Here is a 109179-nt window from a genome sequence, read left to right as displayed (position 1 = left end):
TCACTTCGCCACGCCGCGTTTCGCAGAAGTCGATATCGAAGTCGGGCATGGAGACGCGTTCGGGATTGAGGAAGCGTTCGAACAGCAGGCCCAGCCGGATCGGGTCGAGATCGGTGATCGTCAGCGCCCAGGCTACAAGGCTGCCCGCGCCCGAACCACGACCCGGACCCACCGGGATGTTCTGCGCCTTGGCCCATTTGATGAAGTCGGCAACGATCAGGAAGTAACCGGGGAAACCCATGTTGGTGATGATGCCGACTTCCTTGTCGAGCCGGTCCCGGTACTCGAGAATTTCGTCCCAATACCCGCCACTTTTCAGCGCTTCGAACGGCTTTTGCGAAGCCCGCAATTCCTCGGCCGAGGCGAAGGACATAGCATCGACGAGGTCTTCCCGGACCTCTTCGGGATAGAGCGGTATCAGGCGGTCGAGCAGGCCCTTGCGCGCGTCGTCCGCCAGCATGCGCACCTCGCCTTCGATGTCTCCGGCAAGGCTTGGCAGGATCGGATCGCGATAGGGCGGCGCAAAGGCGCAGCGGCGCGCGATGGTCAGCGTGTTCGCAAGAGCTTCGGGCAGGTCCGCGAACAGCTCTTCCATCATCGGCGCCGACTTCACGAAGGCAGCCTTTTCGCTGTGTGGGCGGTCTTCCTCCCACAGCTTGCGGCTGTTCGCGATGCACAGCATCGCATCATGCGCCTTGTAGAAATGCGGTTCGGCGAAATTGGCGGGGTTGGTCGCTACCAGCGGCAGATCGCGCGCATAGGCCAGATCGAGCAGCGCTTCCTCGGCCGCTGCTTCGGTCGGCTCACCGCGCCGCGCCAGTTCGATGTAGAGGCGATCCGGGAACAGCGCTTCCAGCCGGCCCAGATAGCGTTCCGCGTAGCTGTTTTGCTCCTCGGCCAGCAGCCGCGTTACCGCGCCCTCGCTGGCACCGGTGAGCGCGATCAGGCCCTCGGTGCGACCTTCCAGAGAATCGAGCGGAACATGCGGAACCAGTTCCAGCGGGCGGTCGAGATGCGCGGCGCTGACCAGCTTGCAAAGGTTCAGCCAGCCGGCATCGTCCTGCACGAACAGCGGCAGATGGTCGATCTCGTCGCTATCCGGCCGTGCCACGCCCAGCAGAGCGCCGACGATCGGCTGCACACCGTTCTCGATGCAGGCATTGGCGAAGGGAACGCTGCCGTACAGCCCATTGCGGTCGCACATGGCGATGGCGGGAAAGCCCCGCTCGGTCGCCAGCTTGGCGATGGCCTTGGGCTCGATCGCGCCTTCCAGCATCGAGTAGGCGGAAAGCACGCGCAGCGGAACGAAGGGGGCAAAGGCCATGATGCCAAGCTAGCGCTCGCGCGGACGGCTTCAAGCGAGCCCGGCAAAGCTTGCGGGGAAAAGCGGTGGACTGTTTCAGCTGGCCGGAGGCTCGCCCTCTTCGCCGCGGGCAGCCGCGATCTTTCTGCGCGTGTCGCGCACTTGAGACCACGCGCCATAAGCGATCAGCACGGCGAGAAATATCCACACCCACGCCGGAATATCCTGCCCGAAGATCGCCAGGTACAGATAGGCCGAAACGAAGAAGAACCCGGCCAGCATGGTGGGCAGCACGGTAGAACGCCCCTCCCTCGCGCGCTTCACCAGCCACGCGATAGAGGCGAGAAAGAAGGGAATCGCGCCAACGTAGATCCCTGCAAAGATGTAGGGATTGACGTTGTACTGCGCGCCCAGCGCGAGGATCCACTCGTTGATCGACTCAAGCATCGCGAGCTAGGTCCTGCCTATCCGGGACATGGATCAGCCCGGATAGTCCGGGCGCGCTGCGATCGCTTCCACTTCGTGCACGGTGAACATCCGGTCGCCAAGCTTCTGGATAACGTGGCCACGCCGTTCGTCGGGCGTCATTGCCATCATGAGGCGCACCATTTCGAGGAAGCTGCCTTCGTGCAGGCCCTTGGCGCCATCGAACAGGCCCTGCCCATCGTCCTTCGCATGGATCTCCGCCCGGTCGTCCCACGCAAAGCCGCCGTCTGCCGGTTCTCCGCCATAGGTCGTGGGATGATCGCTCATGTTGTTGGCTCCTCTATTTCTTTCATCAACGCGGGAAACCGATAGCGGGTCCGCAGGGGCGAATGCTATTCCAGCAGGCCTTCGTGAAGGCGGACGACGCGGTCCATCTTGGCCGCCAGCCGCTCGTTGTGCGTTGCGACGAGCGCCGCGCTGCCCTGTCCGCGCACCAGATCGAGAAACTGCGCCAACACCTTTTCCGAAGTCGCCTCGTCCAGATTGCCGGTGGGCTCGTCCGCGAGCACCAGCTTGGGGCTGTTGGCGAGCGCGCGGGCCACCGCCACGCGCTGCTGTTCGCCACCCGAAAGCTGGCTCGGCCTGTGTTCGAGCCGGTGTTCGAGACCCAGGGCGCTGAGCAGGTCTTTCGCGCGCGCCTCTGCCTGATCGCGCGGCGTTCCGCCGACCAGCTGCGGCAGGATCACGTTCTCCGTCGCATTGAAGTCGGGCAGCAGGTGATGGAACTGATAGACGAAGCCCAGATGCTCGCGCCGCAGGGCGGTGCGCTGCTGACTGTCCGATTTCTCCGCCGCCTGCCCCGCGATCACGATGGTTCCGCCAAAGCCGCCTTCGAGCAGGCCGACGGCCTGCAGCATGGTCGATTTGCCCGAGCCCGAAGGGCCGAGCAGAGCCACGATTTCGCCCGGCATCACCTTCAGGTCGACCCCGCGTAGCACATCGATCTTCACCCCGCCCTGTTCGAAGCTGCGGGTGACGCCGCGCAGCTCGACCACCGGTTTCACACCACCACTACTCATAACGCAGCACCTGCACGGGATCGGTGTTCGCCGCCTTGAAGGCCGGGTAGAGCGTGGCAAGGAAGCTGAGCACCAGCGCCAGCGCAACGATGCCGAAGACTTCCCACGGGTCGGTTTTCGCGGGCAGCGTGGTGAGGAAACGGATCGAGGGGTCCCATAGCTGCTGCCCGGTCGCTACTTCGATGACACGGACAATCGGCTGACGGAACGCCAGAACCAGTCCTCCCAGCGCTAGCCCGGCGGCCGTACCGACCGCACCCACCGTGAAGCCCGTCGTCACGAAGATTTTCAGGATCGACTGCCGGCCAGCGCCCATCGTGCGCATGATCGCAATGTCCCGGGTCTTGGCGCGCACCAGCATCACAAGGCTCGACAGAATATTGAAAGCCGCGACCAGAACCATGAAACTCAAGGCAAAGAACATCGCAACACGCTCCACCTGCAAGGCTTCGAAGATGGAGCTGTTGATCTGCTGCCAATTGCGCACGATCGCGGTTCCGGCAAGGCTCCGCTCGATCGGGGCCATGATCTCCTCGACCCGGTCGGCGTCCTCGGTCGTGACCTCGATCATGCCTATGGTATCGCCGGTCAGAAGCAGGGTTTGCGCCTGCGGGATCGGCATGACGATGAAGGCGCCATCGTAATCGTAAAGGCCGACCTCGAAGATGGCCCCCACCTCGTAGCCCACCTGTCGCGGCACGGTGCCGAACGGAGTCGACCGCCCCGCCGGATTGATGACGGTGATGACGCTTCCGACCTGCGCGCCGATGTTCTCTGCCAGGCGTGCCCCGATGGCCACCTGTTCCGCGCCGGGCTGAAGTCGGCTCATGTCGCCCGCCACCGTCTTGTCCGCCAGCTCGTCAATATCCTCAGGCGTGTTGCCGCGCACCAGCACTGCTTCCACGCGGCCGTTGAACGTTACCAGCAGCGGCTGCTCGATCAGCGGGGAGGCTTTCTCCACCCCTTCGGTTTCGCGGATTTCCTTGAGCACGCTCTCCCAATTGTCGAGCCTGCCGCCATAGGCCTGCACGATGGCGTGGCCGTTGAGCCCCACGATCTTATCGAGAAGTTCGGCGCGAAAGCCGTTCATCACGCTCATCACGATCACCAGCATGGCAACCGAGAGCATGACGACGCCAATGGAGATTCCGGCGACCAGCTTGATGAATCCCTCGCCCTTGCCGGGCCAGAGATACCGCTTTGCTATGGTCCGTTCGAAGGGGCTGAGAAACAAGGAGCGATCCGCTTTGTTCGTGCTTGGCCCTGCCCGTTAGGGGGCCGCGCCTGTCTGCGCAATGAAAAGGGCCGCCTGCGTGACTGGTTCACCAAAAGAGACGGTCGGTCGGCCCCCTCTACCCTTGTAATTCACCTGTCACATCGCCAATGGGGCGGCAACCGGAAACGGCAACGGGCGCCCCACCGATGAACCTGCAACATCCCTTCGAAGATTCGAACGGCGACAGCCTGCACGAGGAGTGCGGAGTCTTCGGCGCGATCAATGGCGGCAACGAAGCCGCAGCGACCACCGCGCTGGGGCTCCACGCCCTCCAGCATCGCGGCCAGGAAGCGGCCGGAATCTCCAGTTTCGACGGCGCCCAGTTCTATACGCGCCGGGGCCTCGGTCATGTGGCGGAGAACTTCTCCAGCGCGGAAAGCATAGCCGAACTGCCAGGCTTCATGGCCGCCGGCCATGTCCGCTATTCCACCACGGGGGGCGCAGGGCTTCGTAACGTGCAGCCTCTCTACGCCGATCTGGCGAGCGGCGGTTTTTCCATCGCCCACAATGGCAATATCTCGAACGCGGCGGCCTTGCGCGAGGAACTGGTCGGCAAGGGCGCGATCTTCCAGTCGACCAGCGATACCGAGGTGATCATCCACCTCGTCGCCACCAGCCGTTACCCCACGATGCTCGACAAGCTGACCGACGCTCTGCGGCTGGTCGAGGGGGCCTACGCGCTGATCGTGATGACGCCGCGCGGCATGGCCGCCTGCCGGGATCCGCTGGGCATCCGCCCGCTGCAGATGGGCCGCATGGGCGACGCCGTCGTCTTCGCCAGCGAGACGGTTGCCTTCGACGTCGTAGGCGCGACCTTCGAACGCGAGGTGGAGCCGGGCGAACTGATCGAGGTCGATTTCGACGGCAAGATTCGCAGTCACCGGCCCTTCGGCGACAACCCGTCTCGCCCCTGCATCTTCGAACACGTCTATTTCAGCCGGCCCGATTCCCACTTCGCCGGGCGGTCCGTGTACGAGGCACGCAAGGCGATCGGGACAGAACTGGCCATGGAGGCGCCGTGCGATGCCGATATCGTGGTGCCCGTGCCCGACAGCGGCGTGCCAGCTGCCATCGGCTATGCCCAGCAGTCCGGCCTGCCCTTCGAACTCGGCATCATCCGCAGCCACTACGTGGGACGCACCTTCATCCAGCCTTCGGATGGCGCACGCCATTCGGGCGTGCGGCGCAAGCACAATGCCAATCGCGGACTGGTGGAAGGGAAGCGGATCGTCCTGATCGACGATTCAATCGTGCGCGGCACCACCAGCATGAAGATTGTCGAGATGATGCGCGACGCGGGCGCAACGGAAGTGCATTTCCGTGTCGCCAGCCCGCCGACCGCGCATAGCTGCTATTACGGGGTGGACACGCCCGAACGCAGCAAGCTGCTCGCCGCGCGCATGGAGCTCGAGCCGATGCGCGAGTTCATCAAGGCGGACAGCCTCGCCTTCATCTCCATCGACGGACTCTACCGCGCCGTAGGAAGGGAAGGCCGCAACAAATCGTGCCCCCAGTTCTGCGATGCGTGCTTCACCGGCGACTACCCCACCCGGCTGACCGACGTGTCGCGCCGCGAACAGGGTTCCGCCCAGCTTTCCTTCCCCGTCAGCAAACCCGTCGACGAACCGGTATAAGATGACCCAGGACAAACCATTCGAAGGGCGCGTCGCGCTCGTCACCGGCGCATCGCGCGGAATTGGCGCGGCCACCGCCAAGGCTCTGGCTGCAAAAGGCGCGCACGTGATTCTGACCGCGCGCGACGATTCCGCGCTGGAACGCGTGGAAGACGAAATCCACCAGAGCGGCGGCACCGCGACCATCGCGCCGGTCGATCTCACCGCAGGCGACGGGATCGCCCGGCTGGCGCAAGCCATCGCAAGCCGGTGGGATGCGCTCGACATGCTGGTGATCTGCGCTGCGTATCTGCCCACGCTGACGCCGATTACGCAGATCGATCCCAAGCAGTTCAACACCGCGATCACGACCAATGTCCTCGCGACCCAGGCGCTGATCGCGGGGCTTCATCCGCTGCTCAAGCGCGCCGATGCTGCCCGCGTGATCGGGCTCACCAGTAGCGTGGGCGATGAACCGCGCGCCTACTGGGCGGCCTATGGTTCGACCAAGGCGGCGTTCGACAACCTGCTGCAATCCTACGCGCAGGAAGTCGCCAATACCGGTTCGATCCGCGTGGCCATCGTGGACCCGGGGGCGACCCGCACGCAGATGCGTGCCAAGGCCTATCCCGGCGAAGACCCGCAGAGCGTCAAGCCGCCGGAAGACGTTGCAAAGCGGATCGCCGCATTGCTGGAAGCCGACTTCGAGACAGGGCACCGCGAAAGAGTTGGTTAAGCGGCCTTAGGCACGCCCGCTCATGTTCGGGTAAGCCGCAAGGCCCGACAATCCGCCCAGACGAAATCTGGACGGGAAATCAGCAGAACATGCAGATAATGCAGGATGATTATGCGCGTGTAGCGCAGGAGAACAGGTGCGCCCCGCGCACCAAGATCGCCATTCCCTCCGAACTGAGCTTCGGTAAATCGCGCAAGTTCAAGACCGTGGTGCACGACCTGTCGATTGCAGGATTCAGCGCCTCCGCCATGCGGCGCCTCGAACCCGATCAGACAGGCTGGCTGACCCTGCCCGGCCTCCAGGCGATCTCGTGCAAGGTCGTATGGTGGGATCGTTCGATCGCGGGCGCGGCCTTCGACAATCTGATCGATCAGGCCGTGCTCGACGACATCCTCCGCCAGTGGGAAAGCCCACTGGGCGGAGGGGTCACGCGGTCCTGCCTCTACTGATCGGCCGACACGGCTTCGGCAATTGCTGCGAACAGCTGCCGGCGGTTTGCCGAGAGATCCTGGCCGGTCGCCCGGGGCCAGTTGGACACGATGGCGATCACCGTATCTGTGTCGGGCAGAAGCGTGATCGACTGGCCGAAGATCCCCTGCGCGCCGAAGCTCTCGCCCGGATAGGTCCACCACTGGTAGCCGTATCCGTAACCATTGCCGAAATCGACCTGCGGCGCGCCCGCCTCTGCGAACCAGCCTTCGGGCACAATGCCCTCACCACCTTCGAGCGCGAACAGCCCGACCCGAGCATAGTCGCGTAGCGAGGCCGACAGGCAGCATCCGCCGACGCTGCGGCCCGAAAGGTCGGTCTGCCAGAACAGCGGCTCTGCGAAGCCGGCAGGATCGACGATCTTGCGCTTGGCATATTCCGCCAGCGTCTGGCCCACGGCATTTTCCACCAGCACGCCGATCAGGTTGGTCTCGCCCGTCTTGTAGACCCACTTTTCACCCGCAGGGGCTTCGCGCGGGAGGGTCTTCATATATTCGACCACCTGGTCCTCACCAGGTGCGGGCGTCACGTTGAACATTTTCGCCACGTCCGAATCGGGGTCGGTATAGTCCTCGTTCCACTTTACCCCGGACGTCATGGTGGCAAGCTGCTCGACCGTGACATCGTCATACGCGCTGCCTTCGAGGCCGGGCACGTATTTCGACACGGGATCGTCCAGGCTATCGATGAAACCATCCTTCACTGCTGCGCCCAGCAGAGTGGAGGTGAAGCTCTTGGCGACGGAGAAGCTGGTCCAGCGCCCTTCGGGGCCGAAGCCCAGCGCATAATCCTCGAACCGCACCTTTCCATCCTGCAACACGATCACGCCCGCGATGGAGTTTTCCGCCATGCTGGCGCGGATCGCCGCCTGCGTGCTCGCAGGCAAGGGATCGCCTTGCGGAAGATAGCGCGGGTCGGGACTTTCCTGCACTTCCTGGCCCGGGAAGTATGTCTCCATCGATCGGAAACGCGCAGAGCGTGTGGCGTCGTCCCAGAAAAGCACCTCCGCACCCACCACGGGCAGCGGATTGGTAGGCACGCTGGCTGTCACGGCGCTCGTGTCGGTGGTGGGTAAGGACGCGCAGGCAGACAGCGCAAGGGCCAGTGCCCCGACCAGTGATAAGCGCTTCTTCATGTCTATATCTCCTTGACCAGCGTTACCTGGTGGACGTCTATACCCCCACCCCGGAAGCCGCCTTCGCAATACATCAGGTAGTAGCGCCAGAGCGCCTTGAACCGATCGTCGAACCCGGGAGGCAGCAGCCCATCGGCCGCTACGCGATCGAACTTCTCGCGCCAGAGCCTCAAGGTTTCGGCGTAATGCAGCCCGAAGCGCTCCTCATCGCGCCACTGCAGGCCGCAGGCTTCCGCAAGCCGCCGGAATTCGGACGCGCGGATCAGCAAGCCGCCGGGAAATACGTAGGCCTGAATGAAATCCGCGCTCGCCGCATAGGCATCGAACAGCGCATCCTTCATCGAGATGAACTGGATCGCCGCACGACCCCCGGGCTTCAGGTTGCGGGCAACGCAATCCATGAAGGTCGGCCAGTATTCGCGCCCCAGCGCCTCCACCATTTCCACGCTGGCAATGGCATCGTACTGCCCGTGCGTATCCCGATAGTCCTGCTTGAGAAAGCGCGCGTTTCCGCAACCCTGCCGCCGCGCCCATGCCAGCTGTTCATCCGACAGGCTGATCGCGTCGACATTCGCCCCCCGGTCGGCAGCCGCGCAGGCCAGCGTGCCCCATCCACAACCGATTTCCAGCACGCTGTCGCCCTGCGAAATCTCCATCCGGTCGATGATCGCGCCGATCTTCTCCCGCTGCGCCATATTGAGCGTTTGCTGCGGATTCCCGTCATCGAAGAGCGCGGACGAATAGGTCATCGTCTCGCCCAGCCACGTGGCGTAGAAATCGTTTCCCAGATCGTAATGCGCGGCAATGTTCTTCGCCGCGCCCGCCCGGGTATTGCGTTGCCGGTCATGCGCAGCCCGCAGCGCGCGTTTCCATCCACGCTTCGCCCGCGCTGCATCTCCCAGCGTTTCGGCGTTCTGCATGAAGACCGCGAACAGCGGCACCGGATCGGGGCTGCTCCACTCGCCCGCCTCCCACGCCTGATACCAGCCGACCGAGCCGCCGGTGGCCACTCGCATCAGCGCGCGCCAGTTATGGATCGCGACTTCGGCTTCGAAGCCGGGCCCGCGCCCACCGATCAGCCGGGTGCTACCATCGGGAAGGCGCCCCAGGACGGAGCCCTTTTCGAGGCCTGCGTCCATCCGGTCGATCAGTTTGTGAAACCCGGGAGCCAGCAGGCGCGACAGGAAGCCGGGCTGCTTTTCGAAGCGCTGGCTCGCTGCCAGCAGATCGCCTCCGCGCGGTTGACCCGTTACCCCCATACGCGGGCGTTTATGCATCCGGGATGCAGGGCCGACAACCCATTAGGGCCTTGCCGGGTGGATTGCAGTGGCACCCGGCCCGATCAGTCTTCCTTCATCGCGCGATAGGCTTCGAGCGCCCGCTCGCGCCCTTCCTTGTGGCTGATGATTTTCTCGGGGTAATCGGCGGGCCGGCACAGATCGGTGGGATCGTGAATCTCACCGTCAGGGAGATCCGCCAGCTCCGGCACCCACTTGCGGATGTACCCGGCCGCGTCGAATTTTTCCGACTGCTTGAGCGGCGCCATGATCCGGGGGAACATGTTGCTGTCCACGCCCGTGCCCGCGACCCACTGCCAGTTGGTCCCGTTGGAGGCATAGTCGCCATCCACCAGCGTATCCCAGAACCAGCGCTCGCCATGCCGCCAGTCGATCAGCAGGTGCTTGATGAGGAAACTCGCCGCGATCATCCGCACGCGGTTGTGCATCCAGCCGAGCGCCCAGAGCTGGCGCATCCCGGCATCGACGATGGGGTAGCCGGTGCGCCCCATCTGCCAGGCCTCCAGTTCTTCCTGAATGATGTGACCGCGATTGGGATTGCGCCACAGCTTGGTGTCGTCGATCGCGTCGCGATAGGTTTCGCGCGGATAGTCGGGGAACTGGTAGACGATGTTCTGGGCATAATCGCGCCAGATCAGCTCGCTTTCGAAGGTCTTCCAGCCATCGCTGCGTTTGTCCTTGAGCGCGTGCCAGATCGTGACCGGCGAAATCTCTCCCCAGTGAAGGTGCGGCGACATCTGCGAGGTCTGGTCGACACTGGGCAGGTTGCGACCGTCCTCGTATTCAGCAACGTGGTCGGCCCACCAGCCTAGCCGCTCGTGCGCTGCATCCTCTCCTACGGTCCAGAAGTCTTCCATCTGCGTGGCCCAGTTCGGGCTGGTGGGTAGCAGGTCCCAGTCCGCCAGAGCGTCACTCTCAGGCATGTCGGACGGCTGCGAGATGGTGGACGGGACAGGCAGTTCGTCTCGCGGCGGCATGATTTCCAGCATCGCGCGATAGAAGGGCGTGTAGATCTTGTAAGGATCGCCGCTGCCGGTGGTCGCGGTGCCCGGCGGCATCAGGTAATTGCCGTCGTGCAGGCACAGCCTCGTACCATCGGGCAGCGCATCCTTCAGTTCTTCCTCCGCCTCGCGCCACCACGGTTCGTAGTGCCGGTTGGCATGGACGGCCTCGGCCTCGAGCTCGTGCGCAAGCCCGGCAAGAACCGAAACGCTGTCGCCCTTGCGCAGGACGATTCGTGCGTTGTGCCTGCCGAAGCCCCTGGACAGGCTCTCGAGCGAATGGTGCAGCCACCAGCGATGCGCGCCGCCATAGGTGCGATCGTCGTCGCCCTTGGGGCGCTCGTCGTCGAGGATGAAGACCGGCACAACCGGCCCTGCTTGCGCGGCCGCATGAAGAGCGGGCTGATCCGCCAGACGAAGGTCGCGCCGCAGCCATACGATTTGGGGAGAAGCCATGCGCAAGGAACCTCATTTCGAACGGGCTGTTCCAGATTGCATGGATCAGAGCCGCGACGGCGCGACAACCGGGCCCAAAGCCCCCCTTCCCGCCGAAACGGTCTCGCTACCCGCGCGGGGGTTCACGATCGATCGCGGCAAGGCGCTGGCGGCGGCAGGCGTGCTGTGGGCGATCTGGGCGCTTATGATCTGGCTGGTAACGCAAGGGCGCACCGAGGGGTTCGATCATTCCGGCCTGCTGCTCTACCGTGCAGGGATCGAACTCCAGCCGATGGGCGGCAATATGCTGCAGGAGGCGGTGCGCGACATCACCGCGCTGGGCGGCGTGCTGCTCTCCACCTTCTCGGCCTGCGCGGCCATCGTCGCGCTGCTGTTTCTCAGGATGCGGCGCGAGGCGACGCTTTTCGGGCTTACAGTGGTGCTCGGCTGGGGGCTCAACGCAGCGATGAAGCTGCTGGTCGGGCGAGAGCGCCCCACCCTCGTCCCTCATCTCACGGAAGCTGCGGGCTACAGCTTCCCGAGCGGACACAGCTTCGCGTCCGCGATGATCTACATCGGCATGGCGCTCGCCTTCGCATCGCTCAGCAGCAGGCACACCGTCCGCTACACGCTGATCGGCAGCGCGATGGTGATTTCGATCATGATCGCGTGGAGCCGGGTGATGCTGGGCGTGCACTTCCCGAGCGATGTGATCGCCGGGTGGTCAGGCGGCGCGGCATGGGCCTTCACCGCCGCCGCGCTGCTATACGAGCCCGCCAAGCGCGCTGCCGACAGCGCGGCAGCGCACGGGCTCGATCCGCTGGAGCACCGCTAGACCGGATCCTCTGCCGATCCGTCGACCGTCCAGGTCTGGCCGCCGCTGAGCAGCTTGGCGAGGTTTGCTTCCTTGCCGCTGACCGAAGCTTCGCGCTCTGCAAGTACCGCACTTTCGTATGTCGGTGCAGGATCGTCGTAGAGCACGCCCAGCGGCATGGGAAACGGGTCGAAAGGCAGTTCGGCCAGCATGTGCGCCATGACGCGGTTGGTCACATCGTGCACGCGCACGCCTGCGGCCTGCCAGTCGCCGTCGACGACATCGACCACGGTAAAGGCGAGCTTTTCAGGATCGAACGCGAGGCCCTTCGTGCCCTTGTCGAACAGCATCGGCTCGCCGTCGGCCAGCCACAGCTGCTGGCCTTCCGCACCCTTGGGCGCGGCGAAGGCATCGAACACGTCCTTGTTGTAGACGATGCAGTTCTGGAAGATCTCGATGAAGGCCGCGCCCTGGTGCGCGTGGGCGGCCTTGAGCACGTCGGGCAGGTTCTTCGACACGTCGATCCCGCGTGCCACGAACCGCGCACCGCTGCCCAGCGCAAAGGCGCAAGGGTTTGCGGGGTGATCGACCGAACCGATCGGGCTGGTCGGCGTGCGCGTACCTTCGCGGCTGGTGGGCGAGTACTGGCCCTTGGTCAGGCCATAAATCTCGTTGTTGAACAGCATGATCTGCATGTTCACGTTGCGGCGCAGCACATGCATCATGTGGTTGCCGCCGATGCTCAGGCCATCGCCATCGCCGGTCACCAGCCATACGTCGAGGTCCGGATTGGCGAGCTTCACGCCTGTCGCCACAGCCGGTGCGCGGCCGTGGATCGTGTGGAAGCCGTAGCTCTCGATATAATAGGGGAAGCGGCTGGAACAGCCGATGCCGGAGATGAACACGGTGTTCGCCGGATCGCTGCCAAGCTGCGGCAGCGTGCGCTGCACGGCCTTGAGGATCGCGTAGTCCCCGCAACCCGGGCACCAGCGGACCTCCTGGTCGGTTTCCCAGTCCTTGAGCGTGGTTTCGATTTTAACAGGTGCGTTCATTGGACCATTCCTTCAGCCCACGACCCGCTCGCCCTGAGCTTGTCGAAGGGCCGCACTTTCGTTTGAACCGATTGCCCGAAGAAGGACGATCCTTCGACAAGCTCAGGATGAGCGGTGAGAGAGGTCACTCGGACGCCTCCACCGTACTCGGCAGCTGCTGGTCGTTGGCGGCGACCTGACCGCCCTCGTTGCCCTGGGCGCCATCGAAATAGGCGCAGATCGCCGCTTCCAGCTCAGCAATCTGGAACGGCTGGCCGCTGGTCTTGGTCAGGCTTTCGGCATCCACCAGCAGCTGGTCGCGCAGCACGGTCTTGAGCTGGCCGGTGTTCATCTCGGGCACCAGCACTCGCTCGAACCCGCTCAGCAGTTCGCCGAGGTTCTTCGGCAGCGGCCAGATGTGGCGGATGTGGATATGGCTGACCGAACAGCCCTTGTCCTGCGAGCGGCGGACCGCCTGCTTGATCGGGCCGTAGGTGCTGCCCCAGCCGACCACGGCAAGCTTGCCGGTCTTCTCGCCCCAGGCGACGTCCTGATCGGGCACCTCGATATTCGCGATCTTGTTCTTGCGCGTATCGGTCATGTGCTGGTGGTTGGCCGGATCGTAGGAGATGTTGCCGGTGTTGGCGTCCTTCTCGATCCCGCCGATGCGATGCATCATGCCGGGCGTGCCGGGCTTGATCCACGGGCGCGAGCCCTTTTCGTCGCGCTTGTAGGGCAACAGCTCCTCGCCACGCGGTTCCTCGAGGAACTTGGCGGGGAACGGCGTGAAGCCTTCGGGATCGGGCACCTTCCACGGCTCGGCAGCATTGGCGATGTAGCCATCGGTCAGCAGCATTACCGGGGTCATGTATTGCGTCGCCATGCGGCACGCCTCGATCGCGACCTCGAAGGCGTCGGCAGGCGAGCGCGCGGCGATCACCGGCATCGGCGCATCGCCGTTGCGGCCGTAGACCGCCTGATAGAGGTCGCTCTGCTCGGTCTTGGTCGGCAGGCCGGTGGACGGCCCGCCGCGCTGCGAATTGACCACCACCAGCGGCAGCTCGGTCATGATGCCAAGGCCCAGCGCCTCGGTCTTGAGCGCGATGCCGGGGCCGGAGGACGAGGTGACGCCCAGCTGGCCAGCATAGCTCGCGCCGATAGCGGCGCACACCGCGGCAATCTCGTCTTCCGCCTGGAAGGTGGTGACGCCGTATTCCTTCAGCCGCGCGAGGTGGTGCAGGATCGCGGAGGCGGGGGTGATCGGGTAGCCACCGAAGAACATCGGCAGCTCGGCCAGCTGCGCGCCGGCCACGAGGCCGAGCGAGACGGCTTCGGCACCCGTAATCGTGCGATAGAGGCCCGGCTCGGACGGCGCGGGCGGCAGGTGGACCTGCTTGAGCGGCGCCGAAAGCTCCGCCGTCTCGCCATAGGCATGGCCTGCGTCGAGCGCGGCGATGTTCGCCGCAGCGATGTCTGGCGCCTTGGCGAACTTTTTGTTCAGCCAGTCGTGGAGCGGCTCGCGCGGACGGTCGAACATCCACAGCGCGAGACCCAGCGTCCACATGTTCTTGCAGCGCAGGCCGTCCTTCTTGCCGAGGCCGAATGGCTCGACCGCTTCCAGCGTGCGTGCGCTGATGTCGAACGCGAGCACATCGTAAGGCGCAAGGCTGTCGTCCTCGAGCGGATTGGCGTCGTACTTCGCCTTGTCGAGATTGCGCTTGGTGAACTCGCCCGTGTCCGCGATCACCAGCCCGCCGGGCTTGAGCGCGGCGAGATTCACTTTCAGCGCAGCCGGGTTCATCGCCACCAGCACATCGGGCGCGTCGCCTGCGGTGTTGATCGCACGACTTCCGAAATTGATCTGGAATGCGCTGACGCCGAACAGCGTGCCCTGCGGCGCGCGAATCTCTGCCGGGAAGTCCGGGAAAGTGGCGAGATCGTTGCCCGCCAGCGCGGTGCTGAGCGTAAACTGTCCGCCGGTCAACTGCATGCCATCGCCGGAATCGCCCGCAAAACGGACGACGATCGCATCGGGTGCATCGGTGGGGGGATTGGTGGAGGCTGGAGGCGCCTGAGTCGCCATCGGTACAAAATCCTTCGGTCTTCGTGGCGTTTGATAGTCCGCCTTGAACCGCCGCCTACGTGGCCGTCGGCACGCGAGCAATCAAGTTTTTCTAGTCGGCCTGATGCTGATCGGTGGACAGGCCGCGCGCGCAGGGCCTATCCAGCGCGGCCCGATTCACCGGAGACGACCAATGGCAGACGCCCCGAATTCGCAAGCCTCTACCGAACCCTTCGTGCGAGCGGACGTACGCGGCCTGCTGGACATGCTGAAAGCGATGAACCGTCCTCCGGCGGAGGAAGTCGGCGCGCAGGCCGCGCGCGAAGCGATGCGCGCGATGGCACAGATCGGCGAGGCTGCGCCCCGCGAACTGGCGGTTATCAAGGATGTGGCGTGCCCGGGGCCTGCCGGCGACATCCCCTGCCGCTTCTACGACGCTCGCGAATCGCGCGAAGCAGGCCCGGCGGTGCTGTTCCTGCATGGTGGCGGCTTCGTACTCGGCGATCTGGAGGTGTACCACGCCCTGTGCACCGAGTTTGCGGCGCGGCTCGATCTGCCGGTCCTTTCGGTGGACTACCGTCTGGCTCCCGAAAACCCGTTCCCTGCGGCGCCCGACGATTGCGAGGCGGCGGCGCGCTGGCTGGCATCCTCTCCCGCAGAGCTGGGACGCGAGATCACCGGGCTGGTCATCAGCGGAGACAGTGCCGGCGGCAACCTGACGATCGTCACCACCAATGCCCTGCGGGACGAGCCGGCGGATGTGCCGGTGCTGGTGCAGGCGCCGATCTATCCGGTCGCGGACGAGGCGGGCCAGTACGACAGCTACCGGCAGTTCAAGGACGGCTATTTCCTCACCGGCGACACCATGGCTTGGTTCACCAAGTCCTATGCCGCCGACCCGCAAAGCCCGCGCAACCTCCCGCTGCTGGGCGATTGCAGCAACGCCCCGGCAACGGTGCTGTGCACCGCCGGGCTCGATCCCTTGCGCGATTCCGGGCGAAACTATGCCGCGTGCATGGTGAAGCAGGGGACGGAGATTACCTATCTGGAATTTCCCGGGATCATCCACGGATTTTTCACCATGCGCAAGGCAATCCCCAGTGGGCAAGCCGATGTGGAAGCCTTTATCGATGCGGTCGGTGCCGCAGTAGGACGACGGACATGACGACGGACAAGGACCAACAGGCCAGCGCACTGGGCTATCGACCCTGCGTGGGCGTGATGCTGGTCAACTACAGCGGCGAGGTGTTCGTCGGGCGACGGATCGACACCAAGGAAGGCGACTTCTGGCAGATGCCGCAGGGCGGGATCGACCCGGGCGAAGACCCGCGGGACGCGCTCTTCCGGGAGCTGTGGGAGGAAACCGGCGTGATCGCGGACAAGATCGCCGTGATCGGCCAGACCGCCGAACCGCTGCGCTACGACCTGCCCGACGATCTGATCGGCAAGCTGTGGGGCGGCCATTACCGCGGCCAGGAGCAGAACTGGTTCCTCGCCCGGTTCGAAGGTTCGGACGACGACATCGATCTGGAAGCCCACAAAGAGCCGGAATTCTGCGAATATCGCTGGGTGCCCGCCACGACGGTGCCGGACCTGATCGTGCCCTTCAAGAAGCGCGTCTACCGCGCGGTCGTGGCCGAATTCGCCGAACTGATCTGAGCCTCGCCGCTCAGATTCTGCGTCACCACCGCATCGGGCATCACCGCTTCGGCGGTGAGCACCTTGCTGTTCTTCGGCCCCTGCGCGATCGCCGTGGCGAGCGTGCGCGTTTCCGGGCAGCTCGATCCGCACAGCGATTCCAGCTGCGCGAGATTGCGCTGCGCCCGGTCGATTGCGCCCTTTTCCACCATGGCCGCGCCCTCGCCCGAAATCGCGGCGTAATTGCCGGGATCGCGGGTCAGCGCCTCGCGGTAGTAGCGGATCGCCTTGCCCTGCAGCCCCTCGCGCCGGGCCGCCTCGGCCAGCGCGATCAGGATCGGAGTGTGCCTGGGATCGATTGCGAAGGCCGCTTCCAGCGCATCGACCGCACGCTGCGGCTGGCCTGCTTCCAGCGCGGCCTCGGCCTGGGCCATCAGCACGCCTGCACGCGGATCGACCGAATTGTCCTGCGCAGATCCCACACTGGCCGACACCGCGACCAGTAAGGACAGGGCGGCGGCGGCAGGGGCGAAGCGCATGATGGTATCCTTCGAGGAAGCCAGAAAATCGTGGGCGTCAGCGACCATAGGTACAAAGGTTAACACGGCAAGTGGGCACGCGCGACGAAAAATCCGTCCGTGCCGTGGTGGAACGGAGACAGGCGGATTCCCTGCCCTCGCGCGGTGCCCAGCGGCAATTCGGGCATGTCCGCGCGCCAGCCCTCGTGGGCTTGCAGAAACGCGGCGAATCGATCCGGGCCTTCTTCGTCCAGCAGCGAACAGGTGACGAAGACAAGCCGCCCACCGGGTTTGACGAGCTTCGCGCCCAGCGCAAGGAGCGCATCCTGCGTTGCGGCGAACTGCGCCAGCCGCTCGGGTGTCAGCCGCCACTTGGCCTCTGGCTTGCGCCGCCATGTGCCGACGCCCGAACAGGGCGCGTCGATCAGAACGCAATCCGCTGCGCCGGCCAGATCGCCCAGCATCTCCATTTCGCGCCCCGGATCGAGCAGGCGCTGTTCCACGAGACCCGCGCCCGCTCTCTCGGCCCGTGGCCCGAGCTGCGAAAGGCGGCGCTTGTCGGTGTCCGACGCGATCAGGCGACCGGCGTTCTGCATCGCCGCGGCCAGCGCCAGCGTTTTGCCGCCTGCGCCCGCGCACAGATCGATCACGGTTTCCCCGGGCCGCACACCCGCTGCGAGGCAGGCGAGCTGGCTGCCATGGTCCTGCACTTCGAACCGGCCTTCGCGAAACGCGTCCCACTGATCGACGGGAGTGCCCGCTTCGAACCGAAGCGCGTTGGGCGCGGCCAGATGCTCGCCGGCGACCGGCAGGTCGAGGGCGGCGCGATCTGCCTTGAGCGTGTTCACCCGCACGTCGAGCGGAGCGCGGCCCATCAGCGCCATCCCCTCTGCCCCCTTCACATCGGAAGCGGACAGCCGCTTGCCCAGCCAGACCGGCGCGAAACCGCGCTTGGCGACCGGTTCATCGGGCTGGATCGGTGCCGGGCCGTATTGCGATCCGTCGAACAGGGCAGCGATCGACTTGTCCCTCTCCGCCAGCGCGAGCATTGCCGCGCGTCCGCTTTCGGGCACCGGCCCGCAGTGGCGGATCGCGTCGTAGACGAGTTCGCGCACGGCACGCCGGTCCTTTGAACCGGCATAGCGGTTCGCCTTGGCCCAATCGGCCACGATCCGGTCTGCCGGGGCGCCCTGCCCCTTGGCGGCTTCGATCACGCGGTCGAGAATCTCGATGGCGGCCTGGACGCGCGCGGCCGGGGTCATGCCGCGCGTCCTGCGACAGGCGGAAGGCCTGACACACCTGACACAGTGTTCAGGGGAAGAAAACGCCCCACGGTTCCAGCGCCAGGGAGGGCGCGGCAAGACATTGGCGAAAACATATTGGCTGGGGAGTATCTCATCCCTTCGCCATGGCACGCATGCGGGTGGGTAGGAAAGCGCATCCTGCCCCGGAGTTACGCAATTGCGGTCACGCCCCGGCCCGGTAGGCAAGTTCGGGGTGCGCGGCCTTCATCCGGTCGTAGAGCGCCACCATCTCCCCCATGAAGAGCATCTTGCCCGCGATGCTGATGCTCGCGCCGAGAATGGTCGCCACGGGATCGAGCACCCACAAGCCGTAGGCCAGCGGGATCAGGCCGAACGCTGCGACCAGGTTGAACAGATTGGCGCGCCGCACCGAAATCAGGCCGGTCGCGATCTGGCGATGCTCGATAAAGGCACGCTCCCCGAAGACGCCGCGCGACATCCAGCCGCGATCGTGATCGACCGGTGGAAACAGGCGCGGATTGAGCCATAGCCAGAGCGCGACGGCAGCGAAGGCGAGCGCAGCCCACCATCCGATCCACACCCGGCTCCAGATGGCGAGGATGGGCAGGACCATCCCCGTCGCGAACCGGGACCATCCGCTCCACGGATTGGCATGCCGCGCCCAGCCCTGGTCATCGAGCCGGAAGAAACCCGCGACATGCTTTTCGATGGCCATCGGGCCTTACCGCGTAGGGTAGTTGGGTGCCTCGCGCGTGATCGCCACGTCGTGCACGTGGCTTTCGGCGAGGCCCGCGTTGGTGATCTGCACGAACTGTGCGCCCTTGCGCAGATCCTCGATCGTAAGGCTGCCGGTATAGCCCATTGCCGCCTTGATCCCGCCGACCAGCTGATGGATCACGTCCTTCGCCGGGCCCTTGTAGGGCACCTGCCCCTCGATCCCTTCGGGCACCAGCTTCATCGCCGATACGTCCTGCTGGAAATAGCGGTCCGCACTGCCGCGCGCCATCGCCGTCACGCTGCCCATCCCGCGATAGGCCTTGAAGCTGCGGCCCTGGTAGATGAAGGTTTCGCCCGGCGCTTCCTCGGTCCCGGCCAGCATGGACCCGATCATCACGCAGCTTGCGCCTGCCGCCAGCGCCTTGGCCGCATCGCCGCTGGTGCGAAGTCCGCCATCGCCGATCACCGGGACGCCCGATTTCTCGGCTTCCTCGGCAGAATCCATGATCGCGGTGAGCTGCGGCACGCCGACGCCCGCGACGACGCGCGTGGTGCAGATGGAACCCGGCCCGATGCCGACCTTCACCGCATCCGCGCCCGCATCGATCAGCGCACGCGTCGCCTCCGCGGTGGCGACATTGCCCGCGATGATCTGGACCGAATTGGACAGCGTCTTGGCCCGCTCCACTGCTTTGAGAACATCGCGGTTATGGCCGTGCGCGGTGTCGATGATGACGACATCGACTTCGGCATCGATCAGCGCCTGCGTTCGCTCGAAACCCTTGTCGCCCGTGGTGGTCGCCGCCGCCACCCGCAGGCGGCCGGCCGCATCCTTGGTCGCGTTGGGATAGGTGACGGCCTTTTCGATGTCCTTGACGGTGATAAGCCCGATGCAGCGATAATCTTCGTCCACCACGATCAGCTTCTCGATCCGCCGCTGATGCAGCATCCGCCGCGCCTCTTCCTGCCCGGTGCCCAGCGGCACGGTGGCGAGGTTGTCGGTCGTCATCAGTTCACGGATCGGCTGCCGCACGTTTTCGGCGAAGCGCACATCGCGGTTGGTCAGGATGCCAACCAGCTTGCCGCCGCGATCCGTCACCGGAATGCCGCTGATGCGGTTCGCGCTCATGATTTCCTGCGCTTCGCCCAAAGTCGCGTCAGGCCCGATGGTGATCGGGTTGACCACCATCCCGCTCTCGAACCGCTTGACCGCGCGCACCGCAGCCACCTGCTCCTCGATATCGAGATTGCGGTGCAGCACACCCATGCCGCCCAGCTGCGCCATGGCAATCGCCATGTCGGCTTCCGTCACGGTATCCATTGCAGAGGATATGACGGGGATGTTGAGCGAAATCTCGCGCGTGAGGCGGGTGCGCGTGTCCGCCATGCTGGGCAGCACCTCGCTGGCGGCGGGGCGCAGCAGCACGTCGTCGAAAGTGAGTGCTAGGGGGATTTCCTTGAAGGCCACGGCGGGCACCTTTCGCAAGCTGGGTTGGCGATCCCGAGCCCGGCTTGTGCCGTGCGACTCGAACATCGCGGGGGAGTTGGAACCACTGTCTTGCAGGCGGCCCTTAGCGAGGCGAGCGCCGCTTCGCCAGTGGCCCGTGGTGACTATTTCACGAAGACATCAGGCGCCCTCTTCCATCAGACCGTGCTTCTTGATGCAGTGGCGCAGCTGATCGTAGCTGAGGCCCAGCGCCTTGGCGGTCTGCCGCTGGTTCCAGCGGTGCTTGCCCAGCGCGTGCTCGACAATGGAACGCTCGTGGTTGTCGACCGCCGCGCGAAGGTCCGCCACATCGTCGAAATCCGGCCGCGCGGGAGCCGTTTCCTTCGGCTTCTGCGGCGAATGCGCGCTGCTGGCCGGCGCGCTCGATTCGGGCTTCCACGGGCTGTCGAACGGATCGAAGACAATGTGGCCGACCGGTCTTTCCGGATCGTCCCAGCGATAGACCGCGCGTTCGATCACGTTGCGCAGTTCGCGCACGTTGCCGGGCCAGGCATAGTCTTCCAGCTGCTGTGCGACATGCTCGGCAAAGCCCGGCCAGGCCTCCCACGCCAGTTCCGCCGCCATGCGCCGCCCGAAATAGTCCGCCAGCACCGCAACATCGCCCTCGCGTGCCCTGAGCGGGGGGAGCGTGATGACCTCGAAGCTGAGCCGGTCGAGCAGGTCGGCGCGAAACTCGCCGCGTTCGGCCTTGGTCGGCAGGTCTTCATTGGTGGCGGCGACAATCCGCACATCGACCCGCAGCGGGCGCGACGATCCGATCCGGGTGACTTCGCCATATTCCACCGCGCGCAGCAGGCGTTCCTGCGCGGCCATGGACAGCGTGGCGAGTTCGTCCAGGAACAGCGTGCCGCCGTCGGCTTCCTCGAACCGGCCCTCGCGCGTGCGGGTCGCGCCCGTAAACGCGCCTGCCTCGTGACCGAACAGCTCGGCCTCGATCAGGGTTTCGGGCAGCGCCGCGCAGTTCATGGTGACGAGCGCTTCGCCCCACCGCCCGCTGAGGCGATGGAGGCGCTCCGCGATCAGTTCCTTGCCCGTTCCGCGTTCCCCGATGACGAGCACCGGACGCTCCAGCGCGGCGGCGCGGCTGGTCCGCTCCACCGCATCGAGAAAGGCGAGCGATTGCCCGACGAACTGATTTTCCCGCTCCATGCCCCGAATATAGTGGGATTTCCCAAGGCTTGGCAATTATCCCCAACATGCCGTTCGTCGAAAAATCCCGAAACGGCTGAAATCCGGCCTTTTCTCCAAACTGGCACGGCGGTTGCAAAGTACCGGGCAATACCAAGGAGGAGACAGATCATGCACGAACAAGCCCATCCCAAGCGCACTTTCGGAGCGGCCGTGCTGGTCACGATCCTCGCCGTGGGCGCACTGGTCGCCATGAATCCGCCGTCGGTCGATGGCCCTCATGAAGACGGCCCGCTTATGCTACAGGTGACGGAAATCGCATGACCGACCATACTGACCCGCCGGGCCGCAACAGCCGCCTCTCGCGCCTCGACAACGAGGTCGAGCGGCTGCGCCGCAGCCCCACCCCCGCGCAGGAACGCCGATCAGGCGCGCAGCGGGCTGCGGACTGGACAGACCCGGACAAGGTCAACCAGAAGCTGGGCGATTTCATTTCATACGGAGCACCCTTCATGGGCATTTTCAGCCGCACCCGCGACATCATCGCGGCCAATTTCAACGAAATGCTGGACAAGGCGGACGACCCTTCGAAGATGATCCGGATGATCATCCTCGAAATGGAGGAAACGCTGGTCGAGGTCCGCGCGAGCGCCGCGCGCACCATAGCGGACCAGAAGGAAATGCACCGCCACACGGTGAAGCTGGACAAGCTGCAGGCCGACTGGGGCGAGAAGGCGCAGCTCGCGCTGAGCAAGGATCGCGAAGACCTGGCGCGGGCCGCGCTGGTCGAACGCAAGAAAGCTGCCGACATGAGCGAACAGCTCAAGGCGGAAATCAGCGTGCTCGACGATTCGCTGCGCGCCTACGAGGAAGACATACACAAGCTGCAGAGTCGCCTGCGCGAAGCGCGCAGCCGCCAGACGCAGATCGCCGCACGGCTCGAAAGCGCCGAAAACCGCGTGAAGCTGCGCAGCCTGATGACGACCGAGCGGGTCGACGAGGCGCTGACCCGCTTCGACGCGCTCGAACGCCGGGTCGATTACGCGGAAGGCCGCGCCGACCAGCTCAAGATGGAAAGCGAGAGCGGCAAGCTGTCGCTGTCCGACGAAATCGCCGCCCTCGCAGGATCGGACAAGGTCGACGAGGAACTGGAAGAAATGAAACGCGCGCTCGGCAAGGGAGCCGACGACGCGAAGAAGGGGAATTGAGCCATGGAAGAACTTATGGTCGCAACTGTCGCCATCGCATTCCTACTCGGACTCCCATGGCTGATTCTGCACTACGTCACGAAGTGGAAGACCGCTGGCGGCAGCATCACCGGTGACGACGAGGCACTGCTGGAGGAGCTCTACAACCTCACCAAGCGTCTCGACGAGCGGATGGACACGGTCGAGCGACTGGTCGCTCACGACCATGCCGACTTCAAGCCCGCTCGCCTGATCGCCGACAACCAGGCCGACAACGAGGAACTCGATGAACTGGAGGCGCTGCTCGCCAGGAAGCGCGCCGAACACAAGGAAACCCGCGCATGAACACGTCTCGCACCACGCTCTACAAGGACGAGCAGAACGCCAAGCTGATGGGCGTCTGTGCAGGCCTGGCCGACTATACCGGGGTCGACGTGCTCTGGTGGCGTCTCGGCATGCTGTTCATGATCTGGCCGAGCGGAGGGCTCATCCTCGTCGCCTACCTGATCATGGGACTTATGCTGAACAAGAAGCCCTCGCACCTCTACACCGCCGACAAGCAGGAGCAGAAATACTGGCAGGGCGTGCGCGCCAATCCGAAGCGCACCGCGCGGGAAATCCGCGGCAAGCTGCGCGAGATCGACCGTCGCCTGGCGAATGTGGAGGAGCACTATGTCAGCTCCAACCCGCGCCTCGACGCTGAGATCGAACGCCTGCGCTAAGACATTACGAATTAGGGGAGAATGAATCATGGGTGAGCTAATCGGACTGGCCGCAGTCGTCCTGATCTTCGGCATCCCGCTGCTAGCGATCTGGACATCGCACCAGCAGAAGATCGCCAAGATGCAGGTCGAATCTACCGCAGAGAACACCGCCGAAAAGGCCGCACAATACGCCACCCAGATCCAGCGGCTCGAAGACCGGATGCAGGTGCTCGAAAGGATCGTGACCGACAAGGGCTACGACGTCGCCACCCAGATCGAAGCTCTGCGCGATGCGCGCAGCCACGATGAAGCGGCGGGCACCGCGCTCGACTTCGACCGCAAGGAGCGTGCGTGATGGAAGACCTCTTCACCGGCCCCGGCATCGTCGTGGTCATCATTGCGCTTACGACGGGCGGATGGCTGATCAACAACTGGATCCGCGCCAAGCACGGCTACGATCTGGAAGACGAATGGGGCGGCAAGACGAGCCGCGCGGACAAGTCTGCCGAAACCGAAGCGCTGCGGGCAGAGAATGCGAACCTGGTCCAGCGGCTGGACGATCACGCCGACCGTCTGAAAGTGCTCGAAAAGATCGTGACCGAGCGCGGATATTCGCTGTCCGACGAAATCGAGGCGCTTCGCCGTGACGAGAGCAGCGGCGTGCCGATCGATACCGGCACAAGGGAGAAAGTATGATGCCGTTCGAAATGACTGGCGAAGTGATCGCGATTGTCGGCCTGGCCGGTGTCGCGGGCTGGGTTCTCACCACCTGGCTGCGGATCAAGCACGGCTACCCGCTGGAAAACAGCTGGGGCAAGGCGGTCTACCCGAAGGACAGCGAAGAGCGGGTGAAACTGCTCACCCAGGAAAACGCGCAGCTTCGCGCCGAACTGGGATCGATCAAGGATCGCCTCGGCAATGTCGAGCGGATCGTGACCGACAGCGGCTACGCGCTGACCCATGAGATCGAAACGCTGCGCGACAGGCAGGAGGCTAACTGATGAACTGGGCTGCAGCCATTGTCCTGATCGTGCTGATCGGCGCCACCGCCAGCATTCTGCGGGCGCGCTACAATGCGCAGGCCGGAATCACCGAGGACATGATGGGCAACCAGACCATCACGCACCGGCCCGAAGCCAAGCCCCAGGCCGATGAAGAGGCGCAGCGCGAAATCGCCGCACTCAAGGAGCGGATCGAGGTTCTCGAACGCATTGCCTACGACAAGAATAGCGCCACGGCACAGGAACGCGCCCGAATTTCCGCTGAAATCGACGCCCTGCGCGAGGATAAGGACTGATACGGCCCCGCCCTGCGGAGGACCGAGCGAGGAGGATTGAAGTCATGGAGCCGACACTCGTCATTGCCGCCACGTCGCTTCTCGGCCTCGGCATGGTTGCCGCCGCGCTGCTGCGCGCATGGGAAGGCTGGCTGGCACTCAAGCGACGCGAGCTGGACGCGATTGCCCGAGGCGACGCAGAGCCCGACGATACGCGCGGCGGTGGTCGCATCGCGCTGGCCGACCTGCGCGAACGCATCCGCAAGCTGGAAGCCCTCGCCAATGGCATAGACCTGTGAGCGGCGCGCGCAGCCAGGCGGCGCAGGCGGGAATCGGTCTTGGCAGCGCCATCGCGGTCGCCATCTCCTGGTCGCTGCACCAGTCGATCATATGGGCGATCATCCACGGCTTCCTCTCGTGGTTCTACGTGATCTATTATGCGCTGACCCGCCCCGGAGGCCTCTCGGGCTGAGCTTCGTCTCCCCTTGAGGGGACAGGGTTTGTTGCTACATCGCCCCCATGCGCAGTCTCGACGATATCCGCGAAGAATACGAATTCCTCGAAGGGGATGAACGCTATCGCCTGCTGATCGAGCTGGGGCGCGATCTTGAAGACATGCCCGACGCGCTCAAGACCGACGCCACGCTGGTGCGCGGCTGTTCGGCGGCGGTCTGGGTCTATCCCACCGGAGAGGGCGAAAAACTGCACTTCCTGGCGGACAGCAACGCCGCCATCACCAAGGGCATCGTCGCGCTGGTGATCGCCGCCGTGCAGGACAAGCCTGCGGCACAGGTGGCGCAGATGGATGTGGTCGCTGCGCTCGAACCCTTCGACCTGAAGAACCAGCTCTCCAGCAACCGGACGCAGGGCGTGCCCAACATGATCGCACTGGTGAAGGAACACGCCGCGCGGATCGCGGGCGGATGATCGCTTGACGCTAAAGCGGCACCTCTACCGGCTGCTCGGCTTCATGGCCGTGGCCCTCGGCGCGGTCGGTGCGGCTCTGCCGATCATGCCGACGGTGCCGTTCCTGCTGCTGGCGGTGTTCTTCTTTGCCCGCTCCAGCCCGGAGCTGGAGCGCAAGATCCTCGATCACCCTCAATGGGGCTGGCAGGTGCGCGACTGGCGCGAACGCCGCGCCATCAATCGCCGCGCCAAGGTCATGGCGATTGGCGCGATGGCGACCGGCGCGGTGGTTACGTACTTCACCCTGGGCCACCCCTGGTACTGGGTTTCGGTTGCCATCCTGGTGATCTGCGGAGCATGGATCGCGACGCGGAACGAGTAGCGGGTCGGCGGCCAGGCTCGGCCCTCACCGCCCGCTCGTGTAATCGATCCGGATGCGTACCCAGCTTCCGATCTGTGGCTGGCCGCCGAGCATCGGGGGGCGAACCCGGAACTGCCATGCTGCGGCCAGAATAGCGCGGTTCATCATCGAACCTTGCGGATATTCGGCGATCGGCACGCAGTCGACCACGCGGAATTCCGGTGCCGTCTTGCACGCGATCAGACCCCAGCCCGGCCCGCTCGCGGTAGAAAGGTATCCGGCCAGTTCGCTTTCGTCCGGTTCGCGGTACCAGCGCGCAGCGTAAAGCGGCTGCCCGTTGGGCGCGGTGCCGACCACTTCGGAGTCCTTGACCCCCGATCGCGCCCCGGTGTCGACCGGCCCGTAGACCTGCTTGGGCGCTTCCGGCTGCGCCGGGCGCGGCGGTTGCCGGGACGCAGGCAGCTGAAATGGGGTCGTGATGATCGGCTCTCGCACCGGCGGTGTGGGCGCGGCCTCGCGCTGGACAGGCTCGGGGCGCTCCATTCGCGGTTCGGAGGGGGCTGCTCGCTGCTCGGCAGGCGTCTCGGCCTTACTCGGCTCCTGCTCGGCCTGCTCGCGATCTTCGGATGGCTCGCTGGCGGCCTTCATATCGACCACGGTGAGACTTTCCGGCGCCGCTGCGGGCTTGTTGTAGCCGTTCAGCGTCAGCAGGAGGATCAGCAGGATCGCCTCGATCAGCAGCGCGGCGACGAGCCCTATCAGCCGCCGCCCGCGCTCGCTGCGCAGGGGCTCCAGCAGCGGGTGATCGGCAAGGGACTCGGTTCGGGGCAACGGGCCTCAGGGCGGGAATGGGCCGGGCGCACGATGCGCGCCGGGGCGACTGGATAGGATCGCTGCGGCGCAGGGGCAAGCGAAGCGGCTTGCCCGAGACCGCAAGACGTTACGCCCCAGCGCTGTCGCGCACCACGGCAATGCCCGCCTCGCGCTGGCGCTTCAATTCGGCCTTCAGCTTGGCCGGGTCGTGCGCCCACACGAAGCCGAAGCTGACCCCGCCCTCCTTGCCGATCGTCGCGTGGTGCAGCTTGTGCGACTGCACCAGCCGCTTGGCATAGCCGCGCTTGGGCACCCATTTGAAATAGCGCTGGTGCACCAGCCCGTCGTGGATCAGCGAGTAGATCACGCCGTACAGCATCACGCCCAGGCCGATCCAGAAGGCGGGCTCCCACGCGGCGTCGCCCATCACGTAGGGGCTGCCGATGCAGAACAGCGCAATGCTGATCGCCGCGCCGACCACCGCGTACAGATCGTTCTTTTCGAACCGGTTGTCGTGCGGCTCGTGATGGTCGCGGTGCCAGCCCCAGCCGAAGCCGTGCATCACGTATTTGTGCATCGCCCAGGCATAGAACTCCATGCCGACCAGCGTGACGGCGACGATTGCGATGATCTGCCACAGGCTCATGCCCCGGCCCCTTCTTCTACTTGCTGCGCATCCGCCTTGCGGCGCGCCGAGGGCAGCGCCCACCAGGGCAGCTGCGGATATTGATGATGTTCCAGATGATAGCCGAAATGGAAGCAGGTGAGAAAGCTTGCAAGCGTGCCGAATTCGTCGCTGCGCGCCTGGTGCCGGTCGACGAACGCGTCATCCGCGTGGCGGTGCGGGCGGTAGGTGCCGAAATAGAACAGCTGCAGCGAGCTGGCGATGGCGGGCGCCGCGTAGAGCAGCAGAAGCTGCGGCACCGGCACATCCAGCGCCAGCCACAAGGTGACCACCACGCAGCTGACCCAGATCAGCGATCCCAGCCCGAAATAGCGCCGCAGGAACGTGGCGTACCAGGGCCAGAAGGCGCGCGGGTTCTCCGCGTCGAAATCGGGGTCGCGCGCGGTTCCGGCATGGCGGTGATGCGCGAAATGCGCCTTGCGCAGCGATTCGAAGGAGAAGCCCGCGTACAGGAACAGCAGCACGGTGCCGATCGCGGCGTTCGCGCGCGGCGATCCGGGCACCAGCGATCCGTGCATCGCATCGTGGCTGACGATGAACAGGCCGACCGACAGCCAGCACAGCACCAGCGCCATGGTCAGCGCCAGCGGCAGGCTCGCCCAGCTCAGTTCGAACACGAAGAGCGCATAGGCATGCAGGCTGACCCACCCGCCGAAGACGGCCAGCGCCAGCGCCAGCCCGATAAGCGGCTGCCAGGTCGGGCCGTATGCGGAACGCGTTCTCATGGAGGGGGTCATAGGCGCGCAATCGGCCGCGCGTAACCCGGTCCTTCGCATCACCCTTCGTTCGGGGTGTCCGTCGCAGCTTCCGGGCGGGCGAAGAAGTACGAGGCGATTTCCTCGCCGATCCGGGCGGGCCGCAGGCTTTCCGCATCGATGCAGCACCAGCTGGACTTGACCTCGGCCAGCACTTCCCCGCCCCGTTCGATCACCGTGTGATAGAAGGCGCGCGCGCCGCGCGTGCTTTCCAGCACGGTGCGCGCGATGATGTCGTCTTCGAGGAAAGCAGGCTTGCGGTAGGTGATCTCGTGCTTGAGCGCGACCCACGCACGCTCCGCCACGGCTTCGGCAGGCGCGAATTTCCGCCAGTGCGCGAGCACGGCGTCCTGCACCCAGCCGAGATAGCGGGCATTGTTAACATGCCCCATGAAGTCGATATCGGCGGGCTTGATATCGATAGGATGAGAGAAGGGCTTTGCTGACATACGTGTAAATTAGACGATAAGTCCTTTCATTACCATGACCAGTACGAAGCTTTTTCAGCATTTTTCGCAGTGGATGCGCACGCAGCTTGCAACGATTTCGCGGCCCATGCACTAGGACAGGCATGAGCAAGAGCAACAAGAGCCTCTCCGGCGCAGCCATCGCCGCCGGTGCCGCAATCGGGTCCGCCGCCATCGCCGCCGGACTTCTGTATGTCACCAAGCGTCGCAAGGGCGCGGATGGCAAGGACGGGGAGCCGCGCCAGTTGCCCGCCATCCCGTCGGGCGAAGACCCCCAGACGGACTAGGCCGACGCACGAGGCAGAGTGATTGGGCCTGCCGGAGCCTACCTTTTCCGGCATTACCGTATGAAACGAATGAGGGAGGACACCCGATGAAAGCCGTACTGACCAAGGAAGTGGGCGGGCCCGAAACGCTGGTGGTGGAAAACATCGATACCCCCGCGCCCGGCAAGGGCGAAGTGCTGGTCGATGTCGCAGCCTGCGCGATCAATTATCCGGACACGCTGATGATTCGCGATCTGTATCAGTTCAAGCCGGAGCGTCCCTATTCGCCCGGCGGGGAGATCTCCGGCACGATTTCCGCGATCGGCGAAGGCGTCGAGGGCTGGCAGGTCGGCGACCGCGTTCTCTCGGGAATCGGGAGCGGTGGCCTGCGCGAACAGGTCGCGGTGGAAGCCGGGCGGCTGTTCAAGGTGCCCGAAGGCATCGACCTGGTCGAATCCTCGGCCCTGCTGATGACCTATGGCACCATGATCCACGCACTTAAGGATCGCGGCGATATCAAGCCGGGCGACACCGTGCTGGTGCTCGGTGCAGCAGGCGGCGTCGGCCTCGCCTCGATCGAACTGGCGAAGGCGTACGGCGCGAAGGTCGTGGCCGCGGTCTCCAGCGAGGAGAAAGCCAAGGTCGCCAAGGATGCGGGCGCGGACGAAACGGTCGTTTACGAGCGCGCCCCGTTCGACAAGGATGCCTCCAAGAAACTCGCCGGCGATTTCAAGAATGCGGTCGGCCCCAATGGTGCGGACATCGTGGTCGATATCGTCGGCGGCGACTATTCGGAGCCTGCCCTGCGTTCGATCGCATGGGAAGGCCGTTTCCTGGTGATCGGCTTCCCGGCGGGGATCGCCAAGATGCCGCTCAACCTCACGCTTCTGAAAAGCTGCGACATTCGCGGCGTGTTCTGGGGCGCCTTCGCCGCGCGCGAACCCCAGCGCAATGCGCAGAACATCGCCGAGCTGTTCGAGTTCTGGAAGGACGGCAAGATCAGCCCGCAGATCAGCGAAACCTTCAGCCTCGACGATGCCGGCAAGGCGATCGAGAAGCTCGACAACCGGCAGGCCATCGGCAAGCTGGTCGTGGTGATGGACAAGTAGCAGCTCGCTTGCCGCAGGCGCGCGGCGCGCCTATCTCGGCGGCAGGATACAGCCACGCCCGCGTGGCATACGAAAAGGCAGCAGGACGATGACCGATTTCAACGATCGCCGACGCGGCGAAGAAGCCAAATATGCAATGGACGAAGAAACCGCGTTCAAGGTGGCTGCGCGCCGCAACCGCCTGCTGGGCGAGTGGGCGGCGGACCTGATGAACCTGACCGAGGAAGAGACCGACAGCTACCGCAAGGCGGTGGTCCAGGCTGATTTCGAGGAAGCGGGCGACGAGGACGTGATCCGCAAGGTGCTGGGCGATCTCACCGCAGCGAGCTGCGATGTGGACGAAGCCGCCGTGCGCGCCAAGCTCGCCGAGTGCGAGGTCGAGGCACGGCGCCAGCTGATCGGCGGGGCCTGATCCCATGCCGATGCAGGCGAACGAAATCGAGGAAATGATCAAGGCCGCCCTGCCCGGCGCAGAAGTCGAAATGCGCGACCTTGCCGGGGATAACGACCACTGGGCGGCCAAGGTCACCGCTCCGCAATTCGCGGGCAAGAGCCGCGTGCAGCAGCACAAGCTGGTGTACGAGGCGCTGGACGGGAAGATGGGCGGCGTCCTCCACGCCTTGCAACTCACCACCGAGCCTCCCAAGTGATTGTCCGTACCTAAAGAAACGGCGGTTTATTACTCATGGCAGATACCAAAGAACGCATCTCCGGCATTGTCGGCGAGAACGAGGTCGTCCTTTTCATGAAGGGCACGCCCCTGTTTCCGCAGTGCGGCTTTTCGAGCCGTGCGGTGCACATCCTCGACCATTGCGGCGTGACGTACGAAAGCGTCGACGTGCTGCAGGACATGGAAATCCGCCAGGGCATCAAGGCCTATTCGGACTGGCCCACGATCCCCCAGCTTTATGTGCAGGGCGAATTCGTGGGCGGGTCCGACATCATGACCGAAATGTTCGAAGCCGGCGAACTGCAGCAGATGTTCACCGACAAGGGCGTGAAAACCGCCGACTGATTTCCCGAGAGGCCTGGGGGGACATGCCTCTCGGGACGGGACTTCGGGGAGGCGGAGCCGGGAGACTATCGGCCCCGCCTCGTAACGAAGATCAGGGATGCCCGCTCCTATGCATCCCCTGTGCCAAGTTTGAAATCCGGCGAATTTTCGCGGTTCAGGCTGGTTAGCGCCGAAAACCGGCGGGGCAGGATTGTAAGAAATCCCGACAGCAGGCGAGGTCCGCAGGGTGGCTGAACAGGAAACGGACAAGGCGAACCCTGCGCAGGGCATTCCGGCCGCGACCGTCGTGATCTTCCGTACGGCACCCGATGGCGGTCCGCCGCAGATCCTGATGCAGGTCCGCTCCCGTTCGCTCGCCTTCGCAGGCGGGATGGCGGTGTTTCCCGGCGGCCGGATCGATGAGAGCGACCGGGTTCTTGCCGAAAGCGCGGGCCTGGCGGATCGAGACGAAGCGGCGCACCGGATTGCCGCCATCCGCGAAACGCTGGAGGAAACCGGCCTGGCGCTGGGCCTCTCCGGTACGATCGACGCGGAGCGTGCTGCGCAGGCGCGCACCTTGCTCGACAAGGAAGGCGCCCTTTCCCCAGTGCTGCGGCATTTCGACTGGCAGCTTGCTCTGGACGATCTGGTGCCCTTCGCCCGGTGGTTTCCACAGAACGAGCGTTTGTCGCGGGTTTTCGACACGCGCTTCTATCTCGCCGATCTGGGGACCGGCGCGGTCGACATCGCGGTCGATGCGCAGGAAAACACGCATCTGTTCTGGACCAGCGCGGCCGAGGCGCTGCGTTCCGCCGACGAAGGCAAGATCGACGTGATCTTCCCCACCCGCCGCAATCTGGAGCGCCTCGCCCCTTTCGCCACTTTCGAAGAGGCCCGCGCACATGCGGAGGCGACACCGGTGCAGACGATCATTCCCTGGGTCGAGAAAAGCCCTCAGGGGCGCTTCCTGTGCATCCCGGGCGACGCTGGCTACCCGGTAACCTCCGAGAGGCTGGACGAGGCCAAACGCGGCTGAAAAGGCATCCGCCGCCTTCGCCCCGTCCCGACGCCTTGCGTCCGAAGTTCGAACCCTCCCTGGAGCCAGAATCAAAAAGCCCCGGTACCCTTGCGGGCCCGGGGCTTTTTAATGGCGCGCCCGAAAGGATTCGAACCTCTGACCCCCAGATTCGTAGTCTGGTGCTCTATCCAGCTGAGCTACGGGCGCGCGTGAGGCGCCGCACATAGGCAGGGTGCCGGGACATGGCAATGCCTTTGTCGCAGAAATGAAGGTTTTCTCGAAAAATCGACGATTTTTCCCAAAGTGCCTGCCCTCTCACCCGAAAAAGCGGGCGCAAAGCTGCCGGTCCAGCGGCGGCTTTTCCAGCTGCGCAATCCGATGGGGCGCGAACCATTGCCACTCCCCACCCTCGCGCGAGATGGGCCGACCGCTCCAGCCCGGGCAATGATACAGCAGCAGCAGGATCGGCCGCGCGCGTGTGCCGCCGCCCGGCTCGTCTGCGGCGAAGGCCGCTTCGCGCATTGTTTCGGGATCGAGCGACAGGCCGCACTCTTCCTCGATCTCTCGCACCAGAGCCTCGCGCGCGCCCTCGCCCGCGTCGATCTTGCCGCCGGGAAACTCCCACAGCCCGGCGTGCGCCTTCCCCTCCGGGCGTCGGTGCATGAGCCACCGGCCATCGCCATCCGGGCCGATCGCGGCGGCCACCACCGGCAGATATGTCGGATTGCTTTCCACGTTCGACCCTCGACTTTACGGCTGTTTAACCCTGATTTGCGAGAAGGCACCAGCAGCGGGAGCCGATGTGCCTTCCAGACTGCGCGGTTTGCAGTCTGGTGGGGGTTTGGGATGAAACGGTTCTGGATAAGGCTCGGCCGCGACACGGCCGGCGCAACAGCCGTCGAATACGGCCTCATCCTCGCCTTCGTATTCCTTGCGATGGTGAGTGCGGTCGGCAGCTTTTCCAATCAGGTCATCAACACCTGGGATACCGTGACCGACACTTCGAAGGAAGCCGTCGAACAGAGCCGATCCCGCGCAACTTAGGGTTTCTTAACCTCTGGGCTCTAGACCGGCACGAGCTCTATTCCAGGGGACATGGACAGAGCCGGGTAACGAAGACGAAACAGGAGACCGACAATGAAATTCTTCAACGAACTGCTGAACGACGAACAGGGCGCGACCGCCATCGAATACGGCCTGATCGCCGCTCTTATCGCCGTCGCCGCAATCACCGCGATGGGCAGCCTCGGCAACCAGCTGGGCAACACCTTCGGCGAAGTGAAGACCAAGATGGCGAACGACCAGTCCGGCAGCTAAGTAGCAGCCGAGATCAACTCGCTTCACAGCGAAACATGAAAACGGCGGGGATCGATTCCCCGCCGTTTTTCTATGCGCGGTGGATACGCCCGGGCCTCAGCGTCCGCGCACCACCAGCTTGACCTGCTGGCCCGCGCGCAGGCCTTCGTTCGAATCGAGGCTGTTCAGCACGCGGAAGCGCGCTTCCTGACCATTGCTGTAGGCCATCCTGCGCGACAGCGAAGAAACCGTATCGCCGCGCTGCACCGTCACGACATCGATCACCCGCGGCACGACCTGCGCGGCCTCGGTCGAGCTGATCCGGCGGAAGGACTGGAACATCGGCGTGAACACCCCGGACCGGCCTGCGGGCGCGATCGCCTGATAGTAGTAATACTGCCCCGCATCCATTTCGTAGGCGAACACGGTCACATCCACCTGCCCGTTGCTCGTGCTGGCGCGCGCGGTGCCGTAGGCCGCCGGCAGCCCGTTGACGGTGGTCCGCTGGATTTGCGGATTGAGCGCCTGGCCCTGGCCCGAAAGCGACTGGAACGCGCTGCTGACGAATTGCGTCAGGCTGCCGCTGGCCTGGGCCACGCGCAGCTCCGCCTGTCCCGACTGGCCGTTGATCGTCACCTGCTGCGCGCCGTTGACGAGGTAGAAGCCCTGCGGCGCGGTGAAGGCGAAACGCAGATCGGGATGGATGAACTGACGCCCTTCGATCACGCCCTGCTCGGGATCGTCACCATAGGTCAGCCCGTCGATATTGCGCAGGAAGACATCGCGGTTGAGTGTCGCACCCGTCTTGCCGGCAGCCAGTGTGGCCGCGTCGCGCACGCGCGAGGCGGGATCGGGGTGGGTCGATGCCCACTCGGGCAGGCTGGCATTGTCACGGCCCTGCAGCTGCGCATCGAGCGCGGACTGGCGCGCCAGACTTTCGAGCACGGTGCTCATCGCCAGCGGATCGTAGCCTGCGCTGCTGAGATAGTTCACGCCCAGAACGTCGGCTTCGCGCTCCTGATCGCGGCTGAAGCTGAGCGTCAGAAGCTGCGAGCCCTGCAGCGCCGCGCGGCCGAGCGTGGAGCCCAGCTGGCTGTCGCCGAGCAGGATTCCCGAAAGGATCGCACCCGCAGCGCCGAGCAGCGTGTTCTGCTGCTGCGCCTGCTGGCGCCTTTGCGCGTGGCGGGCGGCCACGTGGCCGACCTCGTGCCCCAGCACCGCGGCCAGTTCCGCTTCGTTGTCCATCAGCGCCACCAGCTGGCGCGTGGTGTAGACATAGCCGCCGGTCGTGGCGAAGGCATTGTTGACCGAGGAATTCAGCAGCGAAACAGTGAAAGCGCTCTGCGAATTGGCGAGGCCCGACTGCACGGCGATCCGCTGCCCGACATCGCGCACATAGCCGGCGGTGTTGCCCTGCATGGCGCCGCCGAATTCCTGCAGGATCTGGCTGTGATACTCGCGGCCCTGCTGGGCTTCGTTCTGGGTGATCGGCGTGTTGGCGCTCGGTATATTGCCCCCGCCAACGGCGGCGCAGCCGGTCAGGCCGACGGCAAGGGCTACGGGCGATGCGAGGGCAAGAAGCTTGCGGCGGCTCATACGGAAATTCTCCCCTGATGCGGTCCTGCGAGGGGCGCATCACGCACGCCGCCCGCTTATCCTGCGTTCAACAGGTCAGGCGTGCGCGCGGTTCCCGAACATGATTCTGGCGGGCGGGAAGAAAGCCGTTCAGCCGCCGATGGCGACGTAGCGATCGGCGCGGGTTTCCTGCAGCCGCGCGACATCCTGCCCGGCCAGCTTGCCCAGCTCGTCGTCGATCGTATCGGCGAGGTTGCGGATCGCCTGCTGCGGATCGCGGTGCGCGCCGCCAACAGGCTCGGGCACGATCCGGTCGATCACACCGAGCTCATGCAGATCCTGCGCCGTCACCTTCATCGCCTCGGCAGCGTCGGCCGCCTTTTCCGCCGTGCGCCACAGGATCGAGGCGCACCCTTCGGGCGAGATCACGGAATAGACCGCGTGTTCGAACATCAGCACGCGTTCGGCGCTGGCAAGGGCCACGGCTCCGCCCGACCCGCCCTCGCCCACGATGGTTGCCACCATGGGCACGGGCAGCGCGAGGCACGCCTCCGTCGAACGGGCGATTGCCTCGGCCTGGCCACGCTCTTCCGCCTCGATTCCCGGAAACGCGCCCGAGGTATCGACCAGGGTGACGACCGGCAGACCGAAACGACCGGCAAGGTCCATCAGGCGGATCGCCTTGCGATAGCCTTCGGGCTTGCCCATGCCGAAATTGTGCCGGAGTCGGCTTTGCGTGTCGTTGCCCTTTTCGTGCCCGATCAGCATCACCTGCCGTCCGCGCAGAGTGGCGAATCCGCCGAGGATCGCCTCGTCCTCGCCGAAATAGCGATCCCCGCCCAGCGGCATGAAATCGGCGAACGCGTGCTCCACGTAGTCGCGGAAATGCGGGCGCTGCGGGTGCCGCGCCACCTGCGTCTTCTGCCACGGGCTGAGCGAGGCATAGAGCCCCTTCAGCATGTCGGCACTCTTCGCCTCGAGCTTGGCAAGCTCGTCGGTCATGTCGATCCGTCCGTTGTCGCCCGCCGATTCATTGGCGGCGCGCAATTCGGCGATCTGAGCCTGCAGCTGGGCCACGGGCTTCTCGAAGTCGAGAAAAGTCAGCATTCCGGCTCGCTATCCGTCTGTTGTTCCCTGCGCAAGCGTCCATGCTCGGCCAGGGGGTGCCTTTCGTTGACAAGCGCGACCAGCCGCGCCGCCTCGACATGCGTGTAAATCTGCGTGGTGGCGATATCCGCGTGGCCGAGCAACGTCTGCAACGCGCGCAGATCCGCCCCGCCCTCCAGCAGGTGCGTGGCGAAGGCGTGGCGCAGCACGTGCGGGCTGACCTTCGCGGGCGCAATGCCGGCGCGCTGCGCCAGTGCCTTGATCAGCTGATACAGCCGAATGCGGGTGAGATGGCTGCTGCGCGAGGGAAACAGCCAGGCAGAGCCTTCGGGCCGCACCACCAGCCACCGGGACACCGCCTCTGCGGCGCGCCCACCCATCGGCACCAGCCGTTCCTTCCCGCCCTTGCCGGTGATGGTGAGAAATGGCGCATCGCGCGGCACTGCGGCGAGCGGCAGGGCGACAAGTTCGCTCGCCCGAAGGCCGGAACCGTATAGCAGTTCGAGCATCGCAAGCAGGCGAAGCGCAGGCGGATCGTCATCGCCCGCTTCGGATTCGGCCTGCGCGAAAAGCGCTGCGATCTCCGCGTGGGCCAGAACCTTGGGCAGGTTGCGGCGCGGGGCGGGTCTGGGGAGCGCGGCAGCCGGATTGTCGGCGCGCAGCCCCTCGTCCTCCAGAAAGGCGAAGAACTGCCGGAGAGCAGAAGCCTTGCGCGCGACCGTTGCCGGGGCAAGGCCTGCCCATTTTTCCCCCAGCTTTGCCAGATCGCCCCGGGATACGCTTTCCAGTGCGCCGACGAGCGCCTCCGCACCTTCCAGGTCGCGGCGATAGGCTGCCAGCGTGTTCGCCGCCGCCCCGCGGTCAACCGCCAGGGCCGCCAGGAAATCCTCGATTGCCGTGCTCGCCATGGTCAGGCGCGCGACACCGCCTCCGCCGCGATCATGCGGGCTTCGGCCTCCAGCCCGCTCTGCCGGAGCGCGGAGATGATGTGATAGAGGTGACGCGGCGTCATCCGGTTCCAGTCGTCGCCCTGCATGCCCACACCCATCAGCAGCGCCACCAGTGCGGCATTCTCCACCTCGCCGGCGCGCGAGATCGCCGCGCTCCAGCGGGTTTCACGCGTCAGTTCGAGGTTAAGCTCGCGATTCCACGAATTGCGCGTACCGCTGGAAATGCGGCCGAGACCCGCAAGGCCCGCCACCAGCATGCGCGTGCGCCGCTTGCCCGTGCTGTCGTCACCGTCGCGGAAGGAATCGATCGCCCCGCTCGATACACCGCCATCGGCATCGGGCAGCCCCACCGCAAGCATGCCCCACGCCATGCCGCCTTCGTCGACGATATCGCTCCAGCGCGCGGCATCGCGGTCCAGCCCGGCGGTGAGCATGGAGGCGATCAGCGGCCCGGCATCTGCGGCGAACTGGTCGCTGGCGGGGATTCGCGCGGAGGCATAGGCGGTCAGCACCTGCCGGTCGTGCGGGATCTGCGCCCCATCGCCCCAGATGGAGCGGAGCGCGGCCACGCGGGCGGCGGGGTCTGCATCAATATAGGCGGTCCGCAGCTGTGCTGCGTCGGCCCCGGCAGGGCCATCACTGCCGCTTGCCGCGTATACCTGCGAATAAAGGTCCACCAGCGCCGAAGACGAGAAGATTCCTTCGCGTGCCGCGCGGCGTGCGCCGTCGATCCGCAGGGAAAGCGGAAGCGATGGCAGCGTGGCGGCGGAGCGCTGGTAATAGGGGCCCGCATCGTCGAGCAGGCGTTCCGGAATGGTGGCGCCCAATGCAGCCGCAAGGCCGTAACGCCACGGGGTCAGTTCATCGACATCGTCCCATTCGATGGTGACGGTGTTGTTGCCCAGACCCGCCGCTCCCGCGAAACGCTGTGCCAGCAGCACGTCGATCGCGTTGAACTCTGCATCTTCGCTTTCGCGCATCCGCACCAGTTCATTGCGCGCGCGAGACGCCTCTCCGGCATAGGCGGTGCAGATGGAGCGCAACATGCGCCATTCCGCATCGTCGCGGTATCCGCCGCGCAGCACCGCCAGCGGGCAGGCACCCAGCACATCGCCGGTAGCGATATAGGCGTCGACCGCCGCGTTCGCGAGCCGCCCGTTCCACGCATCGACGTCCACATCCTGCGCAATCGCGCGGGCTGCGGCGAATTCGCCCATGCGGTTGAGAAGCTGTGCCCGCAGCCCGGCAAATTCCGATCCGCTCATTCCGGCAGGCGGAGCGAGCCGGCTGGCCAGCGCACGGCGCAAGGTGATGTGCCCCCAGCGCGACACGAGCCGCCCCTGCGTACCGGCAATCGCCGCACGGACCAGCGCTTGCGGCTGGCGCGCGAGGGATACGGCAGGCAGGCCGCCCTCGTCCTCGTTCAGGATGCCGACCCGCGAGGTGGAGCGGCGCTGGGCCGGCGGAATGTCGAACTTGGGTTTCAGGCCGAGGAGTTCGTCGAGCTCGTCGGTGTCGAGTGCTTCCAGTTCTTCGAGCGTGGGCAGGCGACTGGACGATCCGCCGCCCGATCCACCGCTGTCTTCGCCGTCGTCGCCCGAAGCGTCACCGCCATCACCCTCACCGGTATCCTGCACGACCGGTGTGGCGTTTGCGTTCGGCTCCGACGCCGGGCTCGGCGCAGGTGCCGGAGCGGGCGCTGGCGCCGGAGCGGGTGCAGGATCGTCGAGGCCCGGAGGAAGGATCGATTCAGGGTTGCCCGCCGCCATCGCGATCGGCGCGGCCAGCACCAGCAGACCGGCCCCGGCCAGCAGACCGGCCCGTACGCGCATATTCATTCCGCAACCTCCGGCAAATCAATCGCATGGGCCATCGGCCGCAGGGGCTGTTCGCCCCCGTCCCACCATGCCCAGCCGAGCACGAGCAGCACGGCGGCTGCGCCCGCGCCGATACGCAGCCAGGTGCTTTGCGAAATCTGTGTCTGCACGCGTCCGATACCCTTTGTTGCCATTGCCCTAGCCCATCTCTACGCCGCCGAGCAATGGAGCCCGTGCTTTCCCCTGCCGCCGCAGCGCGGATCGAAGCGCTGACCGCGCGGCTGGACCGGCCGATCGTGCTGGTCGGCCTGATGGGCGTGGGCAAGACGACCGTGGGGCGGCGGCTGGCCAACTTGCTGGGCCGCAGCTTCGTCGACGCGGACGAGGCCATAGAAGAGGCCGCGCGCCTTTCGGTCGCGGAGATCTTCAGCCAGTTCGGAGAGCCCTATTTCCGGGACGGTGAACGGCGCGTGATCGCGCGGCTGATAGAGGAAGACCACGGCGTCATCGCCACGGGCGGCGGCGCCTTCGTCGACGACGAGACCCGTGCGCTGATCCTCGAACGCGCCGTCGCGGCGTGGATCGACTGCGATATTCGGACGCTGGTGGAGCGCACCAGCCGCCGCGACCATCGCCCGCTGCTGCGCAGTGGCGATCCGGAGGAAATCCTGTCCCGTCTGATGCGGGAGAGGGAAGGCTTTTACGCACAGGCGCATGTGCGCGTGGAGGGCCAGAAAGGCCCGCAAACCCATACCGCATGGGCGATCATCGAAGGGATCGAGCAATGGCTGTCGTAGATGTCGCGCTTGCCGGGCGCAGCTATCGGGTGCGGGTCGGCGCGGGGCTGCTGGATGTCGCGCATTGCGAGGCGCATGCCTTCATCGAACCTTATGGCATGCGCTCGATCCCCATCGTGGCGGACGCCAACGCCAAACGGCTGCTGGGCGAGCGGTTGCAAGCCTCGTTCCGGTCGGCCGGCCATGCGATCGACTGGTACGAAGTGACGCCCGGCGAAGGCTCGAAAAGCTGGGCGGAGCTGGAACGGCTGACCGACTGGCTGCTGACCCGCGGCATTACCCGATCGGACCATGTCTTCGCGCTGGGCGGCGGAGTGGTCGGCGATCTGGTCGGCTTTGCCTGCGCGATACTGAAGCGCGGTTGCGGCTTCGTGCAATTGCCGACCACGCTGCTGGCGCAGGTCGATTCGAGCGTCGGCGGGAAAACCGCGATCAATGCCAGCGCGGGCAAGAACCTGATCGGCGCCTTCCACCAGCCATCGCTGGTGCTGGCCGACACCTCCTGCCTCGCCACCCTGCCCCCGCGCGAAATGCGCGCGGGGCTGGCCGAGGTGTTCAAGTACGGCCTGCTTGGAGATGCGGAGTTCTTCGCACGTGTGGACGAGAGCAGTGAGGCGATCCTCGCCTGCGACGATGGCGTGCTCGAAACGACGATCGCGCATTGCGTGGGCATGAAGGCCCGGATCGTGGCCGAGGACGAGCGCGAGACGAAGGACGCACGCGCACTGCTCAACCTGGGCCATACCTTCGGCCATGCGCTGGAGGCGGAGACCGGCTTCGGTGACAGACTGCTCCATGGGGAGGCGGTCGCGCTGGGCATGGTGCTCGCGGCGCGCTTCTCCGCCCGCCGCGATCTGATCTCGCTGGCCGATGCGGAAAATGTGGCCGATGCACTGGCGCGCGCCGGCCTGCCGATCGAGATTTCCGCGCTGGGGCTCGACTGCGACGGCGCTGCGCTGGCCGATCACATGCGCCACGACAAGAAGGCGGGTGGCGGCACCATCCCCTTCATTCTGCTGCGCAAGTTGGGCGAGGCCTATGTCGCGCGCGATGTCTCGCTGGCGGATGTGGCCGCCTTCATGGACGAACAGCTACAGGCGCACTAACCGTGCGGCGCGGGCTCGTCGGGCACGCTTTCCAGCACCGAACCATCCCCGGCCTTTTCCTCGGCAATCACCGAGAAGGAGCCGTCGCTTTCGAGAACGACCCATGCGACGCTAGAGTGATCGCCGAACCCGTCTTTCCGGATCGCCGCATCAACTTCGACTTCGGTTATCCTCTCGTCGTGCATTGCCCGACGATTGAATTGACCATGCTGAAACAGCACCCTCGGGCTGGACCGGATCATGCGGCGCAGCGGCAGCCAGCGCACCGAAAGCCGGGCGACCACCCATTGCAGGGCGATCAGCATGACGAAGGCGGTCATCCCCTCAGCCAGGGCCACATCCTGCGACAACAGGATCGTGGCGAGCGTCGATCCCAGCGCGACCGTCACCACGAAGTCGAAGATGTTGAGCTTCGCCAGCGATCGCTTCCCGCTGATCCGCAGTACGATGATCAATCCGACATAGGACGTGATGGCCGCTACGACGGTGCGCAGCAGCCCGTTCCATCCGTCGAAGAATACACCGACCCAGTCCATGCATCGTCAATGCGCGAGGCAGGCGGGCGCTCCGAAACTAACAACTGGTTGTGTCGGGCACCTAGAACAGCCGCGAACCGTCGGGCACTGCCTTATCGGGCGAGAACAGCACGACCTCGCCCGCCTCGTCCGCGAACCCCAGCGTCAGCACTTCGGACATCGCAGGCCCGATCTGGCGCGGCGGGAAGTTGACCACCGCCGCCACCTGCCGCCCGACCAGTTCTTCGCGCGTGTAATTCGCGGTGATCTGCGCGCTGGTCTTCTTCACGCCGATGGTCGGCCCGAAGTCGATCTCCAGCTTATAGGCAGGCTTGCGCGCCTCTGGGAACTCATCCGCCCCGACCACCGTGCCGACGCGAATATCGACCTTCAGGAACTGGTCGAAACTGGTCTGTTCCGCCGCAGGCGCATCGGGTTCGTGGGAGAGGTGCATCAGTCGGTTAGCTCCAGCAGCATCATGCCGTCCCACCCCTTGTCGCCCACGGTCTGCAACGCAGTTCCCTGCAAGCGCGGATGGCCGGCTGCGTAATCGTACAATTCGCGCGAGGCGCGTGCGGACTCATCCTGCGGGTCGAGCACCGCGCCATCGCGCACGACATTGTCGACAATGATCAGCATGCCGGTACGCCCCGCCCGGACGGCATGGTCGACGTATCGAATGTTGTTGGCCTTGTCCGCGTCGATGAAGGCAAGATCGAACGGCCCGTCGAGCGTGGCGAGACTTTCCAGCGCAGGCCCGGTCACCACGTTCACGCGATTCGACAGTCCCGCCTCGGCAATGTTTGCCCGTGCGACCTCGGCAAACGCGGGATCGAGTTCCAGCGTGGTCACATGGCCGCTATCGCCGACGCCGCGCGCAAGGTGAATCGTCGAATAGGCGCCCAGCGTGCCAACCTCGAGCACGCGCCGAGCGCCCGAGATTTTCGCGATCAGCTCAAGAAAGCGCGCCTGCGCCCCCGACACCGCAATGTCGGGCAGGCCATGTTTAGCGCTGTTTGAGAGGCAGGCCTGCAGCGCAGGATCGTCACCGAGCAGAGTGCCGCCGACAAGCGCGTCGACCTGCGTCCAGCCAGCCTGCCCGCTCATCACTCCAGCTCCAGGATCACCTCGTCGACTGCCAGGCTGTCGCCTTCCGCTGCGTTGATCTTGGAGATCGTGCCTTCCTTCTCGGCGCGCAGGATGTTCTCCATCTTCATCGCTTCGACCGTGGCGAGCGGCTGGCCCGGCTGGACCTCCTCGCCCTCTTCCACGTGCAGCTTCACCAGCAGGCCGGGCATCGGGCAGATCAGCATCTTGGAAAGATCGGGCGGTTCCTTCTCGATCATGTGATCGAGCAGCGGAGCGATGCGCGCGGGCACCGCCAGCCCCTTGTGCGTCTTGCCGCGCGTGGTCAGCGACCAGGTGCTGCTGCCGTCGCGGCGCAGCTGGATCGCGAGGTTCTCGCCATTCCCGCTCGCGGCGGCAAGGACAGTGCCGGGCTGCCAGTCGGTCGTCCCGGCGATCCATTCGCCATCGACAGTGGCTCCACCGTCTCCCAGCACAACCTCGAACTTGCGGCCGTCCATCTTCACCACCCACTCGGATGGCACCTTGGGCGCGCCGTCGAGCCGCCCCGAAATCTGCCCTTCGTGCGCCATCAACGAGCATTGAGCACCCGCCATCAGCGCCGCTACCAGCCGCAGCCGGTCCTCGTCCGCCGCTGCGCCCTGGAAGCCGTCGGGATATTCCTCCGCAATGAACCCGGTGGTCAGTTCGCCCGAGCGAAAGCGCGGATGCTGCATGATCGCGGACAGGAAATCGATGTTGTGCCCGGGCCCTTCGACGCGGAAGGCATCGAGCGCCTCCACCTGCAGATCCGCCGCGCCGTCGCGCGTGGGCGCCCAGGTGATCAGCTTGGCGATCATGGGATCGTAGAAGATCGAGACTTCGCCGCCTTCGAACACGCCATCATCGACGCGCACACCGCCGCCGCCGGTCTCGTACCCGCGCCGCCCCGCAGGCCCGCTCTCGCCCGCCCAGCCCGGAACCGGCGGTTCGTAACGGACCAGCCGCCCGATGCTGGGCAGAAAGTTGCGGTACGGGTCTTCGGCATAGACGCGGGTTTCGATCGACCAGCCGTCGATCCCGATATCGTCCTGCTTCATGGGCAGTTCTTCGCCCGCCGCGACGCGGATCATCCACTCGACCAGGTCGATACCCGTGATCGCCTCGGTCACCGGGTGTTCCACCTGCAGGCGGGTGTTCATTTCGAGGAAGTAGAAGCTCTCCCCCGTCTTGTCCGCGCCGCTGACGATCAGCTCGACCGTGCCCGCCGAATGGTAACCCACCGCTTTGGACAGCGCGACCGCCTGCTCGCCCATCGCCTTGCGCATTTCGGGTGTGACGAAAGGCGACGGCGCTTCCTCGACCACCTTCTGGTGGCGGCGCTGAATGCTGCATTCGCGCTCGTTCAGATAGAGCGTGTTGCCCTGCCGGTCGGCCAGGATCTGGATTTCGATATGGCGCGGGTCTTCGATGAACTTCTCGATGAAGACGCGGTCGTCGCCAAAGGAATTGAGGCCTTCGCGCTTGGTCGCCTCGAAGCCTTCCTCGACATCCTTGTCGTTCCAGGCCAGGCGCATACCCTTGCCGCCGCCGCCGGCGGACGCCTTCATCATCACCGGATAGCCGATGTCGTTCGAAACCTTCAGCGCGTCCTCGGTCGTGTCGATCGCATCCTTGGAGCCGGGCACGGTGTTTACGCCCGCTTCCTTGGCCAGCTTCTTCGATTCGATCTTGTCGCCCATCGCGGCGATTGCATTGGCCGGCGGGCCGATGAAGACGATGCCTTCCTTGTCGAGCGCTTCGACGAAGCTCGCGCGTTCGGACAGGAAGCCATAGCCCGGATGGACCGCTTCGGCCCCGGTCTGCTTGCAGGCCTCGATGATCTTGTCCGCCAGCAGATAGCTTTCCGCAGCAGGCGGCGGGCCGATATGAACGGCCTCATCCGCCATCTTCACGAAGGGCGCACGCGCATCCGCATCGGAATAGACCGCCACCGTGGCGATTCCCATGCGCTTGCAGGTCTGGATGACGCGGCAGGCAATCTCGCCGCGATTGGCAATCAGGATTTTCTTGAACATCAATTGGGCCAGTCGATCAGTTCACGGAGTTGTGCGGTGCGCGCGCGTGTCAGTTGAGCCTTGCAGCCGCTGATCAGCATAGGCTCCATCGAGCCGCCGCGCGCCAGATAGCCTTCGCTGCGGCAATGCGTGTCGCGATAGACGAGCCACGCGCGCTGCGCCGTCAGCAGGGTCTGGAAGTAGCCGGGCCGCCCATCCTGGATATCGGTATCGGCATCGAGCTGCTTCATCTCCGCCGAGACCTTTTTCCAGACCGCGTTGAGCTTGCGATCGGCAGCCTCGTAGTCGCGGCCCGCACAGATGTTCATCGCCATCTGCGTCATCGGTTCCTTGCAATCGACCTTCGGCTGCGCGGCTTGCGCGCTCGCCTGAAGCAGCATTGCAGTCAGGATCATCATCGTCCGGCCTCCTGTTGTCTGGCCCTCGCATAGCTGATTAACGCCGGAGCGAAAGCCCCTGCGCCCCTACGTTCCCCTTCCCCGTCCAGCAGGGATTGCATGGCATCGGCCAAACGGCGAACATTGCCATGCGACAGTCCGGCCAGCGGGGCGACGTATATTCCGATGGCAAACAGGATCGCGCCGGTCCGGGGCAGGCGGCGCAGCGACTGCCGCTCGGAACGGACGAACAGCGTCTCTCCCGCGTTCTGCGGCGTGACATGGGCGAAGGCCAGCCGGGGCGGCTGCGCATCCCAGCGCATGTCCGGCGTGGCCGCGATGAACCAGTTTGCCCGGCCATAGATCGGGCCCGGCTTGAGCTTCTCCATGAAGCGATCCACGCTGCTGGCCAGCTGTTCCTCGTACCCGTGGATCGGTGCATGGAGCGCACGCAGCGGCAGCCCCATCTTGTCCGCAGGGGTCCAGTCGGACGGCCAGGCGACCGCCGCGCCGACGAGGCGGTATTGCTCTTCGCCCTCGGCGCGGGTCAGCAGGCACATGTCTTCGTGATGCGCGCAGGCCGCTTCGGCGAGCCCGCCCGACACGCCCAGCCCCGCGGCCAGTTCGCGCCCCGCCGCCTCTCCTTCGGGCGTCAGCTGGATGCCTTCGGGATAATCCGCGAAGCCTTTCGCGCGGGCGGCAAGATCGGGATCGGGCTGGAGCCACTCGCTGCCGCCCAGCTTCACCAGCCCCATCTTGAGCTGCCCGCCGCCACGCGCGCGGGGCAGCAGTTCGTCGACGGAGAAACCGAGACTCACTGGCCGAACGCGAGCACTAGCGCGACGAGCGCGCCAATCACTCGGCAGGCTCCGCCACCTTGCAGGCGCGCGCTGGCTCCTCCTGCATCAACGGCGTCAGCCCCAGCTTGGCGAACAGCGCGCCGTCGCTGTCATCGCCCGCGTTGGGCGCGGTCAGCAGCTTGTCGCCGGTGAAGATCGAGTTCGCGCCCGCGAGGAAGCACAGCGCCTGCGTCGCTTCGCTCATGCTTTCGCGGCCCGCAGAGAGGCGGACCATGCTCATCGGCATGGTGATCCGCGCCACCGCAACAGTGCGGACGAATTCGATATCGTCGATCTTGGCGAGCGGCGTATCGGCCAGCATGTCGCCCAGCACCGTGCCCTTGACCGGCACCAGCGCATTGACCGGCACGCTCTCGGGATGCCGCTCCAGCGTGGCGAGCGTGTGGACGAAGCCGACGCGATCGTCGCGCGTCTCGCCCATGCCGACGATCCCGCCGCTGCACACGTTGATCCCCGCATCGCGCACGTTCTGCAGCGTATCGAGCCGGTCCTGATAGTTGCGGGTCGAGATCACCCGTTCGTAATATTCCGGCCCGGTGTCGACGTTGTGGTTGTAGTAGTCGAGCCCCGCCTCTTTCAGCATGTCCGCCTGCTTGGGCGTCAGCATGCCCAGCGTCATGCAGGTCTCCAGCCCCATGGCGCGCACGCCCTTCACGATCTCGACGATCGCGGGCATGTCGCGGTCCTTGGGGTTGCGCCACGCGGCGCCCATGCAGAAGCGCTGGCTGCCCGCATCCTTGGCCTGCGCCGCGGTCTGCAGCACGGCGCGCACATCCATCAGCTTGGTCGCCTCGACGCCGCTATCGGCCTTCACCGATTGCGAGCAATAGCCGCAATCCTCCGGACACCCGCCGGTCTTGATGCTGAGCAGCGTGCACAGCTGGACCTGTTCGGGCGGATGGTTCTCGCGGTGGACGCTTGCGGCTTGGAATAGCAGCTCGGTGAAGGGAAGGTCGAAGAGGTCCGCGATTTCCTCGCGGGTCCAATCGGTGCGGGGGTGGGTCATTCAAATACGCTTTCGGCTTTAATTTTCTTTTCGACTCTGAGCGCAAACCATCGGCAAAATAGGACACCAAGGATTGCCGTGATTACGGTGTGGATTACCACCTCAAGCCAGAAGCTCGTCTCAAAAAATGACCAGCTCAGCACTCCGTGACGATCCAGCATCGGTATCAGAGCAGAGTAGATTAGTCCGGCGATCACGTGGATCGCGGTGAATATGGCCGTCCCGACGGTGATTAGGCCCTTCACTGTACGAAATCCCTTCTTTCGTCACCCCCGCGAAGGCGGGGGTCCCGCTCCCTCTCGCGCGCCACCAAAGGAGAAGCGGGACCCCGGATCAAGTCCGGGGTGACGTGTGAGGTGTTGGTCACTCCCCCCGCCTCACCGGTCCAGTCGGCGCGGATGTGGCTCATACGGGCTTCCTGGCGAGGTAGAGGCCCACGGCCATCACGGCGATGCCCAGTATGCGCTTTGGGGTCAGCGAAGTCTGGATCACGCCGAGCAGGCCGAAATGGTCGATGGTGGCAGCCGCGATGAGCTGGCCGGTGAGGACGAAGAAGATCGCGTTGCCGAGCCCGATCCTGGGCGCGGAGAAAGCGATCGCGGTCGCATAGAACAGCATGAAGACCGAGGCACCATAGAACCATGGTTTCTCAAGCGTGAAGTCCGACGCGCTGGGAAAGCCGACGAAGGCGAGCACCGTCGTCGAGATAACCAGACCGATGCCGAAGGTGACGGCGGTCGCGGCAATGGGGCTGCCGAGCTGCTGGTTGAGGCCCGCATTGAGCGAGGCGAAGACAGGAATGCCCAGCCCCGCCGCGAACATCATCGCGGCGATGGGCAGGAAGCTCGCGCCGCTTTGGGGGGCGCTCACTTTGCGGCCTCGTGGCTCTGGTCGGTGCGAATGCGGTTCAATTCAATACCTCAAATGCGGAACGGAAATACCTCGTCACCCCCGCGCAGGCGGGGGTCCCGCTTCCTGTCGCGCGAGACCAAAGAAGAAGCGGGACCCCGGATCAAGTCCGGGGTGACGAAAAGGTGAGAAATCGCTCCTCCACCTGGCGAATCGTGTCGGTGCGGACCTGTCACTCGATCGGCTTGCCCGGCCCGCTGTCAGTTGCTCGCTTCCCGCTCGTCGCCGCAGAACCGGTAGTGGGCGACGACGAACAGCTCGTATGGAGGGCTCTCGCCCATCAGCGCATCCAGCGCGCCATTCATCCATGCCTGCCTTTGCGAATAATCGATCGTGGTAACCCGTTTCGCCGCCGGATCGCCGAATTTCCCCGAACCATATTCGACGATCCCGATGGTCGGATCGCCATGCGTGTCGTCTGCAAAGCACTGAAAGCTGAGAATCCCTTTCGCGACATATTTCTCCGAGGTTTCGAAGTAGATGTCCCGCCAGTTGCCCTCACGCTTTTCCTCTCTGCCGAGCCAGGTGGTGCTGTAAACGCCTTCGAGATCCTGGTCGTAGAGGAATTCGACCGTCACACCGGGTCGAAATTCGCTCGGAACGACGCGCACCTCGGCATGCGCTGCGCCGCCGAAGCCCGCGATCATCAGTCCGGCAGGCAGAAGGATGAAATGGATAGGGCTCACCTGACAGCCCCTCAGCCCGCTGCCGCCAAGGCCTGGTCGAGGTCGGCCTTGATATCCTCGATATTCTCGATCCCCACCGACACGCGAACCACATCCGGCCCTGCGCCTGCCGCGATCAGCTCGGTTTCGCCGAGCTGGCTGTGCGTGGTCGAAGCCGGGTGGATGATGAGCGAGCGGGTGTCGCCGATATTGGCGAGGTGGCTGAACAGCTTCACATTGGAGACCAGCGCCCTGCCCGCCTCGTAGCCGCCCTTCAGCCCGAAGGTGAACACCGCGCCGCCTTGCCCGCCGAGGTATTTCCGGGCGAGCGTGTGATAGTCGCTGTCGGGCAGCCCGGCGTAGGAGACCCATTCCACCTTCTCGTGCGCCTTGAGCCACTCGGCCAGCGCCTTGGCATTCTGGCAGTGCCGCTCCATCCGCAGGTGCAGCGTTTCCATGCCGGTCAGCGCGAGAAAGGCGTTCATCGGTGCGAGCGCGGGGCCGAGATCGCGCAGTCCCAGCACGCGGCAGGCGATGATGAAGGCGACAGGGCCGACCGGCTCCAGCGCGTCGACCAGCACCGCGCCGTGGTACGATCCGTTGGGCCGGGTGAGTGAGGCGAACTTGTCGCCCTGTGCCTTCCAGTCGAACTTGCCGCTGTCGACGATCACGCCGCCCACGGCATTGCCGTGCCCGTTGAGGAACTTGGTGGTCGAGTGCGTGACGATGTCCGCACCGAAGTCGAACGGCTTGCACAGCGCAGGCGTCGCCATGGTGTTGTCCACGATCAGCGGCACGCCGCCTGCGTGGGCGATGTCTGCAATCGCGGAAATATCGCTGACCACGCCGCCCGGATTGGCGAGGCTTTCGATGAAGACGCAGCGCGTCTTGTCGTCCATTGCGGCGCGGATATTCTCGGGATCGTCGGCATCGACGAAGCGGGTCTCCCAGCCGAACTTGAGGAACGCCTCGCCCATCTGGTTGAGCGATCCGCCATACAGCTTCCTCGCCGCGACGATGTTGCAGCCCGGCTCCATCAGCGTGTGGAACGCGACCAGCTGCGCGGCATGGCCCGAGGCCACGCCCAGCGCCCCGACGCCGCCCTCCATCGCCGCTATCTTCTTCTCCAGCGCGTCGTTGGTGGGGTTCATGATGCGCGAATAGATGTTCCCGAATTCGGAGAGCGAGAACAGGTTCGCCGCGTGATCCGGGCTGTCGAACACGTAGCTCGCCGTCTGGTAGATCGGGGTGATCCGCGCATTGGTGGTCGGATCGGGCTCGCACCCGGCGTGGACGGCGAGCGTTTCGGGGTGGAGATCGGTCATGGTGGAGGTCCGTTTCGGTGGGGGGGGGGCGGGTTGGCCGGCAGCGCCTCTGGGGATCAGTTGGTGGCCGGCTGGATCAACTTTGAAGTCTCCCAGACCGCCGATTTGATTTGAAGGTCGAGATCATCATTCCGATACCAAAGGCGATTCCCAGGAAAGCAATTGTGCCGCCAATTTTCCAGGCGATGTCAACGTCGGCGGTCAAAAGGAGTATCAGTGGCGAATTGAGCAGCGCCAAGAGCGCGCCCTTGAAAAGATTTCGCAACGCCGAAAGGATCACGCCTTTACCGCCTTCACTTCGTCACCCCCGCGAAGGCGGGGGTCCCGCTTTCTTTCTGCCATTGGACAAGAAGCGGGACCCCGGATCAGGTCCGGGGTGACGAGTGAGGCGAAAGTCACTCCGCCGCCTCGTCCACCTCATCATCCGGGGGCGGCATGTTGTGGCCGAGCAGGCGGAGCATGTCCGCGGCGCATTCGACTACGTTGGAACCGGGGCCGTAGATGCCCTGCACGCCTGCATCGCGCAGGAACTGGTAGTCGCTCTGCGGGATCACGCCGCCGGCGGTCACCTTGATATCGGCGCGGCCTGCGTCCTTGAGCAGCCGGATGAGTTCGGGGATCAGCGTCTTGTGGCCCGCCGCCAGCGAAGACGCGCCGATCGCGTCGACCCCCTCTGCCAGCGCCATTTTGAGCGTTTCCTGCGGGGTCTGGAACAGCGGGCCGGAGACGACGTCGAAGCCCATATCGGCGAAGGCGGATGCGATTACGTTGGCGCCGCGATCGTGGCCGTCCTGGCCCATCTTGGCGATCATGATCTTGGGCTTGCGGCCCAGGCGCTGCTCGACCGCATCGACGCCCTGGACGACCTGCTGGTAGCGGTTATCCGCCGCATAGGCCTTGGAATAGACGCCCTTCACCGGGGTCGGCTTGGTGTCGTAGCGGCCGAAGACGTCTTCCATCGCGCTGGAAATCTCGCCCAGGGTCGCGTCGTGGCGCGCCGCCTCGACCGCGAGCGCGAGCAGGTTGCCCTGGCTTTGCGCCGCGCCGCGCGCCAGCGCATCGAGCGCGGCCTGACACGCCATCTCGTCGCGGTCGGACCGCACCTTCTCCAGCCGCGCGATCTGCGACTGGCGGACCTTGTGGTTGTCGATATCGAGCGTCTCGATCTCGTCTTCCTTGTCGCGGCGGTACTTGTTCACGCCGACGATCACCGTCTCGCCCCGGTCGACATTGGTCTGCTTTTCCGCAGCTGCCTGCTCGATCCGCCGCTTGGGCTCGCCCGTGGCGACGAACTTGGTCATCCCGCCCGCCGCGTCGACCTCGTCGATGATCTTTTTCGCTTCCTCGACCAGCTTGGCGGTCAGCGCCTCGACGTAATACGAACCGCCCAGCGGATCGGCGACATTCGTGATGCCGGTCTCTTCCTCCAGCACCAGCTGCGTGTTGCGCGCGATGCGGGCGGAGAAGTCGGTCGGCAGCGCAATGGCTTCGTCGAGCGCGTTGGTGTGGAGCGACTGTGTGCCGCCCAGCACCGCCGCCATCGCCTCGATCGTGGTGCGGATGACGTTGTTGTAGGGGTCCTGCTCCTGCAGAGACACGCCAGACGTCTGGCAGTGGGTGCGCAGCATCTTGGACTTGGGGTTCTGCGCGCCCAGATCGGTCATCACGTCGTGCCACAGATGGCGCGCGGCGCGCATCTTGGCGATCTCCATGAAGAAGTTCATCCCGATGCCCCAGAAGAACGAAAGGCGCGGGGCGAAGGCGTCGATATCGAGCCCGGTGTCCATCGCGCGCTGGGCATATTCCTTGCCGTCGGCGATGGTGAAGGCGAGCTCCTGCACCGCCGTCGCGCCCGCTTCGTGCATGTGATAGCCGCTGATGGAAATGCTGTTGAAGCGCGGCATGTGGTCGGATGTGTAGGCGATGATGTCGCTCACGATCCGCATGCTCGGCTCGGGCGGATAGATGTACGTGTTGCGGACCATGAACTCCTTGAGGATGTCGTTCTGGATGGTCCCCGACAGGTCCTTCTGCGCGACGCCGCTGCGCTCGCCCGCGACGATGTAGAACGCCATTACCGGGATCACCGCGCCGTTCATCGTCATCGAGACGGACATTTCGTTGAGCGGGATCTGGTCGAACAGGATCTGCATGTCCGCCACGGTGTCGATCGCGACGCCCGCCTTGCCGACATCGCCGACCACGCGCGGGTGGTCTGAGTCGTACCCACGGTGAGTGGCGAGGTCGAAGGCGACGCTCAGCCCCTTCTGCCCGGCCGCAAGGTTGCGGCGGTAGAAGGCGTTGGATTCTTCGGCGGTGGAGAAGCCCGCATACTGGCGGATCGTCCACGGGCGGCCGGTATACATGCTGGCGTAGGGCCCGCGCGTGAATGGCGCGAAGCCGGGCACGCCGGGGTCGAGCCCCTCGGCATCCGCGCTGGTATAGAGCGGCTTTACATCGAAGCCTTCAAGTGTGTGCCACGTGAGATCGCGGCCTTTCACTTCCTTGTCGGCCTTGGCTTTCCAGTCGTCGTATGTGGGGGTCTTGTCGGTCATGCCCCTCCCCTAGCGCCTCGGGTCGATCGAAGTCGAGAGACCTTGCACGATCAGGCGGCGGCGCTTTCCCTGGAGGATACCAGCACGTGCCAGCGCGCAAGGTTTTCGAGCCCGTCGGTCGTGCCGAGGCCGATGAAGCGCGCGAAATCGACCGTGGTGAGTAGCAGGATATCGGCGGCGGTGTAGCTGTCGCCCGCGAGGTATTCGCTGTCCGCCAGCGCACCATCGAAGAACCGCAGCGCCTCGGCCACGCGCGGCCGGTTGGCTTCGCCCCACTCGGCATTGCGTCCCGGAAGCGCAGCGGTGAAGGGGTGCGTGTGGACCCACACGGCGGCAACCGGCGGCATCAGGATCATCTCCACCCGGCGGCACCACATCTCGATTTGCGCGATCTCGACCGGGCTGGTGCCGAACAGCGGCGGCTCTGGATGCTCGGCCTCCAGATAGCGCATGATCGCGACGCTTTCGGCGATCACCGTGCCGTCATCAAGCTCGAGGATCGGCGTCTGCCCGCGCGGGTTCTTGGCGAGGTATTCGGGCGCCTTCTGCTCGCGCTGCGGGATCGAGACTTCCCTGGAGGGCAGCTCGATCCCCTTCTCGGCGGCGAAAATGCGCACGCGCCGCGGATTGGGCGCGGGATTGGGACTATCGTAGAACAGCATCGACATCCTCTCTCATCCCTCTCCCCGTGCGGGGAGAGGATAGCAAAGCCTGGTCGCGAAGCGGCCTGGCGAAGCCTGGAGAGGGGCATGAAGCCTTCGTAGCGTCTAACTCCCCTCTCCCAACCCTCTCCCCACATGGGGAGAGGGCTATCGGGTCAGTTCGACCAGTGCGCGCCCTCCTTGGGCGTTTCCATGATCTCGGTCAGCTGGCCCATCATGTCCTTGGGGTGGAGGAAGAAGATCGGCGTGCCGTGCGCGCCGATGCGCGTCGGGCCGAGGATGCGTTTGCCCTTCCCCTCGAACCACTCGCGCGCCGCCTCGATGTCTTCCACCTCGTAGCAGACATGGTGCTGGCCGCCGGCGGGATTCTTGGCGAGGAAGCCGTTGATCGGGCTCGCCTCGTCAAACGGTTCGATCAGCTCGATCTGCGTGCCCTTGCCGACTTCGCCCGCGCTGTCGGGCGTATCGACGAAGCAGACCTTCACGCCCTGTTCGGGCAGGTCGAACGGTTTGTGGATCCGCACCGCACCCATCGTGTCGCGGTAGTAGGCGATGGAGTCGGCGATCGAAGGCGTCGCGACGCCGATATGGTTGAGACGGCCGAGTTTCATATCCTACCTTTCGACTGGTGCCCGAGCTTGCGTAGCGCGATGCCTATTCCAAAAAGAGCAGGGCTATAGAGTATCGCCAGAACGACAACTTCCCGGATGAAACCCTGACCGTCAAAATTAGGCCTATACATACTGACGATTGACGACGGACCCCATGCCGCGAGAAATGCGGCAAACACAAAGCTGAGAAGGCAAAGCAAGGAGAGCGCTATCAGTTTCCGCATCACTCACCTCACAGCGGAATATTATCGTGCTTCTTCCACGGGTTGCTCAGCTCTTTCCCGCGCAGCTTTCGCAGCCCCAGCGCGATCCGCCGCCGCGTCGAGTGCGGGTAGATGACCTCGTCGATATAGCCGCGTGAGGCGGCGACGAAGGGGTTGGCGAAGCGGTCTTCGTATTCCTTGGTTTTCTCGGCGATCTTTTCGGGGTCGTCGCGGTCCTGGCGGAAGATGATCTCCACCGCGCCCTTCGCACCCATCACCGCGATCTCGGCGGTGGGCCAAGCGTAGTTGAGGTCGCCGCGCAGGTGCTTGGACGCCATCACGTCGTACGCGCCGCCATAGGCCTTGCGGGTGATGACGGTGATCTTGGGCACGGTCGCCTCGGCATAGGCGAACAGCAGCTTCGCGCCGTGCTTGATGATGCCGCCCAGTTCCTGGCTGGTGCCGGGGAGGAAGCCGGGCACGTCGACGAAGGTCACGATCGGGATGTCGAACGCGTCGCAGAAACGCACGAAGCGCGCGGCTTTCTTCGACGAGTTGATGTCGAGCACGCCCGCCAGGACCATCGGCTGGTTGGCGACCACGCCCACGGTGCGGCCCTCGACCCGGCCGAAACCGCAGATGATGTTGGCCGCATGCTTGGGCTGGACCTCGAAGAAATCGCCATCGTCGAGCGTCTTCGAAATGACCTCGTGCATGTCGTAAGGCTGGTTGGCGTTGTCCGGGATCAGCGTGTCGAGGCTGTCCTCGCGCCGGTCCCACGGATCGCTGCTCGGCATGTCGGGCACCGGCTCGCGGTTCGACAGCGGGAGGAAGTCGAAGAAGCGGCGTGTCGCCATCAGCGTTTCGATGTCGTTCTCGAACGCATCATCCGCCACGCTGGTCTTGGTCGTGTGCGTCACCGCCCCGCCCAGCTCTTCCTGCGTGACGACTTCATTGGTGACGGTCTTCACCACATCCGGCCCGGTGACGAACATGTAGGAGCTATCCTTCACCATGAAGATGAAGTCGGTCATCGCAGGACTATAGACCGCGCCGCCCGCGCACGGCCCCATGATGACGCTGATCTGCGGGATAACCCCGCTGGCGAGCACGTTGCGCTGGAACACCTCGGCATAGCCGCCGAGGCTGGCCACGCCTTCCTGGATGCGCGCACCGCCCGAATCGTTGAGGCCGATCACCGGCGCGCCGACCTTCATCGCGGTGTCCATCACTTTGCAGATCTTCTCCGCATGGCGCTTCGACAGCGAGCCGCCGAAGACGGTGAAATCCTGGCTGAAGACATAGACCAGCCGGCCGTTGATCGTGCCCGATCCGGTGACGACGCCGTCACCCATGATCTGCTGGTCTTCCATGCCGAAATCGGTGCAGTCGTGGACCACGTAGGTGTCGAGCTCCTCGAAGCTCCCCTCGTCCAGCAGCACGTCGAGCCGCTCGCGCGCGGTCAGCTTGCCCTTGGCATGCTGTGCATCGATCCGCTTCTGCCCCCCGCCCATGCGGGCGGCTTCGCGGCGCTTTTCCATTTCGGCAATATTGGCTGACATACGCGCGTGCGCTCCTGTGTTCCGCTTTGCCCAAGCGGTTAGGCATGGAGGTAACGCAGCGTCAAGCTGGGCGGCCCCGCAAGGCCGCTTCCCTCTCTACACAGTCGGTCGCGCTCGGGGGCCGGCGATGCGAGCCGGATCAGCGCATCAGCACGAGTTCCTCGGCCATCGTGGGATGAATCGCGACGGTTGCGTCGAAGTCCGCCTTGGTCAGCCCGGCTTTCACCGCAATTGCAGCCGCCTGCATCATTTCGGGTGCTTCGGGCGCGATCATGTGGATGCCCACGATTTTCCCGCTGTCGCCATCGCAGACCATCTTCATCAGGCTGCGCTCGTTGCGGCCCGCCAGCACGTTCTTCATCGGGCGGAAGTCCGACAGATAGACCTTTACGCTGCCCAGCGTGTTCTTCGCCTCGCCCTCGGTCATGCCCACGGCGGCGATAGGCGGATGGCTGAACACCGCGCTGGGGATGCAGGAATGGTCCACTGCCACCGGCTCGCCCTTGCCGAACACGGTTTCGGCGAAGGCCTGGCCTTCGCGGATGGCAACCGGGGTCAGCTGCACGCGATCGGTCACGTCGCCTACGGCATAGATGTGATCGACATTGGTCTTGCTGAACCGGTCGACCTTCACCTCGCCGCCCTCGCCCAGCTCGACGCCGGCGTTTTCCAGTCCCAGCCCTTCGGTGTTGGGAATGCGGCCCACCGCGAACATCACGAGGTCGGCCTTCTCCTCGTCGCAGTCGGACAGCTTCACGAAATAGCCGCCTTCGTCGCACGGCTTGATATATTCGAAGGTGGTGTTGAAGCGGAACTTGATCCCCTTGGTGGTGGAGATCTGCAGCAGGCGATCGCGCACCGCCTCATCATAGCTGCGCAGCAGCCGGTCGCCGCGGTTCACGATGTGAACATCGCAGCCGAACTCGTTGAAAATGCCCGCGAACTCGTTGGCGATATAGCCACCGCCCGCGATGATGATCTTCTTGGGCAGTTCGTCGAGATGGAACGCCTCGTTGGACGAGATCGCGTGTTCGGCGCCCTGACACTCGGGCATCCGGGGTCGCGCGCCGGTCGCGATCAGGATGTGCTTTGCGGTCACGGTCTTGCCGCTCGCCAGCGTGATTTCGTGCGGGCCGGTAATCTCGGCACGCTCGTTGAAAATCTCGACCCCGTGGCTTTCGAGCGTGTTGGTATAGGACCCTTCGATCCGGGTGACATCGTCGAGCACGTTGTCGCGCAGCTTGATCCAGTCGAAGCTGCGTTCGCCAATGTCCCAGCCGAACCGCTGGCAATCCTCCAGATCCTCGGCGAACTGCGCACCGTAGACGAGCATCTTCTTGGGCACGCACCCGCGGATCACGCAGGTTCCGCCCACCCGGTGTTCCTCCGCAACCGCGACCTTCGCACCATGCGCGGCGGACACGCGACTGGCGCGAACTCCGCCGGAGCCCGCGCCAATCGTGAACAGGTCGTAATCAAATTGGTCGGGCATGGAGGTCTCCGGTCAGCGGGGTTTCGAGTGCCCTTCGCCAACCGGAGCCGATGATGCAAGTTCCGAGGACTGGCCCTGGGGACTAGCCCTGGCCGCCCGAACGCTGACCGCCGGAACGATTGTTGCGACGGCGCTGACCGCCACCGGGGCCGCCACGGCCCTGGCCGCCGCCGCCGCCCGGCTTGCCCTTTCGGCCCGGATGCTTGTTCTTGGGCTTCGCACTGCGCGCGCCATCGCCGATCGGCCGCGGCTTCACCCGCTGGCCGCGCTGCTGCTTGGGCGCAGGCTTGGTCGGGCCGACGCCTTCGACAACCGCGCGGAAGTTTTCCGGCAGCGGCAGGCGTTCGAACTCTGCATCGGTCGTCTTGCGGATATCCTTGAGATACTGCCGCTCGTCCTCGGCGCAGAAGGCGATGGCGATGCCATCGGCGCCCGCACGCGCGGTCCGCCCGATGCGGTGGACATATTGCTCGGGCACGTTGGGCAACTCGTAGTTGATCACGTGGCTGACGCCCGGGATGTCGATCCCGCGCGCGGCGACGTCGGTCGCCACCAGCACCGGGGTCTTCGCCCGCTTGAACTCGTCGAGCGCGCGTTCGCGCTGCGGCTGGCTCTTGTTGCCGTGGATAGCGTTGGCCGCGATGTTCACCTGCGCCAGCTTCTTCACCACGCGGTCGCAGCCGTGCTTGGTGCGCGCGAAGACGAGCACGCGTTCGATCTTGCCGGGGATTTCATGGCGGCCCGACAGAATCAGTTCGAGCAGGCTCTGCTTCTCGTCCTGCTGGACCATGAACAGGAACTGCTCGATCCGCTCCGCCGTGGTGCTTTCCGGCGTGACCGAGACCTGTACCGGATTGCGGCAGTATTGGCTGACAAGTTCCTTGATCTGCTTGGGCATCGTGGCGCTGAAGAACAGCGTCTGGCGATCCTTCGGGGTCAGTTCGTTGATCTTGCGCAGCGCGTGGATGAAGCCGAGGTCCAGCATCTGGTCCGCTTCGTCGAGTACCAGGATCTCCACCGCGTCGAGAGTGAAGGCGCGCTGGTCGATCAGATCGAGCAGGCGGCCCGGCGTCGCGACGAGAATGTCGGTGCCGCGATGCAGCTTGTTGCGGTCCTTGTTGACCGAGGTGCCGCCGACGATCGACTGGACCTTCAGGCCCGCGAGCGCGCCGTAATCCTTGGCGCTCTGGGCGATCTGGCCCGCGAGTTCGCGGGTGGGCGCCAGTACCAGCATGCGGCAGGACTTGAACGGCGTCTGGTTGTCGGCGTCACGCAGACGGTCGATGCTGGGAAGCATGAACGCGGCGGTCTTGCCGGTGCCGGTCTGCGCGATACCCAGGAGGTCGCGCCCTTCGAGCACGGGAGGAATGGCCTGCGCCTGGATCGGCGTGGGCTCTTTATAGCCTTGGAGGTCGAGCGCCTGGAGAACGGGCTGCGACAGGCCGAGGTCTGAAAACTGTGTCATGAAATAACTCGCAATATATGCGGCGCGCAGACGCAGTGGTCGCGCGGCGCGGGGGTTGAAACCACCCGCGTGAAAAGGGAAGTCTGTAGAAAAAGAACCGAAGGGCTGCCGGGAGCGGCTCTGTCTGGCCGCTCGCTTCACGCTGGCGCGCGCTTCGATGGACGGCATGTGGTGCAGCGCAGCGTAAAAGTCAATCCACAACGAAGATCGGCGTGACGCATGGGGCCACCTTGCGTTAGATCGCGGTATCGGATGCGAGGACGACTGATGATAGAATCCATGACCGACCTGATCCAGCGGAGCATTGGAGTTCTGGGCGATCCGCTCCAGACCCTGATCGTCGCTGCAGTCGCCGTGATCCTCGCTCTCGTGCTCCACGCCGGTCTGTTCTTCCTGCTGCGGCGGATCGCCGGGCGGACCGACGAAAGCGCGGACGATATCGTTGTCCGGCACCTCCACCGCCCCACACGGCTGGCCTTCGTCGTCCTGGCACTGATGATGGCCGCGCGCGAAGTTCCCGAATTGCGAGAGGTATGGGCCGATATTGCCAGCTTCGTGCTGCCCGCGGTTGTTGGCTGGATGGCTCTGGCAATCGTGCGTGCGCTGGTCGAGGCAGCCAAGCTCAAGGCGGACATTTCCGTCGCGGACAATCTCAAGGCGCGCCGCAAGCGCACCAAGCTGACGATGTTCAACCGCATCGCCACCTTCATCATCGTGTTCGTGACCGTGGGCCTGATGCTGCTCGCGATTCCAGGCGTGCGCGACATCGGGCTGACGCTGGTTGCCTCGGCGGGCCTCGCCGGCCTCGCAGTGGGTGCTGCCGCGCAGCCTGCACTCAAATCACTGATCGCAGGCGTGCAGATGGCGCTGACCGAGCCGATCAACATCGACGATGCCGTGGTGCTCGAAGGCGAATGGGGCTGGATCGAGGATATCCGCACGACCTACGTGGTCGTGAAGATCTGGGACGAGCGGCGGCTGGTGGTGCCGACCAGCTATTTCCTCGAAAAACCCTTCCAGAACTGGACCAAGCAGACCGCCAATCTGCTGGGCACCGTGTTCCTCCACCTCGATCCCAAGGCGAAAATCGGCCCCATTCGTGAGGAGTTCTTCCGGCAGGTCGAAGCGAACGAGCGCTGGGATGGCCGGGTGAAGGTGGTGCAGGTGACCGAGACAACGCGCGATTCCAAGGAAGTGCGCCTGCTGATGAGCGCGAAGAACTCGCCCACCCTGTTCGATCTTCGCTGCGATATCCGCGAAGGCATGATGGAATGGCTGGCGGACAACAGGCCGGAAGATTTTGCGCAGCTAAGGCTGATGAACGACGCTGGCGGCGGGTCGCAGCCGCCCGATCCCGGCCGGAACGCTGCGGACTAGGGCGATCAGGCCGATCGCCGCAGCGAGCTTGCGCACTGCATTCTCGCCGCCGCTGCCGGCGCCCCAACCGCAGGTTCCGCACCGTGCCCGCCGACTTCGCCCGGACCGTCAATGAGTTTCGGCACCAGCCGGGCAAGGCTTTCCGCCGCAGCATCGAAGTTCCGCTGGGCGTGCCGCAATTCCTGCCTTTCCACTTCCGTATTGCCGCACGCGCGAACAGTCTGCAAGCGATCGAACGACGCGCGAAAATCCCTCAAAACCTCGTCCCGCAAAGACATGATCGATGCCCCCTTTTCGAGTATTTGATATTTCAAATATCTGTAATGACGGAATTTATATCGATGCTCTTAAAGAGTTCTGAACTGGAGTTCATGGCCCGACGGGTTCTCTTGCGATCCTCGCTGTGGCGCGCGTGGCCGTGGCGGGGAATACGCAGTGCCAACCTGCATTGCTCGCGTTTGAAACCAAACCAGCTGCCGAGCGCTCGATAGGGATATGGACCTGAATGCCCCGATCCCGGTCGCTGCGCTCGACATCGAAATCGTGCTGCGCCTCGGCGTGGCCGCGCTTCTCGGCCTGGTCGTGGGGTTCGATCGCGAATGGCGCGGGCATGCCGCCGGGATGCGCACCCATGGCCTCATCTGCGTGGCAGCCGCGGGAATGGCGGTCTCGGTTCTGGCGCTGTACAACCAGCTCGACGCACCGCGCGTCGACCCGCTGCGCATGTTCGAGGCGGCAGCGGGCTTTATCGGGATCGTCGGCGCGGGACTCATCGTCTTCAGCCGCGGCAGGGTCCACAACCTTACCACCGCTGCGCATCTATGGCTGGCGACCGTGATCGGCCTCGCCTGCGGGCTCGGCCAGTGGCCGCTGGTGGTGGTGCTGGCGGTCATCAGCCTGGTCATGATTTCGGCCATGCGCGTGGTCGAAGGCTGGTTCGGCCACGATGACCGCAAGCTGGACGAAGACTGAGCCTCTTTCCGACGGACAAATCTCATGAAAGAGGGCGCAAGAACCACGTTCCTGCGCCCTCTGGTTGAAGATCGATGGCGACGGCGCCGAACCGCCGCATCGATCCCCGGGGAAGCCTGTGAAGCCTTTACGGCGTGCGCGCCGAATTGCGTGCCGCTTGGAATTCCGACTGCGAAAGATAGCTGTCGCCATCTTCGTCGAAGTAGAAGAAGGTCTGACCCGCCTCGTTGATCTGGCTCTGCGTCAGATAAGGCGCCTTTGCGTCGTTGCGTGCAGGCTCCGTCGGATCGGTCGGCAGCGCCCAGATCGCATATTCGGCGACGGACAGCTCGCCATCGTCGTTCCGGTCGAGAAAAGCGAAATCCATCCGGCTGCGCGGCATCATCTGGCTTTCGCCCGACATGTCCGAACCGCTGGTCGAAGCCGAATCACCGGACGAGGCCATCGTGTCGCCGCCCGATCCGCCTGCGGTGGTTTCATCGTCCATCGAGCCTGCGCTCGTGGAGCTGTCGTCCATGCCGCCGCCGGATTCCATCTCATCCGCCATGGCATCGCGGTTGCGGTCGTATTCGTCGCTGACGGCCTGCCGGTCCATCTCGTCGAAGCGCGTCTGCTGGTCCTCGTCGAGGTCACCGCCGACCGGATAGGCATCGTCATCGGCGTTGACATCATCGTCCACGATCTCGTCGACATCATCGATCGCAGTGTTCTCGACATCCTCGGAACCGCACGCGGCGAGCGCGAGCGCGGCTGTGGAGACCAGTGCGGTCAGTTTGAGACGATGGTTCATGGGGGATCCTTCAAGGTTTGTGTGAGCCCGCAACGTAAACGCACGACGCTGCAAACCTTTCAGAATTTCACATCGGTTAAGTGGCAGGCGAAAGAGGGTGAGCAGCGCACCGCCTCTCATCCCATGCACTCAACCCAGCCCGCTCGCCTCCAGCAGCGCCTTGGTGCTCGCATCGAACTCCGCCGCGCCGCCCTCGATATCCCTGGCCATCTTCTTGCCCAGCTCGACGCCGAACTGGTCGAAGGGGTTGATGCCCATCAGCACCGCGTTGGCGAATGTGCGGTGTTCGTGGAAGGCGATCAGCGCGCCCAGGGTCGCCGCGTCGAGATCGTCGCACAGGATCGTTGCGCTGGGACGGTTGCCGGGGAACTCGCGCGCGGGGTCCTTGCCATCCGCGCTCATTTTGCCGCCCGCCATCAGCGCCGCGCCCTGCGCGAAGCAGTTGGTCAGCAGGATGGCATGATGCGCCGGGTCGAGCGCGTCGCCCGGCGCGATGCTGGCAATGAAGTCGACCGGGACCATGTGGGTGCCCTGGTGCAGGAGCTGGAACACCGCGTGCTGCGCATCGGTCCCCACCCCGCCCCAGGTGATCGGAGCTGTCGGCCCGTCGACCGGCTCACCATCCGACGTCACGCGTTTCCCGTTGCTCTCCATTTCCAGCTGCTGGAGGTAGCTGGGGAACAGCGCCAGCCGCTCGTCATACGCAAACACCGCGCGGGTCTGGCAGCCGCGCACGCGGGCATAATACTGGTCCGCGAAAGCAGCACGCAGCGGCAGGTTGTCGCGTCCGTCGGTGTCGCGGAAATGCGCATCGACCGCCGCAGCCCCTTCCAGCATCGCGGCGAATTCGTCCCACCCCGCGGCCAGCGCGACAGGAAAACCGATGCTCGACCACAGCGAATAGCGCCCGCCGACGCTTTCCATGAAGGGCAGCACACGGGTTTCGTCCACGCCCCATTCCACCGCGCGTTCGGGATTGGCGGTCAGCGCGATCACGCGGCCATGCGGGTCGGACACCCCGCCCTCGCGCAGCCAGCGCATCGCGCTTTCGGCGTTGGTCATGGTCTCGATCGTGGTGAAGGTCTTGGAGGCTACCGCGACCAGCGTGGTCGCCGGATCGCACGCCGCAAACGCCTCTTCCAGAGCGACCCCGTCGATGTTCGATACGACGTGGCAATCGACATAGGCGAGGTCCCGCGTGAGCGCGTCGACCGCCAGATCGGGCCCCAGCGCGGAGCCGCCGATGCCGATGTGGATCAGATGGTTCACATCGCCCAGCGCACCCTCGCGGATCGCTTCGACCAGCATCTGCATGCGCGTGCGCAGCGCGTCCGCTTCCTCGACGCTCGCCTCGCTGCCCGATCCGCGCTGCGCCGTGTGTTCGGCCGCCCGGCCTTCCGTCACGTTGATCGGCTCGCCAGCGAACAGTTCGGCTCGTCTGGCCGCAAAATCGCTCGCCTCGGCCAGGCCATCGAACGCGTCGAGCAGGTCTGCCGTGAGGTGTGTTTTCGACCAGTCGAAGCGGATACCGGCGGCGTCCTCCCCTTCACCCCAGTCGATCCGGCCCGAAAGCCGGTCCACGCGGGCATCGTCGCCCGCGAAAAGATCGCTCAGGCTCGCCTGGGGCAAAGCCTCGATCCGGTCCCACGCCGCTGTCCTGCTGTCGCTCATCTGCACAAAATCCTGTTGCCTGCCTGCCCTTAGCGCCTAGGTGCTGTGGCGATGGATGAAAAGGGCGAAGCAGGCCCGGCGCACGAGGCCGGAGACGATGCGCGCGGCGGCGGGCTGGCAAGCCTGCTGACGCTTGTGCTGCTGGTCGCCCTTTTCGCGCTGACCGTGCGCACCTTCGCATTCTCGCTGTTCACGATCCCGAGCGAGAGCATGATGCCCCGCCTGATGCCTGGCGATACGATCGCGGCGAAGAAATGGCCCTACGGCTATTCGAGCAATTCGCTGCCGTTCGATCTGCCGCTGATTCCGGGCCGCTGGTTCGCACACCAGCCCCAGCGCGGCGACATCGTGATCTTCAAGCACCCGGTCGACCACACGGATTACGTCAAGCGCGTGATCGGCCTGCCGGGCGACGAGGTGGAACTGCGCGGCGGATATGTGATCCTCAATGGTCAGACGCTCAGCCAGTCGGCCACCGACGATGCAATCGTTCCGGTAACGCCCAACAACCCCTGCGGCTGGGGCGGGCGCGAGGAAGCGCGCCCCGCAGGCGGTGCGGACTGTCACTACACCCGCAATCGCGAATACCTGCCGTCGGGCGTAAGCTACGAAGTTATCGACTACGGAGCGACCGGGCAGGACGACTGGGGCCCGCGCACGGTGCCCGCCGGTACGATGTTCCTGCTGGGCGACAACCGCGACAACTCAATGGACAGCCGCTTCCCCGCAGTGCCCGGCGGCGGCATCGGCTTCGTCAGTCAGGACAAGCTGGTCGGCCAGGCCGGATCGATCCTGTGGTCGACCGACGGATCGGCCCGGTGGCTCGACCCCGAAAGCTGGTTCGAGGCGCTGCGGGACGAACGGACAGGGCAGGCACTGTGATCGGGAGTTTTGCATGAGCGAGTGGCGCAAGACCAGATCCTGGCTCCAGGGTATCGGCTTTGCCGCGCGCGACGAAGCGCTGTGGGTCGAAGCGCTGACGCATGGCAGCCTGGGCGAAAGCCGCGACTATCAGCGGCTCGAATTCCTGGGCGATCGCGTGCTCGGCCTGACGATTGCGGAATGGCTGTTCGAAACGCAGACGGACGCGGCCGAAGGGGCGCTGGCCCAGCGGCTCAACGCGCTGGTCAGCAAGCAGGCCTGCGCTGGGGTGGCGCGAAAGATCGGCGTGCCCGAGCATGTGCGGCTGGGCAGGCAGGCGCGCGACGACGGCGCTGCCGGCAGCGACAATATCCTTGGCGACGTGATGGAATCGCTGCTCGGCGCCCAGATGCGCGAGGCCGGTTTCGACGATGCCAAGACGCTCGTGCGGCGGCTATGGGCGGACGCGGTGGAAGGCGATGCCGGTCGCGCGAAACATCCAAAGTCCGCGCTGCAGGAATGGGCGGCGGGCAATCGCCGGCGCCCGCCCGAATACGCGCTGATCGACCGATCCGGCCCCGATCATGCCGCGCGCTTCACCGTCCGGGTTTCGGTGAGGAATGTCGGCGAGGCAGAAGCGATGGCAAGCAGCAAGCAGGAAGCGGAAACGGCGGCGGCAAAAGCGTTTATGGAGCGCTATGGGTAGCGCGCGCTTGCGCTCGCCCTTCGACAGGCTCAGGACGAGCGGGATATGACCGATACAGAAAATTCATCCGCCAAGAGCGGCGAGAAAAAGCAGAAATGCGGCGTGGTCGCCGTGCTCGGCGCGCCCAATGCGGGCAAGTCCACGCTGGTCAATGCGCTGGTGGGCCAGAAGGTCGCCATCGTCAGCGCCAAGGCGCAGACGACGCGCGCGCGCATGCTGGGCATCGCGCTGCACGAGAGCGACGAGGCCAGCACACAGATGATCCTGGTCGATACGCCGGGCATCTTCGCGCCCCGCCGCCGGCTCGACCGCGCGATGGTGAGCGCGGCGTGGGAAGGTGCGGAAAGCGCGGACGCGGTGCTGCTGCTGGTCGATCCGGTGAAGCAGCGCCGACACGAGCTGGAGCCGCTGCTGGAACAGCTGGCCGGCCGTCCCGAGAAGAAGATCCTGGTCCTCAACAAGGTGGATGTCGCCAGGAAGGAGCCCCTGCTGGCGCTGGCGCAGGAGCTTTCCGGCAAGGTCGAGTTCGCGGAGATATACTTCATTTCCGCGCTCACCGGCGATGGCGTGCCCGAGTTGAAGGACGCGCTGGCGGCCGAAATGCCCGAAGGCGTGTGGATGTATCCCGAAGATCAGGTCTCCGACGCGTCCGAACGCCTGCTGGCGACCGAGATCACGCGCGAACAGCTCTACCGCCAGCTGCACGAGGAACTGCCTTACGACAGCGCGGTGCGGCCCGAGAAATATGTCGAGCGCAAGGACGGCAGCGTGGAAATCCACCAGCAGATCGTGGTTGCGCGCGAAAACCAGCGCGCGATCGTGCTGGGCAAGGGCGGCAGCCGGATCAAGGAAATCGGCTCCGCCGCGCGCGAGGAACTGAGCGAGTTGCTGGGCCGCAAGGTCCACCTGTTCCTGCACGTCAAGGCGACCGAGAACTGGTCGGAGGACAAGGAAATCTTCGAGGAAATGGGCTTGGACTGGGTGCGCTGATCGCGCTAACCTTCCGGCACAACCTTCACAGAGAGTCTCGCATGCGCATCACCACCGCCCTTCCCGTCACCCTCGCCGCCTCCCTCGCGTTGAGTGCATGCGCCACCGTACCCGATGACGGATCGGCAAGCTGCCCAACGGTGAGCCGCGATTGGCAGGCATGGATCAATGCCATGCCCGGACCGGATGCGCAGCGCACGCTGCACATCACCGGCAGTGTCGACATGCCCACGCCCGGCTATTCGCTGGAGCTGGTGGGAGGGCCCGCCGACCGGATGCAACCGCCGGGCCTGCGTTTCCGCATGGAAGTCACGCCGCCCGATGGGCCGGTGACGCAGGTGATCACGCCTACCGAGGTGCGTTATAGCGAACCGACACCCTATTCGCAGATCCGCGAGATCATGATCACCTGCGCGGATCGCCCGGTGGTGGTGATTACCGAAGTGCCGGTGGCGCAGTAGCGTGACGACGCGGGGACAGGGCGTCCCCGCCGCTATCGGCCAGCCTCGCGGGCAGCCGCAGGGTCGTTGGCGGAGGACGCCGCTTCCCGTTCCCGCACGGCCTCGGTCGGCGTGACGAATCGCGCACCTTGCGCCTTCAGGAACATCACGATCCGCCTGAACTCTTCCATCCGCGCCGGGTCGTCGACCCAGCTTCGCGGATGGCCCTGGATCACCAGCACCGGTTCATCGCGATGCGCCGCATATCCGGCGCGGAAACTCTCGAAATCGGGGATGTGCACCGGGTATTCGATATTGACCGCCGCGATGCGCGGTAGCGGACTTTTGCGCGATGGCGCGGCTTCCTCGCTCGTGTCCTTGTACATCCATACGCGCACATCGTCGCGATCGGCCAGCACACGTGCAGTGTTCGCATCCGTGCTGTTGTAGGGCGCGCCGAACGTTGAGAAGGTAATTCCCAGCATCCGCTCGCCCAGGTATTGCGTGCGCGCGATGGCCGCTTGCTGCTCCGCCAGCGAACGCCCCCGGAATTCGCGGACATGCGCCGTGCCCTCTCCGCTGCGGCAATGGCAGTAACCGTGGTTCCACAGCTCGTGGCCTCGCGCATCGCGGGCAAGCAGCCAGTCCACCGCCTCTTGCCGGGGTTCCTCCAGCCCCTCGCCGATCACGCCGATCGTGGCGGTCACATCCTGCGCTTCGAGAAAGCGAAAAACCTCTTCCCAGCCCGGGTGAACGCCGCCGTCGGCACGAAAATCGTCGAGCTTCAAGACGATGGCGGGGGCCGGGCTCGAACCGGCCTCTTCGACGTCCGTCAGCGACGCGCAAGCCGAGAGCACGCCGCCCAGAGCAAAAGCCAGCAACCAGCGGATCACCGCAATCCTCCCCCGGTCATGACCGGGGGCCGCCGCGCGCCATGTCCTCCAAGCTCGCTCTCCAGAAGCCCTCTCCTATCGCTTTTTCGCAATCGCGATCTTGTTCTTCTTGGCGAAGTCCCTGGTCGATTCCTCGCTGCGGTTCAGCGCCTTGGCAATCTGCTTGAGGCCTTGCCCCTTGCCGGCCAGCACCTTCAGCTGTCCCGCCTCCTCGCCCGTCCAGGGCTGCTTGTGCCGCTCGAACTTGTCCTTCGCCATCAGTCGTCCGCCTTCTTGGCGGTGGCTTTCTTGGCAGGAGCCTTCTTCGCGGCAGGCTTCTTCGCAGCCGCCTTCTTGGCCGGGGCCTTCTTCTTGGCGGGAGCCTTTTTCTTCTTCTTGGCCGGCCCCTTGGCGATGCGGGCATTGATCAGTTCGATCGCCTGCTCCTCGGTCACGTCTTCGGGCTTCACATCCTTGGGGATGGTCGCGTTGGTCGTGCCGTCGGTGACGTAGGGGCCATATCGGCCGGGCATCACCTTCATTTCGGCTTCGGAGGTCGGATGCTTGCCGAGAACCTTGATCGGCTCCGCCTTGGCGCGCCCGCGGCCGCCCTTCTGAGCCGCTTCGGCGAGCAGCGTGACCGCGGCGTTCATGCCGGTGTCGAACACATCGGCCGTGCTGGTGAGCCTGGCATACTTGCCATCGTGACGCAGGTATGGCCCGTAACGTCCTATCGACGCTTCGATGTCATTGCCCGTCTCCGGATGCTGGCCGACGATGCGCGGGAGGCTCAGCAGCTTGAGCGCCATCTCCAGATCAAGCTCGCCGATATCCTTGGGGATGCTGGCACGCTTGGCCTCCTTGCCCTCGCCCAGCTGCAGGTACGGCCCGAAACGGCCCGTCTTGCGCTCGACCGGCAGTCCGGTTTCCGGATCTTCGCCGAGCACCGCATCCTCGGCCACTTCGTCCGCATCCGAACCCGGCTGCGCGAAGCGGCGGGTGAACTTGCACTCAGGATAGTTTTCACAGGCCACAAACGCACCGAAGCGACCACCGCGCAGGTGCAGGCGGCCCCCGGCGCGCCCTTCCTGGTCGCACAGCGGGCAGAAGCGCGGATCCTTGCCATCGGCGCGTTCGGGGAACAGGTAGTCGGACAGGAACGTGTCGAGCACCGCCGTGATGTCCGACGGTTTCTGCTCCATCACCTCGTCGGACTTCGGCTTGAAGTCCTTCCAGAACGCTTCGAGGATCGCCTTCCACTCGGCGCGCCCGCCGGAGACATCGTCGAGCTCTTCCTCCATCCCTGCGGTGAAGTCGTAGGCGACATAGGTGGGGAAGAAGCGTTCGAGGAAGGCGGTCAGCAACCGGCCCGATTCCTCGGCGAAGAAGCGGTTCTTCTCGATCCGCACGTATTCGCGGTCGCGCAGCGTCTGGATCGTGGAGGCGTAGGTGGAGGGGCGCCCGATGCCGAGCTCCTCCAGCTGTTTGACCAGCGATGCTTCGGAATAGCGCGGAGGTGGCTGGGTAAAGTGCTGGTTGGCCTCGACGCTCTTGCGCGCCGGGGCATCGCCTTCGCGCATGTGCGGCAGCAGACCGCCGTCCTCGTCATCGCCCTTGTCGTCGAAGCCTTCCTGATAGACTGCGAGGAAGCCGGGGAACTTCACCACCTGGCCGGTGGCGCGAAGCGAGTGCTGCCCGCTGCCCTCGGTGAGCGTTACGGTGGTGCGTTCGAGCTGCGCGGTCGCCATCTGGCTCGCCAGCGCGCGCTTGAAGATCAGGTCGTAAAGCCGTGCCTCGTCGCCAGATCCTGCCTTGTCCTTGCGGAAATCGGTCGGCCGGATCGCTTCGTGCGCTTCCTGAGCATTCTTCGCCTTGGTCTTGTAAAAACGCGGTTTTTCCGGGCGATACTCGGCGGAGTAGCGATCGGTGATCGCATCGCGGCAGGCGTCGATGGCGCTCTGGTCCATGCTCACGCCGTCGGTACGCATGTAGGTGATCGCGCCCGCTTCGTAGAGCGACTGCGCGCACCGCATCGTGTGGCTGGCCGAGAAGCCGAGCTTGCGCGCGGCCTCCTGCTGCAGGGTCGAGGTGGTGAACGGCGGCGCGGGATTGCGCTTGACCGGCTTGGTCTCGATCCCGGCGACCGTAAAGCGCCCTTCCTCGACCGCCTGCTTGGCGGCCATGGCGGAGGCTTCGTCGCCCAGCGTCAGCTTCTCCAGCTTCTTGCCGTCGAGCGTCACCAGCCGCGCTTCGAAGCCCGTACCGTCATGTTCGAACTGCGCAACGATCGACCAGTACTCGTCCGCCTTGAAGGCCTCGATCTCACGCTCACGGTCGACGATGATGCGCAGCGCGACCGACTGCACGCGGCCCGCCGACTTGGCGCCGGGCAGCTTGCGCCACAGCACCGGCGAAAGCGTGAAGCCGAACAGGTAGTCGAGCGCGCGGCGCGCCAGATAGGCGTCGATCAGGTCCTGGTCGAGCGCGCGCGGCTTCTTCATCGCCTCGGTCACCGCACCCTTGGTGATCGCGTTGAAGGTCACCCGGTCGACATTGGTCGGCAAGGCTTTGCGCTTCTTGAGCATGTCCAGCACGTGCCAGCTGATCGCCTCCCCCTCGCGGTCGGGGTCGGTTGCGAGAACGAGGCGGTCGGCATTCTTCGCTGCGTCGGCGATGGCCTTGACCTGGCTACGCTTGCGCTGGTCGGAATAGATCTCCCAGTCCATCGCGAAATCCTCGTCCGGCCGCACGCTGCCGTCCTTGGGCGGCAGGTCGCGGATGTGGCCGTAGGAGGCGAGAACCTTGAAGTCCTTGCCGAGATATTTCTCGATTGTTTTCGCCTTCGCGGGCGATTCGACGATGACCAGTTGCATAAGAGTGGGGGCGTTCCTTCACGTGTACGTACGCGCGAGAGTGGGAATCGGATACGCATTTCGTCAAGCGGGCAAGCGCCCGATCGCGGGATTTATTCGAAAACCTCCGCCTTGGCCCCGCCGCTGCGGGCCAGGAGCGAGAAGACTGCCAGGCCTACCGCGGTGCTCAGCACGCTGCCGAGGTAGACAAGCGCGTTGCCACCCAGCGCCAGCGGCCATGAAACCGCAGCGTACTCGTCGATGACGAGGAGGAAGGCCAGCGCGCCTGCCATGCTGACAGCAGCGGGGACAAGCATGGCAAGCAGGATGGGCACGACATGCCCGCGTGTCGCGTCCCAGCTTTCGCCCATCGCGGTGGAGACATCCATGTCCTCCGCCAGGGCGAAGCCGTAGGCGGGCGCCCAGCGCGCCCACAGGTACAGGCCCGGCACGATCAGCAGCAGAAACCCGGCGCCAATAGCGATGCCCGTCAGAAAAGAGAGGCCGAAATAGGTGCCGAACCCTCTGCTGCCCATGCGCTCGCCCGGCACCCCTTCGACGATCAGGATCATGGTCAGCGCGAAGGTCGCGCCGATATCGACTGCAAGGATGGCGAAGTCCGCCCCTTCGCCCCAGTCGTTCGTGTCGACCAGCATCGCACCGCCGATCATCAGCGCGAGATAGAGCAGCACGGCCAGGGGCGACGCGAGGATCAGCCGCCAGGCTTCGCCGAAAATCGCGGCGGATTGCGCGGCAAAGGGTATATTCTTGTCCATTCCGGTCCGTACCTACTCGAACACGTCCGCCACGCTCGTGTCGGCCGGTGCCACGAGGTGGAACACCGCGATGCTGAAGGCGAAGCTGACCGCGTTGCCGAAAGCCTCGGTAAGTCCCGAAATCGCCGTTGCGAGCCCCAACAGGGGCGAGAAAGAGCCCCCGCCGCCGCCCACCCCGGCATAAGCAACGCCCAGGACGACGCTGCTGAGCACAGCCAGCCCGATCCAGACCACCAGACCCGCGCCGAAGATCGACAGACCATGCCCGTCGGTCGCCTCCCAGCTCGCGCCCAGGCTTCCGGTAATCCCGTGCTCCCCCGTCAGCACGAAACCATTGGCGGCGGACCAGCGTACCAGCACGATGATGCCGGGAATGACCAGGAACACGAAGCCGATCATCACGCCGATCATCGCCAGGATCGACATGCCGACGAAGCTCCAGAAGCGCGCACCATTGCGCATCGGGCGGCCCGTCGCCGCCATCATCTGCGTCAGCAGCACATAGCTGGCGATCACGAACAGCACCATGCTGCAGACGCCGAACAGCGCCTCGAGCGCGCTGGAAGTCTGGGTTTCCCACATTGTGTCCGTGAACCGCGCAGAGAAGAAGTTATCGTCTGCGGAAGCAAGCCCGAAGAGCCCGCCGGCGCCGTTGAACAGGCCCAGAACCACCACATAGGTAATGACCGCGCGGCCCGCCGCGCCGAGCACCTCCACCGTCTGGCCGAGTATGCCGCTGACGTCTGCTTCGCGTTCCATCTATTCCCCCTGTCCAATCCCCTGCGCCAGCACATATCGCGGCGATCGGACGGAGGAAAGGCTCACCTAGACCGACCGGCGGACCGGCTCGCCAATCGGGGCAGGCAGGCGGGCAGCCCCTAGCTCTCCCGGTCCTGCCCGAAATCCGCGGGCAGGACACAGCGGCCCGCGTCGTACTGTCCGACGCTGCGGATCACCTCGTCCTTTTCCGGTTCGATCCGGCGGCCCGAAATCTGGCTGTCGATCACGCGGCGCAGCAACTGGTCGAGCCGGGTGACGAGATAGCAATCGATTGCAGGCGGTGCGTGCGGATTGCCGATGCCGCTGTCGTCGGTGAGGAAGGTATAGCGCGACTGCGTAGCCGCCGCCATTGCGCGCATGACGTATTCGGCAAGGTCCGCGACACCCGATGCGCCCACCGGCACGATATGCACGCGATTGGCACGCAGATGCTCGGCCGCAAGCCAGGCGGTGGGCACGTCTTCGTCATGCGGCGGCGCATCCGCGACGAGCAGGAGCGACTTCACCGCATCCTCGCGCCAGTCCAGATTGGCTGCACGCACCAGAGCTTCCTGCATCGCCTCGGGATAATCCCCGCCGCCATTCGCGGACTGGGCCGCCAGCGTTTGGCGCGCCGCCGCCATGTCGCCGGTGAAGCCCACCGTTCTCGTGACGAAATCATCGCCTTGATCGCGGTAGAAGGTGAAACCCACGCGTATGTCCAGCTGCGGGTGGCGCTTGGCCAGCGCGGTTACGATGGTTTCGAGCTCCGCCTGGAGGAACCGGATCTCGTCACCCATCGAGCCGGTGACGTCGATCACCAGCGCAAGGTCGAGCTTCTTCACCGCCTGCGCCTGCTTTTTCCCGGTAATCCGCAGCGTCTGGCCGCCCGGCGCGCCAGAGATCGTCGCGGAACGCCATTCCCCGCCGCTGGCGCGGACCCATACCCTGTCGCTCAGGCGGTCGAGTTCGGGGAAGAACACCACGCTGCCATCGGCGACGGTGTCGAGTTCGATCGAATTGCCGTCTGCGCAGCGCAGCTCGACCGTCTCGAACGGCATCGCCCGACCCGCCCGGTCGCGCACCTCCACGGTGAACAGCCGCGCGGTGTCGAGCACGGGCACCTGCGCTCCGCCCTGCCCCACGTTCGAGCGCGCGACATAGGCGGCGTAAAGTTCGGGGTTGAGAAGATCGTCATGCTCGCCCGCCGTCAGCAATCCGCTCTGCGGACGGGGAAGGCGTGGCCCCGGCGGCATGGGGGCCGAGGATTCGGCGCTTTCGCCGCCATCGGAGTCCGAAACCGTCACCGCTCGTGCAGCCGACCCGGTGACCACGATGCTTCCCGCTTCGGCTTCCGAGGAGAGGGAAGGAGGCGGCGGAGGCGGAGGCGGAGGCGGAGACGGAGGCGGAGGCGGCGGTGCCGACGGAGGCGGCGGGCTGGAGCCTGGCGCGACCTCCTTCGCCCTCCCGGCCGACCCTTCTGCCGAAGTGAGCGGGCCGGGCCGCTGCTCGGGCACAGGCTCGGTCCCGAGGTCGGGCAACGGAGCGGGCGTGCGGCAGTAGCCCTCCCTCGCGCTCGCACCCGTCGCGGCGGGGGCTTCCCGCGCGAGCGCCGGTGCGCCGAACGGAGCTGGAGCCAGCATGGCAATACCGCAAAGAAGGCCCACAGATCTGCGCATCGATTTTCCCCTCATCATCCCTGGAGCAAAACCTGAATGTCACCCAAACTCCTGAACCGGCAATGAGCGGTCTGTCACCCACCGGCCAGCGATACCTTGCCCCCGGCATGCCGATCTAGCCGCCCGGCGATCTCCAGCTCCAGCAGCGCCAGTTGCACCGCCGCTGCGCTCGTCCCCGACTGGCGGATGAGCTCGTCGACCGAGACCGGCGCGCTGGTGAGCAGACTTGCGATATCGGCAGGCTCCACCTGCGCCATATCATCGGGCACGGCTTCGTACGCGCCTGACGGTTCGTGGAAGGTGCTGCGCGGCGAGCCGTCGAAACTGCTGAGCAGTTCGACCACGTCCGAAGGCTCCTGCACCAGCACCGCGCCTTCGCGGATCAGGTGGTTGCAGCCGTGGCTGCGCGCGTCGAGCGGGCTGCCGGGGATCGCCATCACCTCGCGCCCGTATTCGCCCGCCAGCCGCGCGGTGATCAGGCTGCCGGATTTCACCGCCGCCTCCACCACCAGCGTTCCCAGCGCCAGCCCGGCGATGATCCGGTTGCGGCTGGGGAAGTGGCTGCCGCGCGGCTCCGTGCCCGGAGGCTGTTCGGCGATCAGCAGGCCTTCGCTCGCAATCCGCTCCTGCAGGTCGGCGTGCTGCGGCGGATAGGCGATCTCGATCCCGCTCGCGATCACGCCGATGGTGCGTGGGAAAGCGCCCTCGTGCGCCGCCCCGTCGATCCCGCGCGCGAGCCCGGAGACCACGACGAAGCCTTCTGCGGACAGTGCCGATGCAAATTCGCGCGCCAGCTTCACCGCCGCCGCGCTGGCGTTGCGCGCGCCGACCATCGCGACCACCGGCTTGCTCGCCAGCGACAGATCGCCCTTGTAGGTGATGATCGGCGGCGCGCCGTCGCTTTGGGCGAGCGCTTGCGGATAATCCGGCTGGTCGTGGAACAGGTATCGCGCGCCGTGGCGCTTCACCGCGTCGATCTCGCTTCGGACGGCGTCCTGCTTCGCGAGCGTATAGTGCCCGCCCCCCTTCTTCGCGATCCCCGGCAGAGCCTCGACCGCCGCCTCCCCGCTGCCATAGCGGGCGAGCAGCTGCGCGAAACTGACCGGGCCGATCCGGGGGCTGCGCAGCAGGCGGATGCGCGCAAACGCTTCTGCCTGCGACAGCGCGCTCATTTCCTGGCGCCGACCCTGGGTTCCTCGCCCTTCACCAGCCGCCCGATATTCGCGCGGTGGAGCCACAGGACCAGCGCCGCGATCAGCGCGAGGACCGGGACGAGGGCCTCGTATTGGAGGACGGCGGCGGCAATGGCGGCGCACACGACCGCGGCCATCCCGGCGAGCGAGCTGATCCGCACCCCGCCGAGCACACCCAGCCAGACGATCGCGTAGGTGAGGCCCAGCGGCCAGGCGAGCCCGAAGCATACACCCGCATTGGTCGCCACACCCTTGCCGCCCTTGAACTTCAGCCAGACCGGGAAGCAGTGCCCGATCACCGCGAACAGCGCGGCGGCAGGCACGGGCCCGAGGGCCGCAGCGGGCATCGTATCGGGCTGGTCGAACAGCGCGCGCGCGATCAGCACCGGCGCGAGACCTTTTACGAGGTCGAGCAGCAGGGTCGCCGCCGCCAGCTTCTTGCTGCCGGTGCGCAGAACATTCGTGGCGCCGATATTGCCGCTGCCCTGCGCGCGCACATCGCCCAGCCCCGCCGCGCGGGTGAGCAGGTAGCCGAAGGGAATCGAGCCGAGGAGGTAGCCGATCAGCGCGGCGAGTAACGTGTCCATGCCTGCTCCCATAGCCCGGTCAGGCCGCATGTCGAAGTCTCGTGTGGCCAATTGCGCCCGGATTGGTGGGAGTACCAGCAGACCGTACCTTGCGCGCCGCGACGCTGCGGGTAAGCCTCGATCGCATGGACGGGCGGCAAACCGATGCTCTGGACGCGGCAATCGCGCGGCTGACCGCGAAGGAGCGCGAGTGCCTGCGACTGTGGCTCGAGCACAAGACCGCGAAGGAAATCGCGCTCGAGCTCGGCATTTCACATCACGCGGTCGAGAAACGGCTGAAGATGGCACGTGCCAAGCTGGACGTGGCGACATCGCTCGAAGCGGCGCGGGTTCTTGCTCAGGCCGAGGGGTACGACCGGCCCGTAACCGGTCCGCCGGACCTTCCTCCGCCGGCCGTTCCGCACAAAGCCTGGCAACTTCCGACCATTGCCCTTGGAGGTATTGCCATGTTGCTTACGCTCGTTCTCGCCGTCGCCCTCGCCCCGGCGTCACCCTCTTCCGAAGCTACCCAAGTTGCGGACCAGACTCGCGAGATCGAACTGGACGGCGATCTGGAGCGGATTTTCGATGAGCTCGACAGGAACGCCAGTGGTTTTCTGGAGGCGCCCGAATCGCCCTTCGTCACGCTGACTTTCGAGGATCGAGATAGCGGCACGGGAACGGAAATCGGCGGCACGGAGCAAGCGATGGTTTTCCAGGATCGCGCTCCCGGCGAAAAACTCGCCGAAGATCTCAAAGGCACCGTAGTCCTCGGCGCGGCTGACGATCCCAAACAGCTCGCCGCGTTTTACGATGAGGCCGATACCGACGGCGACGGGCGCATCTCCTTCCGCGAGTACCACAGCTGGAGCCGCGCCAGCCTTGCCGAACTCGGCATCGAGCGGACCAGCGTGCTGAAGATCCAGCACCCTTCGGAGAATTGACCGGAGGGGCGCGCGGGGCCATGCCGCCCGGGCATGAATCCCGCCGCCCCCATCCTGATCTTCGATTCCGGCGTCGGCGGGCTGACGATCCTCGCCGAAGTTCGCAAAGCAATGCCGCAAGCGCCGGTGATCTACGCCGCCGATTTCGCGGGCCTGCCCTACGGCACCAAGAGCGAGGCGGAGGTTGCCGCGCGGGTCTGCGGTCTGCTGGGGCGGATGGCGGAGCGCTATCAGCCGCGCCTCATCTGCATCGCGTGCAACACCGCCAGCACCATTGCGCTGGGCATGGTGCGCGACGTGCTCGAAATCCCGATTGTCGGCACGGTACCCGCGATCAAGCCCGCCGCCGCGCTGACCGCAACGGGCGTCATCGCGCTGCTTGGGACCGCAGCCACCATCCGCCAGCCCTATGTCGACCGGCTGGAACGCGAATTTGCATGGGACAAGACGCTCGTCAGGTACCCCGCACCCGGCCTCGTCGCGGCGGCGGAAGCGAAGCTGCGCGGTGAAGCGGTGCAAGCCGCCGTAGCCGACGCCGTTGCCGAGCTTATGGCAGACCGATGGAGCGAACGGATCGACACGCTGGTGCTCGCCTGCACGCACTTCCCGCTGCTCTCCGAAGAATTGCGTGCGGTGTTCGGCGAAGACGTGAGACTGGTCGATGGGGCCGCGGGGATCGCCCGGCGCATCGCCTCGCTGACCAAAGGGCAGGACTTTGTGCGCGAAACCAGCGATTTCGCGGTGGCGACGGGCGATGGACAAGGCCTGGCCGCCCTCGCCCCTATGCTCGAACGCCATGGACTCATGCGCGTTACGCAATTCTGATTGCAAAATATCCGGCACCTTTGCGAATCACTCGCAAAGATCGCGCTGGAATCTGCCGTTTTTGCAGCTTAAACGGGCTCGCACTGTGACCAATTACAGCCATATATTCGACCGGGCGATCGATCGCCTGCACGAGGAAGGCCGGTACCGCGTCTTCATCGATATCCTGCGCAACAAGGGTGCCTACCCTAACGCGCGCTGCTTCCATGGCCACAACGGCCCGAAGCCGATCACCGTGTGGTGCTCCAACGACTATCTCGCGATGGGCCAGCACCCCAAGGTGACCGAGGCGATGGAAGAGGCGCTGCACGATGTCGGCGCGGGTTCGGGCGGCACGCGCAATATCGGTGGCAACACGCACTACCATATCGAGCTTGAGGCAGAGCTGGCGGACCTGCACGGCAAGGAAGCCGCGCTGATCTTCACCAGTGGCTACGTATCGAACGACGCAACGCTCTCCACCCTGGCGAAGCTGCTGCCGGGCTGCGTGATCTTCTCCGACGAGCTCAACCACGCCAGCATGATTGCCGGCATCCGCAACTCGGGCTGCGCCAAGCGCGTGTTCAGGCACAACGACCTCGACCATCTCGAGGAACTGCTTGCCGCCGAAGACCCCGACACGCCCAAGGTTATCGCCTTCGAAAGCGTCTATTCGATGGATGGCGACGTCGCCCCGCTGCACGCGATCTGCGACCTGGCCGAGAAGTACAACGCGCTGACCTATTGCGACGAGGTCCACGCGGTCGGCATGTACGGCGCGCGCGGCGGCGGTATTTCGGAACGCGACGAGGCGGCGCACCGGATCGACATCCTCGAAGGCACGATGGGCAAGGCCTTCGGCGTGATGGGAGGCTATATCGCGGCGGACAAGCGGATCGTGGATTGCATCCGCAGCTACGCCCCCGGCTTCATCTTCACCACCTCGCTCTCGCCGGTGCTGGTCGCAGGCGTGCTCGCCTCGGTGCGGCACCTCAAGTCCAGCAGCGAGGAACGCGACGCGCAGCAGGCGGCCGCCGCTCTGCTCAAGCAGATCATGCGCGATGCCGGGCTGCCGGTGATGGATTCCACCACCCACATCGTGCCCCTGATGGTCGGCGACCCGGTAAAAGCGAAGCGGATCAGCGACATCCTGCTCGCCGAATACGGCGTCTACGTCCAGCCGATCAATTTCCCGACAGTGCCCCGCGGCACCGAGCGCCTGCGCTTCACCCCCGGCCCCGCGCATACAGAGGACATGATGCGCGAACTGGTCGACGCGCTGGCCGAGATCTGGGACCGGCTGGAACTGGAGCTGCGGCAGGCGGCGTAGCCCGCACAAATCGGCCCCTTTGCGGAACCGAGCGGCTTTTGAACCGCTTGCCCAGCATGGCAGAGATAACAAAAGTAAAGCCCGGCACCCTCACCGATTTCGGCGACGGGTTCCATCACATCCGCGGATCGTTCAAACTCGGCGGGGTTCTCGACCTCGGCACGCATTGCGCGCTGGTCGAGCTGCCCGACGGGCGGTTCGTCTTTCTCGACAGCTATACGCTGGACGATGATCTGAAAGCCAAGGTCGACGCGCTGACCGATAACGGGCGCAAGGTCGCGGCGATTATCAACCTGCACCCCTTCCACACGCTGCACTGCGAATGGATGGCCAAGGCCTACCCCGACGCAAAGCTCTACGGCACGAAGCGCCATCACGAGAAGTTTCCCGAGCTCAAATGGGAAAGCGGGCACTGCGAGGCAGGCGCGCTCGACGGTCTGTTCGGCGACGCGCTGGAGTTTTCGATCCCCGAAGGCGTGCAGATGGTGTGCGAGGACGAGAACGTGCATTTCTCCTCCGTACTCGCTTTTCACAGGCCCAGCGGCACGATCTTCGTCGACGACACGCTGTCGTGCATCAAGGCGCCCTTCCCGCTCTCGCTGCTGCCGATCACGGGCAAGCTGGCCTTCCACCCCACGCTGGCCAAGGCGCTGGAACCCAACCCCCATGCCGCAGACGCCTTCCGCGAATGGGCCATTCACATGGGGCAGGACTGGGCCGACGCCCGCCGCGTGGCGACCGCGCACAACACCACCATGGAGCTGAACGCCGGCGAATTTCCCGAAAAAGTCGGCGCGGCGCTCGGCAGAATCTCTAAGATACTCGAGAAGCACCGCACGGTGCCACGCAGCGCCGAGTAGAACGCGAGGGGGGAGCCGGGCCAGGGCGCGCGCTCTTCCCCGCAGGTCACCCGCGAGAAGGGGCGCAGGTTCGTCAATGTCTCAGAATTCCTCCGACCAGACCTATGACGAGGTCGTCACAGGCCGCCGCTCCATCCGTGGCTTCCTGGACAGGCCGGTGCCGCGCGCCCTGATCGAGGAGGTGATCGCCCTCGCCACCCGTGCGCCCTCGTCCTACAACAACCAGTGCTGGAACTTCACGGTCGTCACGGGCGATCCGCTGGCCGCGATCCGGCAGGGCAATACCGAAGGCATCCTTGCGGGCCAGCCCGACAGCCGCGAGTTCCGGCGGCACGATCATACGCCCGACAGCCACCGTGCCCGGCAGGTCGCCGTCGCCAAGCAGCTGTTCGGCGCGATGGGGATCGAGCGGGAGGACAAGGCCGGCCGTCAGGACTGGATGATGCGCGGCTTTCGCCAGTTCGACGCGCCTGTTTCCATCGTCGTCACCTATGACCGCGAAATACTGGGCAGCGACATCGCGCCCTTCGATTGCGGCGCGGTGACCAACGCGCTGGTCAACGCCGCATGGTCGCGCGGGCTGGGATGCGTCATCAACTCGCAAGGCATCATGCAGAGCCCCGTGGTCCGCGAAAATGCGCAGATCCCGGAAGACCAGGTGATCATGATCTGCGTTGCGATGGGCTGGCCGGACCCGGACTTCCCGGCGAATGCCGTCATCTCGGAGCGCAGGCCTCTGGACGAAACGGCCCGCTTCATCGGCTTCGATGACTGAGCGCGCGGGCCTGGCACCGGGCGCGAGCCGGGCCGGTGTTCGAACCGGCAGACCAACGTGCGCACCAATTGCATTTTCAGCCGGGGGTAGCGATAAGAACTGCATGGACAAGCAATTACCGGCGGTCGCGTGGGACGCGGAGAGCGACCGTTCTTACAGTATCGCCAACCCGAAACCTGCCCAGTGGGTCCGACAGCTGGTCGAGACGAGCCCGATCGCATCGGTCGTTTCCGACCCGCGCCTGCAGGACAATCCCATCGTCGCGGTCAACCAGGCCTTCATCGAATTGACCGAATACGGGCCGGACGAAATCCTCGGCCGCAACTGCCGCTTCCTGGCGGGCGAAGGCACCGAGCCGTGGCTGACCGAGAAAATCCGGTCGGGCGTGCGCGAGAAGAAGCCGGTGCTGGTCGAAATTCTCAACTACAAGAAAAGCGGCGCGCCCTTCCGCAACGCCGTGCTTGTCGCGCCGATCTACGACGAGGCGAACGAGCTGCTCTATTTTCTGGGCAGCCAGGTGGAGATCGATTGCGACGAACCGCAGCTTGCCGCCAGCCGCCGCGAGCGCGCCTCCGCGATGCTGCAGACGCTCTCGCCGCGGCAGTTCGAAGTGACCCGGATGGTGGCCAGCGGGCTGCTGAACAAGCAGATCGCCGCCGCGCTCGGCCTGTCGGAAAAGACGGTGAAGATGCACCGCAAGCTGGTGATGGAAAAGCTGGAGCTGCGCACCTCGGCCGATCTGATCCGGGTCGCGGTGGAAGCCGGGATCTAGCGCCTTCGCTACGGGCTTGAGGGCCTAGGGCGAAGGTCCATGTTCCGGTGCGCCGGTCGCGCTCCTATCTCCAGAATGCCACGCGGCCGGCCGTCCTTCGTACTAGCTGTCCCGCCTCCGCCTCGGACGCGCCGCCGTGTGGCACCCTTTGGAAACGCCGCATTCGTCGACCAATCCGTCGATCCGAAACGCACGCCGATCCATCGCCGATAGCAATGCGGACGCCGCGCGCTACATAGGCGCGATGCACTTCCTGCAATCGACATGGCTGCGCCAGAACACCCCGTTGGTGGGCGTTGGAGCAATCCTGCTGCTGGCCTTCGCCGGGCTGGCGATCGCAGGCGCCTCGCACTCCGGGCCGCAAACCCCCGTCGCGCAGGTGGAACCGCTTTCCCCCACCCCCCTCCCCGTCGAGGCGTTGCCCGCCAGCGGGGAGGATGCGGACACGATCCAGTCCGAGCTGGAGCCTGACGACGCGCAAGCGCTCAACGCTGCGGTCGCGATTGTTGAGGAAGGGCCGGGCACCGCGCCGCCCTTCCGCTTTTCGGGCAACGGCGCCGACCGGTCGCGGGCGCGCGACTGCCTCGCCCTGGCTGCAATGGCGGAGGCGGGCTATGGCGATGCGGACCAGCGCGCGGTGATGCAGGTGATCCTCAACCGAACGCGCCACCCCGGTTTCGCCAACACGGTATGCGGAGTGGTCTACCAGGGATCGCATCGCCCCACCGGTTGCCAGTTCACCTTCACCTGCGATGGGTCGCTGGCCCGCACCTACCCGCAGGCGCAGTGGCGCGCCGCGCGCGAAAGGGCCGAGGAAGCGCTGGGCGGACGGGTCGAGGCGGCGGTCGGCAACGCGACCCATTACCACGCCAACTACGTCTACCCGTGGTGGAGCGACCAGCTGGACAAGATCGCCGTGGTCGGCCCGCACCTGTTCTTCCGCTGGCGCGGCTTCTGGGGCAGCACCAAAGCCCTGTCGGCCACCTATCGCGGCGGAGAGCCCGATCCCATGGCGCTGCGTACGGTGGCGCAGGCGGTCGATCGTCCGATGGGTGAACTGCCCAGCCTGGTCGCCGACGATGCAGCAGTGCGCAGCATCACGGCAGAGACGGTCGGCAGGAGTGCACGCGAGGCAGGCGAAGAACGGCAGAGGCAGTCGAGCACGCCCCAACCCTCCGGCCCGGGACCGGGCGCGCACTTCGTGCTCGTGGGATCGGGCGACGATCCCGGTGCGATCATTGCACGCGCACGGGGCCTGTGCCCGGGAGAGCGCTTCTGCCAGGTCTATGGCTGGAGCGAGGCAGGCGCGATCCCCTCCGAACTGCCGCTGTCCAACGATGCCCGCCGCCAGCTGCGCTTCAGCTATCTCGCGCCGCGCAACGGCAATCCGGAAGCGATCTATTTCGACTGTCGCCTGTTCGCCCAACCGGCAGAGGGCCGGTGCATGCCCTCCGCCCGGCCGTGATCGACGCAGTTTGCGGGAGAGCGCGCGCCCTCCCGCATCCGTGCGCCTAGGCTGTCTGCGCGCTGACCTGCTTCGCGCACCGGTCCACCCAGTCGCGGACCTCCGGCCCGGCAGGCAGCGCATCGCCGAACCACTGGAACGGAGAGCTCAGCAGCATGTCCGCCGCGCTGAACCGCTCGCCCAGCAGCCAGGGACCTTGGCGTAGCCGAGTGGCCAGCGTCCCCAGCATGCGTTCCATGTCGCCCAGGCCGTCGGTGACGACCGGATGCGACACCTCCGCCCATTGCAGGATCAGCAGCGGCTCCATCACGCCCTGGTAATAGGCCAGCCACGAAAGGTACGCGCCGCGCCCGGCCTCGCCCGCCAGCGGGCCCAGCTTGGCCTGCGGGTACTTGTCGGTCAGGTAGAGCATGATCGCCCCGCGCTCGCGCACATGCTCGTCCCCATCGACGAGATAGGGCACCTTCTTTTCCGGGTGCGGATTGGCCGGGTCCTGCGCGCCCGAGCCGTCCTGCCGCCGGATGGTGACCTCGCGGATATCGACATCCGCGCCGAGCATGCGGACCAGATCGACCACCGTATCGGAGCGCGACTGGGGCGAGTGATAGAGCGTAAGCATGTGCTTTTTCCTTTCCGTTTGCGGTGGCGCAGGGATATGCCCACCCTCCTGACAGAAAGAGGCAGTAGCGATGGCGCGGCAGGACAGATTGATGCGGCTGCTCGCCGCGCTCCGGCGGCTGCCCTCGCCCGTCACCGCGCGGCGCCTCGCGGCGGAAACGGAGATTTCGGAGCGCCAGCTCTATCGCGATATCGCCACGCTGCGCGCGGGCGGCGTCCTGATCGATGGCGCGGCGGGCTACGGCTACACGCTGACCGAAGACCCCGCGCTGCCCCCGCAGAGCTTCTCCCGCCTCGAAACCGAAGCGCTGATGCTGGCGGTCGGCAGTCTGGAGGAGCTGGGTGACGAGCGGCTCGCGAAGGCCGGGCGCGATGCGATGGCGCGGATCATCGCGACCCTGCCCGACCGTCAGGCGCGCCAGTCCATGCACGCGATCATGCGGTCGTGGCGCATGCCCGCAGAGCGTCCGCAAATCGCGGTCGATGTCGACCTGCTACGCCAGGCCTGCTGGGACGAGATGAGCGTGACGATTACCTATCGCGACCGGCAGGAGCGGGTCACACAGCGCGAAATCCTGCCGCTCGGCCTGTCGTACAGCCCGACGACGCTGATGCTGGTCGGATGGTGCCTGCTGCGGGAAGACTACCGCAGCTTCGAGGTTGCCCGGATGGAACGGCTCGACCTCGGAACGGTCAGCTTCCGCCCGCGTCGCGCGGAGATGCTGCGACGCTACAAGACGCTGCGCATGGCCGAATGGGAAGCGCAGAAAGCCGCGGAACGGGAGGAGGCGGGGCGCGCCGCCACCTGATTTCAGCGCAGATTGACCACGTTGTCCGTTTCCGGGAGCACACGGCGACCATCGTAGAGGCTCAGCATAGGCTCGTCCTCCACCACGATCGCCTGCGTCGCACCAAAGCCGTTGAAATCGGTCTTCATCGCCGCGCCGTAGGCGCCCAGCATGCCGACTTCGATATAGTCTCCGGCCGCAATCTCCGCAGGAAGCGCGAAGGGGCCTTCCATGAAGTCCGCATCGTCGCAGGTCGGGCCGTACAGAGCGAAATCGTCTGCCGGCGCGCTGTCTGCATGGTCCAGCGCCTTGACCGGGAATTTCCACCCCAGATGGGCCGCATCGTACAGCGCGCCATAGGCGCCGTCATTGATGAAAAGCTCGGTCCCGCGCCGCTTTTCCACGCGGGCGAGAAGCGACGAATATTCCGCGCACAGCGCCCGGCCGGGTTCGCACCACAGTTCGGACGAATAGGAAATCGGCAGCGATTCCGCCGCGCGGAAGATGACGTCGAAATAGTCTTCCAGCGGCGGCGGCTCCATACCCGGATAGATGCTCGGGAAGCCACCGCCCACGTCGATGATGTCGATCACCACGCTGGACGAGGCAATGGCGGCGCGCGCACGCTCGATCGCCTGGACATAGGCGAACGGCGTCATCGCCTGGCTGCCGACATGGAAGCACACGCCCAGCCAGTCGCAGTGCTGGCGGGTCTGCTGCAGCAGCACCGGCGCGTCGATCAGGTCGGCGCCGAACTTGCTGGCCAGCGAAAGCTCGGAAAACTCGCTGGACACGCGCAGGCGCACCAGCAGCTTCAGATCCTTCGCAGGGCTTCCATCGGGCGCACGGCAGGCGTCGACGATCTTGGCCAGTTCCTCCTCGCTATCGAGGCTGAAGGTGCGGCAGCCATGCTGGTGGTAGGCTTCGGCGATCGCGCTCTTCGCCTTCACCGGATGCATGAAGCACAGCTCCGCTTCCGGAAGGATCGAACGTACCAGCCGCACCTCGGCAATCGAGGCGACGTCGTAATGGGTGATCCCGTTGTCCCAGAGGATACGTATGAGATCGGGCGAAGGGTTTGCCTTCACCGCATAGAGCGAACGCCCGCGAAAGCCGTCCGCGAAGAAACGCGCGGCGCGCGCCGCAGCGTGCGGACGGTTCAGAATGACCGGTTCGTCGGGCGCGAGGGCTGCGACTACGGATCGAGCGTCAGGATAAGTGGCCAATTCAAGGGACCCCCAAAACGGTGAAGTTTCAGAACCGGAAAATCCGGGGCTGCCTTGCGGTTTTAGAGTCCCCTTGGGGCAGCGGAAGCGCGCATCTAGAGGCTTCGCGCATGAATGCAAGCGGAATCTGAGATAGCAGCATGTGGTGAATCAACGCTGCGAGGCCGAGGGGTTCCGAGCTTGCTCTCCAAACGGGCTCAATTGGCCGAAATCCGTTCTCTCAGATGCTGCGCGACGTTCTTGTACTGGACTTCGAAAATGACGAGCTGCCGCAGCAGGTGCGCTGGCGTGACACCCCCTTCAAGCCTGATGTAGCGCCGGTAGAAGACGGTCTTTTCCGGCCCATGGGTGACGGTCTTGATCCCTGCGAACCCGCGATTGGCATCGAGCAGGATCGCTTCGGACACGCCTGCCAGCTCGGCGTCGGGGAACATGACGGTGATCGCGGCGCAGCGATTGCCGGGGGCGCGGTTGCATTGCTCCAGCTCGACATAGAAAGCCGGATCGTCGCCACCCTGAATGCGCAGCGTGTTCGTTTCTTCCACGGCGGCGAGCACGCGATACTCCGCCGATTCCAGGAAAGCCTCGAGCTCGGGAAGCGTCAGCGTGTCGATCAGCTGGACCTGCCGGGGTTGCTCGCCCGAAACCTGGGCCACGGCGGGCGCCGGGACCATCGCCGCCAGGCAGGCGGCCAGCGTGGCAATCCTGGAATATGTCATGGCTCTCCCCCCGGCCGCCCCGGTCAACTCAGCCGATTGCGAAATTCCTCGTAACCGAAGCGCTTCACGCAATCGAGCGCGTCGGTCTCGCTGTCCCACAGCCAGATCGATGGCAGCGGAACGCCGTTGAACGTGTTGGTCTTCACCATCGAATAATGCGCCTGGTCGAGGAAGGCGATGCGCTGCCCCGGCTCGTTCGGCACAGGCAGCGAATACTCGCCGACAACGTCACCCGCGAGGCACGACGGCCCGCCGAGGCGCACCGGCGGCTCGCCCGCCTTCTCGTGTAGCATGGCCGGGCGATAGGGCGCTTCGATCACATCGGGCATGTGACAGGTGGCCGAGATATCGGTGATGGCGAAAGGCCCGTCGTTCTCTCCGGTGTCGAGGATCGTGCCGACAAGGATGCCCGCATCCAGCGCCACCGCCTCCCCGGGCTCGAGGTAGATTTCCGCGCCGGTATCGTCCTTCGCATCGCGCAGGAACTCGATCAGCTCCTCGCGTGCGTAATCCGCCCGCGTGATGTGATGCCCGCCACCCATGTTGATCCACTTGAGCTGGCCGAAATACGGCTCGATCGCGTCGAACACCTTGTCCCACGTGCGATGCAGCGGCTCGAACCCCTGTTCGCACAGGTTGTGGAAGTGGATGCCCTCGACGCCTTCCATATGCTCCTCGGTAAGCTGGCTGAGGGGGAAGCCGAGTCGGCTGCCCGGGCTCGACGGATCGTAGCGCGGCACTTCGCCCGTGGGCACCTGCGGATTGATCCTGAGGCCAACATCGAAGGCACCGCCGCTGGCCTTCGCCTGCTCCAGAATCAGCGCGGCGCGCTGCATCTGGCCGGGCGAATTGAAGATCACATGGTCGGAAAGCCGCGCGACCTCTTCCAGTTCGTCTGGCTTGTAGGCGGCGCAATAGGTGCTGATCTCGCCATCGTAGAACTCGGAGGCGAGCCGCGCTTCCCACAGGCCGGAGGTGCATACGCCGTCCAGATATTCGCCGATGATCGGCGCGGTGCTCCACATGGAGAACGCCTTGAGCGCGCTGAGCATCTTGATCTCCGCCTCGTCGCGGATTTCGGCCAGGATGCGGCAGTTCTCGCGCAGCTTCGCCGCGTCCACCACGAAGGCGGGCGTCTCGACGCGGTTGAGATCGAATTGGGCGAAGGCGCCCGGGTCGCCGGCTCTGGTTTCCATGACTAGCGCTTCTCCAACAATCGCAGGGCTTCGGCCAGGGCCGGATCGGTCCCATCGCGGGCCGTACTGGCCGGCTCTACAGGAACGTTTGCGACGTAATCTTCGCGCGGTGTGCCGTCGACATGGAACAGCGCCTCGCCACCCAGATCGACGCGCGCGCCGCTCAGCTCGAGCTGTTCGTTCCACAGCCCGCCCAGCAGGTCGCCCATGTTGGAGCCGATCGTGGTTGCGCCGGTGGCCGCATCCATCCCGATGACGATGCCTTCGCCCATGCTGCCGGTCCAGCGGCCGTGGAGCACGAACACGGGGCCGCCGAAGAAAGGCTCGCGCGGGAAGACGTATTCCACGAACTGGCGCGGCACGGTGAACTCGCGTTCCAGCGCGGGGATGCGGTGCATCTGGTAGGGACGCACCCGATCGGTGAAGTGCCCGATGATCGAGCGGCCGACCTCAGTGTTCCCGCCGCTCGGCGTTTCGCGCATGTCGAGGATGACGGCCCGCGCCCCCGCCGCGATGGCGTTCTTCAGCGCTGCGTCGAAGGCGGTGATGGTGTCGTTATTGCCGAGCGAATTGAGCGGCGAGAGCACCGCCACATCGCCGCGCGGCCCGACGAAGGACAGGTCGACAGGTTCGCGCTCGCGCAGGGAATTGGCCCAGTCGCGCGTCGAACCCAGCTCGAAGGTGCGGACCTGGCCGTTCGCCTTGCGCAGTTCGAGCGATCGGTCGCCCTTGCGCCGCCCGTTGACTGCCAGCGTCAGCCCGTAATCGAACTGGTCGGCGGCGGGATCGGGCAGAACCTCTCCGAAAGGCGCCTGGGCCGCAGCGCGCGCCGGTTTACCGTCCACGGACAGCACCTCGTCACCCGGCCGCAGCCCGGCATCGAAGGCAGGCGATCCGCGCCGGACATCGACGATCAGCGCCTTGCCATCCTCGAACCGGGCATCGAGATCGGCGGCGGTCATCACGATCGCGTAGTCGTCATCCTCGAACGGGCCGACGATCAGGTGCGGATCCATGAAGGTCAGTGCGGTGCGGTGCATGATCCGCCGCAGCGCCGCCTTGTCGGGCGCCTTCGCGGCCAGCGCGCGGGAGCGGTCCAGCTGCGCCTCGACGTCGATATCGTCGCGCTCGATATAGGCATACCCGCGCCGCAGCACCTGCTCGAACTCGTCCCATGCAGCAGCCGCGTCGAAGGCAGTCGCACTCTGGTCGGATTCGGACGGAGCCTCCTGCGCCGCCAGAGGCATGGCCAGCATCGCCAGCAAAACGCACCCGAAGGCAAGCCTGCGCATAATCGATAGGTCCCTGTCTATTCCGCGAGTGCTGCGTCAAAAGCAGCCTGCGTGGCGTCGTCGAAGCATACGAACAGCACGCGCTCGAGCGCCCCGTCGTGCTGGCCGGTCACCTCGCGCACGGTGCGCACCGCGATCGGTGCCGCACGTTCTGTCGGGAAGCCGTAGATGCCGGTCGAGATGGCGGGAAAGGCGATGCTGCGAACGCCGTTCGCGCGCGCCACCTCAAGCGAATTGCGGTAGCAGTCCGCCAGCAACTCCGGCTCGCCCTTATCGCCGCCGCTCCACACGGGGCCGACGGTGTGAATAACGTGCCTTGCCGGAAGATCGTACCCGCCGGTGATCCTGGCCTGCCCGGTTTCGCATCCGCCCAGCTGGCGACATTCTTCGAGCAGTCCTTTGCCCGCCGCACGGTGGATCGCGCCGTCGACGCCGCCTCCGCCCAGCAGGGAAGAGTTGGCGGCGTTGACGATCGCGTCGACATCCAGCCTGGTGATGTCGCCCCGGTGGATTTCGAGGACGACCGACATCGTCAGAAGCCGACCGGCCCGTCCAGCTCCTTCACGTTCCACGGCAGGCCGTGCTGGTTCAGCATGTCCATGAAGGGATCGGGATCGAACTGCTCCATGTTGAAGACGCCCTCCCCGTCCCACTTGCCCTGCAGCATCATGGCCGAACCGATCATCGCCGGCACGCCGGTGGTGTAGCTGACCGCCTGGTTGCCGGTTTCCTCGTAGGCGGCTTCGTGGCTGCAGATATTGTTGATGTAGAACGTCTTCTCGCCGCTGCCGTCCAGCGCTTCGCCGGTCGCGATGACGCCGATATTGGTCTTGCCCTTGGTCGTCTCACCCAGGCTTTCGGGCTTGGGCAGCACGGCGGCGAGGAACTGCAGCGGGATGATGTCGCGGCCCTGGTACTTGACCGGTTCGATGCTGGTCATGCCGACCGCCTGCAGCACGGTCAGGTGCTTGATGTACTCGTCACCAAAGGTCATCCAGAAACGCGCACGTTCCAGCTCGGGCACGAACTTGGCGAGGCTTTCCAGTTCCTCGTGATACATCATGTAGGCGTTCTTGGGCCCGACTTCCTCGAAGTCGAACTCGGTCTTCACCTGCATTGCGGGCGTTTCGACCCACTCGCCGTTTTCCCAGTGGCGCGCGGGCGCGGTCACTTCGCGGATGTTGATTTCCGGGTTGAAATTGGTCGCGAAGGCCTGCCCGTGATCGCCGCCATTGCAGTCGAGAATGTCGAGCTGGCGGATGGTCTTGAGCTTGTGCTTCTTGAGCCACATCGTGAACACGCTGGTCACGCCCGGATCGAAGCCCGAGCCGAGCAGCGCGGTCAGGCCCTTCTCCTTGAAGCGGTCGTGATAGGCCCACTGCCAGTGATATTCGAACTTCGCCTCGTCCTTCGGCTCGTAGTTCGCGGTGTCGAGGTAATCCACGCCCGCCTCCAGACAGGCATCCATGATCGGCAGGTCCTGGTAGGGAAGCGCCAGATTGACCACCAGCGAAGGGCCGATCTTCCTGATCAGGTTGATCATCGCGGGGACTTCCTCGGCGTCGATCTCGTAGGTCGCGACGTCCACGCCGGTACGGTCCTTCACCGATGCGGCAATCGCATCGCACTTGCTCTTGGTGCGACTGGCAAGGTGGATTTCGCTGAAGATATCCTTGTTCATCGCCATCTTGTGGACGCAGACCGAGCTCACGCCCCCTGCCCCGATCACCAGTACCTTCGACATGCTTGTTCTCCGTATTCGAATCCTTGCGCGCGCCTTTAGCCAAACGATGGCGCGGGTCCAAACGATCCGAAATCGCGAAGGCAATCGGCGCTTTCCTAATCGGGGCGCGAGAGACTATCGGGGAGGAATGAGCATCCGCCCGCCCGCCCTGCCCTCCCTCACCACGCCCACCCCCCGGCCGAGCGGCTTTTTGGGCCCTGGACACTGTGTCAGGTGTGTCAGGGAGCGGCTGCCTTGACCCGCCAGCCGACCCGCGAAGGCGTAATCGCCGCAGCGCAGAGCATCGCAGACATCCTGCCGCCGACACCGCTGCTCCCGGTGGAGATCGGCGGGAAGCAATGCTGGGTGAAGGCAGAAAGCCTGCAGCCTGTGGGCGCTTTCAAGATCAGGGGCGGCTGGTGGCGCCTTTCCAACCTGACAGAGGAAGAGCGCGCACGCGGCGTGGTCGCCGTATCCAGCGGCAACCACGCGCAGGGCGTTGCCTGGGCGGCGCGCAAACTCGGCATCAAGGCCGCCATCGTGATGCCGCGCAATGCGCCCAAGGTGAAGCTTGCGGCTACCGAAGCGCTTGGTGCCGAGATCGTGCTCTACGACCGGCCCGGCGAAGACCGGGACGAGGTTGCCGCGCGCGAGATCGAGAAACGCGGTGCGGTGCTGGTCCATGCCTTTGCCGATGCGTGGGTGATCGAAGGACAAGGCTCTGCGGGCATCGAAGCGACCGAGCAGCTGGGCAGGCAACCGCCGCTGATCCTCGCCTGCTGCGGTGGCGGCGGGCTGACTGCCGGGCTCGCCCTCGCCTGCCCCGACAGCAAGGTCGTGCCGGTCGAGCCTTTCGGGTGGGACATGGTCGGGCAGGCGCTGGCGAAGGGCGAGATCGTGCAGGTCGCGCCCGATGCGCCGGACACGATCTGCGACGCACTCCAGCCGCCCGCGACCAGGGCGATCAACCTCGCCGTGCTACAAGGTCGCGCAGGCCCGGGCGTCACCGTGACCGACGAAGAGGTGCGCGAGGCGCAGCGCTTCGCCTTCGCGCGGCTGGGCCTGGTGGTGGAGCCCGGCGGCGCGGCAGCCCTTGCGGCAGCCCTTGCCGGTAAGCTAGCGCTGGAAAACGATACGGTAATCATGCTGACGGGCCGCAATGTCGATCCGGCAGCCTATGCCGAAACCATCGATCCGCGCTGACCCCCCGGCGCATCACAGACGAAGTTCGCAACCGGAGATACCCCCATCATGCCGCAAGGCGAAGCCCACATCATCGACCGTTCGGTCGTCCGCAAGAGTTCGGGCCTGAAGGACACGCTGCTCGACAAGGCCTTCGCAACCGCGTTTCGCGGGCTGGTCTACGCGCAGATCTGGGAAGACCCGGTGGTCGACATGGAAGGCCTCCAGATCGACGAGAGCAGCCGCGTGCTGTGCATCGCCAGTGGCAGCTGCAACGCGCTGTCCTACCTCACCGCCAATCCCGAAGCGATCACCGCGGTCGATCTCAACCGCGCGCATATCGCGCTGGGCCGGTTGAAGATCGCGGCGATCAACGCGCTGCCCAATTACGACCTGTTCCGCCGCTTCTTCGCGCATTCGGACTACAAGGAGAATGTGGCGATCTACAAGGATCGGATCGCGCCTCTGCTGGACGATGAGAGCCGCAAGTACTGGGAAGGGCGCGACATTCGTGGGCGCCGCCGGATCACGCAGTTCCAGCGCGGTATCTACAAGCAGGGCCTGCTAGGCAACTTCATCGGCATGGCCCACCTGTTCGCCAAGCTGTACGGCGTCGACCTGCGCAAGGTGCTGGAAGCGCCCACGGTGGAAGAACAGCGCGCCATCTTCGAAAGCGAGCTGGCGCCGGTGTTCGACAAGAAGTTCGTGCGCTGGGTGACCAACCAGCCCGCCTCGCTGTTCGGCCTGGGCATCCCCCCTGCGCAGTACGACGCGCTGGCCGGCGACGAGAAGATGGCCGAAGTGCTGCGCAAGCGGCTGGAGAAGCTGGCCTGCGATTTCGACGTGAAGGACAACTACTTCGCGTGGCAGGCCTTCAATCGCGGCTATTCGAAGGACGAGGACGCTCCGCTGCCGCCCTATCTCCAGCGCGAGAATTACCAGAACCTGCGCGAACGCGTGGCGAAGCTGAGCGTGCAGCGCGCCAACCTGTCCGAATTCCTCTCCTCCCAGCCCGCGATGAGCCTCGACCGCTATGTCTTCCTCGATGCGCAGGACTGGATGGACGACCACCAGCTGACCGATCTGTGGCGTGAGGTCACCCGCACCGCCCGCACGGGCGCGCGCGTGCTCTTCCGCACGGCCGCCGAACCCAGCCTGCTTCCGGGCCGCGTGCCGAACGAAATCCTCGATCAGTGGACCTACCACGATGAGCTCTCGAAGGATCTGACGCAGCGCGATCGCAGCTCGATCTACGGCGGCGTACACCTGTATGAGCTGAAGTGATGGCACCGGCGGGGGAGAAACACGATCACGCGGCGCTGATGGATTCGATCTATCGCGGGCAGAAGTACATCTACGATGTGACGCGCAAGTACTACCTGTTCGGGCGCGACGATCTGATCCGCGGGCTGGATTGCACGTCCGGCGATGCGGTGCTGGAAATCGCCTGCGGGACGGGTCGCAACCTTGCCAAGGTACAGCAGGCCTATCCGGGCACCAAGCTGTTCGGGATCGATATCTCCGCCGAAATGCTCAAGAGCGCGGCCGGAAAGCTCGGCACCAGCGCGATCCTCGCCCCGGCCGATGCGCGCCAGTTCGATGCGCGCGCGATGCTGGGCAGGCCGACCTTCGAACGGGTGATCCTGTCCTATTCGGTATCCATGATACCCGACTGGGAACGCGCGATGCGCCATGCGGCGACTCTGGTTGCGCCGGGCGGATCGCTGCACGTGGTCGACTTCGGCAGCTACAGCGCGCGCGACACGCTGGGCGCCCGCATTCTGAAGTGGTGGCTGAAGCAGTTCCATGTGTCGCCCCGGCTGAAGCTGCCAGACGTTGCGGCAGAGATCGGCGCGCAGCCCGGCTGGCGGCGCGAAGGGCGCGACGGGATGGGCGGTTACTACCGGCTGGAGCGGCTGTACCGCGAAGCCGGGGCAACGGATTGACAGGCCCGCTGCCCAGCGCCACGCTTGGCGCAAAATTTCAGGGGGAATGAATGCAGGCTCAAATGCTCGCTCCGGGCGCGGTGCTCGTCGCATGGTCGCTGGTGATGCTGCTCTGGATGGCGCTCACGCGCTTTCCCGCGATGGCGAAAATCAGCGACAAGCTGAAGGGTGCCAAACGCGGCGGCCGCGGGCAGGATCTGGAAGGGGTCATCCCGGACAAGGTCAACTGGAAGGCGCATAACTACGCGCACCTGATGGAACAGCCCACGCTGTTCTACGCCACCATCGTGATCCTCGCGATCCTCGCCCCCAGCCCGCTCGCGATCCTGCTTGCGTGGATCTACGTGGGCCTGCGGATCGTGCATTCGATCTGGCAGGCGGCGGTCAACATCGTGACGGTTCGCTTTCTGCTGTTTATCGCCTCTACTCTCGCGCTGATCGCCCTCGCGATCATGGCCCTCATTGCAACTCTCGGAGCGCCCTCATGATCGGCATGACCATCCTGCAACCCGTCGTCGCGCTGATGATCTGGACCATGATCGTATGGGCCTGGATGTACGCGGCGCGCATTCCGGCAATGCAGGCGAGCAAGGATATCGACACCAAAAACCTGCATGGCGGCACGGGCAAGGATCTCGACGGCGTGCTGCCCGACCGGGTGCAGTGGAAAGCGCACAACTACAACCACCTGCACGAACAGCCGACCGTCTTCTACGCGGTCGCCATCGTACTGGCGATCATCGGCGCGGGCGACGGGGTCCCTGCCCTGCTGGCCTGGATCTATACCGGTCTGCGCGTGATCCACACGATCGTGCAGGTCACGGCAAACAAGGTCATGGTCCGCTTTGTTCTGTTCGCTGTTTCCAGCGTGGTGCTGATCGCGCTGATCGGCATCGCGGCGGCGCGGGTGTTTGGCTGAGCTGCTACTCGGCCGCTTCGACGGCCGGTAGCTCTTCCTTCGCAAAGTCCATCGTCGCCAGGAACCGCTCCGCATCGAGCGCGGCCATGCAGCCCGTGCCCGCCGCCGTCACCGCCTGGCGATAGGTGTGGTCCATCACGTCGCCGCACGCGAACACGCCGGGGATCTCGGTCTTGGGCGTGCCGGGCTCGACCAGCAGATAGCCGCTCTCGTCGGTCGGCAGCTGATCCTTGAACAGCTCGGTAGCAGGCGCATGACCGATAGCGACAAAGGCGCCGTCGACCTCGAGCGTGCTCTCTTCGCCTGTCACGGTGTCCTTCAGGACGAGGTGATGCAGCGAACCGTTCTCGCCCGCCTCGAACCGCTCCACGGTCTTGTTCCACATCGGCGTGATCTTGTCCGACGCGAACAGCCGCTCCTGCAGGATCTTCTCGGACCGCAGCTCGTCCCGGCGGTGGATCAGCGTCACATCGTCCGAATGGTTGGTGAGGTACAGCGCTTCCTCAACCGCGGTGTTGCCGCCGCCGATGACCGCGACCTTCTTGCCTCGGTAGAAGAACCCGTCGCAGGTCGCGCAGGCCGACACGCCCTTGCCGCCCAGTTCCTGCTCACCCGGCACACCGAGCCACTTGGCCGAAGCGCCGGTCGCGATCACGACCGTGTCGCCAATATACTCGTCGCCGCTGTCGCCCACCGCGCGGAAGGGAGGGCCGTTCTTGAGGTCGATCTCGACGATCGTGTCCCAGTGCATCTTCGTGCCCACATGCTCCGCCTGCGCGCGCATCTGCTCCATCAGCCAGGGGCCCTGGATCACGTCGGCAAAGCCGGGGTAGTTCTCGACATCGGTGGTGATAGTCAGCTGGCCGCCGGGTTGCAGGCCCTGGACCATGACCGGCTCCAGCATGGCGCGCGCGCCATAGATCGCCGCGCTGTAGCCTGCGGGGCCGGAACCGATGATGAGCATCTTGGTGCGGTGCGTCGCCATGTGCGAAGCTCTCCTGTCCGTCTGAAGTCTTGGCTTGCAAGTATGGGGATCGCGGCCCCGAGAGTCACGCCCGGGTTGTTACACTACGAAGCGTTGGTTCAGGCGCTCTCGCAGCGATTCATCCACACCAATCGCCTGATCGAGAAACGCATCAAGCGAACCCCATTCACCACCGACCACCTCCATGAAGCGGTCGAAATAGGCCTCGCGTACCTGCATCAGCTCGTTCACCGCATCGCGCGGCAGCGGGCCGAGCCGCTCTTCGATACCCGGAAGCGATTGCCGCTCCAGAATGTCGTAGGTCGGCGCGTCGTTGGTCCGCAGGAACTCGGTCAGCATGTCGGCGCGCGATACGCCCAGTATGTGATGCAGCAGTGCGGCCGCGATGCCCGTACGGTCCTTGCCCGCGAAACAGTGGACCAGGCTCGCCCCATCCCGTTCCGCCAGAGCGCGAAGATATTGCCCGAAGATGGATTGCATCGCCTCGTTGCGCGGCATGCGGGTATAGACCTTCAGCATACGCCCGTGCGCGGCCTCGGCGGTGAGTTCCAGAGGCTGGTCCGGCTCGTGCGGCGCGCGCGAACTGGTCTCGCCATCGTAGAATACCACTTCGCCATCCCACAGGTCCGGGCGGCGGCAGGGATGGCGTTCACGTTCCGCATTGCCGCGCAGGTCGATGACCGTGCGGATGCCCAGCTCGGCGACGGTCGCCAGATCGCTCTCGCTCGCCTCGACATGCTGGCCCGAGCGATAGAGCAGCCCGGAGACCACCCTGCCCCCGCCCCGCGTGGGGTAGCCGCCGTAATCGCGGAAATTGTGGATGCCGTCGGTTGCGTAGAAGGTGGGAGAAGTCTCGCTCATGCAAGTTCGGTGGCAGGGCGAACCCGTCCGCGCAAGCACGCGACGCAAGATTTGCGGTTCTCCGGTGGCTGGGCCAAGGCTGCGACAACAGAATCAACCCGCTTGGGGAGAAGCGAAGAATGTCCGAGGAAAATGCACTGCTGGTCGAACACGTGGGCAAGGTGGCGAAAATCACGCTCAACCGGGCCGACCGGATGAACGCCGTTACACCGGACATGTTCGACGACCTGCGCGACATTCTCGCCGGCCTCGACACTTCCAAAACACGTGCTGTGGTCATCACCGGCGCGGGCCGGGCCTTCTGCGCCGGCGCGGATATCAGCGGCAGAAGCTTTTCGGGAGGCAAGCCTGGCGACGCCTCGCGCAGATCGCTCGAGGACCATTACAACCCCGCGATGCTCGCGCTGATGTCGGCCGACATCCCCGTCATCACCGCGGTCAACGGGGCAGCGGCCGGGATCGGCGCCACGCTTGCGCTGTCGGGCGACCTGATCGTGGCCGGCAAATCGGCCTATTTCCTCCAGGCCTTCGTCAATATCGGGCTCGTCCCGGACGGGGGCGGAACCTGGATATTGCCGAAGGTCATGGGCCTGCCGCGTGCCATGGAGGCCATGCTGCTCGGCGAGCGACTGCCTGCCGAGGATGCGTTTGCAATGGGCGCGATCAATCGCTGCGTCGACGACGACAAGGTGATCGAAGAGGCGATGGCCCTCGCCGAGCGGCTGGCAAGCGGGCCCACGGTGGCGATCGGTCAGATCCGCAAGCTGGCCCGCAATGCGCAAGGCGCCAGCCTGGCGGATGCGATGCAGGCGGAGGCGGAAGCTCAACAGATCGCGGGCAACAGTCAGGATTTCATGATCGGCGCGCAGGCCTTCGCCACCAAGACGAAAGCCGAGTTCAAGGGGAAGTAGCGCCGCCTACTTCGCCGCGAGCCCAAGGATCCCGCGCGCCTGCTTCAGGTGCGGGATATCGACCATCTCGCCATCCAGTTGCAGCGCACCCGCGCCCGGGTTCTCCTCGAACAGGGCGACGATCCGGCGCGCGCGGTCCAGCTCTTCATCGGATGGTGTGAAGGCGCGATTGATCGGTTCGACCTGCGCGGGGTGAATGCACATCATCCCGCGAAAACCCACCTTGCGCGCATCTTCGGGAACGCGCTTCATCCGCTCTTCATCGCGGAAATTGGGATCGATCGTCTCGATTGGTGCGATCCCGGCCGCGTGGGCTCCGGCGAGGCACAGCGTGCGGGCCAGTGCGAAGGGCTCCAGCAGATTGCCGTCCTCGTCCCGATTGGCGGAGGCACCGAAGGCTGCCGCAAGGTCTTCCGCGCCCCAGGTGAGTGCGTCGAGCCGGGGAACGCCTGCGTAATCGCCGAGCCGGAACAGCGCGGGCGCGGTTTCGGTGGCGACGGCAATCAGCCGGATCGATCCGGGCTCGATCCCCGCAGATGCCTCCAGAGCGGTAAGATAGTGACCCAGCAAACGCACCTCGTCCGGTGTCGCCTTGGGCAGCATGATGCCATCGGGGCGATGGGGCACCACATCCACGAGATCGCGCAGCGCGTCGGGCGTATCCATCGGGTTGATGCGGACCCATAGCGGCTTCGCGCGGTCCGGTTGCCCGAGCGCGCCTGCCACATGGTCGCGCGCATCGGGCTTGGCGCTTTCGGCGACAGAATCTTCCAGATCGAGGATGATGAGATCCGCCTCGCCACCAAGCGCCTTTTCCAGCTTTCGCGGGCTGTCCCCCGGCACGAACAGGAGAGAACGGGCGGCCCATGGCTGGATGTTGCGGCCCGCATCGGCGGAATGCGTCGCGGGATTGTGCGGATCATGTGTCATGGCCAGCGCCCTAGCCCGGTCTGGCATGCGCTGCCAGAGGCAGCCTCAATCGAGGCGACAGCGAACGGAGATATTGCGCGCGATCGCTTTGCGCTGCCCGGCATGACGCCCCTCGGTCGACGACCAGTCCACCGTGTAATCGATCGATTCGTAAATGGTCGAACGCGGCGTCCATGCATCAGCACAGGCCATCCGTGCGGCCATTTCAACCTTCGCCGCGAGTTCCCGCCGTGCCTTGTCGGCATCTGCAAGATACTCGGTCTCCACCCCGTTGCGGACCTCCACCAGAACCGCCCTTTCGGCCTGCTGGGCCTGGCCGGCACCCGCCGCCAACGAGGCAATGCCGAAGGCCACTGCCAGTCTCGCTGCCATTTCCCGTCTCCCCCTGACGCGGCGTTCTCCGGACGCCGCGCAACGGAAGGTCGCAAGTTCGCCAAAATCCGTCAAGCGGATGAGGAAGGCTGGCCGGATTCGGGATCGGACAGTGGGAGACCGCGCGCTTCTGCCAAATCGAGGCGCGTGTCGATGTCTTTCAAGGCGATCGGGTTCGCAGGCGCGATACTCCTGGCCCCCGGTGCCCGCGCAAGCGATTGCGCCCCGCCCTGCCCGTCGAGGTTGGCGAGTGATGCAAAGTCCGCGCGCGCAAATGCCGCAGGCACACCGCTCGATCCGTCCGGATAGCGGGAAAAGAGAGTGTCTTGCGCCCGGCCGAGCGCCCGCAGGTGTGACGCGTCCAGGAAGGGCATATCCGCCAGCATGACCACAAGGCGCATGGCGGGCCCGCACGCTTCAACGGCCGCGCGGATGGAGGTTGCCATGCCCTCGTCGGCGTCGGGATTGGCGATCGTGGCCCACCCCTCCCGCGCGAACGCCGCCTGCATCCCGTCGCGGCAGATGAGGAGACGGCGCTGGAACCCTGCGCGCTCGGCCGCGCGCGCGGCGTGATGCCACAGCGGATCGCCCGCGATCTGCGCGGTCAGCTTGTCGCCATCGAACCGGCGAGAACGCCCCGCTGCCAGAAGCGCGACCGCGATCGACGGGTCAGGCATTGGGTCGCAGCCGCTCATATTCGCCGACAATTTCGCTCAGGGCAGAGAGCGCGAGGGTCTGGGCCGTTCGGCAGGCCGGAAGCGTGCCGACGGGGCTGCGAATGCGGGCAATGCTCTGCTCGGGCACTCCCTTCATGGCCAGCGCATCGGCCCGCGCCTCTCGTGCAGTATGGCCGCCTTGCGCGCCGATATAGAACGCCGGGCTCTCCACAGCCTCCTCCAGCAGCGCAAGTTCCCACTCATGGTCGTGGAACAGCAGCAGCACGGCCGTCCATCGATCGGCGGGCGGTAGGCAGCTGCCCCGGCCGAGCGAAAGGGCATCCTTCGCCACAGCATCGGTTGCCAAGCCGAGGGCGTCAGCCAGATCGCCAATGGCGGCAAGCTCCGCGCCCTCGCCAAAGACGCGCAGTTTCAGGCCCGGGATGAAGGCGCGCCGCGCCATCATAGCGTTGGCAGGCAGCATCAGTGATGCGGGCTCACGCCTTTCAAGCTGGTCGAGGGTATCGCGGCAGGCCTTCCGGTCCGGTGCCGGGTCGAGCAGAATGTCCAGCCCGCCCCCGCAGGGCAGGCGGAAATCGATTTTGGACGATCCCGCGCCGTAACGGACCACGGCGGGCTCGCCGATCTCATCCAGATCGCTGACCAATTGGCGTTCCAGACAGGTATCGGCGAGGTCCCCCACAACAGAACCATCGGGCAAAACTGCCAGCTGCGCACCGAGCCGACGGGAAAAGCTGCCATCTATCCCGACGATGGTGCACAGGCCGACATCGGGTTGGCATGCGGCAGCCAGCGCCCGGTGGTCCTCATCCGCGAGATGGCCAGCAGTCACGCGGCGCGCCCGCCGATCGCCGCCCCGTTGCGAGACGCACCGATGCGCGAATGATGTCCGTGTGCAGTTGGCATGGGCTCCCCGACCTTGAGATCAGACAACCATCGACGGCCCGCGATGTGCCCGGTGAGTCCGCCCGAAAGCCGTGGGCGACCGTGGAAGCAGTCAGGAAGCCTCGATCCCGCGTACGCCGGCCGAGGCGGCCACTTCGCGGTTCGACTGCGCTGAGAGCGAACGGTGAGCAGCGATCACCGGCAGCAGCACGGCCAGCACGCAGGCGACCCAGAAGATCGGCACGAAAGACGCGGTGTTGCCCAGCACGAGGCGAGCGACCAGCGTCAGAACCAGCGCTGCGGGTACGCCAGCGACCAGCCCCCACCAAGCAGCGCGCAGCCGGGTGGAGGCATTGCCGCGCCGTTCCCGCTTGTCGAGCCAGATGAAGGTCCCGGTCGCCACCACCACGCTCAGCGCAATCCCGAAAAGGATATAGGCAATCTTGACCGGAAGGCCGCCGTAATTCCCGAAGTGCAGGTTGTAGGTCGACGCCGAAAGCTGCTGGCCTACCGTGCCGTCGGCCAGGCCTACCGTGCCGTGAAAACCGCCGGCCGCATCGAAGGCATAATATTCGCCGAAAATGAGCCGCCGTGGGTGTTCTGCAATGATCTGCATGTGCTGTCCGGCCGTGCCCGGATCATGCAGGATCACGTAGTAGGGCTCCACCTCCGGATACTCGCGCTCCATGAAGGCGAGCGCGGGCGCGGCGTTCGGAATCCCGGCTGGCGAGGAATCGCCTTCGGGCTCATCGCCGAAGATCGGCGCCAATGCAGCGTCGCTGTCTCCGCCGTACCCGGCGGCGGCAAGCCCCCCGCCGGAGACATAGAACAGACCAATCATCGCGCCGGTCAGCGAAATGGCGAGCGCGAAGGGCAAGGTCCACACCGCCAGCCGGTTGTGCCAGTCCATCGTCGCGACATCGTCCGCCCGCCGCGCGCGCAGCCGGAAAGCATCGCGGAAAATGCGCGGATGCGCGACGACGCCCGAGACGGCGAGCGCAACGATCATCGCGCCGAACAGGCCGACCAGCGTCATTCCGTAAAGTGCGGGCAGGTTGAGGCGATAATGCAGGGCCAGCAGGAATTCGGCCCAGGCATTTTCTTCCGGCGCCGCAATTTGGCCCTGCGCATCAACATGGACGGCCTGCGTATCGGTGGTGATGGTGGTGCGCGGCAAATCTGCGGTCGGCAGGTGGACGTACAAATGCGTGGTGGTCGGCCCGTCGCTCTCGCTTTCGAGCACGTTCTCGATCGCGCGCTGAACGGCTGCCGGTTCGATCTGCGACATCTCGGGCGCGTCGAGCTGCTCGAAGCGCTGCCACTCCTCGTACAGCACGATAGCCGTACCCGTGACGCAAATAAGGTAGAGCAGCGCGCAGCACACCAGCCCCAGCGCGGAGTGCGCGGAGATCGCCTTGCGCACGGTGTCCTTGGCGAAAGCGAAGCTCATACCATGGTCCCCTGGAACATGAGGAAAGGTGCCGCAAGCGCCGCGATGCCGAGCACCCAGGCGAACTGATCCGCGCGGCGCGACATCATCAGCAGGGCAAAGGCGAGCACGGGCCAGGCGATCGGCACCGTCGCCAGAACGGCGACGTTGGCATCGGCCTCCGCGCCGCCTCCGAACAGGATCAGGGCGCGGATTGCCAGGGCGAACAACAGGCTCGCACCCAGCGCAAGCGGTCCGGCGATCGTGAAGGTCAGCAGGCCGGAACGGCCGCGCGGCTTTATCTCATTCGCCCCGCGATGCGCGGTGCGGGGCGCCTTTCGAGGCCCTCTGTTGACCGGCTTGAACGCCGCAACGGCGAGTGCAGCGAGAGCGGCGGCACCGATTACCAGTACGGTCACCGCAATGCCCCACTCGCCCGCCGCCCGGTCGGCCAGGACAAGCCCGACCAGCAATGCGCCCCATCCGGCAAGATTCAGCGGGGTCGAGCGCTTGGCCCGACCCCACGACATCCGGAGCACCGCCACGCCCGCCAGGGCAAACACGGCGGCCAGCCACATGAGAAGCCCTGCATTCATCAGAACGCGACGGTCAGCGAGCCATTGATGCTGCGCTTTTCGCCGGGGAAGCAATCGCCGCGTACCAGGCAGACGGCGAAATATTCCTCGTTTGTGATGTTACGCGCCGTCACCCGCAGGGAGAACCGGTCGAAATCGTAGCCCAGCGACAGATCGCCGACCGTCCGGCCATCCACCCGATAGGTTAGCAGATTGTTGGTGACCGCCGAGATGCCGTTGCTTTCGTTACCGCCGACATACCGAACGCCACCACCGAAGCTGAGGCCGTCCAGCGCGCCGCCGAAATTGTACAGCGCGAACAGCGAAGCCTGCCAGTCGGAGATCGAGGTGAGCGGCAGGCCGTTCGGGTCTTCCGTATCGAGATAGCTGACATTCCCGTCCAGCCGCAGGCCGCCGATCAGGGCATTGGCCTCGGCTTCGATCCCGCGAACCTTGGACACGCCCTCCTGCTGGCTGTCACCACCGACAAGCGAATTGGGGTTCGGCAGGTTGGACACCTCGATATCGAAGGCCGAGACCGTCACCAGCGCGTTGACGCCGGTCGGCTGCCACTTGATGCCCGCTTCGTACTGGCGGCCTTCTTGCGGCAGAAGCTGCTGGTTGGTGATCGTATCGATGCCCACCACCGGCTCGAAGCTCTCGGCGTAGCTCACATAAGGAGAGATCCCTGCCGGTCCCCGCCAGAGCACGCCGAAGCTGAGGCTGGTCGCATCGTCCTTCTGCGTCGCGCCGTTCTCCACGCGATTGGTCACATCGTCGAACCGGACACCTGCCGTTGCGACGAGCGAGCCCAGGCTCATCTGGTCGGAAATGTAGTAGCCAGTCGAGTCGACATAGTTGCGCGGGCCGTTGCCCTGCAACTGGCGCACCTGCTCCACCGTCGGGGCACCGGCGTAGGTCGGATCGAACACGTTCAGCGTGCCGCCGTCGAAGAGATAGGCCGTGTCGGAATCGGTGAACACGTCCTGCCGCTGCACACCGACCAGCAGTTCGTGGTCGATCGGGCCGGTCGAAAATTCACCGCGCAGACGGGCATCGATGGCCAGCTGCTCACTGCGATTATCTGCCAGGTAGAACGTCCAGGTGCCATTGCCGTTGGCATCGATCCGGGGCACGCCATTGCCCTGGAAGGCGATCCAGGCCTGGCGATAATCCGCCTGGGAATCGACATAGCGGCCGACCGCCTCGATCGAGAACGCATCGCTCAACTGCTGTTCGAACAGCAGCGTGAGAGCGAAGCTTTCCGTGTTGTAGGCGTTGAAATCGGGTGCGCCCATATATTCGTAGGGGTCGATCTCCTGCCCGCCGGGCCCCGGAAGCAGAGTGCCGGTGACGGGCAGGAACTGGTGCGCGGTGTCCGAATCCTGATCGGAGTAATTGGCCAGAATGGTGAATTCAGTCCCCCTGGCCGGGCGCAAGGTGAGCGCGGGCGCGATCACCAGCTTGTCGTCGTTCACTTCGTCGATCTGGGTGTCCGCATCGCGCAGGATGCCGACGAAGCGGAACTGCGCCTTGTCCTCGGCGCCGGGAACCGCAAAATTGATGTCGGTCGCAATCTGCTTGCGATCGAAGCTGCCATAATCGAAACGGACCTCACCTTCGGTCACGCCGTGGGGCCGCTTGGTCACCACATTGATGATGCCGCCCGGCGACCCCGCGCCATAGAGCACAGAGGCCGGGCCCTTGAGCACCTCGACCTGCTCCAGCGTATAGATGTCCTGCCGCGTCGTGTTGTAGAAGCCGAAAAGGTACTGCAGGTTGTCGCGATATTCCGGCGCATCCAGCCCGCGAACCTGCGCGAAATCGCCACGGGTAGAGAATCCGTAGGGCTCGGCGGTCACGCCCGCCGAATAGGTCAAGGCGTCGTCCAGCGACTGGGCGCCCTTCTCCTCGAAATCCTGTTCCGTCTCGATGGAGATCGAACGCGCCGTCTCTACGATCGGTGTGTCGGACTTGGTCGCGCCGAAATCGGTCAGCGACCCGGTGACGACAATCGTCGGGTCTTCAGCGCCATCGACGGGGTCACCAGTTTCGGTGCTCGCTTCAGGATCGACGGTCTGGGCCAGGGCCGGCGTGGACAGGATCAATGCGAGGGTTGCCGACGTTGCGGCGAGAATCGGTTTCAAGGTTGCATCCCTAATTTGCGTGTTCGGCGCGCTGCTACTGCGAATGGTTTTCAGTTGCAAGCGCTGCAGATGGATCATCGTGCCTGCCACGCCCGAGAGAGGAATCCGCAGGCATGCTGGCGCCATCGCGCGACCGACGACGCCTGATCTCGGGCGGTGGGACGAACTCTCGCGCAGGCCGCGCAAAATAATTCGCAAGCCAAAGCGGCAATAATCGGGTAAGGGGCCCCAACCTCGCCGAACGCAGAGCGTTTGACGATTCCCGATTTCCGCGCCGCTGATAGCAACGTCCAGCCGCCTGGGCTGCCCGGCGCGCGTGCATTGATTCCCAAGGTTATGACATGAATTTTTCCGAACTGCCCAGCACCCTGCAAAGCGCGCTGACCGAACGTGGCTACTCCGAACCGACGGACGTGCAAGCCGCCGTGCTCGAACCCGAAGCGCATGGCCGCGATCTCGTGGTCTCTGCTCAAACGGGCTCGGGCAAGACGGTTGCCTTCGGGCTGGCTTTCGCGCGCCAGCTGCTCGACGATAGCGGGAAGGTGCCCTTCCCTGCCGCGCCCCTCGCCCTCGTCATCACCCCCACCCGCGAACTCGCATTGCAGGTCAGCCGCGAGCTTTCCTGGCTCTACGCGAAGGCGGGCGGCCGTGTTGCGACCTGTGTGGGCGGGATGAACCCGTCGCAGGAGCGCAAGGCCCTCCGTTCGGGCGCGACCATCGTGGTCGGCACTCCGGGCCGCCTGCGCGATCATCTGGAACGCGGCGCGCTGGACCTGTCGGCTCTGAAGGCGGCCACGCTCGACGAGGCGGACGAGATGCTCGACATGGGATTCCGCGAAGAGCTGGAAACGATCCTCGATGCGACGCCCGAAGGACGCCGCACGCTGCTGTTCTCCGCCACAATGCCCAAGCCGATCGAGGCGCTGGCCCGCCGCTACCAGAGCAATGCCCTGCGCATTTCGACGGTCAGCGCCGATCGCGGCCATGGCGACATTTCCTACGAAGCCGTCGTGATCTCCCCCCCGGAGGTTGAGAACGCAGTGGTCAACCTGCTGCGCTATCACGAAGCGGAAACCGCCATCCTTTTCTGCGGGACGCGCGAAAAGGTACGCCACCTGCATGCGACCTTGCAGGAACGTGGCTTTGCCGTCGTCTCGCTCTCGGGCGAGAATTCGCAGTCGGAACGCAATCAGGCCTTGCAAGCGCTACGCGACCGGCGTGCACGGGTATGCGTCGCCACCGATGTCGCGGCGCGCGGCATCGACCTGCCGACACTCAGCCTCGTGGTCCATGTCGAGATTCCGCGCGATGCGGAGACGCTGCAGCACCGCTCGGGCCGCACGGGCCGTGCCGGGCGCAAGGGCACCGCAGTGCTGGTCGTTCCGTTTTCCCGCCGTCGCCGCGTCGAACAGATGCTCCGCAACGCGAAGATCGATGCCAAGTGGACAGATGCGCCCGACCGCGAGGCGATCCGGGCCAAGGACCGCGACCGCCTGATGCAGACCCTGCTGACCGCGGTGGAGCCTGACGAAGAGGACAGCGATCTGGTCGACGCTCTGCTCGCACAGCGCAGCCCCCGCGAGCTGGCCGCCATGCTCGTCGCCTCTCACCGCGCCAAGATGCCCGAACCCGAGGATCTGATCGCGAATACGCCGGAGGCACGACGCGCGGCAAAGGCCGAAAAGCATCGCCCGGGGTTTGAGGATACGGTCTGGTTCAGGATGGACATCGGCCGCCGCCGCAACGCCGACCCTCGCTGGATCCTGCCGCTGCTCTGCCGCCGCGGGCACATTACCCGCAACGAAGTCGGCGCGATCCGGATCGGCCCGGACGAGACCTACTTCCAGATTCCGCGCGCGATAGCAGACAAGTTCTCCGATGCGCTCGCCCGCACTGCAGGCGACGGCAACGATGGTGACGACGTCCGGATCGAGGCGTCGGCCAACGGACCGCGGGACACCGCTCGCGCCAACCGCAAGGGCCCGCCGCAGGGACGCCGCAACGGCAAGCCGAACCCCCACCGCAAGAACAACGACGCGACAGTGCGCCCGGGCCCCAAGGGCAAGGGCCCGCCGAAAAAGGTGAAAAACAAGAACCGGTAGGATGGGAGCGCAGTGCCCCGTCGCCAGGGGCATGTCTGCCGCCGAAACCGGGTCTGGGGCGACTACATTATCTGGCCGCCTGCTCAGGCGTCGGCGGCGCCCCAGATACGCTCCACCACCGGGCGGGTATTGTTGCGCGACTTGAACAGCTTGATTTCGAATTCGGTCTGCCACGGTCCGGGAATCTGACGCAGTTCGGGGTCTCCGCCATGGCCGGTAACGGTCGATTCCGGCAACCACGCTATCCCGAGTCCGAAGGAGGCTGCCGTGCGGACGCTTTCCGCCAGCGTGGCCCGATATCGCGTTTGCAGACGCTGACGGAATGGCGCGCCCTGAATCAGCTGTTTCACGAGGTACGACATCATCGCCGTCCCCGAATAGCCGACATAGGGAATCGGCGGCCCGTCGGCACTGTCCAGCAGGGGGTCCTCGATACTCGCGTGCGCGAAGGGCAGCAGTCGGTCGCGCCCGATGACCTTCTGCTCGAAGACGCTCGAATCGACCTCCTCGGAACCCGAAGGCAACGCATAGCTGATGAAGAAATCGGTCCGCTGCTCTGCCAGCGAGGAAAGATACTCCTCCACCGTGCGGGTCTCGGCCACAACCGAAACTGCGAACGGCCCGATCATCCGGTTCAGCCTGGAGACCAGCGAAGGGACGAAATACAGTGCCAGCGTGTGGAGCGAAGCGATGGTGACTTCGTCCCGCGTTTCGCGGGAGAGCGCTTCTGCCTGAAGCCGGGCTTCGTAAGCCTGACCGATGATTCCGCGCGCGACGGTGACGAATTCCGCCCCCGCGACGGTCAGGCGAATGGGGTGTTTCGAGCGGTCCAGAAGTTCAGCCCCGGCCCATAATTCGAGCGACTTGATGCGCCGGCTGAGCGCGGACTGCGTGATGTGCCGACGCTCCGCGGCACGCGCAAAGTGTCCCTCTTCGGCAACACAAACGAGATCCTCTAGCCATCTGAGATGCATAAGATCGACGCTTATCAGCGTCTTGCGTTTTTGTCATCGCGAATGGAAAATTTCGAATTTGCGCCGCGCGATATGCCCCGGCCTTAGTGCACGTAACGGAATGACAAACTGCAACGCACCAAGTGTTCGAAAGTTTCGTCCGGTTTCAAAAATCGATCAGGATCAATTGGGGGGTCGAATGAAAAATTTGTTGCTCGTTACGTCGTGCACGGGAGCACTGGCGATCGCACTGGCGCCTGGGGCCGCATATGCCCAGGATACCGGTTCGCAGGATGATCCTGCGACGCTTCCGGTTGCCGCCGATCAGCAGACTGCTTCGGAAGACAACGTCATCACGGTGACCGGTTCGCGCATCCGGCGTTCGAACGCCACGGCCGCCATTCCCGTGCAGATATTCAACCAAGAGACGATCGAGGAAACCGGTTCGGTCGACCTCGCGGAAGTCGTTGCCGAAATCCCCGGCGTCGATTCCGATCTCTCTCCCGAGACGACGAACACCAGCGTCCAGAATTCGGGCATCAGCACGATCAACCTTCGCCGCCTGGGCAGCGACCGGACACTGACGCTGATCGACGGCCGCCGGGCCATCTCCAACGCGGGTAACGGCGAACGCGTGAGCCTGAACACCATTCCGGCAGGCTTCGTCCGGTCGATCGAGGTCACCACCGGCGGTGCGTCCGCGATCTACGGCTCCGACGCAATCGCGGGGGTCGTGAACATCCTGCTCAAGGACGACTTCGACGGGTTCGACGCAAACCTGCGCTACGCCAAGCCGGAACGTTCGGGCGAAGAGGAAATCCTCGCCGATCTGACCTGGGGCAAGAATTTCGATGAAGGTCGCGGCAACATCATGCTCGGCTTCAGCTACGAGCATGAAGACGCGATCTACGCCGACGGGACCCGCCCCGATTCGATCCGGGCAGTGTCCTGGGGCGTGCCGAGCGACATCGGAAACTTCAACGATGAATCGCTCCTGCCGGGCTGCGATGCTTCCGGGCGCTATTGCTTCACGCCCAGCCTCAGTTCCTACATTCCCGGCGGGCGTTTCGAATCCGACGATGCGTGGAACGTCGGCGGCGTCTGGTTCAACGACCAGTCGCTGCTGCCCAATGATGGCCGGACATCGGGGGATGGTTTCGAAACCTATCCGGACGGCTTCAACTACCGTCCCGGCCAGACCCTCTCGCCGGAATACGAGATGTGGTCGGGCGCCTTCAGGGGCCGGTACGAGCTGACGCCGAGCATTTCCTTCAACGCCGGGGCGATGTACTCCGTCATCAACACGCGCGCTCGGAGTTCGTCTGAAGCGGCGATCTATGGCGATACCTATGCGGTGCTCGATGCCAACGGGAACGCGCAGTACGATGCGAACGGCGTCATCATCGAAGCCGAGCTGCCGCAGATCGCTTCGAACCATCCCTTCATCCCGCCCGAAGTCGAGGAAACCCGCTCGGGCTCGGTCAGCTGGTATCGCCGTTTCACCGAACTGGGCTGGGACGAGAAGATCAACGAGCGCAAGACGCTGCGGACAAACTTCAGCCTGACCGGCAATGCATGGGGCGACTGGCAGTGGAATGTCGGCGGCACCTACGGCACCTACAACCAGCATCAGCGCGACATCAACGAGATCGACCTGCAGCACCTGGCAAACGCGCTTCAGGTGACAACGGTCGGCGGAGAGGTCGTCTGCGCCAGCGCCGCCGCGCGTGCGGAAGGCTGTGTTCCGGTCAATATCTTCGGTGAAGGTTCGATCACCGACGCCATGGCCAACTACATCCGCTACGATGCCGACCTGCGGCAGGAGCGCGAGCAGGTGACCGGCCTCGCCAGTGCCAATGGCACGCTGCTGGAGCTTCCAGCCGGGCCGCTGAAGGCTGCTATCGGCCTGGAGTACCGCCGCGAGTACCAGCGCACCTGGGGCCAGGGCGGTGACAAGATCCTCCAGACGACCTCGACCGGTGTGCCCGATATCGACGCGCGTTTCGACGTCGTCGAAGCGTTTGCCGAGCTCGACATTCCCGTCGTCGAGTCGGTCTCGCTCCAGCTGGCTGGCCGCGTTGCCGACTATTCAACGGTGGGCACCGTCTACAGCTACAATATCGGTGGCAGCTACTTCCCCAGCCCCGATGTCCGCTTCCGCACGCAATATTCGCGTTCGCAGCGCGCACCGACGCTGACCGAGTTCTTCTCTCCGCCGCGCGGGGATTACGATTCGCTCAACGACCCGTGCGACGGCCTGCTGCCTGATGGCTCGGGGATCACCCCTCCTCCGGGCAGCAATACGCCTGCATCGACGATCGCCACGAATTGCCTCGCCGAGCCGGGCATCCAGGCCTATTTTGCCGATCCCGCGAATGCCGGGCAGGACTTCAGCGCCGGCGGCAGCGTCTTCGGCCCGAACGCGGGCAATACCAACCTGACCGAGGAAACGGCGGACACCTTCACGGCGGGCGTGATCTTCACTCCCAGGTTCGTGCCCGGGCTCGCGCTGATCGTGGACTACTACCAGATCAACGTGAAGGACGCGATCGGATCCGTTTCGACCCAGCTCGCGGCCGAGCTGTGCTATACGGCGGAGAATTATCCGAATAACCGTTTCTGCGACACGATCACCCGCAATGCGGCCAACGGCCAGGTCCGCGAGGTCATCAACCAGGCGGAGAACCTGGACGAGTACAAGACTGCCGGTATCGACACTACGCTCGACTACGATTTCGAGATTGGCGGTATCCCGGGCGATTTCGACCTCAACGTGATCTACACCCACTACCTGGAAGATTCGTACAGCTTCCAGGCGATCGACGGGCTGCAAGAAGAAAACACGCTCGGCATCATCGGCAATCCGCAGGACGAATTCCGCGCCAAGATCGGCTGGGGTCACAAGGGGCTGCGGCTGGCCTGGACGACGCTCTTCAAGAGCGGCGGTGTTGACGACAAGGACGTGGCGCCCGGCGACCCGGCCTACTTCAGCATCGGATCGCAGGCCTATCACAACATCTACGTTGGCTACACGCTGCGCAGCCGCCCCACGATCCGCTTCTATGCGGGCGTGAACAACCTGTTCGATGATCTCGGCCCGTTCCTGCCGAGTGGCCTCGACAGCGGGAACAGCCGCAACATCGTGTCCTCGCTCAACGACCTCGACGGACGCGAATTCTACCTGGGCGCCCGTTTCGCGTTCTAACGATCATCAATAGGCAGGAGGGCCGAACGGGATATCGTCCGGCCCTCCCCCTTTCGATCGCTTCCTGAAATCCG

Annotated in this window: 122 protein-coding genes and 2 tRNA genes (1 of these 124 running past the window's edge); 51 read left to right on the top strand and 73 right to left on the bottom strand. The window is 65.1% G+C overall.

The features are described 5' to 3' along the window. The 5 genes from dnaE to ADAD_RS0109600 all read right to left on the bottom strand — a co-directional run. Positions 1-1324, bottom strand: partial view of a DNA polymerase III subunit alpha gene (dnaE, locus tag ADAD_RS0109620; protein WP_010413130.1) — the beginning only. It extends 2243 nt beyond the left edge of the window; the window shows 1324 of its 3567 coding nt (coding positions 1-1324); its start codon is at positions 1322-1324; its stop codon lies beyond the left edge, outside the window. Positions 1325-1399: 75 nt separating this feature from the next. After that, positions 1400-1750: a hypothetical protein gene (locus ADAD_RS0109615; protein WP_010413127.1), complete on the bottom strand. Its 351-nt coding sequence runs from the start codon at positions 1748-1750 to the stop codon at positions 1400-1402. A gap of 33 nt (positions 1751-1783) precedes the next feature. Continuing rightward, positions 1784-2056: a hypothetical protein gene (locus ADAD_RS0109610; RefSeq protein WP_010413124.1), complete on the bottom strand. Its 273-nt coding sequence runs from the start codon at positions 2054-2056 to the stop codon at positions 1784-1786. A gap of 65 nt (positions 2057-2121) precedes the next feature. Further along, positions 2122-2808 (bottom strand): ABC transporter ATP-binding protein, encoded by a 687-nt coding sequence (locus ADAD_RS0109605; RefSeq protein ID WP_029140046.1) that lies wholly within the window; start codon positions 2806-2808, stop codon positions 2122-2124. Further along, the gene (locus ADAD_RS0109600) at positions 2801-4042 is read right to left on the bottom strand and encodes a lipoprotein-releasing ABC transporter permease subunit (RefSeq protein ID WP_010413117.1); all 1242 of its coding nucleotides are present in this window, start codon (positions 4040-4042) and stop codon (positions 2801-2803) included. Before ADAD_RS0109600 ends, ADAD_RS0109605 begins: the two co-directional genes overlap by 8 nt. 188 nt (positions 4043-4230) lie before the next feature. On the opposite strand from ADAD_RS0109600, the gene purF reads away from it, so the two are divergent. The 3 genes from purF to ADAD_RS0109585 all read left to right on the top strand — a co-directional run bounded on the left by purF (position 4231) and on the right by ADAD_RS0109585 (position 6882). Continuing rightward, positions 4231-5718 (top strand): amidophosphoribosyltransferase, encoded by a 1488-nt coding sequence (gene purF / locus ADAD_RS0109595; RefSeq protein WP_010413115.1) that lies wholly within the window; start codon positions 4231-4233, stop codon positions 5716-5718. A 1-nt stretch (position 5719) separates the two neighbouring features. Further along, positions 5720-6433 carry an SDR family NAD(P)-dependent oxidoreductase gene (locus ADAD_RS0109590; protein ID WP_010413113.1) on the top strand — a complete coding sequence of 238 codons (714 nt, stop codon included), beginning with the start codon at positions 5720-5722 and terminating at the stop codon, positions 6431-6433. Positions 6434-6522: 89 nt separating this feature from the next. Further along, positions 6523-6882, top strand: coding sequence for a PilZ domain-containing protein (locus ADAD_RS0109585; protein ID WP_010413110.1), 360 nt, complete (start codon positions 6523-6525; stop codon positions 6880-6882). Here ADAD_RS0109585 and ADAD_RS0109580 read toward each other — a convergent pair. The 3 genes from ADAD_RS0109580 to ADAD_RS0109570 all read right to left on the bottom strand — a co-directional run bounded on the left by ADAD_RS0109580 (position 6876) and on the right by ADAD_RS0109570 (position 10812). Continuing rightward, positions 6876-8057, bottom strand: a complete 1182-nt coding sequence (locus ADAD_RS0109580) for a serine hydrolase domain-containing protein (protein ID WP_010413107.1) — start codon at positions 8055-8057, stop codon at positions 6876-6878. The genes ADAD_RS0109585 and ADAD_RS0109580 overlap by 7 nt on opposite strands. A 2-nt stretch (positions 8058-8059) precedes the next feature. Further along, positions 8060-9316: an SAM-dependent methyltransferase gene (locus ADAD_RS0109575; protein WP_010413104.1), complete on the bottom strand. Its 1257-nt coding sequence runs from the start codon at positions 9314-9316 to the stop codon at positions 8060-8062. Between the two features lie 83 nt (positions 9317-9399). Beyond that, on the bottom strand, positions 9400-10812 hold the full coding sequence (locus tag ADAD_RS0109570) for a cryptochrome/photolyase family protein (protein ID WP_010413102.1): 1413 nt from the start codon (positions 10810-10812) through the stop codon (positions 9400-9402). A 40-nt stretch (positions 10813-10852) separates the two neighbouring features. Here ADAD_RS0109570 and ADAD_RS0109565 point away from each other — a divergent pair, with 40 nt between their 5' ends. Then, complete coding sequence (locus tag ADAD_RS0109565; protein WP_010413098.1) at positions 10853-11626, top strand: phosphatase PAP2 family protein; 774 nt, start codon at positions 10853-10855, stop codon at positions 11624-11626. On the opposite strand, the gene ADAD_RS0109560 is transcribed toward ADAD_RS0109565, so the two are convergent. Next, on the bottom strand, positions 11623-12657 hold the full coding sequence (locus ADAD_RS0109560) for a 2-oxoacid:ferredoxin oxidoreductase subunit beta (RefSeq protein WP_010413096.1): 1035 nt from the start codon (positions 12655-12657) through the stop codon (positions 11623-11625). The genes ADAD_RS0109565 and ADAD_RS0109560 overlap by 4 nt on opposite strands. Before the next feature lie 124 nt (positions 12658-12781). Next, positions 12782-14719 (bottom strand): 2-oxoacid:acceptor oxidoreductase subunit alpha, encoded by a 1938-nt coding sequence (locus tag ADAD_RS0109555; RefSeq protein ID WP_010413095.1) that lies wholly within the window; start codon positions 14717-14719, stop codon positions 12782-12784. A gap of 172 nt (positions 14720-14891) precedes the next feature. Between ADAD_RS0109555 and ADAD_RS0109550 the strand changes: the two genes are divergently transcribed. Both ADAD_RS0109550 and ADAD_RS0109545 read left to right on the top strand, forming a co-directional pair. Beyond that, a complete protein-coding gene (locus tag ADAD_RS0109550; protein ID WP_010413092.1) occupies positions 14892-15863 on the top strand; it encodes an alpha/beta hydrolase in 972 nt (323 codons plus the stop codon). After that, the gene (locus ADAD_RS0109545; protein ID WP_010413090.1) at positions 15860-16357 is read left to right on the top strand and encodes an RNA pyrophosphohydrolase; all 498 of its coding nucleotides are present in this window, start codon (positions 15860-15862) and stop codon (positions 16355-16357) included. Before ADAD_RS0109550 ends, ADAD_RS0109545 begins: the two co-directional genes overlap by 4 nt. On the opposite strand, the gene ADAD_RS15805 is transcribed toward ADAD_RS0109545, so the two are convergent. The 5 genes from ADAD_RS15805 to pspF all read right to left on the bottom strand — a co-directional run bounded on the left by ADAD_RS15805 (position 16318) and on the right by pspF (position 21492). Beyond that, entirely contained in the window at positions 16318-16875 is a 558-nt protein-coding gene (locus tag ADAD_RS15805; protein ID WP_237700804.1) for a tetratricopeptide repeat protein, read from the bottom strand. The genes ADAD_RS0109545 and ADAD_RS15805 overlap by 40 nt on opposite strands. 59 nt (positions 16876-16934) lie before the next feature. Then, positions 16935-18116 (bottom strand): RsmB/NOP family class I SAM-dependent RNA methyltransferase, encoded by a 1182-nt coding sequence (locus tag ADAD_RS0109535; RefSeq protein WP_010413087.1) that lies wholly within the window; start codon positions 18114-18116, stop codon positions 16935-16937. Between the two features lie 205 nt (positions 18117-18321). Then, the gene (locus ADAD_RS0109530; protein WP_010413085.1) at positions 18322-18834 is read right to left on the bottom strand and encodes a DUF6653 family protein; all 513 of its coding nucleotides are present in this window, start codon (positions 18832-18834) and stop codon (positions 18322-18324) included. 6 nt (positions 18835-18840) lie between these two features. After that, positions 18841-20304: an IMP dehydrogenase gene (gene guaB, locus ADAD_RS0109525; protein WP_010413079.1), complete on the bottom strand. Its 1464-nt coding sequence runs from the start codon at positions 20302-20304 to the stop codon at positions 18841-18843. A 159-nt stretch (positions 20305-20463) separates the two neighbouring features. After that, positions 20464-21492 carry a phage shock protein operon transcriptional activator gene (gene pspF / locus ADAD_RS0109520; RefSeq protein ID WP_010413077.1) on the bottom strand — a complete coding sequence of 343 codons (1029 nt, stop codon included), beginning with the start codon at positions 21490-21492 and terminating at the stop codon, positions 20464-20466. Positions 21493-21642: 150 nt separating this feature from the next. On the opposite strand from pspF, the gene ADAD_RS17120 reads away from it, so the two are divergent. The 12 genes from ADAD_RS17120 to ADAD_RS0109460 are packed head-to-tail and all read left to right on the top strand — an operon-like array spanning position 21643 to position 25926. Next, positions 21643-21795, top strand: coding sequence for a hypothetical protein (locus ADAD_RS17120; protein ID WP_010413075.1), 153 nt, complete (start codon positions 21643-21645; stop codon positions 21793-21795). After that, positions 21792-22679 carry a phage shock protein PspA gene (gene pspA / locus ADAD_RS0109510; protein ID WP_010413073.1) on the top strand — a complete coding sequence of 296 codons (888 nt, stop codon included), beginning with the start codon at positions 21792-21794 and terminating at the stop codon, positions 22677-22679. Before ADAD_RS17120 ends, pspA begins: the two co-directional genes overlap by 4 nt. Before the next feature lie 3 nt (positions 22680-22682). Beyond that, positions 22683-23003, top strand: coding sequence for an envelope stress response membrane protein PspB (pspB, locus tag ADAD_RS0109505; protein ID WP_010413071.1), 321 nt, complete (start codon positions 22683-22685; stop codon positions 23001-23003). Further along, positions 23000-23380: an envelope stress response membrane protein PspC gene (pspC, locus tag ADAD_RS0109500; protein ID WP_010413069.1), complete on the top strand. Its 381-nt coding sequence runs from the start codon at positions 23000-23002 to the stop codon at positions 23378-23380. The genes pspB and pspC overlap by 4 nt, the downstream gene beginning before the upstream one ends. A gap of 28 nt (positions 23381-23408) precedes the next feature. Further along, positions 23409-23717 carry a hypothetical protein gene (locus ADAD_RS0109495; protein ID WP_010413067.1) on the top strand — a complete coding sequence of 103 codons (309 nt, stop codon included), beginning with the start codon at positions 23409-23411 and terminating at the stop codon, positions 23715-23717. Continuing rightward, positions 23717-24058: a hypothetical protein gene (locus ADAD_RS0109490; protein ID WP_010413066.1), complete on the top strand. Its 342-nt coding sequence runs from the start codon at positions 23717-23719 to the stop codon at positions 24056-24058. Before ADAD_RS0109495 ends, ADAD_RS0109490 begins: the two co-directional genes overlap by 1 nt. Next, entirely contained in the window at positions 24055-24363 is a 309-nt protein-coding gene (locus tag ADAD_RS0109485) for a hypothetical protein (RefSeq protein WP_010413063.1), read from the top strand. The genes ADAD_RS0109490 and ADAD_RS0109485 overlap by 4 nt, the downstream gene beginning before the upstream one ends. Continuing rightward, positions 24363-24659, top strand: coding sequence for a hypothetical protein (locus ADAD_RS0109480; protein ID WP_010413060.1), 297 nt, complete (start codon positions 24363-24365; stop codon positions 24657-24659). The genes ADAD_RS0109485 and ADAD_RS0109480 overlap by 1 nt, the downstream gene beginning before the upstream one ends. A gap of 44 nt (positions 24660-24703) precedes the next feature. Next, a complete protein-coding gene (locus tag ADAD_RS0109475) occupies positions 24704-24937 on the top strand; it encodes a hypothetical protein (RefSeq protein WP_010413057.1) in 234 nt (77 codons plus the stop codon). Next, positions 24934-25110, top strand: a complete 177-nt coding sequence (locus ADAD_RS17115; protein WP_010413054.1) for a hypothetical protein — start codon at positions 24934-24936, stop codon at positions 25108-25110. The genes ADAD_RS0109475 and ADAD_RS17115 overlap by 4 nt, the downstream gene beginning before the upstream one ends. Before the next feature lie 47 nt (positions 25111-25157). Then, positions 25158-25565: a SufE family protein gene (locus ADAD_RS0109465; RefSeq protein WP_010413051.1), complete on the top strand. Its 408-nt coding sequence runs from the start codon at positions 25158-25160 to the stop codon at positions 25563-25565. A 4-nt stretch (positions 25566-25569) separates the two neighbouring features. Continuing rightward, the gene (locus ADAD_RS0109460) at positions 25570-25926 is read left to right on the top strand and encodes a YbaN family protein (protein WP_010413048.1); all 357 of its coding nucleotides are present in this window, start codon (positions 25570-25572) and stop codon (positions 25924-25926) included. Between the two features lie 24 nt (positions 25927-25950). Here the strand turns inward: ADAD_RS0109460 and ADAD_RS0109455 are convergent, their stop codons facing one another. The 4 genes from ADAD_RS0109455 to ADAD_RS0109440 form a co-directional block, all read right to left on the bottom strand. Next, positions 25951-26736 (bottom strand): hypothetical protein, encoded by a 786-nt coding sequence (locus ADAD_RS0109455; RefSeq protein WP_010413045.1) that lies wholly within the window; start codon positions 26734-26736, stop codon positions 25951-25953. A 109-nt stretch (positions 26737-26845) separates the two neighbouring features. After that, a complete protein-coding gene (locus ADAD_RS0109450; protein ID WP_010413042.1) occupies positions 26846-27364 on the bottom strand; it encodes a sterol desaturase family protein in 519 nt (172 codons plus the stop codon). Beyond that, positions 27361-28128 carry a fatty acid desaturase gene (locus tag ADAD_RS0109445; RefSeq protein ID WP_010413040.1) on the bottom strand — a complete coding sequence of 256 codons (768 nt, stop codon included), beginning with the start codon at positions 28126-28128 and terminating at the stop codon, positions 27361-27363. The genes ADAD_RS0109450 and ADAD_RS0109445 overlap by 4 nt, the downstream gene beginning before the upstream one ends. Before the next feature lie 50 nt (positions 28129-28178). Beyond that, on the bottom strand, positions 28179-28607 hold the full coding sequence (locus ADAD_RS0109440) for an acyl-CoA thioesterase (protein ID WP_010413038.1): 429 nt from the start codon (positions 28605-28607) through the stop codon (positions 28179-28181). Positions 28608-28729: 122 nt separating this feature from the next. Between ADAD_RS0109440 and ADAD_RS0109430 the strand changes: the two genes are divergently transcribed. From ADAD_RS0109430 to ADAD_RS0109405, 6 genes are all read left to right on the top strand, one after another. Next, positions 28730-28912: a hypothetical protein gene (locus ADAD_RS0109430; protein ID WP_010413035.1), complete on the top strand. Its 183-nt coding sequence runs from the start codon at positions 28730-28732 to the stop codon at positions 28910-28912. An 86-nt stretch (positions 28913-28998) separates the two neighbouring features. Beyond that, on the top strand, positions 28999-30000 hold the full coding sequence (locus ADAD_RS0109425) for an NADPH:quinone oxidoreductase family protein (protein WP_010413031.1): 1002 nt from the start codon (positions 28999-29001) through the stop codon (positions 29998-30000). An 88-nt stretch (positions 30001-30088) separates the two neighbouring features. After that, positions 30089-30412, top strand: a complete 324-nt coding sequence (locus ADAD_RS0109420; RefSeq protein WP_010413030.1) for a DUF1476 domain-containing protein — start codon at positions 30089-30091, stop codon at positions 30410-30412. 4 nt (positions 30413-30416) lie between these two features. Further along, positions 30417-30650 carry a BolA/IbaG family iron-sulfur metabolism protein gene (locus ADAD_RS0109415; RefSeq protein WP_010413028.1) on the top strand — a complete coding sequence of 78 codons (234 nt, stop codon included), beginning with the start codon at positions 30417-30419 and terminating at the stop codon, positions 30648-30650. Between the two features lie 35 nt (positions 30651-30685). Then, a complete protein-coding gene (gene grxD / locus ADAD_RS0109410; protein WP_010413026.1) occupies positions 30686-31015 on the top strand; it encodes a Grx4 family monothiol glutaredoxin in 330 nt (109 codons plus the stop codon). Positions 31016-31241: 226 nt separating this feature from the next. Beyond that, the gene (locus ADAD_RS0109405) at positions 31242-32030 is read left to right on the top strand and encodes an NUDIX hydrolase (protein WP_010413024.1); all 789 of its coding nucleotides are present in this window, start codon (positions 31242-31244) and stop codon (positions 32028-32030) included. A gap of 112 nt (positions 32031-32142) precedes the next feature. On the opposite strand, the gene ADAD_RS0109400 is transcribed toward ADAD_RS0109405, so the two are convergent. Both ADAD_RS0109400 and ADAD_RS0109395 read right to left on the bottom strand, forming a co-directional pair. Further along, positions 32143-32219: transfer RNA gene (locus ADAD_RS0109400), tRNA-Arg, on the bottom strand. A gap of 108 nt (positions 32220-32327) precedes the next feature. Further along, positions 32328-32747 carry an NUDIX domain-containing protein gene (locus ADAD_RS0109395; RefSeq protein WP_010413022.1) on the bottom strand — a complete coding sequence of 140 codons (420 nt, stop codon included), beginning with the start codon at positions 32745-32747 and terminating at the stop codon, positions 32328-32330. A gap of 111 nt (positions 32748-32858) precedes the next feature. On the opposite strand from ADAD_RS0109395, the gene ADAD_RS0109390 reads away from it, so the two are divergent. Then, positions 32859-33056, top strand: a complete 198-nt coding sequence (locus tag ADAD_RS0109390; protein ID WP_010413021.1) for a Flp family type IVb pilin — start codon at positions 32859-32861, stop codon at positions 33054-33056. Positions 33057-33149: 93 nt separating this feature from the next. Next, positions 33150-33329, top strand: a complete 180-nt coding sequence (locus ADAD_RS0109385) for a Flp family type IVb pilin (RefSeq protein WP_010413019.1) — start codon at positions 33150-33152, stop codon at positions 33327-33329. Between the two features lie 96 nt (positions 33330-33425). Here ADAD_RS0109385 and ADAD_RS0109380 read toward each other — a convergent pair whose 3' ends face one another. The 5 genes from ADAD_RS0109380 to ADAD_RS17110 all read right to left on the bottom strand — a co-directional run bounded on the left by ADAD_RS0109380 (position 33426) and on the right by ADAD_RS17110 (position 38927). Beyond that, a complete protein-coding gene (locus tag ADAD_RS0109380; protein ID WP_010413017.1) occupies positions 33426-34904 on the bottom strand; it encodes a M48 family metalloprotease in 1479 nt (492 codons plus the stop codon). Between the two features lie 129 nt (positions 34905-35033). Continuing rightward, entirely contained in the window at positions 35034-35990 is a 957-nt protein-coding gene (locus ADAD_RS0109375) for an acetyl-CoA carboxylase carboxyltransferase subunit alpha (RefSeq protein WP_010413015.1), read from the bottom strand. After that, on the bottom strand, positions 35984-36898 hold the full coding sequence (locus ADAD_RS15800) for a tyrosine recombinase (protein WP_010413012.1): 915 nt from the start codon (positions 36896-36898) through the stop codon (positions 35984-35986). Before ADAD_RS15800 ends, ADAD_RS0109375 begins: the two co-directional genes overlap by 7 nt. Before the next feature lie 2 nt (positions 36899-36900). Then, positions 36901-38778, bottom strand: a complete 1878-nt coding sequence (locus ADAD_RS0109365; protein WP_010413010.1) for a hypothetical protein — start codon at positions 38776-38778, stop codon at positions 36901-36903. Then, the gene (locus ADAD_RS17110) at positions 38775-38927 is read right to left on the bottom strand and encodes a hypothetical protein (RefSeq protein WP_192807583.1); all 153 of its coding nucleotides are present in this window, start codon (positions 38925-38927) and stop codon (positions 38775-38777) included. The genes ADAD_RS0109365 and ADAD_RS17110 overlap by 4 nt, the downstream gene beginning before the upstream one ends. Positions 38928-38981: 54 nt before the next feature. Between ADAD_RS17110 and ADAD_RS0109355 the strand changes: the two genes are divergently transcribed. Next, the gene (locus ADAD_RS0109355) at positions 38982-39554 is read left to right on the top strand and encodes a shikimate kinase (RefSeq protein ID WP_010413005.1); all 573 of its coding nucleotides are present in this window, start codon (positions 38982-38984) and stop codon (positions 39552-39554) included. Beyond that, entirely contained in the window at positions 39542-40660 is a 1119-nt protein-coding gene (aroB, locus tag ADAD_RS0109350; RefSeq protein ID WP_010413003.1) for a 3-dehydroquinate synthase, read from the top strand. Before ADAD_RS0109355 ends, aroB begins: the two co-directional genes overlap by 13 nt. Here aroB and ADAD_RS0109345 read toward each other — a convergent pair. The 18 genes from ADAD_RS0109345 to ADAD_RS0109260 form a co-directional block, all read right to left on the bottom strand. Beyond that, the gene (locus ADAD_RS0109345) at positions 40657-41196 is read right to left on the bottom strand and encodes a DUF421 domain-containing protein (RefSeq protein WP_010413001.1); all 540 of its coding nucleotides are present in this window, start codon (positions 41194-41196) and stop codon (positions 40657-40659) included. The two genes, aroB and ADAD_RS0109345, sit on opposite strands and share 4 nt — an antisense overlap. 61 nt (positions 41197-41257) lie before the next feature. Then, a complete protein-coding gene (locus ADAD_RS0109340; RefSeq protein ID WP_010412999.1) occupies positions 41258-41629 on the bottom strand; it encodes a tRNA-binding protein in 372 nt (123 codons plus the stop codon). Then, the gene (locus ADAD_RS0109335; RefSeq protein WP_010412998.1) at positions 41629-42282 is read right to left on the bottom strand and encodes an O-methyltransferase; all 654 of its coding nucleotides are present in this window, start codon (positions 42280-42282) and stop codon (positions 41629-41631) included. Before ADAD_RS0109335 ends, ADAD_RS0109340 begins: the two co-directional genes overlap by 1 nt. Further along, complete coding sequence (locus ADAD_RS0109330) at positions 42282-44318, bottom strand: acetyl-CoA carboxylase biotin carboxylase subunit (RefSeq protein ID WP_010412996.1); 2037 nt, start codon at positions 44316-44318, stop codon at positions 42282-42284. Before ADAD_RS0109330 ends, ADAD_RS0109335 begins: the two co-directional genes overlap by 1 nt. Continuing rightward, positions 44318-44716 carry a lysozyme inhibitor LprI family protein gene (locus ADAD_RS0109325; protein ID WP_010412993.1) on the bottom strand — a complete coding sequence of 133 codons (399 nt, stop codon included), beginning with the start codon at positions 44714-44716 and terminating at the stop codon, positions 44318-44320. Before ADAD_RS0109325 ends, ADAD_RS0109330 begins: the two co-directional genes overlap by 1 nt. Beyond that, entirely contained in the window at positions 44713-45513 is an 801-nt protein-coding gene (locus ADAD_RS0109320; RefSeq protein ID WP_010412991.1) for a heme-dependent oxidative N-demethylase family protein, read from the bottom strand. The genes ADAD_RS0109325 and ADAD_RS0109320 overlap by 4 nt, the downstream gene beginning before the upstream one ends. A gap of 37 nt (positions 45514-45550) precedes the next feature. Then, positions 45551-46561: a biotin synthase BioB gene (bioB, locus tag ADAD_RS0109315; RefSeq protein ID WP_010412989.1), complete on the bottom strand. Its 1011-nt coding sequence runs from the start codon at positions 46559-46561 to the stop codon at positions 45551-45553. Beyond that, positions 46558-46806 carry a hypothetical protein gene (locus ADAD_RS0109310; RefSeq protein ID WP_010412988.1) on the bottom strand — a complete coding sequence of 83 codons (249 nt, stop codon included), beginning with the start codon at positions 46804-46806 and terminating at the stop codon, positions 46558-46560. The genes bioB and ADAD_RS0109310 overlap by 4 nt, the downstream gene beginning before the upstream one ends. Before the next feature lie 160 nt (positions 46807-46966). Further along, the gene (locus ADAD_RS0109305) at positions 46967-47431 is read right to left on the bottom strand and encodes a DMT family transporter (RefSeq protein ID WP_139020397.1); all 465 of its coding nucleotides are present in this window, start codon (positions 47429-47431) and stop codon (positions 46967-46969) included. Positions 47432-47670: 239 nt separating this feature from the next. Then, the gene (locus ADAD_RS0109300; protein WP_139020396.1) at positions 47671-48156 is read right to left on the bottom strand and encodes a hypothetical protein; all 486 of its coding nucleotides are present in this window, start codon (positions 48154-48156) and stop codon (positions 47671-47673) included. Between the two features lie 11 nt (positions 48157-48167). After that, positions 48168-49460, bottom strand: coding sequence for an O-acetylhomoserine aminocarboxypropyltransferase (locus ADAD_RS0109295; RefSeq protein ID WP_010412983.1), 1293 nt, complete (start codon positions 49458-49460; stop codon positions 48168-48170). Positions 49461-49536: 76 nt separating this feature from the next. After that, entirely contained in the window at positions 49537-49740 is a 204-nt protein-coding gene (locus ADAD_RS0109290; RefSeq protein ID WP_029140044.1) for a hypothetical protein, read from the bottom strand. A 115-nt stretch (positions 49741-49855) separates the two neighbouring features. After that, the gene (gene scpA / locus ADAD_RS0109285; RefSeq protein ID WP_010412982.1) at positions 49856-52015 is read right to left on the bottom strand and encodes a methylmalonyl-CoA mutase; all 2160 of its coding nucleotides are present in this window, start codon (positions 52013-52015) and stop codon (positions 49856-49858) included. A 50-nt stretch (positions 52016-52065) separates the two neighbouring features. After that, positions 52066-52683 carry a glutathione S-transferase family protein gene (locus tag ADAD_RS0109280; protein WP_010412981.1) on the bottom strand — a complete coding sequence of 206 codons (618 nt, stop codon included), beginning with the start codon at positions 52681-52683 and terminating at the stop codon, positions 52066-52068. Between the two features lie 149 nt (positions 52684-52832). After that, a complete protein-coding gene (gene mce, locus ADAD_RS0109275; RefSeq protein WP_010412980.1) occupies positions 52833-53288 on the bottom strand; it encodes a methylmalonyl-CoA epimerase in 456 nt (151 codons plus the stop codon). Between the two features lie 232 nt (positions 53289-53520). Further along, on the bottom strand, positions 53521-55053 hold the full coding sequence (locus tag ADAD_RS0109270; protein WP_010412978.1) for an acyl-CoA carboxylase subunit beta: 1533 nt from the start codon (positions 55051-55053) through the stop codon (positions 53521-53523). 139 nt (positions 55054-55192) lie between these two features. Beyond that, entirely contained in the window at positions 55193-56545 is a 1353-nt protein-coding gene (gene gorA / locus ADAD_RS0109265; protein ID WP_010412977.1) for a glutathione-disulfide reductase, read from the bottom strand. An 82-nt stretch (positions 56546-56627) separates the two neighbouring features. Next, positions 56628-58010, bottom strand: a complete 1383-nt coding sequence (locus ADAD_RS0109260; protein ID WP_010412976.1) for a DEAD/DEAH box helicase — start codon at positions 58008-58010, stop codon at positions 56628-56630. 279 nt (positions 58011-58289) lie between these two features. Here ADAD_RS0109260 and ADAD_RS0109255 point away from each other — a divergent pair, with 279 nt between their 5' ends. Beyond that, the gene (locus ADAD_RS0109255; RefSeq protein WP_237700803.1) at positions 58290-59387 is read left to right on the top strand and encodes a mechanosensitive ion channel family protein; all 1098 of its coding nucleotides are present in this window, start codon (positions 58290-58292) and stop codon (positions 59385-59387) included. A gap of 5 nt (positions 59388-59392) precedes the next feature. On the opposite strand, the gene ADAD_RS0109250 is transcribed toward ADAD_RS0109255, so the two are convergent. Further along, positions 59393-59665, bottom strand: coding sequence for a hypothetical protein (locus ADAD_RS0109250; RefSeq protein ID WP_139020395.1), 273 nt, complete (start codon positions 59663-59665; stop codon positions 59393-59395). Between the two features lie 217 nt (positions 59666-59882). On the opposite strand from ADAD_RS0109250, the gene ADAD_RS0109245 reads away from it, so the two are divergent. Further along, positions 59883-60359 carry an MgtC/SapB family protein gene (locus ADAD_RS0109245; RefSeq protein WP_010412972.1) on the top strand — a complete coding sequence of 159 codons (477 nt, stop codon included), beginning with the start codon at positions 59883-59885 and terminating at the stop codon, positions 60357-60359. A 127-nt stretch (positions 60360-60486) separates the two neighbouring features. Here the strand turns inward: ADAD_RS0109245 and ADAD_RS0109240 are convergent, their stop codons facing one another. Together ADAD_RS0109240 and pgi are read right to left on the bottom strand one after the other, a co-directional pair. Then, a complete protein-coding gene (locus tag ADAD_RS0109240; RefSeq protein WP_010412970.1) occupies positions 60487-61149 on the bottom strand; it encodes a hypothetical protein in 663 nt (220 codons plus the stop codon). Between the two features lie 129 nt (positions 61150-61278). Further along, positions 61279-62820, bottom strand: a complete 1542-nt coding sequence (gene pgi / locus ADAD_RS0109235) for a glucose-6-phosphate isomerase (RefSeq protein WP_010412968.1) — start codon at positions 62818-62820, stop codon at positions 61279-61281. A gap of 51 nt (positions 62821-62871) precedes the next feature. Here pgi and lepB point away from each other — a divergent pair, with 51 nt between their 5' ends. The 4 genes from lepB to ADAD_RS0109215 are packed head-to-tail and all read left to right on the top strand — an operon-like array spanning position 62872 to position 65838. Further along, positions 62872-63702 (top strand): signal peptidase I, encoded by an 831-nt coding sequence (lepB, locus tag ADAD_RS0109230; RefSeq protein WP_010412966.1) that lies wholly within the window; start codon positions 62872-62874, stop codon positions 63700-63702. 13 nt (positions 63703-63715) lie between these two features. Further along, entirely contained in the window at positions 63716-64387 is a 672-nt protein-coding gene (gene rnc, locus ADAD_RS0109225) for a ribonuclease III (RefSeq protein ID WP_010412964.1), read from the top strand. 45 nt (positions 64388-64432) lie between these two features. Further along, a complete protein-coding gene (gene era, locus ADAD_RS0109220) occupies positions 64433-65377 on the top strand; it encodes a GTPase Era (protein WP_010412962.1) in 945 nt (314 codons plus the stop codon). 41 nt (positions 65378-65418) lie between these two features. Further along, entirely contained in the window at positions 65419-65838 is a 420-nt protein-coding gene (locus tag ADAD_RS0109215) for a hypothetical protein (protein WP_083825597.1), read from the top strand. A 32-nt stretch (positions 65839-65870) separates the two neighbouring features. Here ADAD_RS0109215 and ADAD_RS0109210 read toward each other — a convergent pair whose 3' ends face one another. The 9 genes from ADAD_RS0109210 to plsY all read right to left on the bottom strand — a co-directional run bounded on the left by ADAD_RS0109210 (position 65871) and on the right by plsY (position 74535). Further along, positions 65871-66611, bottom strand: a complete 741-nt coding sequence (locus tag ADAD_RS0109210) for a DUF2334 domain-containing protein (RefSeq protein WP_139020411.1) — start codon at positions 66609-66611, stop codon at positions 65871-65873. Continuing rightward, positions 66611-66680 (bottom strand) — tRNA-Arg (locus tag ADAD_RS16985). The genes ADAD_RS0109210 and ADAD_RS16985 overlap by 1 nt, the downstream gene beginning before the upstream one ends. 105 nt (positions 66681-66785) lie before the next feature. Next, a complete protein-coding gene (locus ADAD_RS0109205) occupies positions 66786-66968 on the bottom strand; it encodes a hypothetical protein (protein ID WP_010412956.1) in 183 nt (60 codons plus the stop codon). Beyond that, positions 66968-69562 carry a type I DNA topoisomerase gene (gene topA, locus ADAD_RS0109200; RefSeq protein WP_010412954.1) on the bottom strand — a complete coding sequence of 865 codons (2595 nt, stop codon included), beginning with the start codon at positions 69560-69562 and terminating at the stop codon, positions 66968-66970. Before topA ends, ADAD_RS0109205 begins: the two co-directional genes overlap by 1 nt. A gap of 92 nt (positions 69563-69654) precedes the next feature. After that, complete coding sequence (locus ADAD_RS0109195) at positions 69655-70317, bottom strand: hypothetical protein (RefSeq protein ID WP_010412952.1); 663 nt, start codon at positions 70315-70317, stop codon at positions 69655-69657. Between the two features lie 12 nt (positions 70318-70329). Then, positions 70330-71076, bottom strand: coding sequence for a hypothetical protein (locus ADAD_RS0109190; RefSeq protein ID WP_010412949.1), 747 nt, complete (start codon positions 71074-71076; stop codon positions 70330-70332). Positions 71077-71195: 119 nt separating this feature from the next. Next, positions 71196-72410 carry a vWA domain-containing protein gene (locus ADAD_RS0109185; protein WP_237700802.1) on the bottom strand — a complete coding sequence of 405 codons (1215 nt, stop codon included), beginning with the start codon at positions 72408-72410 and terminating at the stop codon, positions 71196-71198. 419 nt (positions 72411-72829) lie between these two features. Further along, a complete protein-coding gene (gene dprA / locus ADAD_RS0109180; RefSeq protein ID WP_010412946.1) occupies positions 72830-73927 on the bottom strand; it encodes a DNA-processing protein DprA in 1098 nt (365 codons plus the stop codon). After that, complete coding sequence (gene plsY / locus ADAD_RS0109175; RefSeq protein WP_033193268.1) at positions 73924-74535, bottom strand: glycerol-3-phosphate 1-O-acyltransferase PlsY; 612 nt, start codon at positions 74533-74535, stop codon at positions 73924-73926. The genes dprA and plsY overlap by 4 nt, the downstream gene beginning before the upstream one ends. A gap of 65 nt (positions 74536-74600) precedes the next feature. On the opposite strand from plsY, the gene ADAD_RS0109170 reads away from it, so the two are divergent. The 7 genes from ADAD_RS0109170 to ADAD_RS0109140 all read left to right on the top strand — a co-directional run bounded on the left by ADAD_RS0109170 (position 74601) and on the right by ADAD_RS0109140 (position 81464). Beyond that, a complete protein-coding gene (locus ADAD_RS0109170; protein ID WP_237700801.1) occupies positions 74601-75458 on the top strand; it encodes a sigma factor-like helix-turn-helix DNA-binding protein in 858 nt (285 codons plus the stop codon). 33 nt (positions 75459-75491) lie between these two features. Next, positions 75492-76283, top strand: a complete 792-nt coding sequence (murI, locus tag ADAD_RS0109165) for a glutamate racemase (RefSeq protein ID WP_010412940.1) — start codon at positions 75492-75494, stop codon at positions 76281-76283. Between the two features lie 85 nt (positions 76284-76368). Beyond that, complete coding sequence (hemA, locus tag ADAD_RS0109160) at positions 76369-77592, top strand: 5-aminolevulinate synthase (protein WP_010412938.1); 1224 nt, start codon at positions 76369-76371, stop codon at positions 77590-77592. A 56-nt stretch (positions 77593-77648) separates the two neighbouring features. After that, positions 77649-78452: a hypothetical protein gene (locus tag ADAD_RS0109155; protein ID WP_010412936.1), complete on the top strand. Its 804-nt coding sequence runs from the start codon at positions 77649-77651 to the stop codon at positions 78450-78452. Between the two features lie 76 nt (positions 78453-78528). Further along, complete coding sequence (locus ADAD_RS0109150; protein ID WP_010412933.1) at positions 78529-79227, top strand: nitroreductase; 699 nt, start codon at positions 78529-78531, stop codon at positions 79225-79227. A gap of 103 nt (positions 79228-79330) precedes the next feature. Further along, positions 79331-79999 (top strand): LuxR C-terminal-related transcriptional regulator, encoded by a 669-nt coding sequence (locus ADAD_RS0109145; protein ID WP_010412930.1) that lies wholly within the window; start codon positions 79331-79333, stop codon positions 79997-79999. Positions 80000-80135: 136 nt separating this feature from the next. Continuing rightward, positions 80136-81464 (top strand): cell wall hydrolase, encoded by a 1329-nt coding sequence (locus ADAD_RS0109140; RefSeq protein WP_237700800.1) that lies wholly within the window; start codon positions 80136-80138, stop codon positions 81462-81464. A gap of 46 nt (positions 81465-81510) precedes the next feature. On the opposite strand, the gene ADAD_RS0109135 is transcribed toward ADAD_RS0109140, so the two are convergent. Further along, positions 81511-82083 (bottom strand): glutathione S-transferase family protein, encoded by a 573-nt coding sequence (locus ADAD_RS0109135; protein WP_010412925.1) that lies wholly within the window; start codon positions 82081-82083, stop codon positions 81511-81513. A gap of 70 nt (positions 82084-82153) precedes the next feature. Between ADAD_RS0109135 and ADAD_RS0109130 the strand changes: the two genes are divergently transcribed. Then, the gene (locus ADAD_RS0109130; protein ID WP_010412923.1) at positions 82154-82891 is read left to right on the top strand and encodes a helix-turn-helix transcriptional regulator; all 738 of its coding nucleotides are present in this window, start codon (positions 82154-82156) and stop codon (positions 82889-82891) included. A 2-nt stretch (positions 82892-82893) separates the two neighbouring features. On the opposite strand, the gene ADAD_RS0109125 is transcribed toward ADAD_RS0109130, so the two are convergent. From ADAD_RS0109125 to ADAD_RS0109100, 6 genes are all read right to left on the bottom strand, one after another. Then, positions 82894-84096, bottom strand: coding sequence for a decarboxylase (locus ADAD_RS0109125; RefSeq protein WP_010412920.1), 1203 nt, complete (start codon positions 84094-84096; stop codon positions 82894-82896). A 197-nt stretch (positions 84097-84293) separates the two neighbouring features. Further along, the gene (locus ADAD_RS0109120; protein ID WP_010412917.1) at positions 84294-84815 is read right to left on the bottom strand and encodes a YbjN domain-containing protein; all 522 of its coding nucleotides are present in this window, start codon (positions 84813-84815) and stop codon (positions 84294-84296) included. Between the two features lie 23 nt (positions 84816-84838). Then, positions 84839-86011, bottom strand: a complete 1173-nt coding sequence (locus ADAD_RS0109115) for a carboxynorspermidine decarboxylase (protein ID WP_010412914.1) — start codon at positions 86009-86011, stop codon at positions 84839-84841. Positions 86012-86013: 2 nt separating this feature from the next. Then, on the bottom strand, positions 86014-87303 hold the full coding sequence (locus ADAD_RS0109110; protein ID WP_010412911.1) for a S41 family peptidase: 1290 nt from the start codon (positions 87301-87303) through the stop codon (positions 86014-86016). Positions 87304-87320: 17 nt separating this feature from the next. Beyond that, positions 87321-87833, bottom strand: a complete 513-nt coding sequence (locus ADAD_RS0109105) for an O-acetyl-ADP-ribose deacetylase (RefSeq protein WP_010412909.1) — start codon at positions 87831-87833, stop codon at positions 87321-87323. Positions 87834-87835: 2 nt separating this feature from the next. Beyond that, complete coding sequence (locus tag ADAD_RS0109100; protein ID WP_010412906.1) at positions 87836-89047, bottom strand: saccharopine dehydrogenase family protein; 1212 nt, start codon at positions 89045-89047, stop codon at positions 87836-87838. Positions 89048-89281: 234 nt separating this feature from the next. On the opposite strand from ADAD_RS0109100, the gene ADAD_RS0109095 reads away from it, so the two are divergent. From ADAD_RS0109095 to ADAD_RS0109075, 5 genes are read left to right on the top strand one after another with little or no spacing between them, the layout of a single operon-like run. Further along, positions 89282-90229 carry a threonine ammonia-lyase gene (locus ADAD_RS0109095; protein ID WP_010412903.1) on the top strand — a complete coding sequence of 316 codons (948 nt, stop codon included), beginning with the start codon at positions 89282-89284 and terminating at the stop codon, positions 90227-90229. 48 nt (positions 90230-90277) lie between these two features. Further along, positions 90278-91492 carry a DUF3419 family protein gene (locus ADAD_RS0109090; RefSeq protein WP_010412901.1) on the top strand — a complete coding sequence of 405 codons (1215 nt, stop codon included), beginning with the start codon at positions 90278-90280 and terminating at the stop codon, positions 91490-91492. After that, complete coding sequence (locus ADAD_RS0109085; protein ID WP_010412898.1) at positions 91492-92154, top strand: class I SAM-dependent methyltransferase; 663 nt, start codon at positions 91492-91494, stop codon at positions 92152-92154. Before ADAD_RS0109090 ends, ADAD_RS0109085 begins: the two co-directional genes overlap by 1 nt. Before the next feature lie 50 nt (positions 92155-92204). After that, on the top strand, positions 92205-92642 hold the full coding sequence (locus tag ADAD_RS0109080; RefSeq protein ID WP_010412895.1) for an MAPEG family protein: 438 nt from the start codon (positions 92205-92207) through the stop codon (positions 92640-92642). Continuing rightward, positions 92639-93073: an MAPEG family protein gene (locus ADAD_RS0109075; protein WP_010412892.1), complete on the top strand. Its 435-nt coding sequence runs from the start codon at positions 92639-92641 to the stop codon at positions 93071-93073. The genes ADAD_RS0109080 and ADAD_RS0109075 overlap by 4 nt, the downstream gene beginning before the upstream one ends. A 4-nt stretch (positions 93074-93077) precedes the next feature. Here the strand turns inward: ADAD_RS0109075 and trxB are convergent, their stop codons facing one another. Both trxB and ADAD_RS0109065 read right to left on the bottom strand, forming a co-directional pair. Next, positions 93078-94058 (bottom strand): thioredoxin-disulfide reductase, encoded by a 981-nt coding sequence (gene trxB, locus ADAD_RS0109070; RefSeq protein WP_010412889.1) that lies wholly within the window; start codon positions 94056-94058, stop codon positions 93078-93080. Between the two features lie 78 nt (positions 94059-94136). Further along, entirely contained in the window at positions 94137-94919 is a 783-nt protein-coding gene (locus tag ADAD_RS0109065; RefSeq protein ID WP_010412885.1) for a tyrosine-protein phosphatase, read from the bottom strand. 119 nt (positions 94920-95038) lie between these two features. Here ADAD_RS0109065 and ADAD_RS0109060 point away from each other — a divergent pair, with 119 nt between their 5' ends. After that, positions 95039-95830, top strand: coding sequence for an enoyl-CoA hydratase-related protein (locus ADAD_RS0109060; protein ID WP_010412883.1), 792 nt, complete (start codon positions 95039-95041; stop codon positions 95828-95830). A 6-nt stretch (positions 95831-95836) separates the two neighbouring features. Here ADAD_RS0109060 and ADAD_RS0109055 read toward each other — a convergent pair whose 3' ends face one another. From ADAD_RS0109055 to ADAD_RS0109040, 4 genes are all read right to left on the bottom strand, one after another. Continuing rightward, entirely contained in the window at positions 95837-96760 is a 924-nt protein-coding gene (locus ADAD_RS0109055) for an HpcH/HpaI aldolase/citrate lyase family protein (protein WP_010412880.1), read from the bottom strand. Between the two features lie 45 nt (positions 96761-96805). Further along, a complete protein-coding gene (locus ADAD_RS0109050; RefSeq protein WP_033193267.1) occupies positions 96806-97132 on the bottom strand; it encodes a hypothetical protein in 327 nt (108 codons plus the stop codon). Between the two features lie 71 nt (positions 97133-97203). Then, positions 97204-97809: a nucleotidyltransferase family protein gene (locus ADAD_RS16390; RefSeq protein WP_010412875.1), complete on the bottom strand. Its 606-nt coding sequence runs from the start codon at positions 97807-97809 to the stop codon at positions 97204-97206. Further along, a complete protein-coding gene (locus ADAD_RS0109040) occupies positions 97802-98554 on the bottom strand; it encodes an XdhC family protein (protein ID WP_443101001.1) in 753 nt (250 codons plus the stop codon). The genes ADAD_RS16390 and ADAD_RS0109040 overlap by 8 nt, the downstream gene beginning before the upstream one ends. Between ADAD_RS0109040 and ADAD_RS17220 the strand changes: the two genes are divergently transcribed. Then, complete coding sequence (locus ADAD_RS17220; RefSeq protein ID WP_010412872.1) at positions 98456-98695, top strand: hypothetical protein; 240 nt, start codon at positions 98456-98458, stop codon at positions 98693-98695. The genes ADAD_RS0109040 and ADAD_RS17220 overlap by 99 nt on opposite strands. Before the next feature lie 111 nt (positions 98696-98806). Here the strand turns inward: ADAD_RS17220 and ADAD_RS0109030 are convergent, their stop codons facing one another. The 3 genes from ADAD_RS0109030 to ADAD_RS0109020 are packed head-to-tail and all read right to left on the bottom strand — an operon-like array spanning position 98807 to position 102845. After that, positions 98807-100144, bottom strand: a complete 1338-nt coding sequence (locus ADAD_RS0109030) for a PepSY-associated TM helix domain-containing protein (protein WP_010412869.1) — start codon at positions 100142-100144, stop codon at positions 98807-98809. Continuing rightward, positions 100141-100701 (bottom strand): hypothetical protein, encoded by a 561-nt coding sequence (locus ADAD_RS0109025; protein ID WP_237700799.1) that lies wholly within the window; start codon positions 100699-100701, stop codon positions 100141-100143. The genes ADAD_RS0109030 and ADAD_RS0109025 overlap by 4 nt, the downstream gene beginning before the upstream one ends. 17 nt (positions 100702-100718) lie before the next feature. Further along, positions 100719-102845 (bottom strand): TonB-dependent siderophore receptor, encoded by a 2127-nt coding sequence (locus ADAD_RS0109020; protein ID WP_033193308.1) that lies wholly within the window; start codon positions 102843-102845, stop codon positions 100719-100721. Between the two features lie 341 nt (positions 102846-103186). Here ADAD_RS0109020 and ADAD_RS0109015 point away from each other — a divergent pair, with 341 nt between their 5' ends. Beyond that, positions 103187-104947, top strand: coding sequence for a DEAD/DEAH box helicase (locus tag ADAD_RS0109015; protein ID WP_010412861.1), 1761 nt, complete (start codon positions 103187-103189; stop codon positions 104945-104947). Positions 104948-105030: 83 nt separating this feature from the next. Here ADAD_RS0109015 and ADAD_RS0109010 read toward each other — a convergent pair whose 3' ends face one another. Continuing rightward, entirely contained in the window at positions 105031-105921 is an 891-nt protein-coding gene (locus ADAD_RS0109010; protein WP_010412858.1) for a LysR family transcriptional regulator, read from the bottom strand. A 178-nt stretch (positions 105922-106099) separates the two neighbouring features. On the opposite strand from ADAD_RS0109010, the gene ADAD_RS0109005 reads away from it, so the two are divergent. Further along, complete coding sequence (locus tag ADAD_RS0109005; protein WP_010412854.1) at positions 106100-109105, top strand: TonB-dependent receptor plug domain-containing protein; 3006 nt, start codon at positions 106100-106102, stop codon at positions 109103-109105. Positions 109106-109179: the final 74 nt, after the last annotated feature.

Source organism: Citromicrobium sp. JLT1363 (assembly GCF_000186705.1).
Taxonomy (GTDB): Bacteria; Pseudomonadota; Alphaproteobacteria; order Sphingomonadales; family Sphingomonadaceae; genus Alteriqipengyuania.
Note: the sequence above shows the minus strand (reverse complement) of the source record. Positions and strands in the feature narration are given on the sequence as shown.

Excerpts from the sequence above, each read along its gene's own strand:
- rnc (WP_010412964.1), top strand. The coding sequence starts at position 63,716 with ATGAGCGAGTGGCGCAAGACCAGATCCTGGCTCCAGGGTATCGGCTTT.
- ADAD_RS15805 (WP_237700804.1), bottom strand. The coding sequence starts at position 16,875 with ATGCGCTTCGCCCCTGCCGCCGCCGCCCTGTCCTTACTGGTCGCGGTG.
- pspF (WP_010413077.1), bottom strand. The coding sequence starts at position 21,492 with ATGGAGCGGGAAAATCAGTTCGTCGGGCAATCGCTCGCCTTTCTCGAT.
- ADAD_RS17120 (WP_010413075.1), top strand. The coding sequence starts at position 21,643 with ATGCACGAACAAGCCCATCCCAAGCGCACTTTCGGAGCGGCCGTGCTG.
- era (WP_010412962.1), top strand. The coding sequence starts at position 64,433 with ATGACCGATACAGAAAATTCATCCGCCAAGAGCGGCGAGAAAAAGCAG.
- ADAD_RS0109495 (WP_010413067.1), top strand. The coding sequence starts at position 23,409 with ATGGGTGAGCTAATCGGACTGGCCGCAGTCGTCCTGATCTTCGGCATC.
- ADAD_RS0109545 (WP_010413090.1), top strand. The coding sequence starts at position 15,860 with ATGACGACGGACAAGGACCAACAGGCCAGCGCACTGGGCTATCGACCC.
- pspC (WP_010413069.1), top strand. The coding sequence starts at position 23,000 with ATGAACACGTCTCGCACCACGCTCTACAAGGACGAGCAGAACGCCAAG.
- pspA (WP_010413073.1), top strand. The coding sequence starts at position 21,792 with ATGACCGACCATACTGACCCGCCGGGCCGCAACAGCCGCCTCTCGCGC.
- ADAD_RS0109055 (WP_010412880.1), bottom strand. The coding sequence starts at position 96,760 with ATGACACATGATCCGCACAATCCCGCGACGCATTCCGCCGATGCGGGC.
- topA (WP_010412954.1), bottom strand. The coding sequence starts at position 69,562 with ATGCAACTGGTCATCGTCGAATCGCCCGCGAAGGCGAAAACAATCGAG.
- ADAD_RS0109330 (WP_010412996.1), bottom strand. The coding sequence starts at position 44,318 with ATGTTCAAGAAAATCCTGATTGCCAATCGCGGCGAGATTGCCTGCCGC.
- ADAD_RS0109420 (WP_010413030.1), top strand. The coding sequence starts at position 30,089 with ATGACCGATTTCAACGATCGCCGACGCGGCGAAGAAGCCAAATATGCA.
- mce (WP_010412980.1), bottom strand. The coding sequence starts at position 53,288 with ATGAAACTCGGCCGTCTCAACCATATCGGCGTCGCGACGCCTTCGATC.
- ADAD_RS0109245 (WP_010412972.1), top strand. The coding sequence starts at position 59,883 with ATGGACCTGAATGCCCCGATCCCGGTCGCTGCGCTCGACATCGAAATC.
- ADAD_RS0109585 (WP_010413110.1), top strand. The coding sequence starts at position 6,523 with ATGCAGATAATGCAGGATGATTATGCGCGTGTAGCGCAGGAGAACAGG.
- aroB (WP_010413003.1), top strand. The coding sequence starts at position 39,542 with ATGGCTGTCGTAGATGTCGCGCTTGCCGGGCGCAGCTATCGGGTGCGG.
- ADAD_RS0109280 (WP_010412981.1), bottom strand. The coding sequence starts at position 52,683 with ATGTCGATGCTGTTCTACGATAGTCCCAATCCCGCGCCCAATCCGCGG.
- ADAD_RS0109005 (WP_010412854.1), top strand. The coding sequence starts at position 106,100 with ATGAAAAATTTGTTGCTCGTTACGTCGTGCACGGGAGCACTGGCGATC.
- pspB (WP_010413071.1), top strand. The coding sequence starts at position 22,683 with ATGGAAGAACTTATGGTCGCAACTGTCGCCATCGCATTCCTACTCGGA.
- bioB (WP_010412989.1), bottom strand. The coding sequence starts at position 46,561 with ATGACCCACCCCCGCACCGATTGGACCCGCGAGGAAATCGCGGACCTC.
- ADAD_RS0109090 (WP_010412901.1), top strand. The coding sequence starts at position 90,278 with ATGCCGCAAGGCGAAGCCCACATCATCGACCGTTCGGTCGTCCGCAAG.
- ADAD_RS0109335 (WP_010412998.1), bottom strand. The coding sequence starts at position 42,282 with ATGAGCGGGCAGGCTGGCTGGACGCAGGTCGACGCGCTTGTCGGCGGC.
- ADAD_RS0109110 (WP_010412911.1), bottom strand. The coding sequence starts at position 87,303 with ATGCGCAGGCTTGCCTTCGGGTGCGTTTTGCTGGCGATGCTGGCCATG.
- ADAD_RS0109485 (WP_010413063.1), top strand. The coding sequence starts at position 24,055 with ATGATGCCGTTCGAAATGACTGGCGAAGTGATCGCGATTGTCGGCCTG.
- ADAD_RS0109015 (WP_010412861.1), top strand. The coding sequence starts at position 103,187 with ATGAATTTTTCCGAACTGCCCAGCACCCTGCAAAGCGCGCTGACCGAA.
- ADAD_RS0109535 (WP_010413087.1), bottom strand. The coding sequence starts at position 18,116 with ATGACCCCGGCCGCGCGCGTCCAGGCCGCCATCGAGATTCTCGACCGC.
- ADAD_RS0109130 (WP_010412923.1), top strand. The coding sequence starts at position 82,154 with ATGGCGCGGCAGGACAGATTGATGCGGCTGCTCGCCGCGCTCCGGCGG.
- ADAD_RS0109555 (WP_010413095.1), bottom strand. The coding sequence starts at position 14,719 with ATGGCGACTCAGGCGCCTCCAGCCTCCACCAATCCCCCCACCGATGCA.
- grxD (WP_010413026.1), top strand. The coding sequence starts at position 30,686 with ATGGCAGATACCAAAGAACGCATCTCCGGCATTGTCGGCGAGAACGAG.
- ADAD_RS0109105 (WP_010412909.1), bottom strand. The coding sequence starts at position 87,833 with ATGTCGGTCGTCCTCGAAATCCACCGGGGCGACATCACCAGGCTGGAT.
- dprA (WP_010412946.1), bottom strand. The coding sequence starts at position 73,927 with ATGAGCGCGCTGTCGCAGGCAGAAGCGTTTGCGCGCATCCGCCTGCTG.
- pgi (WP_010412968.1), bottom strand. The coding sequence starts at position 62,820 with ATGAGCGACAGCAGGACAGCGGCGTGGGACCGGATCGAGGCTTTGCCC.
- gorA (WP_010412977.1), bottom strand. The coding sequence starts at position 56,545 with ATGCCCGACCAATTTGATTACGACCTGTTCACGATTGGCGCGGGCTCC.
- ADAD_RS0109075 (WP_010412892.1), top strand. The coding sequence starts at position 92,639 with ATGATCGGCATGACCATCCTGCAACCCGTCGTCGCGCTGATGATCTGG.
- ADAD_RS0109430 (WP_010413035.1), top strand. The coding sequence starts at position 28,730 with ATGAGCAAGAGCAACAAGAGCCTCTCCGGCGCAGCCATCGCCGCCGGT.
- ADAD_RS0109355 (WP_010413005.1), top strand. The coding sequence starts at position 38,982 with ATGGAGCCCGTGCTTTCCCCTGCCGCCGCAGCGCGGATCGAAGCGCTG.
- ADAD_RS0109190 (WP_010412949.1), bottom strand. The coding sequence starts at position 71,076 with ATGGAACGCGAAGCAGACGTCAGCGGCATACTCGGCCAGACGGTGGAG.
- ADAD_RS0109415 (WP_010413028.1), top strand. The coding sequence starts at position 30,417 with ATGCCGATGCAGGCGAACGAAATCGAGGAAATGATCAAGGCCGCCCTG.
- ADAD_RS0109150 (WP_010412933.1), top strand. The coding sequence starts at position 78,529 with ATGTCTCAGAATTCCTCCGACCAGACCTATGACGAGGTCGTCACAGGC.
- ADAD_RS0109250 (WP_139020395.1), bottom strand. The coding sequence starts at position 59,665 with ATGTCTTTGCGGGACGAGGTTTTGAGGGATTTTCGCGCGTCGTTCGAT.
- ADAD_RS0109240 (WP_010412970.1), bottom strand. The coding sequence starts at position 61,149 with ATGAACCATCGTCTCAAACTGACCGCACTGGTCTCCACAGCCGCGCTC.
- ADAD_RS0109550 (WP_010413092.1), top strand. The coding sequence starts at position 14,892 with ATGGCAGACGCCCCGAATTCGCAAGCCTCTACCGAACCCTTCGTGCGA.
- ADAD_RS0109060 (WP_010412883.1), top strand. The coding sequence starts at position 95,039 with ATGTCCGAGGAAAATGCACTGCTGGTCGAACACGTGGGCAAGGTGGCG.
- ADAD_RS16390 (WP_010412875.1), bottom strand. The coding sequence starts at position 97,809 with ATGCCTGACCCGTCGATCGCGGTCGCGCTTCTGGCAGCGGGGCGTTCT.
- ADAD_RS0109145 (WP_010412930.1), top strand. The coding sequence starts at position 79,331 with ATGGACAAGCAATTACCGGCGGTCGCGTGGGACGCGGAGAGCGACCGT.
- ADAD_RS0109560 (WP_010413096.1), bottom strand. The coding sequence starts at position 12,657 with ATGAACGCACCTGTTAAAATCGAAACCACGCTCAAGGACTGGGAAACC.
- ADAD_RS0109490 (WP_010413066.1), top strand. The coding sequence starts at position 23,717 with ATGGAAGACCTCTTCACCGGCCCCGGCATCGTCGTGGTCATCATTGCG.
- ADAD_RS0109390 (WP_010413021.1), top strand. The coding sequence starts at position 32,859 with ATGAAACGGTTCTGGATAAGGCTCGGCCGCGACACGGCCGGCGCAACA.
- ADAD_RS0109450 (WP_010413042.1), bottom strand. The coding sequence starts at position 27,364 with ATGAGCCTGTGGCAGATCATCGCAATCGTCGCCGTCACGCTGGTCGGC.
- ADAD_RS0109260 (WP_010412976.1), bottom strand. The coding sequence starts at position 58,010 with ATGACACAGTTTTCAGACCTCGGCCTGTCGCAGCCCGTTCTCCAGGCG.
- ADAD_RS0109440 (WP_010413038.1), bottom strand. The coding sequence starts at position 28,607 with ATGTCAGCAAAGCCCTTCTCTCATCCTATCGATATCAAGCCCGCCGAT.
- ADAD_RS0109255 (WP_237700803.1), top strand. The coding sequence starts at position 58,290 with ATGACCGACCTGATCCAGCGGAGCATTGGAGTTCTGGGCGATCCGCTC.
- ADAD_RS0109475 (WP_010413057.1), top strand. The coding sequence starts at position 24,704 with ATGGAGCCGACACTCGTCATTGCCGCCACGTCGCTTCTCGGCCTCGGC.
- ADAD_RS0109295 (WP_010412983.1), bottom strand. The coding sequence starts at position 49,460 with ATGACCGATCTCCACCCCGAAACGCTCGCCGTCCACGCCGGGTGCGAG.
- ADAD_RS0109025 (WP_237700799.1), bottom strand. The coding sequence starts at position 100,701 with ATGTGGCTGGCCGCCGTGTTTGCCCTGGCGGGCGTGGCGGTGCTCCGG.
- ADAD_RS0109080 (WP_010412895.1), top strand. The coding sequence starts at position 92,205 with ATGCAGGCTCAAATGCTCGCTCCGGGCGCGGTGCTCGTCGCATGGTCG.
- ADAD_RS0109155 (WP_010412936.1), top strand. The coding sequence starts at position 77,649 with ATGGCAGAGATAACAAAAGTAAAGCCCGGCACCCTCACCGATTTCGGC.
- ADAD_RS0109205 (WP_010412956.1), bottom strand. The coding sequence starts at position 66,968 with ATGGCGAAGGACAAGTTCGAGCGGCACAAGCAGCCCTGGACGGGCGAG.
- ADAD_RS0109580 (WP_010413107.1), bottom strand. The coding sequence starts at position 8,057 with ATGAAGAAGCGCTTATCACTGGTCGGGGCACTGGCCCTTGCGCTGTCT.
- ADAD_RS0109605 (WP_029140046.1), bottom strand. The coding sequence starts at position 2,808 with ATGAGTAGTGGTGGTGTGAAACCGGTGGTCGAGCTGCGCGGCGTCACC.
- ADAD_RS15800 (WP_010413012.1), bottom strand. The coding sequence starts at position 36,898 with ATGGCGAGCACGGCAATCGAGGATTTCCTGGCGGCCCTGGCGGTTGAC.
- ADAD_RS0109575 (WP_010413104.1), bottom strand. The coding sequence starts at position 9,316 with ATGGGGGTAACGGGTCAACCGCGCGGAGGCGATCTGCTGGCAGCGAGC.
- ADAD_RS0109340 (WP_010412999.1), bottom strand. The coding sequence starts at position 41,629 with ATGCACCTCTCCCACGAACCCGATGCGCCTGCGGCGGAACAGACCAGT.
- ADAD_RS0109365 (WP_010413010.1), bottom strand. The coding sequence starts at position 38,778 with ATGAATATGCGCGTACGGGCCGGTCTGCTGGCCGGGGCCGGTCTGCTG.
- ADAD_RS0109345 (WP_010413001.1), bottom strand. The coding sequence starts at position 41,196 with ATGGACTGGGTCGGTGTATTCTTCGACGGATGGAACGGGCTGCTGCGC.
- ADAD_RS0109065 (WP_010412885.1), bottom strand. The coding sequence starts at position 94,919 with ATGAGCGAGACTTCTCCCACCTTCTACGCAACCGACGGCATCCACAAT.
- purF (WP_010413115.1), top strand. The coding sequence starts at position 4,231 with ATGAACCTGCAACATCCCTTCGAAGATTCGAACGGCGACAGCCTGCAC.
- ADAD_RS0109385 (WP_010413019.1), top strand. The coding sequence starts at position 33,150 with ATGAAATTCTTCAACGAACTGCTGAACGACGAACAGGGCGCGACCGCC.
- ADAD_RS0109135 (WP_010412925.1), bottom strand. The coding sequence starts at position 82,083 with ATGCTTACGCTCTATCACTCGCCCCAGTCGCGCTCCGATACGGTGGTC.
- trxB (WP_010412889.1), bottom strand. The coding sequence starts at position 94,058 with ATGGCGACGCACCGCACCAAGATGCTCATCATCGGTTCCGGCCCCGCA.
- ADAD_RS0109445 (WP_010413040.1), bottom strand. The coding sequence starts at position 28,128 with ATGAGAACGCGTTCCGCATACGGCCCGACCTGGCAGCCGCTTATCGGG.
- ADAD_RS0109100 (WP_010412906.1), bottom strand. The coding sequence starts at position 89,047 with ATGTCGAAGGTACTGGTGATCGGGGCAGGGGGCGTGAGCTCGGTCTGC.
- ADAD_RS0109115 (WP_010412914.1), bottom strand. The coding sequence starts at position 86,011 with ATGGAAACCAGAGCCGGCGACCCGGGCGCCTTCGCCCAATTCGATCTC.
- ADAD_RS0109050 (WP_033193267.1), bottom strand. The coding sequence starts at position 97,132 with ATGGCAGCGAGACTGGCAGTGGCCTTCGGCATTGCCTCGTTGGCGGCG.
- ADAD_RS0109010 (WP_010412858.1), bottom strand. The coding sequence starts at position 105,921 with ATGCATCTCAGATGGCTAGAGGATCTCGTTTGTGTTGCCGAAGAGGGA.
- ADAD_RS0109590 (WP_010413113.1), top strand. The coding sequence starts at position 5,720 with ATGACCCAGGACAAACCATTCGAAGGGCGCGTCGCGCTCGTCACCGGC.
- ADAD_RS0109325 (WP_010412993.1), bottom strand. The coding sequence starts at position 44,716 with ATGATGATCCTGACTGCAATGCTGCTTCAGGCGAGCGCGCAAGCCGCG.
- ADAD_RS0109270 (WP_010412978.1), bottom strand. The coding sequence starts at position 55,053 with ATGTCAGCCAATATTGCCGAAATGGAAAAGCGCCGCGAAGCCGCCCGC.
- plsY (WP_033193268.1), bottom strand. The coding sequence starts at position 74,535 with ATGGACACGTTACTCGCCGCGCTGATCGGCTACCTCCTCGGCTCGATT.
- ADAD_RS0109465 (WP_010413051.1), top strand. The coding sequence starts at position 25,158 with ATGCGCAGTCTCGACGATATCCGCGAAGAATACGAATTCCTCGAAGGG.
- ADAD_RS0109375 (WP_010413015.1), bottom strand. The coding sequence starts at position 35,990 with ATGCTGACTTTTCTCGACTTCGAGAAGCCCGTGGCCCAGCTGCAGGCT.
- ADAD_RS0109380 (WP_010413017.1), bottom strand. The coding sequence starts at position 34,904 with ATGAGCCGCCGCAAGCTTCTTGCCCTCGCATCGCCCGTAGCCCTTGCC.
- ADAD_RS0109480 (WP_010413060.1), top strand. The coding sequence starts at position 24,363 with ATGAACTGGGCTGCAGCCATTGTCCTGATCGTGCTGATCGGCGCCACC.
- ADAD_RS0109425 (WP_010413031.1), top strand. The coding sequence starts at position 28,999 with ATGAAAGCCGTACTGACCAAGGAAGTGGGCGGGCCCGAAACGCTGGTG.
- ADAD_RS0109085 (WP_010412898.1), top strand. The coding sequence starts at position 91,492 with ATGGCACCGGCGGGGGAGAAACACGATCACGCGGCGCTGATGGATTCG.
- murI (WP_010412940.1), top strand. The coding sequence starts at position 75,492 with ATGAATCCCGCCGCCCCCATCCTGATCTTCGATTCCGGCGTCGGCGGG.
- ADAD_RS0109570 (WP_010413102.1), bottom strand. The coding sequence starts at position 10,812 with ATGGCTTCTCCCCAAATCGTATGGCTGCGGCGCGACCTTCGTCTGGCG.
- ADAD_RS0109610 (WP_010413124.1), bottom strand. The coding sequence starts at position 2,056 with ATGAGCGATCATCCCACGACCTATGGCGGAGAACCGGCAGACGGCGGC.
- ADAD_RS0109120 (WP_010412917.1), bottom strand. The coding sequence starts at position 84,815 with ATGACATATTCCAGGATTGCCACGCTGGCCGCCTGCCTGGCGGCGATG.
- ADAD_RS0109195 (WP_010412952.1), bottom strand. The coding sequence starts at position 70,317 with ATGGACAAGAATATACCCTTTGCCGCGCAATCCGCCGCGATTTTCGGC.
- scpA (WP_010412982.1), bottom strand. The coding sequence starts at position 52,015 with ATGACCGACAAGACCCCCACATACGACGACTGGAAAGCCAAGGCCGAC.
- ADAD_RS0109530 (WP_010413085.1), bottom strand. The coding sequence starts at position 18,834 with ATGGCCATCGAAAAGCATGTCGCGGGTTTCTTCCGGCTCGATGACCAG.
- lepB (WP_010412966.1), top strand. The coding sequence starts at position 62,872 with ATGGATGAAAAGGGCGAAGCAGGCCCGGCGCACGAGGCCGGAGACGAT.
- ADAD_RS0109615 (WP_010413127.1), bottom strand. The coding sequence starts at position 1,750 with ATGCTTGAGTCGATCAACGAGTGGATCCTCGCGCTGGGCGCGCAGTAC.
- ADAD_RS0109565 (WP_010413098.1), top strand. The coding sequence starts at position 10,853 with ATGGATCAGAGCCGCGACGGCGCGACAACCGGGCCCAAAGCCCCCCTT.
- ADAD_RS0109215 (WP_083825597.1), top strand. The coding sequence starts at position 65,419 with ATGCGCATCACCACCGCCCTTCCCGTCACCCTCGCCGCCTCCCTCGCG.
- ADAD_RS0109030 (WP_010412869.1), bottom strand. The coding sequence starts at position 100,144 with ATGAGCTTCGCTTTCGCCAAGGACACCGTGCGCAAGGCGATCTCCGCG.